Source organism: Acetivibrio mesophilus, assembly GCF_004102745.1.
Lineage (GTDB): Bacteria > Bacillota > Clostridia > Acetivibrionales > Acetivibrionaceae > Hungateiclostridium > Hungateiclostridium mesophilum.
In genome coordinates this window covers 115,343-230,685 of the sequence record NZ_RLII01000001.1, presented here as the reverse complement: position 1 = coordinate 230,685, position 115,343 = coordinate 115,343, and the positions used below count along the sequence as shown (strand labels likewise).

Here is a 115,343-nt window from a genome sequence, read left to right as displayed (position 1 = left end):
ATTTATGAGCTTAGGAACGCTGTAATTCTTCTATTGTTTCATCACACCAGCGGATGACAGCTTCACTAGATATGATACCCCTTCTAAGAATCGCTTTTAAAAAACAGACTCGCTCCTTCGATATGTCCTGGTTACCCTGTTCTAGATTCTTTTGCATTCCAAGATACTTATCTATATTCTTTTCATGGAGTTTTTTATAATTCTCAAGCATATGGATAACTTTCTCCCTTGGCTGGCCACTGGAAAACAATAATTTTAGCAAAAATTCAGAACGCATTGGCTGCTCAATAGTCTCTTCTAAAAGCCATGCCTCAAGCTCCTGCTTTCCCTTTTCAGTTATTCCATACTTTATTTTCTTTTCGTTATTTTCTCTGGAAACGATTTCAATCATCCCGTCCTCCAGCATCATTTTCAATGTTGGATAAATATGTCCGAAATTTTCATTCCAAAACCCAGAGAGTACCTTGTCACTGTACTTTTTTATGTCATAGCCGCTACTTGGTGACAGATTCAGAATACCCAAAATAGCATATATGGATTTATTCTTTAATGCCATTCCTATTTCCTCTCTTTCCAGGTGTCAACAAACTTTTCAAGTTTCCATATTGTCTATTCAAACTTAGTTAAATTTCTCATTTCCCGAGAAATTTGCATGCAGTTTTCCTTGATTTTTCTATCCATTATAAGTGCTTCTGTCTTGGATCTCAATATTTCTGGTGACAATTCCTCTATGTTTTCTGTCATTCCCAGTTCCATAGAAACAAGACGCTTGGCCACTTTATGCTGGTCATTGACCTGAGGTAATGCAAGCATAGGAACTCCAAAGTATAGAGCTTCGTTTACGCTGTTAAAACCTGCATGAGTAATAAATACATCAGCCCGCTTTTAAATCTCTAGTTGAGGAAGAAAAATCTTTACCATGAAATTCTGTGGAAATTCCCCTAATTGCGAGACTTCACACTTCTTTCCAATGGACATGCATACATAACAATCCGTATTACGAAATGCCGAGATACATGTCTTATAAAAATCTAAAAAAGCTGTATTGACACTTCCAAGCGATATATATATAAGCTTTCTGTCTCCTATCACGGAAAGATCTAAATCGTCTGCTTCCTGTTGCCGGTCGATGGACGGACCGACGAATAAATAGTCCAGCTCATGTACCCCATCATCTCCGTTAAAATCTTGAGTGGTGTATACGATATTCAAATCTCCTTTACTTGTAAAAACCTGTTCTAATGAAGGTTCCTCAATATTATAGCTTTCACAAATTCGTTTTAATATCTGATAGCAATGATCCAATTGAGGATGGAATCCTCGCACAAGCATCCGTTCTGGCACCGGTATTTTACTCATCGCAAAAGAGGAGTGGGAACACACAACCGAAACTTTAACAATCTGTTTTAAAAAACATGCTCCTCCGAAATAAGAATCACAAATAATCATATCATACTGATCTTCTTTTACAATACCTAATATCTCTGGCAGCACTGCTTCATCATATAAAAGCATGTATTCCAGCAACATAAAAAATGGATGTCTGTCTGTCGGGCGGTATTCTTTCAAAAACAGATCCAACTTGTTACTAAATCCAATCCATTTTGCCCCCATCTTTGTTACCTGTTCCGCAAATGATTCAAAGCAAAAATAGCTGACCCGGTTTCCTTTCTCTGTAAGTTTCTTGACCAATCCCAGCGTAGGGTTAATATGCCCATGCAAATTTGCATTTACAAAAAAATATTCATTTTTTCTCCTTATATCACTCTGATATAGTCATATAATATATCTCTCTGATATAGTTGTCAATATGCTTTCGACATTGCTTTTTCTTTTGCACCTTTACGTAACTGCCGTTGCAGTCCTTCAATGATATTGGTAGTATAAATTATTTTCCTTATTTCCTCCCAAAATTTGTAGAATGGGCTTATCATATCCCAGTTATTTTCCCAGCTTTTTATCTCATAGGGATATTCCTTTCCCCACTTGTTCTTAAGTTCACAAAACTTCTCTAGCGCTACTCTTCGTTAATAGCACGGTATACTTCCTTAGAGTCATTGCAAAAAGCTTTAACATCCTTTCTAGTTCCATATCATAGTAACGCCCGAATGCATTTCTTACAATGAATCTTGCTCTGTTTTATGCCAGTTCAGAGTTTACACAAAGTCCGGGATACACCCGAATAACCAAGAAATAAGCAAAGCACTCTACGCATATTTTACATAGAGTGCCTTGTCTTAGTTTGCGTTTTATCAGATCAGACTATTTCTTGTATCCGCATTTAGGGCACACGCCATTTTCGTTTAACGCAATACCGCATAACGGGCAGCGTTCAATATCCTTTTTGGGTTCATATTCTTCTGTAGCTCCATTTACTCCACTTGTAAATGTGAGCTTCACGATGTTCAGCTTGTCCTTAAGTAAATCGTAAACGATTTTAATCATGCCCTCAACGGTCATTGTTTCTTTTGTGACGACCAAACGACATTCAGGGTATGCTGTGGCAAGCTCCGTCTTAAAAGCTGGACCTTTTTGCTTATTGGTCGGTGCACCGTCCTTGATGCCTTGTGCCTCGTAAACTCCAAGAATCGCAGGAAGCAAAGGATCGTCCTCTCTCAAAACAAGTGCGTGGTCGAAGTTTTGTAAAACATCCCAAGCAATTTTCTTGATTTCATTACATGGAAATACCATATTGACTCCCATGTTGACATCGTCTTCAACTTCAATCGTCAGTATTCCCGTATGTCCGTGCAAGTACTGTGCTTCGCCTTTGAACCCATAGAATCTGTGTGCATATTGTAGGTCTAATGTTGTGAAACTTCTCATGCCTATTCTCCTCGTTTTTTTATATTTACGGGTGGTTTTGCTCCCGTATGCGCACATAATTAATTTGCCAAATTGCCTGTACACATTCTCAACTTAACAAAGCATTTCTTACATCCAAGGCAAGTTCCCTTAAAAAAATGCCATGCCCAGTAATTTCAAATCCGTGAGTATCCTTAATATTTTTGTCCAAATCCGCTATAAAATACGTTTCCACATCAAAGACTTGACCTCACTTTACACATCGTAAGTGATAATGATTGTGGCATATATTATCGAAACGATAAGCTCCGTTGGGCATTTCCACTTTACGGATGTCACCGATATCAGACAGCAGATTCAGATTCCGATATTCCGATCCTCTGCTTTTGGTAATAAATGCCCTATTAGTGCAATATACTAATAAGTACATCGTGTCAATGGTGTAACTGGAATTATTAATTATATAGGACTATAATAAATGCTATTGAGTTTCAAGTGCTTTCGGCTATTGTTCTTTTGCCTCTAACGACAGTTGACGGTTATGGATTCTTTGCGTAGAGCACCAACAATGGCTACTATATCTTTATTTTTTCAATATGATGAACTCCTTTTCTTCAGCTTATATTTATCAATAAGATATCGTACTCTTTATAAAAGTACCTTTTTTCAAATCATCAAAAGCTTTATTCAATTCTTCCTTTGAGTTCATGACTATAGGACCACCCCAAGCAACCGGTTCGTCCAGTCGTTTTGAACTTATGAATAAAACCTGGGCTTTTTCATCTGTGGCCTTTATCTCAACTTGCTCGCCGGAGGTAAGTTTTGCTGCTGTCTTTTCCTTTACCAGCTCACCCGCGATATAAGCGTCTCCTAAAAGAGTAAACACCATGACAGAGCGCTCACTCTCTGTATTCATTATAACAGATTCTTTTGGGTTCAGATGTAAATCGTAATAGTCAAGAGGAAGATATTTGCTCATATATCCTTTTGTTCCTTCGAACTCGCCCGCCAACAGTCTTAGCTTACCCCAATCAAAATTAATTTCCTCAATTTCTGAGTTTTTGATGCTGTAATAAGCTGGAGGAGCCATTTTGTCCTTTGCGGGAAGATTCAGCCAGAGTTGTACACCAAGCAGCCGCTCGGCAGCCGGCAATTTTTCTTCATGCATAATACCTGAGCCTGCTGTCATCCATTGAACTTCTCCATCACCAATCGTATCCTCATTGCCTAAGCTATCCTTGTGAGTCATATGCCCACGATACACATAACTAATTGTCTCGATACCTCTGTGAGGATGCATGGGAAATCCCGCTATATAATCATCCGGATTTGCGCTGTCAAAGGAATCAAGCATTAAAATTGGATCATATGCCTGAACAGTTTGGTTTCCCAATACTCTGACCAAACTTACTCCGGCTCCGTCCTTAGTTCTATAACCTCTAACTTGTTGACTAATTTTTCGTTCCATATAGATATCCTCCTTCTTTTAAATTTACGGCACAGCAGTTATATAATTTATCGGCAACCCGCATCTATTAGCAATTAATCTGAAGTAACCGGCCATTTCATATAAATTGTCTTCTTTTACCGGTGTAATTCCGCAGCAAATCAATCCATTTCTTTGCCATTTAGCCGAATGAAAGTCATCTATCACATCGGGATAAATCATATGATAATATTTATGAACCCATCCCAACTTGTTCATATTATATTTCATATTATCGTCAAAATACTTTTGAAGCTTTTTGTATTCATCAATATCCATATCTGAACTCGAAAATTCTTTGATAATATTCGAACCATATATTAGAGTGTCTCTCAATTCTCTAGCCAAAGATATGGCTTCATCCAATGACAGAATCTTTGGATTCTGGGGGTTCCAGTTACCCATTTGTCATCTAAATTCCTTTTAAAAATTACATACTTAAAGGCACTTCCTCCGGATATTGATCCATAGTCAGATGTTCGGAAATCATCATTATTTTTAAATTCTAACCAATAAGTTAATCCATCTCTATTTCCTATATTAAATACAGTGTTTAAAAGGAGTTCTCCATCCAGACCCTTTAACACATCGGGACCAAATTTTTGCGAAAACAACTTATACCCTTGATCTAACTGTGCTTTTGATAAAAGCTTATTATTCGATAGGAGCGTCTCACAGGTCTGTTTTATTTTAGTAATCACATTATCTAACTCTTCATATTGTACTTTTTCCAAAATGAATTCCTCCTCACACCAGTTTTTTTTACTCCATCACAAATACTTGTCAAAGGGACGGTTAATCTTCCCTTTGATACTCTTAAATCAATTAGTTCTCTTCATCATATGGCAAAATGAGCCACACACCTGTTTCTGTGACTTTGTAATATTTGTCAGTTTCAGTATCAACCATAAGAACCGGTATAAAACCACTATCTAGAACGGTGCCGTCAATATAATAGTGGGATTCACCATCATAATATATATCATGAAATCTTGGGTCACCTGAAATCGTTGCTGTTCCAACATGCCCGGCTACAACCTTCATAGATAAACCATCTATTCTTCCGGTTTGAGCAGGATACTTCATTGTAAAAATATTATCTCCTGTTTCCCACTCCCACATATCTCCTGCTTCTTCATCTATCCCTGCATGAACAAATATTGTATTCCCTTCTACATGGTATCTTGGCAATGATCCAATCCAGCTAATATATATATCATCATCTTGATCCTCATCAACATTATTAATAATCATATGATCTATGCTAGAAGTACCATCTAGTACCCATTCTTCATGGTTACCTAATAAAGCTATTACTTTGTCCTGTCCATATTTGTTTTGAAGACTGATAATTTTATCTAAAACCCCACGGTTTTGCGGTCCTCCATGAATATAGTCTCCTAAAAGTACCAATTTTGTACCCTCTTTACTAAGTTGATCCAATACCATTGATAATGCTTCTTCAAACTCCGCCAGACATCCATGAATATCAGACATACAGTATACTTTCATCTATATTTTCCCCTCTAACAATAATAGATATTTCTTTAACAGAATACAGCTCTGAAAACTCTTTAGTTACTTCAAGTGAAACAGCGCCGCTTCCCGAATAACATAATTTGTCAGCTCGTAAAAAGCACTTTTAGTCTTTGCAATAACTCCATCATCCAGAAGTCTTTTTATCTGTACGCTTGAAAGCCCAAGCTCTTTAAGCTTCGCAGTCTTTAGAATTCACCCTAGCCTTTAAAATTCTTTCATTAATATATCAAATTCTATCATTTTGCACCTCTCGGTCTGCATTTGTTTTTTATTGCAGTCTCTTAAGTGCATTTTGCCCTTTTAGGTCGAGTAGACAGTTTGGAGTTAATCCGCCAAATCCAGCAAAATCAATACTTACGGCTTTGACAACAATGTAACGCACTCAAAATAACTCACGAAACCATCGGCAATCATTTGGGCAACCTAAGAAAAGTGGTAACACGAATGCTTTAGTAATTCGTGAATGAAGGACTTATCTCGCTCTCCCACAAAACGATAGAGATTATCGACGAAGACGGACTACAAAAACCAATTAGTCCTTTCAGTTTTTATCCATCCCGCAAGGAGTGGATTTTCTGTTTAACGCTTTATCGTTACGGACTGCATCGTAGAATCGGAAGCCGCCGGCAAAGTTATAAGCATTAAAACCGTTACCAACAAGGATTCTGCTTGCAATATAACTTCTTAGCCCGCTTTGGCAAATGATATACACGGGTTTGCTGCGGTCAAGCTCGTCAATACGTTCACGCAGTTCATCAACGGGAATATTGATAAATCCTTCTGCATGACCCCTGTTGTATTCCATCGGCGTACGTGTATCAAGAAGTGTTACACTCCCGTCGCGGGGAAGTGTTTCATAATCCTCGTAATACCACTGCTTTACAACACCGTTTTTTATGTTTTCTATAATGAAACCTGCCATATTCACGGGATCTTTTGCAGAGGAGTAAGGCGGTGCATAAGCAAGGTCGAGTTCGACAAGGTCATACGCCTTCATTCTGGCACGGATAGCGGTAGCCAATACATCAATTCGCTTATCAACACCATCAAAACCGACAATCTGAGCTCCTAAGATGCGGTAGGTTTCTTTCTCAAAAATCACCTTCATAGTCATTATTTTACCGCCGGGATAATATCCTGCATGACTCATAGGGGAAAAAATAACCTTATCGGTAAGGAGCCCTAGCACTTTCGCCGTTTTTTCGTTAATTCCTGTAGTTGCAGCGGTCATATCAAATATCTTGATAACCGAGCTGCCTTGACCTCCTGTATAGTGGCTGTCACCACCACAGATATTGTCAGCGGCAATTCTACCTTGTTTGTTAGCCGGACCAGCAAGGGATATAAGCGTATCTTCATCGGTTACAAAGTTCTTAATCTGAACCGCATCACCGACAGCATAAATGTCAGGAATCGAGGTTTCCATTTTATCATTTACAACAATACTGCCTTTAATACCGAGTTCTAACCCAGCATTTTTAGCGAGTGCAGTTTCGGGAGCAACCCCAATTGACATTACCACCATATCGACGTGAAGTGTGGGAGCATCTTTTAACTTAACATCAATACCGTAATCTGTACCTGCAAAGCCTTCAACCATATGACCAAGCATAAGATTTACACCGTTTTTGCGAACCTCTGCGTGTATAAATGATGCCATATCGCCGTCAAAGGGAGCCATAAGTTGTTCTGCGGCTTCTACTAGCGTGACACCGATTCCAAGTTTCCGCAGATTTTCTGCTACCTCAATTCCGATAAAGCCTCCGCCCACGACAACGGCGGATTGCGGGTGACGTTCGTCTACATATTTCTTAATCTTCAGCGTATCCTCTACGGTACGGAGAGTGAAAATCTTATCACTGTCGACGCCCTCAAAGTTTGGCCTTATCGGCTTTGCACCTGGTGAGAGTAGAAGTTTATCATAACTCTCAGTAAAAACTGTGCCATTTTCGAGATTTCTCACGACAACAGTCTTGCTGTCAGGGTGAATTTCCGTGACTTCATGATGCACATTCATTTTAACACGGAAGCGTTTCCAAAAGCTTTCGGGTGTCTGTAGCGTCAGATCGTTTTCATCTTCGATGGTGCCGCCAATATAGTACGGCAATCCACAGTTGGCATAGGAAATAAATCCCGAACGCTCGAAAACAACAATTTCGGCCTGCTCATCAAGCCTGCGTATTCTTGCAGCTGCTGTTGCACCACCTGCAACACCGCCTATGATCACAACTTTCATTATTTGACCACCTTTCCACGGTAGTTAGTGTAAAGTAAATTACACTAGTTATATATTGAATATGCTATTTATCAACGGTTTCAAAGTTTTTTGATATAAAAAAACAATGACCCCCTTTTTTCTGATATAATTGAGTTCACCACAAACAAAAAAACACAGAAAGGTTGGTCATCGTTTGAACTCAATTATATCATTTTTAGTAGCATATAATCAATTTTTACTTTCTCAAAAAAAATATATGTGAATATGATCTTTACATGCAGTTGCTTCTATAATTTCAACTTCCGATTAAGCCTCAATAAACACCACCAATTCCATTTCACCCGAATCCTCAAGCCTCTTTATCAAAATGTCTCCTCCCAATTTCATGGCAATCGTTTTTGCTTCAAACAGACCGATTCCGCTGCCTTCCGTGTTCACTGAATTGGAACCTCTCCAGAAGTTGCCAAATACGAAAGGAAGCTCCTTTTCCGGTAGCAATTCCCCTTTATTTCTGACAGAGAAAAAGAAGCCTTCGTCATTTTTTTCCGCACTGACCGTAATCCCCTCTCCATTTCCGTACTTAACAGCATTTTCCATAAGCTGTGAAAGAATCCTCAAAAGGCCCTTTTTATCAGAATTTATAATAGCATTGGTTTCTGTAGATATGGTAAATGGGATGTGAAGTGTTTTCAATCTGTTTTCATATTCGGCTCTAATATAATCCAACAATTCCGTTACATAAAACAACTCCGGGCTGGGTTCAAATGCAACCATGCCGCTTGTAGTATTCTCTAACATCTTTTTTACCAGATCGATAATGTCATCAGCATTTTTTTCTATCTTGCGTGCAATGACCGCATCCTTTTCATCAGGCACACCGTCCTCCTGATACAGTCCTGTCTCAATGGCAGATGCATACAACTTCACATTGGAAACGGGAGTTTTTATTCCATGGACCAGCGTGGTAAGCATCGTCTGCCTTTCATATAACATCTTATCAATATGATTTCTGTCACTCTGAATCTTGTCACTGAGCATGTTAATTCCCCATATAAATTTCCCGAAATACCTGCTCTTCGATTCGGGAAGCTTTTCCGTCATATATCCCTTGGATAATCTCTCCGGATATTCTGAGAATTTTAAAAACGGGTATATAACCGCTTTTTCTATGAAAATCAAAAAAGAAAGGAGCAGCAAAAAACCGGCAGCCAATACCGCATTCATATATACATGCAAAGCTTTCGAATTGCTGTCTGAATATACAAAAAGAAGAAATCCGGCATTTTCCCCATTTTTATTCTTTATCGTTGTCAGCCGCTGGTTCCCACTATATGAAACAAGTTGGGCATCAGAGGTATTGCCGTCCAGAAACAGAATATTTTCGGGAAGTTCCTCTTTGCTGTATTCATTTTTATACTGCTGTTGATTATCAAGATAAATATTCCGGATTATTTCATTTACATCAGGATATTCTTCACTACGGTACTGAGTCTGGACCTGCGTGGAAATACGATTGATAAATATATTTCTGATGTCTGTTTTTTGGGTTACCCCACGGTCAAAAAATATATTTGCCAGAATTACAATTATCACATATATCAAGCACGGCGCTATAAATAGATATTTCAACCGTTTCATTTTTCAATACTTCCTCCGAATTTGTATCCGATCTTCCATACTGTCTGAATGAGTACCGGATTTTTCGGATCCTCCTCCAACTTCTCTCTCAGCCACCTTATGTATACCGTAAGGGAGCTCATCTCACTAAAGCAGTCAGCACCCCACACCTCATTGAACAGTACTTCTTTTTTAATAACCTTCTCAGGATGCTTTAGAAAATATTCCAGTACATCAAATTCCTTGCCGGTAATGTTTATCTGCCTGTTATTTTTGAAAACGGTCCTGTCGTTTACATTCATCGAAATATTGCGATAAGTGAGAATCTCCTTGTCCTCACGCATATCATAGCTTCTTCGTATAAGGGCCTTGATCTTTGAGGATAGAACAGGAAAGGAAAAGGGGTTATCGATATAATCATCGGCGCCTACCTCCAGCCCCAGAATCTTGCTTTGGTCATCAGTTTTCGCACTCATCATCAGAACCGGTATCCCATGCTTTTTGCGAAGCTGCTGAAGCGCTTCATAGCCATCCATTCCCGGAAGCATGACGTCAAGAAGCAGAATCTTAAATGCTGCTTTCTCAACCAACTTAAGTCCTTCTTCGGCACTGGTCTTCCATTCCACCGTATACCCGTCCCTTATAAGAAAATCCCTGATAAGAATACCAAGTTCTTCATTATCCTCAATAATCAGAATATCCTGCATGCTATTCCTCATTCCTATAGTACGTCCCCACATCAATAAAATCCGGTTTGTCAATTACTCCTTCAGTTCCGGTAAATGCAACCTGAATCTTTCCTGTTTCATAGTCCACAATAATAAGATCAACTGTTCCAGAACTATGTATATTCACAACATCATACTGATTTACTTTTTCGCCTGTAATCAAGTTCTTGACATCAGTCACCGAAAATTTATCTTTCTCGCTGACCAATTTGTTGTATTTTGCCCATCGAACAATATTGCTTTCATTGCCTGCAAAGCTGTCCTGATTTCCTTTTGCAGCATAAGAATTAACCACGCATAAGCTGTCCTTATTATCCCATGAAATTCCATTCATGATCGAAGTATTTTCATCTCTTAATATCGAGAAACCCTTACCCGCATCAGAAACTTCCTTCACACAGTTTTCTGCGCAGTATGAATTATTTTCATCTGTGATGATCAGATTATGGCAAAAGGTGTAATCCCCGCTGTTTTCCACCAGATAACTGCCGACATCTTTTGCATTTTTGTACATCTCAAGAGCATGTCTGATATCAAAAGTATAACACTTTTTTCCCTCGGAAACAAAGGGCATTTGTGAAATAGATCCGACATCCAATATTGCCACAAAAACGCCGTCATCATTTATCGCTGAGATGATATCAAGTAACCCAAGCATGCCGATACTTGTAAAGGATTTATCTCCATTTTTAAAATGTGTTACTGCATTCACAAAGCCTAACTGATTCTCACTTCCAAGTGACCATTCGAGAACCCGTAATGTAATCGGCTTCCCGCTTTGGGTTTTGTCTCCCCACAGAGACAGGGCGCTACATGACGTAGGCCTTAACGCATCGGGAACCATCTGGACTATTATGGCTTCCTCGTAACTTAGCACCCCATCTTCACTAAATCCATGCACCCCACCTGAAATACGGCCGGCATATGCGCTTAATTCTTCTTTGTACCTTTTATCCAGACTTTCAAAGAGGGTATACATTCTCTCTTCCACTGCAGATGCTTCATAAGTATTTCCACCAAATGCAGCCCTGATATTTTCATAAATATAGGCTCCATTATTTGGGGATAATCCGGGAAAACCTTTAGAATCATTTCAGCATATGCAGTGCCAACTTCACCGGGAGTACCGTTTTCATAATCGAGAGTCACATCATAATACTCTTTATACACAATTATGGAGCAAAGTTCATTTTCCGATTTATACTCTGCTATATATGTAGGAGTAATCCCCTCATTGGTATAAGTTTTCTGCTGAGAAGTCTGATAAGAATCAACCGGGACAAGATTCGATTCATCTCCTTTTGGAATTACAAAATCTGTATATGAGGGTGCACCGTTTGAACACCCGGTTAAAATCAAAATAAAACATAAGAAAATTAACAATAAACTCTTTTTATTCATCTTTCACTCTCCAAATCTGAATCTGATTCATTGGTGCAAGTGCAGGTATAGTCACAACGGTTACAAGTGCCAGTACAGCAGCAGGAATAAGTATAAAATTGCTTATCGGATTGACCACAACTGTAAACTCCGTAACTCTCATAATACTTGAAGCCAGTTTAGCCAATACATACCCACCGACCACGCCGGTAAAAATATTAGCAAGCACAATAGAAACTGCCACCAGAATAAGGATTCGAAGGTAATGCCAGAGCTTAGCCGTAAGACTACTGAAGCCCATGCTTTTTAGAAGCGCTATGTCTGAAGTTTCCTCCTCGATAAATATATTCTGGTACAGCACCGTAAGAGAAATAAGTACAGCTGCAGTGACTATTGACAAAATCACAATAAGTAGGTCAAAAACCGAAACATAGTCTCCAAGATATTCTTCAACTACATCGTCTTTATGGACAAACTTGATTTCGTCTTCCGAATAAAGGCTCTGCATTCTGTCAAAATAATAATCATACTCATCGGGATTGCAGTCTATAACTCTGCTAAACAATTCACAATTTTCCGCAAGCTGAACTCCATTAAATTCATTTGATGTGAATATCTGCGAAACACTTGAACCCATTGATTCCAGATAACAGGTCACAATGAAATCTTCTGTCACCTCGGATGAAGTAATATGATTACTGTCGTATTTTTTAAAACTTATGGACACAGTGTCACCCAATTCAATGCCTTGGTTCTTTGCAAAGTATGAAGGAATGGCAATCTCATTGTAAAGCTTCGGCGCATGTCCTTTTGTAATAACCAGGTCATCAACTGTATAGTTTCCACTGTATAATGCAACAACATTACTTTTGCCGTCAACTATCATATTGGATATAGAATACATCTTGCATTCCACATGTGCCGGTATTCCGTTCGCTGCAAAATTATCATTAATAAGTTTATACGCCCCTTCCAGGCTTCCTGCTTTTTGACATAGCTTAGCCAAATATTCATCACTCGGTTCAATAGCAAATTCCACCCGTCCCATTATAAGGTATTTCTGTAAATAATCAGCGGAACACACAGAATCCTTTGTTCTGACAACAAGCAGTATTATACTGATTCCAAATACATAAGCCAGTATCAGAAAAACGTATCTTTTAAGTTTTTTCAGGATATCGCTTAGTGCCAGGAACATAGGGATACCTGTTCTTCGTGCTTTATAAAGAGAAAAACCCGAAAGTTTCTTAAATCTTTCACCCCTGTTCTCACCGTGTATGGCATCCATTACGCTGATTCTGTTTATTCTTCTTAATGAAAGAATTGTAATTAGGGCAATAAAGAATACACAGATTATCATCCCAAGAATCGAAATAATGATGCATATATTGAGCGAAGGAAAAATTATATCATACATAAACCGGTTAATAAAAATCCTGCCTAACCATATTGCTGCGGGAATACTTAAAAGACCGCCGACAACCGCAAACGCAAAATACTTAACAGCAAACAGTATCTTATATGAAAAAGAATGCACACCGATGGCCTTCATCATGCCGATTTCCCGTTCTTCCCTTTTGATAGCGGATTTCAGATTGAAACTAATGGTAATGAAAATCATCGCCATCAGAAAAACCGCAATAAATCCCAGAATGATAGATACCAACAATGCGATTATTCCGGTATCGGATAAAAATAAACACTTGGTGAGCTTTATATCTCCATGCGACTCTTCTAATAGCTGCATTATATCTGTGCAAATATCCATTATCGCATCTATATAATCACTTTCTTTGAAATCTGCTTTGATCTCATATAAATCACTCTTTAACGGAAACTCCGAATAAAGCAATTTCCTGTCTTCTTCCGAGACAATAAAATAATATAGCGAATTTGAGGAAACGGGATTTTTGAAAATCTCAGATATTCCCAGTTCATACACATTTCCCATTTGCGTGGTAATACGCATTTTATCACCGATATTGCTTTTTGTAAGTTCTGCAATCCTCTGAGGTATGGCAACATGACCGTTTTCTACATAGAAGGGTCTATCCTCCATATTATACGACAGATTCATATTCTCCGGCAGCCCCGTTATCACATATCGGAAATAATCTAAAAATCCACTTTCAGGACTGTTATCAAAACGCACCCTTCCCGAATCAAGCTTAACCACTTCTCTTCGGGTTATCTGTGTAATCTCAGGAATTTTCTTCAGTTCTTCTTCCACCATCTGCCGGTTTCCTTCAGGGTCATCCACGCTCTGTTCTAATGTAATTGTCAAATCCGAAGAATTGCAGCTTTCATATGTAATATCCGTTTGCACTACTATACAGTAAAGCATAACAAGACATATTGACATAAATATTGAAGCCATTATCATAAACAGTAACAGAACGATATTGAGGACTTTTTTATCTTTCAAATCTCTTTTTAGCATTCTCCAAAACATATGACTACCATCCCATCTCATTCAGCCAGTTCTTGATTTTTCTTTCTCTGACCGCAAGTTCACCAAAATCATTCATCTTCCCAAGCACGATTTCACCCTGAATATTTCCATCCACCAGATAAATGATTCTGTCCGAAATCGATGCCACCTTCTCGCTATGGGTTACCATCATTACCGTCGTTCCATTCTTATTGGCCTTGAGTATTTCCTGCACTACTTCAAGAGATGCTTTTGAATTGAGCGCGCCGGTAGGTTCATCTGCGAACAGAACCTTAGGATTGTTGATAAGTGCCCTGCAAAGACACGCCCTCTGAAGCTGTCCTCCCGATACCTCTGTGATTTCCCTGTCGGCAGTATCAATTATCCCGAGTCTGTTCATCAGTTCTTTTGCCCTTTTGTTCACTTCCTCGCGGCTTTGAACCTTCGCCTGGTATCCCGGAAGAATGATATTGTCCATAATGCAGAGCTTCTTCATCATGTACATCTGCTGGAAGATGAATCCCATTTTCAGCAGTCTGATATTCAGGAGCTGCTTCTCATTCATCTGTGTCAGGTCTTCTCCGTCAAACAGCACCTTTCCGGAAGTAACGGTATCCATTCCGCTTATGGAATATAGAAGCGTTGATTTGCCGGAACCGGAAGGCCCCATTACCGAAACTAGCTCGCCCTCTTCGATTTTCAGATTTACATTCTGCAAAACATTGTTGCTGTATTTGTCAATGATATATGTTTTGCAGAGATCCTTTGTTTCCAAAACTGTTTTGCTCATCTTTTTCTCCCTAAAATCAAACCTGCTTTATTTTATGAGTTCATTCTACTCCTTCTTTTCTTAAAAAGTCCTTAAAAAGCAAAAAAATTATTCATTTTTCAGACTTGGGATTATGAATAATAATACTTAATCAATTCACTTGCTTTATTATCCCTTTTATATAAACATGTTGTGTAGTATTTTACTTAATTAAGCTTTTGATTTAATATGCTTTTCAACTTCACGCTACAAGCCCTTCATATAAGTTTTTTTGCATTTTTCAACTCTCATTTACTGTTTCAAAATTACCATGCCATACTCCATTGCATATTATTGTTTCCAAAGGAAAACTTATAATATTTGCATGGTATTTTCTCTTCTATCTTGGTATATATTCCGGGGAGTTCTTCTCGCTGCTTCCCAATCTTCTAATGTGAGAACAGGGATGCCCGTATGCTCTGAAAACTCTTTGCGTGACATCCCTGTACCTTCTCTTAATTCTTTTATAGTCTTGGCTGTATCCATAGTTTTACCTCGCATTGCGTTTCTATTGTCTCACTATACACATATAACAACAATTCGCAATGCGTGATCATTACTATTTCACTTTAACCTCGATTTTACCTCGCGCTTTTCTTCCGGAGCATTTTATCTGGTAAACTCCTTTTTCTTGTATCTCCACCTCAAAATTTCCAAATTCATTATACGTATTTCCATAGAATACAGGTTTCTCATTTTCTTTACCTATACTTATATATAATTCTCCTCCGTCGCCTTCATGGGTTACATATACTGTATCACCCGTCTTTAATTCATACTCTTTCACAATAGCCTTATTCAAAAGCTCTGCCTCGATTGTAAATCCATTTTCACCGTCAATCAATTTGTAATTCGACAAGGAAGACCAAAGGATCATGCCCACCATTACAAGCACACCTATGATAAGTCCGGCGAAAATACAACCATACTTTATTTTTAAGTTGTTCTCTGGATAAAGACTCTTCTCATATTTATAATATTGTATTGTAAACCAACCAAATAATGTAATGTACAATAACCCTGAAACTAAAAATAAAAACGATAATACATCCTGAACAACACTTCCACCACCATAGCCTCTAGAATTCATAAAGAGCTGCGGCATAATGATACCGAAAAAAATCACAATTAAAGGCACCACTCTGCCTTTAAAAACTCGCTTCATCATATCCAATCTTGAATCATCATCGCAAAAAATCTCTTCATTAGAATTCACTTCGTCTGACACCTTACGAAAATAGCTATATCCTACAAAATCAAACATGTACTCCCAACCACAGTCAGAAAACATCTGGACATATTCACTCTTATTGGCTAGTCCTTCCTTATTGTAATCCAGTCTATATATTACATTCTCAGGCTGACACTGTTCAAATTGATAGAATCCAGGAAAGGTAACTTTCGTAAATTTCCATCCGTTTTTATGCATTGTATTAAGATATTCCTCCTCCTGTTTATACTGAGGAATAGAAAATAATTTGAATTCTGTCTTCGTTTTTCCCATTATCTCATCTCCTTCATATTCTCATATAATCTCTCAATTCGTTTCATTTCTATTTCTAACACTTCCCTTCCAAGTTCTGTAATTACATATATTTTTCTTTTATCCTCTTCTTTTACAAATCGAATCAGACCATCTTTTTCCATCTTTGATAGACTTCCATACATAGTTCCCGGGGCTAAAATGATATCTCCACATGTTAATTCCTTAACCCTTTGTACAATTCCGTAACCATGGCTAGGTTCCTTCAAACATAGCAAAATATAAAATCCTGTCTCGGTCATAGGAACGTACACTTTTTTTATATGCGCATTCATCACTATTTTCTCCCTTATATTATTCGAAGTATCGCAGTGTTATATATCGCACTTCGTTATATATTATATATCACACTGCGACATATGTGTCAACAAAAAAGAGAGCCAATATTTTATTGACTCTCATACTTATTCTCATTATTCTAATACTATTCGCTCACACGCTGACTCCTATACTATCTCGGCACACAGTTTGTGTCATTTTTGAAAAGCCACCGTTCGCGGGAACATATCAACAAGCCTTTCTTTCTAAATAACGGAAGCCTTACAAAGATGATTGCTATTTTGGAAGGTGGATTTGTCGTACTGGTCTATTTCCGCAAAAGGACAAAGTTTAGTGGTCAGCTTTTGGCAACTTACTTTAATTGAAGAAAACTCTTTCCAATTTCTGTGATATGGAGTCTTTTTAAGATGCCTTAATGTCATTGACGCCTCCTAATTATAACAAAAACATTATTAACTTTATAATAATACTATTTTATTTATAATCCATAAAGTTCTATAATAAACTAAAAGGAGGTCAATGACTTGAAAAGCAAAAAACACGTTTACAGAAAATTGTTTGCGTCTACCTTTTACTTAAGTGCTTTTACCTTTGGTGGAGGATACGTCATTATACCATTGATGAAAAAAAAATTTGTAGATGATTTACAATGGATTGAGGAAGATGAAATGTTAAATTTCACAGCTATTGCACAATCCTCACCCGGACCAGTTGCCGTCAACGTAGCGATGCTGCTGGGGTATCGTATTGCAGGAGTATTAGGTGCTCTAGTAACAATTTTAGGTACAATTTTACCACCTCTAATAACTCTTTCTGTTATCTCCATTTTTTACACTGCATTTCGCGATAACGCTGTAGTAAATGCAGTTCTAAAAGGAATGCAAGCTGGGGTTGCTGCTGTTATTGCAGATGTAGTTATGAACCTCGGCGGTAATGTCTTTAAGCAAAAGGACATAGTATCTGTAATTATTATGGTGGGCGCATTTATTGCTACATTTTTCTTAGGGATTAACGTTATGTATATTATTTTAGTGTGTGGATGTATCGGAGCGGTAAAGCTTCTGATCCAAATGAAAAAAGTCCAAAAGGACGGTGATCCTCAATGATACTGCTAGAACTTTTTTGGAGCTTTTTTCAAATCGGCATGTTTAGCATTGGTGGTGGCATGGCTGCAATCCCACTGATTCAAAATCAAGTAGTTAATTTGCACCATTGGCTGACATTAACGGAATTTACCGACCTCATTACTATTGCGGAAATGACACCCGGACCCATTGCCATCAATTCAGCCACTTTTGTGGGAATTAGAATTGCTGGTATTCCAGGAGCGATTGTTGCTACTATTGGATGTATAATGCCATCCTGTATTATCGTTTCACTCCTGGCATGGATTTATTTCAAATTCAAAGAGTTGGCCGTTGTACAAGGAGTATTGTCTGGTCTAAGACCTACCATAGTAGCGCTGATTGCATCAGCAGGGTTGTCGATTTTTATACTGACTGTATGGGGAGAAGAGGGCTTTTCAACAAATCCTCAAACAAGCAACTTGGTTTCTGTTTTATTATTTACTGTGGCTATTTTCATTTTACGGAAGTGGAAACCGAATCCTATTTATGTAATGCTGGGATCAGGCATTATCGGCGGAGCAATTTACTTGTTGATATAGGTAGAAAATGAAACTACGAATATATTAAGAATTGTTTATTGATGTTTGAAACTCTCCTAAAATGAATTGCTCCGACATTGGAATAATGCCGAAGCAATTCAAGTATAGGAAATTATAATTCAAAGGCCGGTTTTATTCTCCACATTCATCGTGATGCTCATGTTCATGGCAAACAGAACCAGTAGATTTAAGAGAACCCTGCAGGTATGCTTCTACTGCTACTTTGGCATCACCTCTTGCCCCAACAATAACCTCGATGTTCCTTTCATTAAAAATGTCAACTGCACCTCCTCCCATACCACCACTGATGATGACGTTTACTCCACGGTCGGCAAGAAAATTGGGCAAAAATCCAGGTCTGTGTCCTGGGTTCGTAATTGTTTCACTTTTGATGATTTTATTGTTTTCGGTGTCAAAAATCATAAACCCTTCGCAATGTCCAAAGTGCTCAGTCACCATTTTGTTATCACTTGCTACAGCAATTTTTATCATAGTTGGTCTCCTCCATTCTTTTACTCTGAATATATTCATCAAGTATCCTTGCAGCTTGCTCAACAAGTTCTGCACAAGGACGCTTTTTATATTAATTATCATTTCTGGTCTCGGGTATAGGATTATCATGCTTTATTGAAATACCTAAAAGCTCCCTGCATATGATTGATCCGTTTTCATTTCCAAATTGTTTTGCCAAATCTTGAACTAGCTCATAATGTTCTGCTTTTGCATTTTTGCTGGATGAATCTGTGTAACCGTATTTCATGCCGGCAACCATAAACATTCCTGTCACAGCACCACATACTTCCCGCAACCTACCCATACCTCCTCCGAAAGAAGAGGCAATTTTTAATGCTGTTTCCATGTCCAGCCCCGTTTCATCACAAAAAGCAGCAAAAACAGATTGAGAGCAATTGAAGCCTTTTCTAAACAATTCTTTTGCCAAATCTGAATGTGCACTCATTTATTATCTTCCTCAATGCTTTTCTCCAATACTTTTGCTACAGGCTCAAGCCAATCACCATCAAAAAGTTCTATCATACCATTATCACAGGCGGCAGAAATTTTGGGGTTGACCGGAAGCTTAGCAAGCACTTTTAAATTATGCTTTTCGGCAATTTCGTCAATATGGCTGTCGCCGAAAATTTTGTGTTCCTTACCGCAATCTGGACATTTAAAAAAGGACATATTTTCTACTAATCCTATGATAGGGATATTCATCATTTCAGCCATCTTAACAGCTTTTGATACTATCATTGATACAAGTTCCTGAGGCGAGGTCACAACAATAATCCCATCAACAGCAATGGATTGAATAACCTTTTTATGCTGCTCATTTCATGTGGTTTCTCGGAGAAATCATTTTTATTTTCCTTTCTTTCTGTACAGTCCTCCGAGCAACTGCTGCAGCTTTGATTGCAATTTTCACTCATAATTTTATCTCCATCTCCTATATTTTAGATTGCTATCACGAAGTAACAAGGTTCCCGGAATCGATCAGCAATCATCGATTGCGTTGATGGGTGGGATTCTTATTTCACTACCTGCTGAGAGATAATCAATATTATCGCCCATGACAGCTTTAAGCCTGTTATATGATTCTATACCTGTGCAATGGCAGGTGTAAAATTTTACATTTGTATCCATTAGGTACTTGCTTATTTTATCTATCATCTCGGAGTCCTCATTGCTTCCCGATGAACGGCTGGAAAGATGAAATCCACCTATCACATAGTTAGGCATACGTCTTTTTAAGTCATGGAAGTATTCAAGAATATTTTCAATACCATTATGGGCGCAGCCTGTTACCAAAAGCGTCTTTCCTGCCTCCTCTATAATGAGGTTTTGCTCATGCGCAAAAGTATCCTGTACTATTTTGTCATCATGCTTCATAAGCAAACTGTCATTTGACTTTGGTAGAGGTTCCTTTCTGGTAATATTTGAGAACACTTGAACCCCCTTGCTGATAAAGAAGCGGTCTGATGTAAATCCAATTCGCTTGTTTTGCTTCAATTCCTCATCCAAGCCAATATACTCCCGTTCATCACCCAAACGCAAAGCATAGTATTTTTCAAATGCCAGTTGGTGTATGAATACCTCGGCTTTCGTGTTTTCACGCAAAAAAGCTCTTAGTCCTCCACCATGATCATAATGCCCATGCGAAACAATCAGATAATCAACCTCAGAGATATCTACATTCAGCTTTTTTGCATTTTCAAGAAACAACTCACTAGCGCCAACATCAAAAAGAATTTTGTGACTATTTGATTCTATATAAAGGCTAAGTCCGTGTTCGCTGCCAAAGTCTTTGGATAGCGCTGTATTCTCAACTAATGCTTTGATAATCATGACCTCAGCCCACCACCTTCTTCAAACAGCAGTTCCATTGTCTTGCTATAAACTACTTTCACTGCTGCACCTGATGTACAGTCTATATCAACAATTGTCTGTCCATTATTAATTGCTTTTACTGCGTCCGAATCAAAGGGGATTCTACCCATAAGGCTAATCCCTTGGTTTATACAGAAGTTTTCTATCTTTTCTGTGTTTTGCATATTTGGATCAAACTTATTGATACATACTGCCGTCTTTACGCCAAATTTCTCCGCTGTATTTATAATCCGCTCCATATCACTGATGCCAGATATGGAGGGTTCGGCCACAATTAACACCATATCAACACCGCTCAAAGACGCTATAACCGGGCACCCTATACCGGGAGAACCGTCAATAATGGCAAACTCCACATCAACTGCTGCTGACTTTATTTGCTTTTTTACCTCGGTAACCAACATTCCGGAGGTTCCGCTGCCCATTTTTAGCTGCGCTGTAGAAAATACTTTTTCCCCATCTGTATATAACAGCAGTTCACCGGCTACAGCAGGTTTTAAAGTCACAGCCCCAACAGGGCAAACAAGCTCGCAAACCCCGCAGCCTTCACAGGCAAAAGGATCTACCTTGTATTTCCCATCTGCTGATATAGCTTCAAATCGGCAGTTTTGCATGCATTGTCCGCACTCTAGGCACAGTTCTGTATCTATCTTTGCTTTCGGCAAACCATAATAGTCTTTTTTCTTTGGCAGGGAGTTTTGCTTTGTTATAAGATGCAGGTTAGGTGCATCAACATCACAATCCGCATAAGCGCGAGCCTTAGACAGCTTGATAAAGGCGCTTGCTATGGTTGTCTTTCCAGTACCTCCTTTACCACTAAGAATCAGAAGTTGTTTCATTATGCACCTCCTTTTTCACATCCTCCAGCAAAGAAGAAAAGATTGTACGATATTTTTCACTTTTCCTTACAGCAATTTCTGCATTTGAATTCAATGATCCAAGCTCATTATCAAATGGTATTCGTCCTAAAATCTGAATACCTTTTTCTATGCAGAATTTTTCCGACGGATTTTCACCGTCAAGACACTTGTTTAAAACCACTCCCAACGGCTTATTAAATAACTTGACCAGTTCATATACCATGTTAAGATTATGAACTCCAAACAATGTAGGCTCAGCTACTAATATACAGTAGTCTGCATCCTTGATGCTTTCCATGACGATACAGGCGCTTCCGGGAGGGCAGTCAATAAATACTGTCTTGTCTCTTTCATGTTCATTCTCATCAAGCAGCTTTTTTATTATGGGTATCCCGGAAGGCTCACCAGGATTCAATATTCCTGTATATACCGTTACCTTCTCTGAAGTCCCTTTTTGCACTCTACCGATAAGCTTTTCTTTCTCTGTCAATGCCTTCTCAGGGCAAAGCAAGATACATCCACCGCAAGAATGGCAAACATCTTTAAATACTATCAGTTTATCTTTTATATAAGCAAGAGCATTGAACTTGCAAAATTCAACACACCTTCGGCATCCTCTGCACAGATTTCCATCCACCTTTGGAATTTTGACTGAAATTTCTTCTTCAACGATATCCTTGGGCTTAAAGAATAGATGTCCATTTGGTTCCTCAACATCACAGTCTATATAGGTTGATGTTTTGGCTACCGCAGCCAAATTTACTGATACCAACGTTTTTCCTGTGCCGCCCTTGCCGCTTAGCACAGCGATTTTCATATTATTTGCCTCCGTGTCCATGAAATCCGGCATGTATTTCATTCAGCAAAGGAAGCTTTCCAGCAATGAAGGCATCGATATTATCCTTAGCTGAAGCAGTTGTCGTTTTAAATATTTCGATCTCCGCAGATTTAAGCACGTCAGCAGCATTTTCTCCTAAGCGGGGAGTAAGCAAAATATTTACTTTATTATCTGCTATCATTTGTGCAGCTTTAATACCTGCTCCGCCTGTACTTGCTGCCGCACTATTGTCAAGGAACACACTTTTCTGGGTATCGGTATCATAAATCAGAAAGTAGGGAGTACGTCCAAAGGATACACACACATTTGAGTTCAAACTTTTCTCATCTACCGGAATTGCTATCTTCATAAAATCCTCCGTTCTATTTGCTTAAATTTTACAGGCGCATAATAATATCCGTGACCTTTTCAGAATATATAATCAGTCACCTTGGTCCTCGCCATCTGTAAAGCATCTGCCGCGCCTTTGTTTACGGCAGCCGCGACCGCAGCCGTTCCCAAAGCCGTCGCAAAGCCTGTATTCACCTCCCTCTATCAACAGGACCTTTCCGTTGACTAATGACTCAGCTATTTTTTTCTAGCCTCATTATAAATTCCTTGAACGGTACTGCGGGCCACATTCATCTTGGTAGCACACTCTTCTTGTGTAAACCCCTCCAAATCGATAAGTCTTATTGTTTCATACTCATCAACGGTCATGATCACATAGTTTTCTGCCTTCGCAGATGTATCAAGAGGGCCAAATTTATTAATCTCAGGCAAACAGCAAACTTTTCTCCATTTCATCGGTCTAGGCATAATCTTTCACCCCCATTCAAATCAGAAATAAACAGAGCGTCCTCCAGTTATCTCTGATACCCGTTATAGGTTCTCTAATTGCTCTTGGTATGTTATTCACCTTCTCGTGGTTTATGGCATATGCCATTTACCTTTATTATACGTCGTTTATGGCATATGTCAATAACTATTGCAAGTTTTTCAAAATATAAAGGCCACCGACCAAGAAAAATTTCTTCTCAACCGATAGCCGTTAATTCAACTTACATCTCTATATCAATCTCAACATTTGACTTAAACTCTATAGAGATCTTTGCATCATGTATTGTTATTCTCTCAATAAGCTTTCTTACTAACTGCTCATCATATTCCTCTAGTTCATAGGATTGATCATTCAAAAACTCAGTCATTTCTGCGATGCGTTCCCGCTTTCCTTCCCGCTAGGCATTCTCAGCCAGTATGTTCTGCTTAGGTTCGCGTAGGTGATAAATCTCATCAGCCACTTTTTACTTCCTAACACCTCATTGATTGCCTTTACACAGCCTCTTGCAGCGTAGCTTCACTAATAGTCCGAGAGGGGCAATCCGATCCCTTTTCCTCAAGACGGCTGACACATCTCCAAACGATGGATTTGCATCCTCTGTTGTTCCAATGCACCCCACGGTAAATATCCCCGCAGTGTAAGAAGTACTTAAATAAATTAATGGAGACGAATATATACCTACTTCTCACATCTAATCTGTCAACTCAACCCTATCGCTTTTAGGGCAGTTGATGTGTTTCCGCAAACAATAAAAATAAGGGGTTCCTGACATTATCACCTCAGGCAAAAAAGCTGAGAGAAAGGAGCAATGTCTGGAAACCCTTTATTTATAAGTATTTCGAGCGTTCTATTTATCAACCCTTGACATCAATACTACGCACTCAACATGGCTCGAGAGGATTTTAATAATGTTAGCATATCCGCCATTTTTGCAAATCTTGCTTAGATAACATTCAGTAATAGTCCACCGCCTATTTTGACCCAATTTTCTGTACACTTTTTCAAAAGTGGTGTAGGCATATTGTGGACAAAATGCAGGTTGTGGCGATAGATAGGATGTCATGTAGCGATTTCGTTGACAGATATGCAAAACAATTTATTCATGGAACGCATTAGGTAAGCAATATAGTCATTCTTCCGTTGGCGGGTCAAAATCATCATCCGTACATTTCCTAATAATATACTTCGTTTTGTCCACGGGCAATGGCGCCTCTTCTTCTGAAAAATACTCGATATTCACTACTTCTACGATTGCAGTGTGGTTGTCCTTTCCGGCAGGAACCAGTACAAAATCCCCAACCTCTATACTATCGTCATCAGTAAGATAATAATAACTCTTGTATCCTTCATCAAAGGTAACACTGCAAAAGATATAATCATTTTTGCGACGTTTTACTTTGTTGTAAACGGATGGGTCGAGTATTTCTCCAAAGCCATAAAATCTCATGACATTAAACACTGTTTCCGCGAACTCTGCCCAATCATCCGGTAGTCCATTTTTATCATATGTCCCTTTGATAATACGTGGCATTCTTTTTTTGAAATCAAGGGTGATTATATAATCCTTGGTTTCGTTTGGTGATTCAACAACATCCGGAGGATTGCCCACAACATTAAGGAACAAATCATCAGCTTCCAGATCATCGAGCAAACTTTCAATGCCACCCTCGACTTTATATTTACGAGAAACAACGCAACCGGTTCCAATATTCTGAATATGCTCGATAGTCTCCGATTTTCTGTCAACTATCAGTTGTTCGGTATAATCCCAAGTAACGTATTCTGTGTTATTATTGATAGGTTGTTTTGGTTTGATACGTGTAACCCGGTGATAATCCACTCTGATTCGATTCACTTTATCCGGTTTACAATTACCATCGAATACATATAAATCATCCATCTTTAGTGAGTCTCTGATAAGGTCTGAAAGATCAGTACCGTCAACCTCGAAATCAGCACACAGGGAACCTCTAAATTTGAATATTTCATCATCCGTGTTGGTTAGTTCCATTTGCCAGTCTCCGATGTCGGTTGCAAAAATCTCATTATATTCCTGACTGAAATAAGCAGCAACGGAATTCAGAACTTTTGTAGCCACTTCTTTTTCTATTTTATAGTTCTTAGTTCTGGCTTTTTCGTATTCTCCAAACCCTTGTCCATATGTAAAAGCAGAAAACCATACCTGTCCTTCAGCATTGATTGTAAGATGCTGTTCCACCTCATCTGTAGGTTCCGGGTATGGACCATAGCAAATATTGTTAGACACAATACGGACTTTTTTAGGAGTTCCTTCAAATATAAAAGGATTTTTCTCAGATAGTATAGCCAATCGACTTAAAGCCAGAATAAACCATGACCGATTTTTGAATTCCAGGATTTCTTCTCCGGTATATGCCCAATGATTAAAATATCTCCATCGAGAATAGACAGCGGAACCCAGGAGTTCAATATCATTTACTTCATCAATAATCTTATTAAGTTCCTCGTAATCGTTGGCAGCTTTACCATACCTTTCAGAAAAGGCATCACCACAGTCCATCTTAAATCCAAGTGCGTCACAATCATCTGCCATATAGTGGTCTACCAGTTCTATGTAATTGATTTTCTGGTCACGAAATTTATCGCACCATTTTACTGCAAAATCATGGACTTGTCTCATATCTGCCACTGTGGTCACCTCCATTTTTTATCGTTATTCTTTAGTGTTGAATTTTCCTTTTGTTAGTATTGTAAGTGCAGTACCTCCAACAAAAGCTGCCACACCAGCTATTGCTTTTCCTGCATCCTTGATCTGTTTAATGCGTTCGTTTCTGCAATTTTCACAATAATTATGTTTATATCCCTTTGGGAGAGTTCTTTGGCATTTCTTATTCTTGCACTTCCTAATCTCCATAATTTTTGCCTCCTAAAAGCTTTTGTTCTTCGTTAAAAGGTAATGCCTGGATTTTCTTTTTAATATCGGGTAGCGTTTTCGACCAATAATTTTCTGGTGATGGGTCTATCAAATCCAATCTCTCTATTAAACCTTCTGTTTCAAGATATGTTTTTTGTAAATACTCTGCATAATACTGAAGGCTTTGCTGTGCCGCCTCTGTTTCTCCCATTTCCTGATAAGCAATTGCCTCAGTTAACGAAACCATATTCACTGCGCATAGGCTTTCTCGAATTTCATTCATTCTCGAGTTCACCTTTTCCGGAGCGGCACCAGAGATGAGTTTTCCCCAGAATGACTCCGGCTGATTCTTTATAAAAGTCAGATTAGCTTTCTGACTCTGCATTAAAAGGTTTCTGCTATCTTCTGCATCGTTCGCAATCCGCAATAAAGCCATTGCTTTTATTTCTGGATTTCTTATAGTCATTGCCTGCAATAATTTCTGTTGGCAACTATATGCTGTTGCCAATCTGTCATATTCTTGCCCTTGCCGAACCTCTTCAACTGCAACCTGTATAAGTTGTATCTGTTCTGCAATTTGTGCCATCTGCATTTGAGTGGCATAACTCGTCATAGCCTGGGATATTTCCGGTGTAACTTTTACGCTCTCAAGAGAAACCGTTGATACTATTTTATTGGTTTCCGGATTCACAAGGTTTGCCATCAGAGACCCATCTTTTTTGGTCATCAGTTTTAATGCACCATTAGCAATCTTAGATTTCTGCTCATCAGTCAAAATGGCTTGGAACGTTACCTCCGGCATACTTGCCTTTATTGCGTTAATAAATGCAGGTGCAGAATAAAGCATCTCTTCAATCTTAGATAATGTAGCTTTTGCGTTTCTAATTAATGGCTTAGCAACTTCTGGCACAGATGAAAAATATTCATCTACATCAGTACAATAGTCTGAAATATCAACTATCTCAATCTCATCTGGAGAAGTATTAATTGTGTCATCCATATGTACACCTACCTTTTACTACTGCATTCTATAATACAAGTTGTAAATTTAGCGAATCAACATTTACAATAATATCTTCACAAGTTCCGCCTTAATAAGGTTCCTGCGTTCGTTCATAAATTGTTGAAAATTAGCATAGCTGTACTCCATTTGGGGAAGGTAGTTTATTGTTCTATACTGAATTTTGTCACTGTCAGTCTTGTACTGGTCATTGAACCATTTATCAAAATCTGTATTCAATTTTTCTTCATTCAACTGTGCCGCCAAGAGTTGCAAGTTGCTGATGTCATTAACCGCATCAATGTATTCGTCCAGTTTATCTTCCGGCACACCCATTTTACGAAGGTATGGTTTCTTGAATTTGCTCTTTGGATACATATGGTCTACATGAAATTTATTGCTGAAGTCTAACGAAGGATACAAGAGCATAAGGGTTGATAAAGTATCTTTTTCACCATATTTCAATTTCAGCAAGTACTCTTCAATATCATCTTCTGTAAATTGAATAGACTTATTTGTTCCTTTAAATTTTTCAATAATCTCATGAATAGGGAAGTCGGAAGAAACATTATTCTTTATAATTTCACGAATAGGTCTGATTACATTATCGGGCTGACCACTGAATGCTTTCTTTAACAAGGAAAGAATAAGCCACTTTTTAATTTTTGCCCGGGTTTCCTTCGTAGTGCTCGAATAAACAAAATTATCCGGCATTCCGATTTTAAGCAAATAATATGCAATAGGAATGAGTGCATTATATGAACTCAAGGTTTCGCCGGAATAACCGAAAGACGATACCAGATTAACTGATTGCTTGATTGCCTTTTTGATGTTATCCCAATTTGCCTCAATCTTCATCATGTTAGGCTTATTGAAATTATCAACTTTAAATGCTATGTCAGAAAAATCTGTAAGTACAAGTGCGGCTTTCAAAACGAAATCCTTATTAATTCTGAAACCATCACCAATTGAATTTACATCATCAACAAATTCTGTAATTTCTTCTCTTGCATCGTGTGTTTGCCATTGTGCAGATGCGATTGAAAGCAAAAGGTCTGAATATGTAAGTACTGTACCACCGCTATTTACACGGATAAAGATGTTTAATACCTTATCCAGCTCGGTGGATTTTTCCTTGTAGTAGCTTAGGGTAAGAGAAGTATGAATCACTTTATGTAGTTGTGAAAGTGTATTTGTAGCAAACTTGGCCTGCTCTCTCGTATATTGATGGTCTTCGGAATAGCTGATGTTATCGGTCACATAAGTGGCCACATCTCCCAAATCTTTCATATCCAGAATCTTACCGACTTCAAACCAGTATTCATCATCTGTATTTTTCACATCATTGCATATCAAAAACTGAAAATCATATTTATTACTGCTGTCCTTTGCCGGAGAAATTAAATTCAGATATAACTTTCTAACAGGGTAGGCATTTTCGTTTTTCTTTTGTTTGTATTTAAGTCTATATGCATAAGATCCCTTTAATCCTATGTATAATGAAGTCAAACGCTGCTGTCCATCAAGAACAGCCGTCACACCATCTGCTCCTTTGAGGTCTGCTTTTTTGTTATGAGTTGATGTCTTTTCATGGTAATTTTTTAAGAATTCATAAAAATCATAATAGCCAAGTTTATCTTTACTAATCTCCCAGAATAGGAATGCCCCAATTGGGTAATCTTGCATCAAACTATCAAAGAGTGTTTCAATTTGGGTAGTATCCCACACATATTCTCGTTGAATCGAAGGCAGAACATACTTGTTGTTAGAAATATCTTTCATAACCTCCGCTATAGTCAATGGTGTTTCGTAAGCCATAATTATTCCTCCATCTCTTTATTTTGATCCCGTTTTACATACGTCAGCACTATATCATAACCAAGAGCTTCCATCATCTGCACAAAAGTCTTGTTTACTACTCCATCCTGTTTTTTTATTATGCGATTCACATAAGATTTTGTAGTGTTGATTTCCTCCGCTATTTTTGCCTGTGTTATTCCTTCCTCTATACACTTAACTTTAAAATCAAGTTCTATATTATTTTTAATCATGTTCGGCACCTCTGCTTATATGATATCAACTTGTTTCACAAATCAGACAACTTATTATACTTTATTTTTATGTAAAATTCAATGCCCTAAACGTAATTCGATGGCAGATTATAGCAAAAGACACCTCGCAATTCTGCAAGGCGCCCTTTTCATAACAATCTCTTATTCATTTTTACAAACTCACATCCACCGTCAAGCCAGATTTAAATGTCACCGTGAGCTTTTCATCGTAAACGGTTATCGTATCAATCAATTTCCTGACAAGCTGTTCATCGTAGTCTTCCATGACTCCTTTCTGTTGTTTTAGAAATTCCGTCATATCCGCCATTCGCTGTTTCTGACTTGCGTATCCGGCATTTTTGGCCATTGCTGCTTCTTTTTCATCACGCAAGCGGTAAATCTCATCTGCTATTATGGAGTAATCCTCCTTATTATTGGCAAGACGGAGCAGTTCCTTTTGCAACTGTCCCAATTTTTTATCTATCTCCTTAATGGTGCTTTCATCGACCTGGTTCATAACCACAGCAATGTTTCTTTCAAGGATATCCATGAACTGCGTTTTTGCGCCGAAGACCTTGTTAACGGCTTGAATCACCGCTTTTTTCAAATCGGTTTCTCTAACCGTCCGTGCCGTACAGTCCTCAGCCGATTTGTCCAGCCTGCTTGCGCAACGCCATACCACGGACTTGCAACCATGGTTGTTCCAGTGGATTCTTCTGAAAATATCTCCGCACCGTTTGAACCTGAATTTTTTCGCGCGTGACCCCACGCCCGTTTCTGGGGCGAAAAGTGGTAGAGATTTAGACCCCCCTACCCCAGAAACTGTAGAAAATCTCAAAAGTTAAGCTAATCTTAGGATTTCGTGAGATTTTTTGCATCTATTTAAAGCCGTTAATCGGCATTGTTTTCAAATTTGAGTATTAACCTTTTTTTAGAAAAGAGGCGAGTGTTTTAATTTATCTGTCAGTCAAGCGAATGATCTGACAATTTGCTGTTATTCTATCTAACAGAGTCTGGCAAAGATGTTTGTCTTCCACTGCATCTAACCATGCAGATATTTCACGATTGGTAATAAAAATGATACTTCTTGTTTCATTAAGAAAAGTAACTGCTCGATAAAAAGCCTGCAACTCTGACCTGGTTGGTTCTAGATAAAATACATCATCAATAATAATCAAGTCGCATTCCCGCATATAGGAGAAGGTTGCTCCTGCTTTTGGGTTTATATCTTTGTTCTCTACAATAGATACAAAAGTGTCAATGGATGTATAGTAAGTTTTATGTCCATTGTCGATCACTGTTTCTCCAAGATGAACTGCAAGACTAGTTTTGCCTGTCCCGCATTTACCAAGAAGAATAACGTTTTGTTCTTCATTGAGCCACATCAGATGGGATAATTGTTTTATCTGCCATTCCAAACCTTTGTTTAAATTCGATGCATCAAATACTTTGTTGGGAAGTTTGCTTGCCCTTCTTAGCTTGATCTGTTTTTGTCTGGCTCGTATCTCTAGTTCTTTTTGTAATATCATTTGAAGATAATCTAGGTTGGACAGTTTCTCATCATTCAAATCAATATATCCCCTGGCAATATTCCATAGATTTAGCTTCTTAGCCAACTCGCGGATTTCAGTTATATCAGCCATCGATTTCCCTCCTTATCTCCTTGCTACGTGTCAGATGGTTGAAATACTGTTGATTTGGTAAGAACTTCTTTGCTATCTGCTCACCATGCTTATACATTATGTAAGCCAAAAGTTCATAGGCATTGCAGCGTTCAGTCTCAATACAGTATCTTATCCCATCAAGCATTTGCTCCATCGAATAAAACTTCGTCATGCGATTTAAGCGAATGCAATGGCTATTAAAATATTTTGTTTGTTCTTGTTCCATCCGCCGTATAAATTCCTGAGCGATTTCATGCTCTGCAAAATATTGTTTTATAAGAGCATGAGAAACCCTGTTTCTGTTGTTTTTTTCCTCAGCTTTGAATATCTGTCCAGTATCTTCTGTTACTGGATACTTAGCTAATAAATCATTAGTATCGGTATCATAAAATAGAAGTATTTTACCATCATCCTCTATACGTATGCGTTGATATGCATCCATCACACCGACATCAATCTGATAACGATTCCCTTTATAGCTGACCACTCCATTGGAATCAAAGGATGCTACAGTACTTGATACCTCTGAATATGGTTTAACATGAAAAAGCTGTTTTTGTTCTTCAATAAACATTTCTCGTGGCACTTTTCTAGTCACAGTATGAACTCTCCCGTTGCCTTCTCTATCCAACCATGCAAGAGCTGCACTGTTAAGACTGTCAATTCCGGTATATACCCTCCCCTCCAGAAAACTTTGCTTAACATATCCAATTACCTCTTCTACCTTACCTTTACTCTGAGGATCTCTTGGCCTGCATAATGAAACACTGTAGCCGATACGCTTTACATATTCTTCAAAGGCCGGTACAAATATAATATTACCTAGATTTTCGCTAACCACATAGACCCGATCAAGATCATATAGAATTGTCTGTGGTCTTCCTCCAAAATATTGAAATGCATAGTTATGAGCTTTTATGGCTGTTTCGGTCGTGAAGGGATCCGGTGAAAAGCAAACAAATTTCATTCTGCTATAACTCAGAACCATACAAAAGAAATATACCCTTACAATTCTTCCATACATATCTTTAAGTTTATATTGACCAAAATCAGCCTGAGCTTCATATCCTGGTGGCGAGACTTCACGCGGCGAGATTTTCCGCTTCCTGGTATGCTGATACCCATGCTGTTCCCTTAAAGCTTTCATGTAGCGATAGAAAGTAGCTCGTTTAACTTGTAAATCAGGAAAGGCTTCAATTAATTTAAGATAAATATTGGTATCTCGGATTTGTGGGCATATTTTCAATTGCTCTAATATGTACTGTCGATAATTATCCATATGATACTTTTCCTGCTCAGCTTCCCTGGCATAATCCTCTTTGCTCATATTCCAGTATTTACTGACAGAAGGATAGGTGATCCCCAGCGCTTTAGCAGTTTTGGTCTGGGCGAGTCCAAGTGCTTTATATTCCTGGATTTTTTGATATTGCTCGATACCGATCATGTTTTTCCTCCTTTAGTTTTATTATTAAAGCTAGAATACATGTACCAATGCAAGCATAGGCATCACCTCCTTTATAATTGAATACTTATTTAACACAAATAATATTGCTATATTACCTATGTTAGTAAGTATTAGTCTAAGAGTAAAAGAACCAATCATGTACCAAGCTTTGAGCTTGATATGATTGGTTCTAAATGTTAATTCATTTATAGTAAATAATCGTTAATTCTTCTTACTCATTCAATAATCGATTTAATTAAGGCATCTCTGGAATCTAAGTAAAATTGAATATCTATCTTTGTAGCCATTTCATCAGATAAATCAAATAACTGTCTTCGACAAGATACTGGCATTAGAATTGAAGTTGCTCCCTTTTCAACAGCAATTTCAACTAATGTTACTGGATTATGAACAATATCGATAGAACCTCCTAAATTTACTTCACCTACTACTATTAAACCACCTCGAACGCTTTTCTTAAGCATAGCTGTACATAAAGCAATCAACACTCCTATTCCAATTTTTGCACCATTTTTCGCTGAATCAAATGCTCTTAACTGCAATGCAAATTCATGGGATCTAGGATCCTTATCGCCAACTAAAAGTTTACTTTTTGAATACAAATTCTGTTCCGCATAACTAACACTTTCTTTAAATGCAGCAGGTACAGGTTTATTTAAAATCTTAACTCCGTTACCTGGTCCTTCTGTAGCTTCTATCCTAAATAATCCTGGATGCTCATCAAACCCTCCAGGACTTATAGTCCATACTTGTCCAGGCTCAAGTGGATCTATTCCTATACTGTTTTCACTCTGAAGCTCTGGAGTGGATACATATTTTTCAATTCCTTCAGTTCCCATTATATAGCTGAAATGAGTATTTCTAAATTCCGCCGCTCCTATACGTTTTTGCTGTTCTTTAACCCTTCTTCTACTTTCCATTGCTAACCGAACAGACCATTCAATGTCTTCATCTGGAATTTCACTTTCGTCACCTGGGTACAGAAGTTTGAGTAAGCCACTTACAGTTTTATTGACTGCGTTAGTATCACGTCCACTTAAAGCACCACCAAAGTGAACTCTCCCCTGAATCGCTGAAAGCCTGCTTTGTAATCTGAGTTGACTCATACACTCGGATAGAAAATCACTTACTAATCCAAAATGGTCTGTTAATATTTCTTTTCCTATCTTAGGAACATCCCATCCTGGTAAATAAGCATGTATTCTATCCATTAGAGCCGTATCGTCACGCATTTCTGGAGGTAATGGTCCAAGCAAATGTCCAATTCTTTGCTGATGTTCGACATCAACATCAAAATTACCAACCATGACTATACTGCCATCAGCTCTTATACTCTCTTTACCCCTACTAAACTCACCTGATTCCATATAGCCTTTCATTATGTTAATGCCATCTTTTTTATCAAATGAAATGCCTGAAATTTCATCAAAACAAACTACATCATACTGACAAACCAATCCACGTCTACCACTATTATTATCAACAAACATTTTTGCTACAGTCGCCTTGCCACCAGAAACTAAATGCGCATAGGGAGAAACCTGTTGAAACAGATGGCTCTTACCTGTTCCTCGTGGTCCTAGCTCAACTAAATTATAGTTTCTCTCAACAAAAGGAACCATCCTTAAGAAGAATGCATCTTTAGCACGATCATTTAAACCACTCGGTTCAATTCCTATACTTCTCAAAAGAAAATCCTTCCAATCCTTTGTTGTGAACTCTTTTCTCGCATCTGCAAGTACATCAAGTACGTTTTTCTGAGACAACTGTATTGCACGAATACTTTCAATCCCAAACGGTCTTCCCCTATTCTCTTGAGCAATTGTGGCATCATAAGCTAAAGACACCTCTGCATAAAAACCTCCAGTTAATATTCTCTCGTGCTCACTGACTAATTCAGGAGAAATACGTATATCTTTTAATTGTAAACTAGGCAGAGTAGCTACATAGGAATCGCTTTTCTCATCTAATCTTGCATTGATAATATCAATTATCCTTACTTCACCTTGCTCCCTGGCTCTAGCTTTAAACAACTCTTGTTCTCCTGCTTTAACAGTCTTAGACTTCAGTTGTTTCTGAACAATTTCAATTCCTTCTTGAATTTCATCCTCATTAGTACTAGCGCAATATCGACCTAACATAAACTCTACTACATAGGTAGGTACAGGGAATTGCCTGCTGAATGTTCTAACCAAATCTTTTTTTACTAGATATCCATCTAATACTGAGGCAGCAATTTCATCAATTCTGTCAAAATTCATTTATTGCTCACCTCCTATAATAGTTGCTATTTGATAGACTACTTTATCATTTTCATCAAGTACTACTAAAAAGGCAGATTTTCCTTCATAAATATCATCATCAACGACCACTGATGTTATCCCATCTGATGGAAATTCCTTGACCCCCATTACTATTGAGGTTTCTGGCATTGCTGGCTTCGTTCTAATGTCTAGCCTTAAATCCTCAAATTGACCTTCAGCAGCTACTTTACACCTCATGCCCTTCCAAACAATATCTGTAATTGTTAGCAAAGCGCTATTATTACCTTTTGGATCCGATATCAATAAATCAAGCAGGATATTTTCCTGAAGGCTTATCCCTCCATGTGTATATTCTGTATTTGCTCTATAACATCCGGCTCCTTCAGCTAATACAAAATGGACATTCGGATTCCAATACCATTGATAATAGTTACCATCTAATAAGGCTCCTGGTTTTGCTGCAGCGGTCCTCCCCCATTTACTATCAACAAGGGATGCAGCAATATTTACCTTTGGAAGTCCTCCTGGCATCATTAACCAGCCGTGATCTGATAAAATCTTTACTCTAGACCAACCATTTGCAAATAAAATCTCAACCTTTTCAACAACTTCATCAATATAACGACTGAAATTTTGAACTATACGCCAACCCAAACTATGTCCATCTTCATCTATGTGACTATAATCCAACCATGCATTATTTTCTATTTCTTTTCTATAATCACCATGCTTTAATACTTTCCAACCTTTTATATTCATTAGACTTTCTAATCTTTGTGATAATGCTTTTTGATTTGATTCTTTGATCACAGGGCAAAAATCTTCATTATCCACTTCCAAACCAATTAACTCATCTGCTATTGGCATTAAAGCTGGTTTGCAGGTAGCAGTTAATGAAGGGAGCTCGGATAATCTTGACCGATACATTACATCATACCCAAGTGCAGTTAAGTTCTCTGATACTTGTTTTGCCATATCAAACCGTAGTCCGTCTACAAACAAAATACATTCTCCAGGTTTATGTTCGCTAGGAACTGACTTGATTGGATTGGTAGCAATTGCCTTTTGCAAATTCCTAGCACATTCATCTATCCATGAAATGTATATGGATCTTATAGCATTAGTAATCGCATCAATATCCTCTTGTTTTTTTACTAATTGCAAAGCTCTAGAAACCGCATTATCCACTTTCCAACCCCAATCCTCATAAGCTTTAATTATTTCTGTTATGTTTCCAGTAATAATTTTCTGAGTATGTTCTGCAATAATACTTAGCCAGTACATAGCTTCCGCCAATGGAGCATCTCCACTTGCAGCCCATACAAAGTTTCTTCTTTCGCCATGGGTCTTTTCTAATTCAATAATTCTATCTCTTGCGTTATGTTCAGCTAATCCAACTAATAGTTTTAACTCTTTTCTTAATGCATTCTCTTGCTGATCATTCCATTGTGGCGATCTGTCAGGCTCTATACCAAGTGGCATAATAATATTGCGCATGACTTGTGGTATAGCATTATATTTTGCTGGTGCTTCACAAAATCTATCCCACACAGAATCCCATTGTGGCTCTTTCCATGCAATTTTTTCAGCAGCAGTATAAATTGTATCCTGCTCTGGATTAAGCCGAAACTTTGAAATACAAATTTCAACAAAAGCTTCCCACTCTTCATCGCTTTTGCTTTTCTTAAATGAATCGGGATCATTTATCCAGTTAAGAACATCTCTTATGGTATCTCCACCTGTTAAAAGTGCATTAAAATAATCCTTATCTAAATATTCATTTTTTAAAGAGTCGATCTCTTCAAACAAAAGCTTCACTAGAGCTCTTTCAAGTGCTTCAATTGTTTGAGTATCTTGTTGAATATTTAGTCCTAATCCTCCCTTTTTAGTTTTTAAATATGCTAGTGGTGTCCAGTCTCTTGAATTTATCTGAGACCAGATTACACCACGATACTGCAACTCTGCAAGTGGCATAAGTTCCTCAGAGCAGCTTTCCACCGCTCTTATATCTTGTCTACTTACACCTGGCAAATATAGTACCGGAACTTTTCCAATGGGAACTTTATAACTATCAATTAATCCAGAAATAGCTACTCTTAACCATATCGCTGGTCCCATATGAACTTCAGGTTTATATTCCCCAAGTACAAGTAGTTCTGGCATCTCACCTTTAAGTACCTCTACAGCCTTTTCCCAAAGCTTTTCTTTATCAGTCCATAAAATACATTGAGGTGGAGATTCAGCTTCAGGATTATAATTTGCTGCTGCTCTGATGCTGTTTATTATATTATTTATTAATTTCAACTGAACTTCACCTCATCTTCTTTTGCTTTTTTCTTTTCTTCTAGTGTCAAATGGTAATCATTGATTCTATCTCCACCAAACAAATGATACCAAGGACTATTTTCTGTATCTTTACCTCTGTCTTTATTCCATTTAATATTTGGTTTATCTCGTAATACTCCAGCGCCTTTTTTCCCCACATCTCCAACCAGCATAAAAGGACGAATGTTGACACGTACGCCATCATTTAAATCAGGTTCCCAGCCTAAAGGCTGTTTATTAAGAGGCTTCCATCTCACGAATATGTCATATGGAGCTTCTCCTTCGAGTATTAATTCCAATTTCTTTTTCAAACTTATGGCAGCATTTAATTTCTCTTCTGCACCTTCTATGCCGTCCATCATAGCTGATTTCTGTTTACTAATCCAATCCCCCAAGTAAGTATAAATTAAAGTCTCTAGATTCTTTCTGTCTAGCTTATGATAATTCACTAATACTGAAAATCCATCTTTTAAACCATCCCATATTTGCCATATAAATGGACGATGGCCGAACAGCTTATAATGCTGTGTAAAGAACTTATCTCTAAGCCACGACTCCAAACTTTTTCCCGCATGATCAGCATTAGAGAGCAGTTCGGACAATATCTTATTAATATCTTCATCTTTATATGCTGCAGCAAGTAAGTTAAGTAATCTTTCAGAAGCTGGTGTTTCACCCCTTACTGAAGGGATGCAAACAATACCATCCTTATCTGCATAAGGCAATAAGCCCTGAGATTGCGCAATAAGTTCTCTAGATTCTTCAGATAACTCCATATCATCATCTAATTCTGCAGGCCATCTATAACCTAACAGTCTTGCAACTGCGACTTGTAAAGGATCTATTGATTTACGTGGATGACCATGGAATATCCATTGGGTTGGATCATCAGAATATGGTTTGTAAATATCTATATTCGGAGTTGCTTTCTCGTACTTAGAGTATTCAATACTAACTTGCGGGAATGTACCTGCTGTTATACATAGCTTTTTATCTATTTTTCTTACATTTTCAATAAAATCATTAGAAGTCAGATAACACCAAAGTATTGGATAATCTTTCTCATCGTAGGGTGATATTACGACTACATTATCGTCAAATAATTCTCCGTTATAAGGTGTAAATCTCATTTTTCCAGTTTTAGCAATCGCAATACCTTTTTTACCATGAACTCGCTGCCCTCTATATGCAAAACCTACTTCATCTTCAGGATTATACCCGTGACCCCACAATATAATTTCTTGCCTTCCACTCCAACTAATTTCGTGTTTTGGGCTATTCAGCCATGGCTTCGTATAGCTATGTAGCTTACATACCTCCCAAAAAAATCTAATATAATGTGGCCTATCACCAGAAACTGAGCCTTTTCCAAATTCAGCATATTTATAAATGAATTCTCTTTTCTTATTAATATTTATATCAAATATAATTCTACTAGTTGGATTGTTTTTTTGAGCTTCTTGTTTTACACAAATCACATTGTCTACAGTCAAACCACTTGCCTTTTCTAATGGGGTGTTATATTGGTCTAATTCAATCCCACAGTGAATGTAATTATCATCAGGAGTATTATTATGCATTACCATCAATGCAACATTTACATGCTCACCACTAATTGCATCAAATGCATTCGGTCCTAGTCTTGCGATTAATCCAAACTCAATATTTTCTAGCAGTTTGCCCCTAAATTTTTCAAAATATTTCGAGAACAGCCACGCCTGTTGAGTTACAACAGCAAAAGTGCCCTTCTTCTTTAAGAGTTTAATTATTCTTTCAATAAAAACATTAGCTAAATCATATTTTGAGTCAGAATAATATTTTTCACAAAATGTTTTCAATCTTTCTGACTGATTTCCACCTTTTAAATATGGTACATTCGTGACAACAATATCATACCTTTGGCTTAATAAATATATAGCTCTTTCTATCCCTTGAGCCGCTATAATTATTTCCGCCTTATCATAGATATTAAATTCATACTTTTTATCAATCAATTGTTTTATTCGATGCCAATCTTCCTCAAACATCGTACCTTCTGGTAAAATACTTTCAGGGTCTAACAAACTTCCAAGCAATGGTGCATCTTTAAAATAATTATATAAACTTTCTAAACTATATTTTAATTTAGAGTCATTGCCTGCTAAGCTTAACCACTCATCTTTTTTTATATTAAAGGATTGACCACACCAAGCTATATTTAACTTAGGGATTTTCCTAAATCCTTTAGTATTGGGGTATTTCCATGCATTCAAAGCAACAGAAAAAGCTGCTATTTCTACACATCTTTGATCAATCTCAAGTCCGTAAATGTTATCCTTCAAGACAACATCACAGGCTTCTTCTGCTGTGAGACCTTCTTCATCCGCTCTCAGTTTAACAAGCATTTTAAATGCTGATACCAAAAAGTGACCAGATCCGCAACATGGGTCAAGAACTTTTAATTCAGACAAATTATTATAGTTTTCTATATGAACTCCACTTGCAACCACCCATTCACCTGACGAATTTCTTACAAATCTAGTATACTTTAATGGCATTTCATCCGTTGAAATAATTTTTCTTAATTCATCTTCATTTTTTATATTAACATTTTTAAGTTCCTTAACCTTTTTTGATGCCCATAAAGCACCGATTGAGTTATCTAAAAGAAAATCAACCATATAGGAGTCAGTAAAAAGTTGCGTTACAGCTGGTAATTCCTTTGCACCAATCTTTGATTCAGACTTGTTAATCAGTTCTTTCTTCTTATTTTGCCAAAATTGATAAGCCCATCCTAAACTATCGAATGCTTTAAATACATCACCTTCAATACTTGAAACAAGATTTTCAAGCTGCCTTTGCTTTTCTGGAGATAATTCAACTTTAAAAACTGGTGCGTCAGCCCTAAAAACTTGCGGTAACATTTTAGTTGCAAGTTTTGCCGCTACTTCCCAACCATTCTTCATCTCTAATTCCTGAGCCAATTCATCACATTCTGATAATGTAACTGGAACAGCGTTCTCAATATCATCATCTTCATAATACATAAGCAAATCATTTTCTGCTAAAAACCTTGCAAAAAGCATTCTATGCCAATGTTCATAGGCAATTTCCTCAATTAATCTATCAATTTCTTGAGTTTCTGTTTTTGGATCTCGAACATCGCCTAGATTTCGACCATGTGCTCGTAATCTTCTACGCAATGCTCGCTCATCCTCTGACAAATAACTATATGGCGAAGCTTCACCTACTCCTAGTTGTTCTAGAGCAATTCTTGCTGCTTCCTCTGCTATTTCCCTAGCATTCTCTATGGTTCTTTCAAATTTATTTCTTAACTCCTTCGATAAAGGTTTCAATCATTTCACCTCCTGATTAGCGTACAATTATTGGTCCATCGACTAATTTTTCTTTAAGCTGAACTCTTATTTCTTCAATCCAACGATTAATTTCTTCTTCTGATTTAAGTGTGCGTTTGGGTATCTCAACCATTTGCAACTTTGGTTCGAGTTCTTTTGCGGCCATCTCGGTAGCCATATTAAATTTGGCTTGTAATGCCGCTTCTTTGTCAGTCCATGATCTTAATGGGTACTGCCTTAAAGCACTCAATAATTCCTCATATGTTCCTAAAGCAATTGGCTGAATTTTCGAGAGCCCGCTTTGTTTTAATATACTAGTTCGCTTCTCTTCACTTAATCTGCTCCAAGCTTCGTTACTATTTAGCTTTTTATTTAAATAGTCGTAAACACTTGAATATTTTGAATACTTCTCATTTATTGTAGTTCTCAATATATTTTCTAAAGACTTTAATAGTGGTACTATCATATCAGGCTCATGAAGAAGTTGACGTTCTTCTTTTATGGATTGTACTTGTTTCTTAATATCACTAATAGCATCTTCATTAGAAACAAGAGATATCATCTGTTCTAATTTATTCCAATTGATAATCCTACTTTCAATGTTCAACTTCAACTTAGACCACTCTTCAATAAGCGTTTCTAGTTTATTTCTATTTTCATAAATCGATAATAACTGTTCATTACCTGTCTGATATTTAAGCTCATTAATTAGCGACGTATCTGGCTTATCAGGTCTAGGTTCTACTCCTCCAGCATCTTCTGCAAGCTCTAACATATAATTAATGAAATCTTCAGCTTTTAAAGACTCGTTGCCTGCATCAGCCTTAATACCTGCTTTTTGATACAACTTCCTAATCTGGATTCTTTGTATCGTAGAGATTGTCACAGATTCTATTTTAAAGGTCATCTTACCAATTTGTTTTCTTTCAATATCTTTTGGATTAACTATATTCCCAGATTCGTCCAAACATCGAATCAACCCTGCAACCATTAAAGCAAGTAACGACCCATCTATAGCATCTCCAGACCAACCGTAAGGTGCATTTTCGAATTCCCTTCTGATATCTGTTCCTTTTTTCCCGCTGCCTATATAATTCATAACTTTTTTACATACAGCATGTTCAGATACATCTCCATTAAAACCTACATATTTAAGTGAATCAGGTGCACCTTCTTTAGCTTTTGAAAAGACTTTATTCCAATTAGGATTATCTGCTATATCAAACTCTTGAAAAAGCCTATGAATTGAGTTTTTAGCAGCAGATGATATGGCGTCCTTTAGGTTTGCTTCAATAATCTCATTTCCCCCCGCTTGGAAGACCTTAGCTTCAGATAAAGCCTCTCTTAACAATTCATCAATATTTCTTTCAGCATTGTTTTTAATCGTCTCCATGGCCGCCATAGCCTCTTTGCCCTCAGGGGTTACAGGAGCCGGTGAACCCTTTTTGCTTAGAGTAGCAGTAGAAGCTTTTGACTCCACTAGATAATTTGCAATCTCCGCTCTCTTCGGGATAAATACGAAAATTGTAGGTGATTGATTTCCTGCTTGTCTTGCATCAATCCTTACTGAATCTTCATCTGTACTCCATTCATTTCTAACCCATACATAAACATTATTATTAGCATCTGCTGGTAATGTTGTGCCAAAGAAGAAATTGATATCTCTAACTACCTTTGACTGTCCATGCATAATTGTTGATTTCCCTACTGTTTCAACAAATTTCTTTTTGATTCTATCTTCTCTTTCAGCATTTACACGATGCATTTCATTTCGAAGAACATTTTGATTACTCGCATAATCATCCAACCAAGCTAAATTCTCCTCAGTCTGTATTCTGTACTCATCATCTACCTTCATAAGCAGCTCGCAATCATCTAATAAATCACCAAGCCTACTTCTAAGCTGTGAGCTCCCACTAGATAAATCTGTAACCATAAGATCTGCCAAAGTGTCTATATTCGACTTTATTCCAATCTCATTATTACTTCCAGCTAATTTATTAATTAAGAAAATCAGCCCACAGGCTCTAGAAACTAGCCTCTCATCATCTCCTTGCGTGTACCACAGCATAGTTTTCTCATGTACTTTTCTTGGTAAAACTCTAGCATGAAGCATTTTATCTGCCAAATCGTAGTATAAATAATCTGCAGGAATCACATTTCCTAATGGCTCGTTTATATTCGATTGGGTAGCTTTATGAACCATGCTTAGCTGATTCCTTAACTGGCTATCCGTACCTGTTTGATCTAGTACTCTTAATGTGTTTTCCCAAAACCTTCTTCTAACCGGTAATATTGGATAATCTTGAGTGAAGTATTCTACATCCCTTTGATTATGCCCAATACTAGTTGCAGTTAAATGTCTAGATATTTCACCAATATTTTTCTCCATAATTTTTCTTATCTCTTGCACTTTGTCTGGCTTCTTAGCTAAAATCACTTTTCTTACAACCGCATCGACATCAGTATCAGATAATTCTATTCTAACAGTAAATCGTCCTTCTAATTTTTTTAATAATGCTGTTCCTGTTACAGCTGTTTGCCCAGTTCCAATAAATAGCAGTTTGCTTCCGATTTGCTTACTACATGCTTCAACAACCTCTTGCACATCCATTGCCCTTTGAGTACTGTCGCCAATATATTGTTCAACTTCATCTAATACAACTAAGGTCAATGGCATTTGGCCACCTTTTGATAGTGCATCTTTAATTGATTTAATCATTTCATCGCTTGTGACATCTGACTTATTCGGAAATCTATTATTTAAGGTTTCAACACAGCTTTCTGGAGTAGGGAATAGGTTAGGTTTTACTTCTGACAAGCTTTCATGCAGCCCTTCTGCCACATAAAGGTTATCTAGTTCTTCATTCCAATCATATCCTTTAGCTTCTACCTTCTCTTTTACTTGGTCATAAATTTTCTCAGACTTCAGCCACATAACAAATGATGCATTTGCATAATTTTCTGGTAACCCTGCAGATTTATATATTATTCTCAGTAAAGCCAACCTAACGCTTCCACTAGCACCAGCACTCAATGTACCCATGGCTGCATGCAAACCGCCATATCTTTTAGCTTGAGTACTTAATTCATGAAGGAGAACTTTTATACTATCAGGTAAATCTGCTAATGATCTAGCTCTTGCACCATCTTGAAACTCGACATCCTGCCAAAAAGCACCTAACATTTTTACTAAGTGTGATTTACCAGAACCAAAAAAGCCACTAACCCAAACTGCTGGTTGTTGTTCGTGTCCCAAGTTTCTTAAATAAACTTCAAGAATATGTTCCATCCCTTTTTCATATTGCCCGTCACAAACAAAAGTCTCTACTTCATAACGAAGCACATTAAGATTCCTATCATTAACGCTTGCAACGCCTTCATTAACAAGTTTACGTTCTAATGGATTAATCAAATATACATCTTTATTCAGCATATAAATCCCCCTTAGATTATTTTATTACATGTAATAGGTAGTGCATGATAGTTCCAGCCATCATACCCATCAAGTAACCGATAATTATTATTTTCATAACTTCCTGGGAAGAACACCAGAAGCCTTCCTTTCACCATTGGTGATAACCTATCAACTAAATCTCTAACCTTTATAAATCCAAAGATAGAACCAACACCTGAAAGTGCAACTACATCTTCATCAGTAATATTTTCACTGTCAATAAACCTTCTGAATTTTTCTTCTATATAGTCACTATATTTATGAATAATATTAGACAATAGTTTTGGATTTTTATAATAACTCTTTGCATAACGTTGACTATGCATCCACTCTGAGAATGTATCTGTTAAGTTAAATTCTACCCACCCATGATTTAAATTTCTTGTAGCTAATTCAAATTCTGTAATCTTAGCCTTAAGTCTACGCTCATCAGATTCCTGGTAAACTGCAAAAATTACTCTTTGAGCTGCAGCAAGATCTCTCCAAGGAATCGAAATAGTTTTTTCGTAATTCTTTAATAGTACATCAATTTTGCTCATAAATTAAATCTGCCTCCTCCTTAGTAATAAGGTTTGGAAGTGAAATCTCCATCACATTACCAATTCGCTTAAAAAATATCCATCCACGAGCTGAAGCATTTTCAGCAAGTTCTATTGCCATTTCCTTAGAACAATCATTTATCTCCATATACGTTGTTTCAAAAAGAGCTGGACCTCGCTGCCCCTCTAAATATCCAAGGTATATAGCATATGCCACAGTAGCAGGTGTAGCTTTCGCTTGAACTCTGACTTTATCACGTCTCCCCTTTAGGTGACCGCTTTTTGTCCAGCTAGACAAAATATTACGAGCCATTGATTGTAGTGTAGATTCACTAAATCGATTTGGCTCCATCTCATCAATCAACTCTTCTATAGACTTTTTTTTGACTTCGGCATTATGTTCTAATGATTTAATTGCTTTGAAAGAGTAGTTTAGAACTCTGTCTCTACAAAATGCACAAAGCATTGCTAGTAGTGGTCTTCCTTCTTCATCACGATTCCAGAAAAATAATAAATTCCTGAAAATCGATATTGTAGGATCAAGCGAGTATAATTCCGTTAAAAAATTAGCTGTTATTGTCCGGGAAGAAGATGATCTCTTCAAAAGGCAATTTTGATCTATAATAGCTTTAATATAATCATCATATACAATCGCATCTGGAACAGCTTCAAGGAGATTTGATAACTCTTCTAACATTATAGTCCGACCTGTATGGACGCTCCTTTTATTATATTTAAAACCAAACCTCTCTAAAATTGATTTTTCCACGTTGTCACCATCCATCTATTTATATTCTTTTAACGCTTTTATAAGTAATTCACTTACACCATTCTTTTCACAAAAATCTATAATTAGAGCACGCGCCATTCTATTAGGTATAACTTTATTATTTTCCCATCTATTAACTGTTGAAAAGCTAACATGCACTGCTTCAGCAAAATCTGTTTGACTCATCTTGAGCTCATTTCTTATAGCCTTAATCGTTTCAGAAATTATCATTTTATCACGCTCCTATATTAATATTATAGCATTGTCTATATAGCAAAGTCTATAATCAATTGAATTATTTACATCTATACTGTCTCCTCAACCCTATAGATATATCTAATCTGTCAACTCAACCCTACCCATATTCTAGCTCAAATTTTGCACAAAAATATACCCTCGATATGTTTCCACGTACACATATCGAGGGCTTAGGTCGAGTAGACAGATTCACTTTCATTTTATAAAACCTAGTATCTTCAAGGCTTTCCGGACTTTATTTTCTAGACATCAAGCAAATGGTCTCAACATGAAATTCTTAGGCTATTTCACACTTTCTTAAAAACACAGTGAAAATGCTGTATTTATGCTGGTTTAACATCCAACCTGTTCACTCGTAAAAAATAATTTTCAGTAGGCTATTTTAATTTTCTTGCTTCAATGTGTACTTTTTTATCAGCTACCATTTCGCTTTTTGCCATGTATCCATGACCTTTGTAATGCTGTACTCTAAATGTGCAAGTCCTTATTTGAAAAAACAACTATTGCCGTTCCGAACAGCGCGACGGCTCCTGCGAAAAGGACAACCATTCCCCAGATTGCACCCGGTTCTCCTGCAATGATGCCATCTGAATTAAACAAGGTGAAGAATGTAGCATATTTTGCGTTTTCCAGGTCTTTTCCAGCGTTGGCCATCATCTGAACAATAAATCCAAGCGCAGGAATTCCGGCACCTACACCGACAGCATATTTGCTGTCATTAAATATACAGGAACATAGAAAGCAAATGCCACCTATAAAAAGCTGCAGGCACAGCACTCCGATGTTGAGTAAAATAAACTTTCCGATATCAAGCTCGCCGGGGAACGAAATTTCGCAATTGACTATTCCCAACAGAGTGGCATACAGAACCAGCGCAAACAGTCCGGTAACCATGACCTTCATCTGAGTGAAGGCAACCGTTTCGCGCTTTACCGGAGCCGACAGCAGATATGTCATTGAACCGCGGTCAACATGGCGTGCGATAAGTTTATTGGCACTGAGTATGCAAAAAAGCATAGGAAATACAAGCATGATAAATCCGTAAAGATACGCCTCCATGAAGCTGACAAGCTCAGCTGATGCCGGATTCATGCCCACGATAGCCATCAGTTCCGGCATGGCTTTGGCAAACTCGTTCAGAGCGCTTCCGAGCGCCGGGTCAAACATAGAGACGATAACGGTAAAATACATGGTAATTACAGCGGCAAAAATCAGAAGCATCTTCCAACTTCCCTGGATACCGCGTTTATATAACGTCCAATTTATCATGACCTGTCACCCCCGTAATACTGCATAAAAATTTCTTCAAGGCTCTGATTAGGTGTGATAATGTTTATCACGGGATAACGGTTCATAACAGATATCAGCTCTTTGATATTGTTCTGCACAATCACAGTAACTTGATTGTGTGTAACACCCGAAATACGCAATCCCTCTTCAGCAAACGCAGCTGCGGCATCCTCATTTTCCAATGTGATTACAAATTTCTTTACCTGTGCCGCCTTTAAAGCTTCCACGGCATCCAACGCCGCAAGCCTGCCGTTTCTGATAATGGCAACACGGTCGCAGGTGCGCTCTACCTCTTCAAATATATGGGAGGACATCAGAATCGCCTTACCCTTTGCTTTCTCCTCCAGCACCAGTTCTATAAACCGGTTTTGCATCAGCGGATCAAGTCCGCTTGTAGGTTCGTCAAGGATCAAGACTTCAGGATCGTGCATAAAGGCTGCCACAATACCGACCTTCTGTTTCATTCCTTTGCTCATTTTCTTGAGCTTACTCCGCGGGTCCAACTCAAATCGGTCACACAATTCTTTTGTGCGCCCGTTTGATTTTGTCTTACGGTATTTTGACATAAAGGATAAAAACTCTGTCCCGGTCATATCATCAAAGAACACCATTTCTCCCGGGATATATCCCAGAGTTTTCTGAATATCGGTGCGATCTTTCCAGCAATTCTTCCCCCCTATGGTGCAATATCCTTTTTCAGGTTTCAAAAAACCCATCAGGTGACGGATAGTCGTGGTTTTTCCCGCGCCGTTTGGCCCGAGAAAGCCAAACACCTCGCCCTGATTAATCGAAAAGGATAAATTAAACACTCCGCGCCCGTTGCCGTAATCTCTGGTCAAACTTTGAATTTCGCATACACCCATGAGCACACCTCCTCAGACTATAATCAATATTGATATAACATAAGCTCTCTTTGCTTCGGCTTCTATTGTTTTCCGAAGTGATTTAAACCAGAAAATTGCAACTCTCACTTCTTTGAGCTGTATTTTCTGCTTTTTCTCTGGACTCCGTCTTCGCTTTTTATAACATTACTTCGGTGCTGTTTCTCAATCTGCACCGCTTGGAATGTTTCCTTTGAGATTATCGCCGGATTTTATTCTCTGCCCGATAATATGAATCGTGTTTTCCGTTATCCAACAACCGTACATTGCCTATATACTTTTCATTACTGAGCATTACGTCAATTGTTCTCTTAGGCCAAGTCGCCTTTCCGGTAGGGGACTTGATCCCCAGGCGTTCCAGCTCTTTCACGATACCTAAAACACTTTTACCCTGAAGATAGAGGTTATATATCAATCGGACATTTTTCGCCTCTGTCTCATCAATAGCCAGATTACCATCTTCATCACTGTAATACCCATAGCATTTTCTATTATATAGCTTTGAAGTTCCTTGTGCAGCGCGTTGTTTGATTCCCCACTTAATATTTTCACTGCGTGATTCGTTCTCTGCCTGCACAATTGATTCTATAATTGAAATCAAAAGGTCATTATCAGTATCAGCTGTATCAAGGACTTCCTGTTCAAATATAACACGAACACCGCGATTTCTTAGCTGGTTCAATGCATCGAGAATTTCCACCGTGTCTCGGCCAAATCTGCTGATGCTCTTGGTTAGAACAATTTCTATATCACGCGACTTACAATCCTTTAGCATACGGGTAAATTCTTTACGGGAAGAACCCGTCTTGCTTGAAGCAATGTCAATATATACATAAACCAATAGCCATTTTGGATTGGCTGCCGTTAATCTTGTTAGCGCCGATACTTGAGCCGCAAGGCTTTTCAACTGTTCCGTACTGTTTGTACTCACACGGCAATATATGCCCACTCGTTTTTCACGCTTTGGAGGCAATGGAGGTATAAGGTGAATTATTTTATTATCGGCCATAATATGCCTCCTTTTTTTTGCAGCCCGGTGTAAAGTCTAATCTATAATGTTCATTTTCGCAAAATAAACAATGTAAATTTTAGCCCGATTTTTATACCGTATTTATCTGCTTGTTCTCCTAATTCATTATCATCACGATTAAGGTATCTGAAAAAAGTTTTATCGGTCTTTTCAACTGTAAAACCACATTTTTCAAACTTTTCATACCATGTTGTATCTTCTTTCATTCCAGCCCACATGGGTCTACCCCATAATTGAAATACATTTTTAATTGCTTCGATATCTGACCATTCATTTTCTATCGCTATTAAACATCCGCCTTTTCTTAAAACACGGAAAATTTCTTTTAATGCTCGAATTTTTCCTTGTTCGCCTGATCTTGTCGAGCTTACACCAATAAAACTGGTGACCATATCAAGTGAATTATCTTTAATTGGCATGTCCATAGCACTGAAAGATGCCAGGTCAATATTAAATTCTTTCAAATCATGGTTTATGTATTGCCGCCATGATTTAATCAATAGAGAACATGCGTCTGTTGCCAAACATACTATGTCAGGATATTTTGAAAGAATAATGGGGGTTAATCCCATTCCCGGACCACATGCAATCTCCATGAAAGGAGTGGGATTTTCGTCAAAAACATCTAGCACATCAGTAAAAAAATAACTTAATAAATCGTCTTCTACTTTGAAAGCTTTATCCCACCTGTCTTTAAAGACTCCGTTTAACCAAAGATCGACATCATTCTTATCAAAATTATCACCGTCGTTATCAGAACCAAAATAATAATCACCACTTATTACTTCTATGGGTTGTCTATTGAATCTGCTTCTAAAATACTCATTCATGTTATACACCGCCTAATAATTATATTATCATATTTCCACCATGTTAGTTAGCCTATTTTTGTGTTTTTTATACCCACATCCAACCTGACCACACAACCCCAAAAACATCTGAAAAAACATCTAAATCGTGCACTCGCGAACGCTGACATCTAACCCGACCACTCGCCGAGCTATGACATCTAAATCGCTCTGTCACAAGGAAATTTGCTTGTTTCGACCTGTTCTTACGAAGTGAAATTCGGGCACTATCTGAGTAGTGATTTTTATGGTGAGAACCTCGAAACGCCCTTATATCAAGGCCTTTTTTACACTTGATTTTTAAACCCTTGACATCAATACTACGCACTCAACATGTGTTGGGTGAGGAATAGGAATGCAAATTTCCTTTATCATTTTTCTTTTTTTTAATCTGCTTATGCATTTTACTCTGCACTGCATTAGAATATCCAGTCTTATATACAAATGTCAGCTTGTACGGATTAGCATTTCCATTCTCGTCAATCTCTCCGATAATAACCTTTTCTACAATACTTTCAAACACACAGCGGTCAAAAATCTTTAATATTTCATTATTTTCAAGTACCTTACGAAAATGTGCAATCCGTTTTTCCAGGTTAATTTCTTCCCTAGAGGATTGTTCCAGCTGTTCTCTTTCTGTTAATAATCCTTCTAAAATTGATTCCAATTCACTGTATTTTTTCTCATAAGTGGCTTTATCAATTGTTTCCTCTAAACGCATATCAACCAACCTATTACGTTTCTGCTCAATAGCATGAATTTCATTTTCTACTTTAGCTAATTGTTTTTGAAAATCATTTTTGCTAAGAACACTTTCCATCCTTTCTATAAGTTCATCCAGAACATCTGAATTATTCTGGCATAGCAGTTTATATGATTCAACAAATGCACTCTCAAGAATTTTTTCTTCAATTGCTTTGCTTGGTGGGCAATATTTCTTGCCTTTTTTAGTAGCAGTTACGCATTGCCAGATAACCTTTTCGTGAGCGCTACCACTATGCCAGTTCCGGCGCGATAAATTACTTCCGCAAAAAGCACACTCCAGCTTACTGCTAAAAGCATATTGCCTACTGTATTTTTCACGTTTTCCCTTTTCTACTCCGCGACGGTTTGCACCTCTCCTGTTTAAGATTGCTTGCGCCTTTTCAAATATTTCTTCACTAATAATTGGTTCGTGATGGTTCTTTATATAGAATTGGTCTTCCTCACCGTAATTGTCTAATCTTCTTTTGGAAATTGGATCAACGGTAAAGGTCTTGCCTTGCAAAACATCACCTTTGTATTTTTCATTTTTTATGATTCCTAATACTGTTGTATCATGCCATTCTGTATTGCCATTTTTGGTTTTATAACCAAGACTGGTCAACTCTTTTGCAATAACATAAGCACCCGCACCATCAATATACCGATTAAATATGTATCTAACAACATCAGCTTCCGCTTCATTTATTGATATACTCTTGTCATTAGGATTATAATCATACCCTAGGCAGCTCTGGAAACCAACCAGTTCTCCTCGCTTCATTTTCATTTTCAAGCCTTTTTTTACATTGGCTGATATGTTCTCTACTTCCTGCTGCGCCACTGAGCTTAATATGACAAGCAGAAGCTCTCCGTCCATTGTCAATGTGTTGATATTTTCATCTTCAAAAAATACAGCTATATTTCTTTCCTTCAACATCCGGACATATTTTAAGGTATCCAAGGTATTTCTGGCAAACCTTGAAATGGATTTTGTTATGATCATATCAATTTTACCATCCATGCAATCGTTAATCATGCGCTGGAAATTTTCACGTTTTGTAACCTGGGTACCTGTTATCGCCTCATCAGCATAGATGTCAACCAATACCCAATCCTTACGCTTTTTCACTAAGTCTGTGTAATACATAACCTGTGATTTATAGCTGTTTAATTGTTCCTCTGAATCCGTACTAACTCTTGCATAAGGAGCTACACGCAAAATATCCGCTATTTTTCCTGCAGTACGGTCAGATATTTTTCTGTTCGCTTTTATTACTTCAACTTCATGCATTAAAAGTCCTCCTTCGCAAAATGATTATTACGAAACCAGTATAATGAATAACTACCTATATGCCAAATGTACAAATTAAGAAGTCAGGTCTGAAACTACACCGTAATCCTGCATAAGTTTATTTTTAATCAGAGAAAATTCTTTCTCGGTTATCAGAGCCAAAGACAACAATTGTCCCAGCATGGCAATCTGCATACTGTATCGAATCAATTTACCTTTCATAAAGACCCTCCTTTTCAGCAATCACCAATACTTCTAATTTTCAGATTCACAGTAGGAAATGCGCCTTAGTTTGAACAGCATATGCACACATGCTTTCATTAACAGGCGCAATCCTATCCTGCGTTACTGTTTTGGTTTTTGTATACTTATGTTACATCCGGCAGACAGCGGTTGACCGTCCTCATAGGAATCACACCTCCCCGTCAGCGACCGGGGCGCACTCTGGGACTTAACCTCGACTATGCGCAAGTATCATTATCCCTCCGTATGCGTTATCGCCAAAAGTGTAACCAACACTTTTCATTGCATAAGTATTCTTCGCTCACACCTTACCTTCATCCAGTCCATAAACGGAATTGATCCTTCGGTTGGAACCGGCGTTATACCGGCAGATGGTCCTGGCGTACCTGCAATTTGGCTTTCCTTCTCAGGACATACGGGGAAAGTACCGGATAAACACTTATTCAATTATCAAAGAACACTTGAGGGGGTAGTATATGTCCCTCTACTAATCAGCAGATTTTTTGCTCAAAAGTTGCACCCCTTACAGAAATTTTTTAAAAATTTCTCAATATTCTTTAATGCTTTTTCAATTGAACGGGATACTTGACATTTGTTAACACCCTCAATCCTGGCTATTTCTGCTTTGCTCATGCCAAGAAAAAAATGCGCATAGATACGCTTTGCCTGTTTTTCCGGCAGGCTGTTGATAGCAGCATATAATTCCTGTTTGCTCAGTTTTCGTTCATAGATTTCTTCCGGTGATAATACAAGCAGAACAATACCTCTTTCTATTCCATCATCAGCGTCAAGAGAATAGTAGGCCTTGTTTACCCGGATGCGCTCGTAATCTGCATGTTCTTTTCGCTCAATCTGTTTGATCAGTTCTGCAACTTCATCTGCAATTTCAATAAAAAAGTCAGATTTATAAAACGGGTATAAATCCCTTAAATTGATCTTTTTCATATATGAACCTCCGTTTTGATTTTTTTGAGTTAAAAAACCAAAACAGAGGAGGAGGAGAGCGGCAGCCGATACAATTCTCCTTTTTTCGACAAAAAAAGCCTACTTGGATACAATCCAAATAAGCTTTTTCTAAAACTGCGCTATTGTGTTTCCTAATATTACGCTCTGTTAGTTCTACTTGATGCCCACATTTGCCCTGTGATAAAAATGAGCTTTTTTTAACAATTGGAGATTAGCTGTGCGGCAAAAAATGATGTCGGCTTTATCAAACCCGACCGCTATATATTAGCGGATGATGACCCCTCGTATTATGCTGGATAAACATTATTAAACCCTCCAAACCCGTAAGCCTGAAGGGGAATTCTTTAACCATGCGAAAACCCCGCCAAACTCACGTTTTTTTTATTTAGCGGGTATCGCCTATCTTAATAACTTAATGAAAACCATATCTAATATGGAATTTAATGATGATACGCTCTATTAGTTCTTATTTTTATAGCTCTCATGTATCGTTTAACCTCCTAAACAGGAACTGTAAACTGTTATCGGAGGTGAACCAATGATGCACAACGATTTAGATAGTTTAGGTGAAATTCTAAAAGCTGCAAGAAAAAGCAATAACCTTACCCGTGAACAATTAGCAGAAAGAATAAACATATCACCCCGATATTTGATGTCCATAGAAAACGAGAATAAAAAGCCAAGCTATAGTGTTCTTTTTCGCCTCATCCGCGAATTAGGCATATCAGCTGACGCAATTTTCTATCCTGAAGGTAAACATACCAATAATGAAATAGATCAAATTACTCGCTTGCTTTACCAGTGTGATAAGCGCGGTCTCAAGGTTCTGTCAGCGACAATTAAAGCTTTATTGGAAACTAAATGATGCCTGATGTCCATTTGTTGTTACCCGTAACTGCAATTTTGAAGACATTGGTAGCTCGACATCCTTTGCACCGGCCTACTTATCTACATTCAAATACACGATATCAAATCTAAAAACTTAATACGTAACAAGTAAAATAAAAGGAAAAAACCTGCCAGACGAAAAGCGGGCAGGTTTAGTACACACAGTAAATGCGGCAACCAGGCTATCATAGTGTTACTAAGCACCTTAGACCCTTTGGCTTTGCGTCCTTGACTTTCGACAAGTTTGCTATTAACGCTCATTATTTAATTTATTCCATAAAGGCTTCAATTTCTTTTCAATTTACTACCGTTATATTTTATATACTACTACCATGGCCGGTTGCCTTTGAGTTTTTTCTACTTTTTTAAGTTCTTTGGTGGCTCCGGCTGGTACATAAGAAACATGCTCGTTGTTCCAATATTTGTCATGGCCACTACAGCGAACACTGCTGCCAATCCTTGAAATAGAGATTTGCTAATAAATTTTAACATTCTAATTCGCCTCCCTTCTTATTTAAAGTAAGCAGGAAATCGCATAAGCCAATAAATCTATGTCCCACAGGTGTTAATGTAAAAGCTTGCCAAAGCAGTGCAATTGATATAACCCAGGCAGGCAAGCTATTAGACCCCAAGGCAATAGCAGTTATAGATAAAATCACAACTGTTAGTAATGTGTACCATCGGAAGGCTAATTCTATTTTATTGTCTTTAAAAGGTTTATTGGAAGGAGCCTGTGGAGGATAGAGCCAATATAAACTAAATGTTAATACGAGAATGCCAAGTAAAATAGCAGGATGCAACTGCCGGATGAATGGGTAATTTACTTTGATGGAATATCCCAATACCGTAAATATGAAAACACTTGTTACTAAACACCTATAGTATGCTGAACAATGTGCTCCACCTGATAAGGTGCGGATGATGCCAGTTACGATAAGTAATATCGCAACTTCAAAGGTAATATCCATGATGAAAGCAAAGGAAAAAAGAACACACAATTTAATAATACTGCCTACCAAAATTTCTGCACCAAAAGACAGAAATTCTGTCTGATCTGCTCTGGAAACTTTTTTTGCCACATATGTTCCTAATGCTTGTCCAATTTTATGAATTGAAATTTCATTCATCTATGTCACCTCTGGCTCCATAGTATCACGTATTCCATATATTTCCTAGGGTAATTGCGCAACCTGTTGAAATAACGTCTTAACTCGTATGAATTGTTGTTTGAATCGTTATATTTCCCAGAACAATAAAGTCCCTTTAACAGGGACAGAGAAAATTAAAAGATTTTTTATTGACAATATTTTTAACATTTCCATATGGGGCAGACATTATTTTCACAGCAGATATTATTTAAGGCCTAATTTCCGATAGCAATTTTTCAAAATCAATTTGGCTTAGCAATTCATTAATATAGTGGGAAACTTGAGCATAATCTTCGATAACTCGTATTAACACATACATTGCAGGTGGACGCAGTTCTGTAGCATATTGATTGATCGCAGAAATACTAGGAGCATTACGATGTGTCATTTTATTTCTAAACTCAGTAACATAGGCATGGTTTCCACCCCATGGGGTAGTATCCATATTGTCTTCTTCTCTAAAATATGCATCAATACGCTTAGCTTGTGGAATCGCATTTTTACCTTGGGCACAATTATTAAATAAAGTGCGGTAGTAAACTTTATCAATATCATATTTAAGGTCAAAATGAATGTTATATAGCTGCGCCAACAAATCCCACAATGTTGAGGTTCGAAATATTATGTTTTCAACATAGTACATTGCCCAATACTCATTATCAGTTTGCTTACTAAAAGAATTATATCCCTCTAAAGTTTCCGGCAAATTCATATTTAATATTTTATTAAATGAATACTTAATTTTCCGGTCTATATCGGCAATTGTGTCATACACCGTCTTAATCGAAAAAAATTTATTCAGATTTGTCATTGTAGGAGAATTGAATCCCAGAACATAGCGATCATCTCCCCAGTATATTTTTAACTCATCCTCATTGTATATAATTTTATTAACAATTTTTTGTAAATATCTTGATGGCGTTTCCATTCTGAAATTCCCCTTCTCAAAAACCATTCTTCTTTACAATGCTATTCAATCTTTACCGTAGCCTTATTTTCAATCACATGAAAATTTATCTATCATAAGCCTGATGATGTTTTGGCATTGAAAATTTATTCTGTATACCGAACAACATCTTGAATTTCACGAATATCGAGCCAGTTAAGAAGTCTCAGTAGATAGTGCCCATCAGGTGTGGTCTCTCCATTTTCCCATTTTTGATAAGTGCGAACAGTAGCAACAATTGCGTAGGCTACATCTTTTTGGGTATATTTGAGATGTTTTAAGTTAATCTTCAGGAGCATCTGTATACCAGCACCAGTACCATTCGGTTTTATTGATTGCGTCTAAATGTGACTGTTATCGTTGTACCCTTTCCAGGCTTGCTTAACAGTTGAACCTTGGCATTATGGAATTCTGCACTGTGCTTTACAATGGAAAGCCCCAGCCCGGTTCCGCCGGTTTCCCTTGAATGGGACTTGTCAATTCTATAAAAACGTTCAAACACCCGGCTTTGGTGCTCCCTGGGAATGCCAAAACCATTATCTGCAACGGTTAGTACGACATTATCGGATAAAGCTCTGACACTTACATCAACCGTGCCTTTTTCATAATTGTATTTGATTGCATTATCGCACAGGTTATAGATCATTTCCTCCAGGATTTGCCTGACACCCGATACAATTGCATTCTCACCGCTGACTGACAGCTTTATCTGTTTCTGCTGCGCAAGGGAAGATAGTCTGCTGACTGTTTCCGTTGCCAATTCCAATAAGTCAATCTCTTCAAAAGGAAGTTGAATATTTTTCTCATCCAGCCTGGAGATCCGTATCACATCGTCTATAAGGTTTATGAGATGCCTTGCTTCGTTGTATATGCGGTTAGCAAACTCGGGAATGTCCTCTGGCTGCACCATGCCGCTTTTCATAAGCTCTGCATAACCTGAAATGGAGGTAAGGGGCGTTTTGAGTTCATGGGACACATTGGCAGTAAACTCACGGCGCATTTTTTCAGCAGATTGTTTCTCTGTTATATCCAGTATAAACAGAATAACTCCTTTGACAACCATATCATCCTTAACAGGACTGACCAGTAAATGAAAAGAATCCTCACTTATTGTAAATGTATTTTCAAATAAATGCCCGGCCATAGCTGTCTCTATTGCTTTTTGGAGGGGTATGCTTCGATCTAGTGTTAATATATGCTTGTTAATTATATCCTGGGTGCTGACATTGAATATGCTTGCAGCACTTTTGTTGATGAATAATATCAAGCCTTTATTGTTTAAAACTATGATTCCTTCGCTGATATTTTCCGTAATCGCATTAAACTCTTCCTGCTTCTCCTTCAGCCTTTTGAACTGGCTTTCGATCTGTTCGTTCTGTCTAGCCATGCGGGACAGCAATGGAGATAATTCGTCATAGACATCATTGGATAACGGATTCTCCAAATTTAAGTTGTTCAAAGGGAAAATAATCTTTTTCGTCAGCAGATTGGCAATTATCATGGTCAGCATGATAACCAGCAATGTAATTAAAGCGACATACGGAATAAAACCTAAAACAGATTTGAAAACACTGTTTGTTGTGGCTGATACTCTCAGTACTGTGCCGTCATTGAGCCGGACAGCCCGATAAAATGTCTGGGTACCAAGAGTTTTGGAAAGATGAACCGCTTCACCGAATCCGTTGTTCAACGCATCGGCAATTTCCGGCCTGTTACGGTGATTTTCCATGTTTTTTGCTTCAACCATATTATCAAATAAAACTGTGCCGTCAATTGCTACCCATGTGATTCTGCTGGAGTTTTCCTGTTCTTTAAGACCGAAAAAAACTTCTTGCCCGATTAAATTATAGCCGGTTGAGATAAAAAGAGCTTCATTTCTGATTTCCTGCTGCATCTGGATATAAAATTCCCTGTATATGAATCCGGTTATAAGAAAGGAAGTGAGTAAAATGGTTATAAGGGCTAGCAGCAGCATGCTTTTATAAATACGCTTTTTCATGCATTTCCTCCGATCCTGTAGCCGACCCCCCTCACCGTTTCAATAACTGTTCCTGCCTCTCCGAGCTTTTGACGCAGGGTGCGGATATGCACATCCACAGTACGGGTCTCTCCTTCATACTCATATCCCCATACTTCTTCCAGGAGCTTATCCCTTGTCAATACAATACCGGCATTTTCCAATAAATATTTCAGAAGCTCAAATTCTTTGAATGTGAGAGCAACCTCCTTCCCGTCAGCCAGAACAACATGCCTGTCAATATACATTGTCAGCCGACCGGTGGATAATTCGGATGAATTGCTTACATTTCCTGATCTTCTGAGAACAGCTTTGACACGGGACAGGAACTCCATAATTCCAAAAGGCTTGGTTATATAATCATCTGCTCCGTTGTCCAGCCCAAGAACCTTGTCATATTCTGCGCTCTTTGCAGTAAGCATTATTATCGGAATGTGCCGTGTTTTCGGTGATGCCTTTAGTTTTTTCAATATTTCAATACCGTCTTCGCCTGGAAGCATGATATCAAGCAATATTAAAGCAGGAAGTCTGCTTTCCAACGCTTTTAAAAAAGGTCTTCCTTCGCTGAACCCAATAGCCTCATATCCGTTGGATTTCAGTGCATATATGATAAGCTCCCGTATGCTTCTGTCGTCCTCTACACAATAGATCATTTTTAAACCTCGCTAATATGCTTGCCGGTAATGGAAAATACAACCCATTCGGCAATATTTGTAGCATGATCGCCTATCCGTTCAAAATATTTGGCAATCATCATCAGGTCAATAGCAAATTCACCGTTATTGGTATCTTCATTAATCAGCCTGATCATATCAGCCTTCACATCATTAAACAGATTATCAACTACATCATCGTAATCTATTACAGCCTTGGCAAGCCCCAGATCCTGTCGAACATAAGCGTCGATACTGTCCGTAACCATTTTAATCGTAGCCTTTGCCATGTCTACAATGTGATTTGTGTTATCTGCAGCCTTTATATTGGCAAGCATGGTTATTTCCGATATATCTGCAGCCTGATCCCCAATTCGCTCCATATCTGTAATCATCTTTAGGGCAGATGAAATCTGGCGCAAATCTCTGGCAACAGGCTGCTGCTGGAGAAGCAGTTTAAGGCAGAGGCTTTCAATCTCTTTTTCTTTTTGGTCTATGTTCCCATCTGCCGCAATTGCCTTTTCAGCAAGTTCTATATCTCCGTCTATCAGCGCTTTTGTCGCATTTGCTATTGCTCCTTCACACAAGGCGCCCATCTGTATCATCTGTTTCTTTAAAAGCTCCAGCTGCTCATCGAATTTATTCCTCATTACCCAAACCTCCCGGTTATATAATCCTCAGTTCGTTTATCCTTTGGCATGGAGAACAGCTCCTCTGCACTTGCATATTCTATTACTTCTCCATGTAGGAAAAATGCGGTTGAATCTGCAATACGTACAGCTTGCTGCATATTATGGGTAACTATAATAATAGTATAGTCTTCTTTCAGTTCAACAGCAAGGTCTTCGATTTTGGATGTTGAGATGGGATCAAGGGCTGATGTCGGTTCATCCATCAACAGGACTTCAGGCTGTACAGCCAACGCTCTTGCAATGCAAAGCCTCTGCTGCTGGCCGCCGGAGAGCTCCAAAGCACTCTTTTTCAGGCGATCCTTTAATTCATCCCATATTGCAGCTTGCCGCAGGGATCTCTCTACCACATCATCCAGCTTGATCTTTGATCGGATGCCGTGGGTACGAGGCCCGAATGCCACATTGTCATAAACACTCATAGGAAAGGGATTAGGCTTTTGAAAAACCATTCCAATCCGTTTTCGAAGCAGGTTTATATCCATATCACCGTAAATGTTTTCACCGTCCAGCAAGACTTCGCCTGTTATCCGGCAGCCTTCAACAAGGTCATTCATTCGGTTCAGGCATTTCAGAAGGGTAGATTTTCCGCAGCCTGACGGCCCGATAAAGGCTGTTATTTCGTTTTTTTTGATATTCAGATTGACCTTCTTCAATGCCTGAAAATCGCCATAATACAAATCCAGATTCTCTATACGAATTTTGTCCATATCTTATCCTTTCTACTCCATTTCTTCCAGCAGCCAGAGCCTGGTATCCAGCACGTGGTATCTGGTATCTGGCATCAAGTACCACCTATTGCTCTACACCTATCCTCTGGCACCTAATATCTAGTACCTGGTTCCTTAGGCTTTTGAAAGCTTTTTTGCTATATATCCTGAGAACCAGTTAATCAATACAACAATAAATAACAGTATTACAGCCGTTGCATAAGACTGTTTTACATACAATCCTTCGCTGGTAAGAGCGTACATGTGAACCGATAGTGTGCGGGTAGAATCAAACAGAAAGTCCCTGCCCTTTGGTATTTCAGCTACGGTTCCGGCAGTATAGATCAGTGCCGCGCTCTCTCCGACAATCCTTCCAATGCCCAGGATGACACCGGCCAAAATACCAGGCATTGCAGAGGGCAAAACAATTCTAAACACAGTCCTGAGCTTGCCTGCTCCCAGCCCGTAACTGCCTTCCCGGTACGAATCGGGAACAGCTTTTAATGCTTCCTCAGCGGTACGCATGACAAGCGGCAGAATCATGATTGATAGTGTGAACGCACCTGCCAGGAGAGACATTCCCCAGCCAAGAGCAGTTACAAAAAACAGCAATCCAAACAAGCCGTAAACGATTGACGGAATCCCTGACAGTGTCTCGGCAGTAATTCTGATTATGCCAACCAGCCTGTTGCCTCTTTTCGCATACTCAACCAGATAGATGGCAGAAAAAACTGCTATAGGCACTGCAATCAGCAGTGAGATGAACGTCATGATAACAGTATTTATCAAAGCCGGCATAAGTGAAACATTCAATGTATTATATTCCCACTGAAACAGCTCAGGCTTGATATTAGGTATCCCTCTTATCATGATATACCCAATCAAAAAAAGCAAAATACCTATGGTAAGAATTGTTGATACTAACACCAGGAGGAACAGGGCCAGCGACAGGGGGCTGCGTTTATAGGCCTTGAGCTTTTGCCCGAATGATCGCTTGTTTATGCATTCCATCAGCCAGTCCTCCTTTTAAGCAGTGACAATAATAAATTTATAATAAGAATGAATACAAAAAGTACAACAGCTGTCGCAATCAGAGCCTCCCTGTGCAACTCCGCAGCATAGCCCATTTCAATGATTATGTTGGCTGTAAGTGTCCTGACGCCTTTCAGCAATCCGGCAGGCATTCGTGCCTGGTTTCCTGCAACCATGATGACTGCCATGGTCTCTCCGATGGCTCTGCCTATACCCAGGACCACAGCAGCCATGATGCCGGATTTTGCAGCCGGAAGCATTACAAAAAATATGCTCCTTTCATGGCTCGCCCCAAGTGCCAGTCCGCCTTCATAATAGCTTTGAGGGACCGCTCTGATTGCTGATTCGCTTACACCTGCAATCGTAGGCAAAATCATGATGCCCAGGAGAATGGATGCCGTCAACATGCTGCTACCGGTGCCCCCAAAGGTATCACGGATAAAAGGAACTATGACTACAAGTCCGAAAAACCCGTATACAATGGAAGGAATCCCTGCGAGCAGGTTTATTGCAGGTTTTAAGATGCGGTACAGCCTTTTGGGGCAGTACCTGGCCATGAATACAGCTGTCAAAATCCCTATGGGTACTCCAATCACTGCAGCGCCGGCTGTTACATAGATACTTCCCAATATCATGGGTAAAATTCCAAAAGAAGGAGGTGTATTATTAGGTTTCCAGGTTGTGCCCAGCAGAAAATCAAATATTCCGATTTTCGCCATAGCAGGTATGCCGTTTATAAACAGAAATAAACAAATAAGTGCAACAGCTAGAATGGATGTGCATGCTGCTGCAAAAAATATTGCTTTCATTATGCTTTCTTTATATTTTGTCATAGATACTTAACCCCTTAAAAGCCCGTATACGCACCTGATCTGGCAGAATGCTCCACCGGTTTATTTTGGCTTACTCAGCAACCTCATTCCAGGAGGTAATTTCCCCTTTGAAAATACCTTTAATTTGGTCACTTGTCAGATTACTTACCGGGTTTTCCTTATTTACAATGACAGCAAGTCCATCCATAGCTATAACTGTTGGTTTCAAGCTTTTCAATTCACTCTCCTTCAACTCTCTGGATGCCATGCCGATATCACAGGTTCCTTCCATCGCTGAATTCATGCCTGTTGTAGAATCACTGCTCTGTATCTCAATCTCTGCATTGGTGTTCAGCTTCAAATAAGCCTCTTTCAACTTCTCCATGACCGGAGTAACAGACGAGGATCCCTCAACCACTATTTTGCCGGAAGGCTTGGTGCCGCTGTAAGGCCCTTCTTCTGAAGCAGCAATATAGCCATTGTCTTCAACTACCTTTTGTCCGTCACTGCTGAGGATAAAGCTGATAAAATCCTGAGCCAGTTCGCTGATGTCTTCCTTGGTTGCAATATTAAAAGGTCTGAATACCTTGTAAGCATTGTTTTTAATATTTTCAACGGTGGGCTCCGTTCCATCAATCTTAACTGCTTTTACGGTATCATTCAAGGAACCCAGGGAGATATACCCAATGGAGTTCTTATTGCCAGCTACCGTGGTCATTACTATGGAAGTACTGTTTACAACAGTTGCCTCGTCTGTTGTATGATCTATCTTGTTTCCATTTGCATCCTTTTCTTCAATTCCAAAAAGTTCAATAAATGCTCCTCTGGTGCCCGATCCATCTTCCCGTGAAACAACTACAATGTCATTGCTGCCTCCGCCTGCACAGCCTGTGAAGAAGATTGTCAGCATGATTAAGGCTAACACAAGTATTACATTCTTTTTCATTCCGTTTTTCTCTCCTTTCCCTTCTCTATATATTTTTCTTTAACAACACAAATATTACAGTAAAGAAGTTAAAGGTAAATGCAGGTTTAGGTTAAATTCTTGTAAAATATCAAAATATATATCCTTTCATCTAATCAATCTAAAGGCCTTCCTTGGGGGCCCTGCTTTCGATATAGTTAACACTATGAATCCCTCCTCTACTGTAAAATCTGACTGGATGTGGACTGATAGTAGATGGATTACTGAAAACATTTTAGTACTTTTCTGCTTATAAAATACTTGTCACTGATAATACTAATTTTATAAATAAAAAGAGAATGCCAGCCTATCCCGACATCCTCTCATCATTGCCCAATCTTAAATTTACCTTACACTGCGTAATATAGCCATCGTAAAAACTACTTGATTTGGAATTGGTGATATAATTATTTACGCTTTAGTCTGCCTTTTAGCTCCTTTACTTTTGTTTCTATTGTTGAGATTACTTTTTTAAATTCCTCATCACCTTTACCTGTGGGATCATCCAGTCCCCAATCTTCCCTGTGTTTGCAGGGAAGATAAGGGCATTTCACATTGCACCCCATTGTAATAACAATATCTACCGGAGGGATATCATCAAGCAGCTTTGAATGTTGGGTTTTCTCCATATCTATATCATATAGCTCTTTCATTAGACGTACAGCATCCTGATTAATTCTGGGTTTTGTTTCTGTACCAGCAGAGTAGCTTTCAAATATATCTCCTGCAAGATGCTTACCAAGTGCCTCAGCTATCTGGCTTCGACAAGAATTATGAACACAAATAAATGCGACCTTGGGTTTATTACCCATAACCATCACACTCCATTTTAGCAACATCCCTCACTGTCTGAACAATCACAGCTTGGCTCACTTCCTTTTAGCCAACCTATAATCACAGCTGCGGCGCATCCCACTCCAGAGTCAACAGCGATAGCATTTGTGGGACAATTTTTCGAGCAAGCGCCACACTCCATACAACGGTCTTTATCTTTAATCTTTGCTTTATTTTCATTGACGCTGAAAACCCCATGAGGACAAACTTCCGTACATCTTCCGCAGCCTATACATTTTTCAGCAGACAAGCGAAGCGTTGCAACATTTTTCAAATATCTATGTTTCATAGCGTCCTCCTTTATACACAGATACTATTTATCAGCAACAATACAATCCCTACTATTAATGAAATAGTAATAAGCGGCACAGCTATTTTCATTTCTTTGATAACACCGGAAAAGGATGTATATGTTGATGAGCCTGTGAAATTCATTGCCAAATAAGCCGAAAATGATGGCAATACCAGCAAATACCCTATGGCAAGAAGCAAGGATTCGGGAACAAACCAGCCGCTATACCATATAAATCCCAAAGCCCATATCAACCCCAGCAACCAGCCCTTCCATGAGAAGGCCCTGCCGGGAATCACGGGAAGGAGCAAAGGCGTTATGACAGTTCCCGTTATCACAGCACCCGCATAGGCAATGAAATCCGCAAGCCCGAAAGGTCTTGCAGCAAACAGGTTTAGGAGAAACAATATGCCAAAAACCACCAATGAAAGCTTTGCGGCGGCCGCCAGTTCAATTGGAGTGAGAACCAATCGGTCCCACATCGTAAATTTCACGGTACGCATTTCTTCTGTGGCTTTGAAGTCTGAATCGAGAAATGCCTTTATATCCTTCGCCCTTACAGGTCCGTAAACTACAGAAAATCCGGTTTGTTTTGTCACTTCATGGGCGCTCACACCGGGCGCACCCAACTGAGGTAGCACCAATTTCCTGTGCGATACTATTTCAGACAGCCCAGTTTTCGATATGCGGTTTACCAGTTCATCAGTTCCGAATGTACCTTTACCAGCGGCACACCAAACATTGATACCCTTAGTATCAAGTATCAAAATCCAACAATTCAAGCCTGATAACTCTTTCCTTAATACATCAAATGTCAGCTTATAGTTCGCACTTACCAACACAGGGGACGTATGATCAGGCTTACCAACAGCATAAAGCCCAGGACTGATCTTATAATTCATCCTGCCGATACCCCAGCGCACTTTCCATGCTCCGAATATGTCTTTAAAGTGAAGATTTGTTGAAACCACAGGCACGCTGCCTTTAAGAGTAAAGATTTCACCGGTTACCCATTTATCATTTTTATCATATGGTGTGATGGATTTCGTGTTGCAACAACTACTAGCCGAGCAGCAACAGGACTTCTCATTACTCATTCGTATCACATCCTTTACAACAGACTGTATCTTCTTTGCAGATGCAATTTTCTTTTTCGGAGGTAATTTTACAGAGAAATTGCTTTATTCTACTGATAGCATCTGTGTCTAGTGAGTAATACGTCCATTTACCTTGTTCTCTGCCCTTGACCAGCCCACATTCACACAGGAGCTTCATGTGGTGAGACAGCGTGGATTGGGACATATCGAATTTCTCTAAAATCATACAAGCGCAAAGCTCACCACAGGAGAGCATATCCACTATCATGGCCCTCTTAGGATCCCCCAGCGCCTTGAATACTTTAGCATATTCCAAATAGTCTTCCATATCGGCACCTCAAATCTATAAATATCGATATGATCATTATATGCGTCAAATCGAAGAGTGTCAATATGAGACCGGAAAATTATATTGAAATCTAATTATCGCACCTATCTATTCCAAGGAATATAAATCATAAATTCTACACCGGTATAGTCTTCTGGCTCTCTCAACTGTAATTGACCGTCATAACGATCTATAATTTGCTTAATTATATATAGTCCAAGACCGCTATGCTGTTTAATGCTTTTAGTCGTATATCCGGCAGTAAAAATATTTTGCCTTACATTTTGAGGGATGGGGGTGCCGTTATTGGATACCTTTAATTCCAAACCTAGCTTGTTGCATATTAGGACTAGGTCTATTCGTGGGGAACCATTCGATTTTACTGCATCTAAAGCATTATCCAGAAGGTTACCTGTTAAATGAGTGAGATCCTCCGACGAAAGCGGAAGTGAACCGTCATGTATTTTTACATGCCAATAGAATTTGATTCCGTTAATTTTTGCTTCCTCATATTTTGTACTTATAATAGCCGCTAATTCCGGAGGTTCAATTTTCAAGAGGCTTCCTATACGACTGACAGTATGATACAAATTTTCGATATAGGTTTCTGCCTGGTCGAAATGACAAGCCTTAATATATCCATAAATAGCAGTAAGATGGTTGTAAAAATCATGACGTTCAACCTGCAAACGCAAATGTAAATTGTGTCTCTCTCTGGCATAATGAATTTCTGTTTCCAGTTTTGCGTCGTGTTCTATAACTTTTAACAGATATCCGGATACAAATATCGTAGCTAAAACAGAAACCAATAAAACAAGGCTACCAACTTCTACTAGCGTTTTAAGTGTAAAACTGGGATAAACACCCGAATTGTAAGCATGAAAACTAAGATTTAATAAAACAAGCATTAAAGCTTGTACCAGGCATAATGCCAAAAGACAATTTTGCCTAATGGATTGCTTTGTTGTTCTTTTGTCAGACACATTTTTTATTTCCAATTTTTCTGATATTAACGGTAATCGCCATCCTCGTTTGCTGATGATATACGCTAATACTGAAAGTAAAATCAAGTGTGGCAAAGTAAAAAATAATCTTAGCAAAGGATCAGAGATGATTTGTTCAAGTTTTAATTTAAAAATCCAAGCCAGAAGAGGAACGGAGATTCCCTCCGCCAATCCCAAGAGCACACTTGAAAGTACCATTACAACTGCTGAAGTATGCCAGGGCAATCGGAAAAAGAGGTTCAAAAATATGGTCATGAGTGCTACTTGTGATATGGTATGGATACCAAATCGTACCGGCATTGTCCGAATACTGAATGAGAATATCGAAGTCAGCAGGGAAAGGATCATTACTACAAACGGTGACTCCTTTTTCTTCGTTAATGCCAGTACCATATAATACAAAACCAGGCTTTCAGGAACAGACACACCTAAAAAGGGGATTAACGGCATAACATCCATCGCAATACCCCCTTAAACATTATAGTCAGAATACATCATTAGCTCAGACATACGATCACGGCTAAGTAAAGCCTTGTCTTCACAATTATTGAATTTTACCTCATAATACGATGAATTGGGAAAAGAGACTATCTTTTCAATCCGATCGGTGTTTATAATGAAAGATTTATGAGAACGAAAGAACATCTTTCCTAAGTACTTCTCCAGTTCCTGCAGGGTTTGTCGGGTTTTAAATTTCCCGTTGGTACAGGAGATAAGGGTATGACGTCCAGACTTTTCTATATAAAATATCTCATCCAGCTTTATAAAGACTCGTTCATTGCCCAGATTTATTGAAATTCTGCAGGTCTCTGTATTATGGGAAGTATCACTCTTTTTTGATAATTCCAGCATCTTATATATGCGCCGGAAAGTAGATTTTACTCTATCCTCATCAATTGGCTTTAATATATAATCGGATGCATACAGTTTGAATGCATCAAGAGAGTATTCATGATGTGCGGTTATAAAGACTATTGCTATATCCGGTTTTATATCTCTCAGCTTTTCAGCTAACTCTATCCCTTTCATATCAGGCATCTCAATATCCAGGAAAGCTAAATCCGGGTTATGCTCTCTTACAAGTGCTATTGCATCTTTAGCATTATCTGCTGTTCCTATAACCAGAGCCCCTTCAAGCTTACTAAGAATCGAGCAGAGTATCAGCATTACTCCATGTTCATCATCAGCCATTACAACTTTAACCGGTAACAAACTCACCACTTCCTTTCTGGATTCCTTGGCAAACCTGCAAACACCTTTCCGGTAAATCATAGTCATAATGGCTCGAAGTCGTCACTATTAGTAATTCAGGTTGTATACATAAAGGCTCACTGATGTTAAAAAACACCAATGAGCCTAAAGCAGCTTAGTTCCGGCAACCCGGCCATCATAGCGGTAAACCGCTTTAGACCCGAGGCTTTGCGTCCTTGTCTTTCAACAAGTTTGCCTTTATCGATTTTATTTATATTGATTATATTTACTATTATATACCAAGAGCTGTGTTGAAATTTGTCAAAGCTTGCTCACTTTATTTTTATTGGTTAATATTATTGCCCTTCAAATTTCACTGCCAGTAATTAGAATTTCACTTTTTTTGTAAAATTCAATTGAGAATGAATAGCGTAATAAATACTATCGGATAAATCTCATCCATTGGCCTTATGCTACTCTCCTATATCAGGTAACATTTTATCAGTGATATTGCTTACCATCTAGGCTGATACTTCAAACCCATAGATTTCTTGTATTTACTCTGCCCTTCTTACTGTAGCAAAGAATTATTTTACATACACATGCATTTTGTCTTTTTATCGTAAATGGCCTCATGTAAATCATCTTTGCAAAACAATTCTATGATTTACCAGTTCCATTTCCTTAATCCTTGCTTTTACTATCTTCCTTTGTCCAAATATATTTTCCAATATCAAGTTCTCTTCTTCTGGGAGTATCTTGTCAACAGATTCAAGAAACAGCTTTTCTTCACCTTTCTCATCAATTAAATAAACATTTGCTTCACACATATTAGCACCTCTTCATGCTTTCTTTAATACTTTGAACCACCTTATCAATAAGATGCGGCAAAGGCTCACCGGTATGCTAAACTAGAAAATGTCGGATAACAGTATCAAGACAATTTCCAGTTTAGCATACCGCAACACCCATAATGGCGAAAATGAATGCACTGATCTGTACCGGAATATTAAGAAATGACAACGCAAGGGCAGCTCCAAAAGCTGCCCCTGATGATAAGCCAAGGGTATATGGCTCAACAATGGGATTCTTCAATACAGCCTGGAAGGAGGTCCCCGAAACCGAAAGACTTGCTCCAACAAGCATTGAAAGAATAACCCTTGGTAACCTTATCTCTAATAATACATTCAGGCTGTTTGTGTCAATTACACTATGAAAGAATGTATATCCGCTTATTTTATAAAGCATTAAATCTATCACCTTGGCAATTGGTATGTGATAGGAACCAATGCACAAAGTAATTAAAAAAACCGGTATTGGTAAGAAATATATTAATTTCTCTATGTCTTTTTTCATAAATATTTCCTTAATCCCTTGCTCTATTTATCTTACTCTATTTAAAATCGATGTTATATAACTTTTTCAGCATATCCGCTTTTGTTTTCTCAATGTCTGCATCCTTGAACAAATCAGGGTAAAGGGTTTTTGCTATGATGTTAACCGAATATATATATTTAACCGTCCAAAGATCGCAATAGAATGGATGGGGCAGCTCAACAACTGCTTTGTTTTTTATGGCATTTATATTGCTCCACTGTGCATCTTTGAAGTAGTCATCGGGATCCAAATCCTTGATATTCCACATAATGATGAAGTCAGGATTCCAGTTAACAACCTGCTCCATTTTTGCAACAATATGTTCCTCATTTATATCGGCAGCAGAATTTTTCGCTCCACTCATTTTTATAATACTGTCACCGGTGCTGTTGCTTCCGGCGATGTCTAGCTTTGAAGGTCCCCATACAAATAGGGATGACGGCTTCTCTGATTCATCAATAGCTTTAATCTTATTTTTAATATTTTGAAGTTCTTTTTTTGTGTAGTCAATAATCTCTGCCGCTCTGTTTTCTTTGCCTGAGATTTTGCCCAGTATCTCCATCTTTGTGTAGACCTGCTCAAAGTTATCCACTTGTATTCCTACTACCTTAACCCCTTTGTCCTCCAGAGTTTTAATATCATCCTCCTGACCGGCCCACATGACTACCACATCCGGGTTCATCCCAACGATTTCTTCAATGTTTTTGTCAATAGCGGGGAGTGACTTGTTCTTTACCCTTTCATCAATCTGCGCAGTAAGTTCAAAAACATCCTTTGTATCATATGTCCATTTGTCTATTGCGATAACCTGGTCTTTCGCACCAAGCATATAAAGGTCATTCAAACCACTGTTTAGCAGACATACGATTTTCTTAGCCGGATAGTTTACTTCAACTTCTTTTCCTCTGGAGTCGATAATCTTCACTGTTGTGCTTTTAGTTTCTTCGTTTTGTTTTACTTCTGCTTTCTGGCAACCTACTGCAAGTATAGCCATAATACAAATCATGGTAAATAGTGCAATAATTTTTTTCATGTTCTTTCCTCCAAAAATTAATATAAATAAAAAGCGGTCAACAAAAAAAGTTTCACTAAGAAACAGTCTTCGTGACCGCTATTATTTCAAATAATAAATTTTTCTTTTGTACCCTAATAATGCCTACGTGACATTATCTTTTGGTGTTTTACTATGCCATAAATTGAAAGTCAATATTTACTAATAGATTTTTAATTAGTTCTTTCTTTTGATGCACCAATAATAGCTGTTTTGTCTATTTCATTGCATAGTTCCTCCTAACACTTTAGCTTTCACGTGGATATGCCATATACAAGAGAGCATTTACAATTGCCGCCGCCACATTACTGCCGCCTTTTCGCCCTCTTGCAACGATATAAGGAACACCGCTTTTCATAATAAGCTCCTTTGACTCGACGACATTCACAAAGCCTACTGGTACACCAATAATTAAAACAGGTTTTATTTTATTGCTTTTTATCAATTCATCCAGCTTGATAAGGGCTGTGGGCGCATTGCCTATAGCAAAAATAAGAGGCTTGTCCAATTCTGCCGCCTTTTCCATAGATACACTCGCACGGGTTGAATTTTGCTCTTTCGCCTTTCTTGCAACATCTTCATCTGCCATATAGCAATATGCCTTGCCGCCGGCTTTTGCCAAAGCAGCCTTGTTGATACCGGATAAAGCCATTTTGGTGTCTGTTACAATGTCAACCCCTTTCTTAATGGCTTCAAGCGCAATATTTATTACATTTTCGGAAAAGCAAAGATTATGAAGATAATCAAAATCCGCAGTAGTATGAATTACTCTCTTAACAATAGGCGCAACCTTCGCGTCCAGTTCAATATCTCCAATTTCCTGAGTTATTATTTCAAAGCTTCTCTTTTCAATTTCATCGGGTCTATACAATTTCATCAATATTCAATCCCCTCTCGTGCTTTAACACCACTATCAAATGGATGCCTGATTTTTTTAATTTCAGAGATATAATCGGCCAAACCAAGCAATTCCCCATCAGGATTTCTCCCTGTAAGAACTACTTCGGCATGGAGCGGCTTGGTCTTCAGAAAGTCCACTACTGCTTCTTTGTCAATAAGGTTTTTTTCTATTGCTCCAATAAGCTCGTCGAATATGATAAGGATTTTTTTATCACATGATATAACTTCAATAGCTTTTTCAAAGATTCTGTTATTTTCTATTTTAAGTGCCGCTTTCTCCTCATCGTTTAATTGCCAAGTAAATTTGCCCGGTTTTTTACTTCTTAAAATTAATACATTTTCCATTTTATCCAAAATGTTCAATTCACTTGTATTCCATGACTTTAAAAACTGAGCCAGAATTACCTTATAGCCGCTGCCGCAGGCACGCAATGCAAGTCCCAACGCTGCTGTCGTTTTCCCTTTCCCGTCGCCGCAATAAATATGAATCAACCCGTTCATAGAGTAACACCTTCATCAATAATTTTATAAATATACTTCATATCGAGAGATTTGCGGAGCTCATCTGCCAATTTGTCATATTCCCGCTCTTTATGCGCTTTAACGTCACAGCTTAAGGTTTCATTGTATTCAAGACCTTTTTTGTTGTACAAAGCTTTTATAATGGTCTTTAAAACCTCTTCGCTGTCAAAAATTCCATGGACATAGCTGCCATAAACATTCCCCTGGCAAAGCCCGTCGGTTTTCTCACCGCCGTCCATGCTTTTCAGCATCGACAAAAAGCCTTCAGCCTTTGTTATACCCATATGTATTTCATAGCCCTCGAAGCTTTTTCCATTGAGCTCTGAAAAAATACCACCAGCGCATTTAAAAATGCCGCTTACTCTGGTTCTTGTCTTTTCCTTTTCAAATACGGTATGGGCATCAATGAGTCCCAAGCCCTTTATTTCGCCGCCGCCTTCCACATTGTAAGGGTCCTTAAGGCTTTTGCAGAGCATCTGATATCCGCCGCAAATACCGAATACAGGATTCCCCCTGCTTGCATATTTTAATATTTCAGCCTCAATACCGCACTCTCTCATCCATTTTAAATCGTCAATTGTATTTTTTGTTCCCGGTAGAATCAGCAAATCCGGACACTTAAATTCCTTTGCACTCGAAATATATCTAACCTTGGCTCCCAAAATCAATTCAAAAGCATTAAAGTCCGTAAAATTTGAGATTCGGGGAAGTTTTATGACAGCAATATCAATGTCCACCAACACACTGCTATTTTCAAATACTTCAGAAAGGCTGTCCTCATCATCTATTCTCATAGTCATGTATGGAACTACACCGACTGTTGGAACAGGTATAAGGTCTTCCAGCATTTTAAGCCCCGGCTCCAGGATCTTGATATCGCCTCTGAACTTATTGATGATGTTCCCTTTAATATACTTCTTTTCAGTTTCATTCAGTAGCATGTAAGTTCCGTAAAGTGAAGCAAACACACCGCCTCTGTCAATATCTCCAACAATCAGCACAGGGGAATTTGCCATCTTTGCCATGCCCATATTGACTATGTCATTTTCTTTTAAGTTTATTTCTGCCGGGCTCCCTGCACCTTCAATCACTATAATGTCATTTTCAGCGGCAAGGGAGCTATAGCTTTTCATAATTTCCGGTATATATCTTGTTTTGTTTTTATAGTAATCCATAGCTTTCATATTGCCCACAACCTCGCCATTGACAATGACCTGTGAACCTTTGTCGCTTGTGGGCTTCAAGAGGATGGGATTCATCCTGACATCCGGCTTCTTATATGCGGCTTCGGCCTGTACAACCTGAGCTCTGCCCATTTCAAGCCCGTCCTCAGTTATATAGGAATTCAGTGCCATATTCTGTGACTTGAAAGGCGCCACCCTATAGCCGTCCTGTGAAAAAATCCTGCAAAGTCCTGCAGTTATAAGGCTTTTGCCTGCATTAGAAGTTGTCCCCTGTATCATGATTGCCTTAGCCATTTTTTATTACCTCGCTTATTGCATTAATCAGCTTTTCATTGTCTTCACGGCATCTGACAGCTATTCTGTAATATGTATCGTCAAGTCCTTTGAAGTTGGCGCATTTCCTTATCAGTACGCCCTTTTTATAAAGCCTGTCATACAAATCCGTCTGTTCTGCTTTAAATAAAATAAAGTTAGTATGGCTTTCAAAAACCGTGAAGCCAAAGCTGCTTAAGTTTTTTGACAAATAGCCTCTTTCTTCATCTATGATCCTGGCAGTCCTTATTAGATAATCCTTATCTCCAATTGCGGCGATCCCTGCTACTTGAGCAGGTGTCGACACGCTCCACGGCTGCCCGGCTTTTTCAATCTTCAACAGTATTTCTTTATTGCTGCATAAGCAATACCCGAGCCTGAACCCCGCCATCGCGAATATTTTCGTAAAAGCCTTTACAATTATCACATTGTCAAAATCCTCAAGATACTCTATAAAGCTATAGCTCTTCTTTTCAGCGACAAAATCCATGAAGCATTCGTCAATGACCAAAATACAGTTTTCCTTTCGGCATTTTTCTGCAAGCTTGTATATTAAGCTCCTGTCTGCCAAATTTCCCGTCGGGTTGTTTGGGTTACAAATGAAAACAATATCCTTACCTGACACTTGCTCCAATATGCCGGTTCCCACAGTAAAGCCATATTCAGGGCTTAATCCAAAATACTCGATTTTACAGCCGGTGTTCTCAAGGGCCTGTCCGTATTCGGAAAAGGTTGGCGCTGTGAGGAGAGCAGTCTTCGGTCTTAAGGCATAGCATATTCTGTAGATTATATCTGCCGCGCCGTTTCCGAACAGTATGCAGTCCGCTTCAAATTTTTCATAGGCACTTACAGCTTCCTTCAGCTTACGGCAATTAGTATCCGGATAGACACTATAGCTTTCAATACTCTGAGCCAACGCCTTTTTAACATTGTCAGGGAAACCCAGAGGGTTTATATTAGCCGAATAATCAAGCGGTTTTGCTCCATTCATCTCCATATATGAATAGATATCGCCGCCGTGCATTGCTATATCATCCACCAGATACACCCCCTTACAATCATGGCAGCAATCACTGCTAAAACAGAAGTCGTATACATCAATTTGTTTGTGAGAACTATATCCTGAGCTACAATTTCCCGATTATTATCACCAATAGTCGGCTTATGGACAAGCTGTCCGAAATAATAGGCATTGCCCGCCAGCTGTACATTCAAAGCTCCGGCGCATACCGACTCGGTTTGTGCAGAATTTGGGCTTTTATGGTTTTTCCTATCTCTTAGAAACATTCTAAAAGCATTTTTATAGTCCAGGCCGTTCAATGCGCTTGCCGCAATCATAAGCAGTGCAGTTATCCTTGCCGGTATGAAGTTTGCAATGTCATCAAGCCTTGCAGCAACCTTTCCGAATTTTTCATACTTTTCATTTCTGTAGCCTATCATGGAGTCCATTGTGTTAATCGCCTTGTATAAAAAAGCAAGGGGCGCGCCTCCTATTGCCATATAAAAAAGCGGAGCTACGACACCGTCAGTGGTGTTCTCGGCTATCGTTTCGACTGTGGCTTTTGTGATACCCTTAGCATCCAAATTCTGCGTATCCCTTCCGACAATGTAGGATAAGTATTTTCTAGCTTCCGGATAATTGCCTTCCTTGAGAGGGTAATAAACCTTCATACTCTCTTTTTTCAGGGATTTTACGGCAAAAATCTGGTAGCAGAAGTAAATTTCAATCCCCATAGCCAGATAGTAATTCAAAGTATTTGCCAGATACAGTATCAAAAATGGAACAAAAAAAGCTAATCCCGATATAACCAGCACGAGAACTGTCCCTGCAAAAAGCTCGTTTTTTACGATTTTTCTTAACATTTTCTCCAAAGCACTGATTGCCTTTCCAATTATACACACGGGATGAAGTAGCCAGTATGGATCTCCGAATATCAAATCAAGTATGAAAGCAATACCAATAACAAACAGATATCTCATTTTTTGTACTCCTCACATTTTTTAATAAATCTGGCTGCCATTTGAATGTTCCCCCAGAAATGAATGTGAGGGTAAAGAGCGAATACGTTCTCCTTGCAATATCCGGTTTCCCACGTTTTCCCGCTTGCTTTTCTGGCTGTAAGGCTACCGGAATCAGAATCATTTTTAGAATAATGAAATTCGTGGGCAGTGGCGGACTCTCCATGCTCCAAAAGCATGGTGTTGTCCTTTGCAGTCAATGTAACATACCCGAAATTCTGAAGTTTCTCCGTCATCTCAAAGCCCGGTTCAATTATGTGGGTCATTGCATAGGAATTAATACTTTTTCCCAGGTACATAAAGCCGCCGCATTCGGCATAAATCGGCATTCCCTCACGCCATGCAGCTCTTATGCTGTATATCATTCCGGCATTTTTGCTGAGCTTTTCAAGATAAAGCTCCGGATATCCGCCTCCTAATATCAAGCCGTCAACATCCTCCGTCAGCCTAATGTCCTCAGTAGGTGAAAAATATATCAGCTTTGCACCCATTTTTTCGAGAAGCTCAAGGCTGTCCTGATAATAAAAGCAAAATGCCCTGTCCTTAGCAACTGCAATTCTTACATCTGATATTTGCTCAACTTCAATTTTCTCATAGTCAAAATGTTCCGCATTATTTGCAATATCAAGAAGCAGGTCCAAATCTATAGTCTCTTCTGCTATAGCAGCAAGTAATTCCGTCTTTTGCTTCAGCGAACCTATTTCTTTTGCGGTAACCAGCCCCAAATGACGGCTCCCAATGACTGCCTCGGGTTCAAAAGGCATATAACCTGCCACTCTTATTCCAAGACGGTTTTCAATAGTTTCTTTGTACATTTTATACATGTGCTTTGAAACATTATTTAAAACTACAGCTTCAATCCTGTTTTTATCAAAATCCAGATAACCCTTTATCATAGCGGCAACGGAGACCGAAGCTCCCTTGCAGTTAACTACCAAAACTGCAGGAATTCCAAGCTTGTTTGATATATCCCATGAAGAGTTTTCACCGGTATTTCCACCCACCCCATCGTAAAAGCCCATAACGCCTTCCACGACCGAAACATCAGTATTCTCGCTGTTTTTGGCAAAAAGGTATCTTGCCTGCCTTTCTCCGCATAAAAATAAATCAATATTCCTTGAGTTTGTCTCAATTATTTCGCTGTGAAACATAGGGTCAATATAGTCAGGGCCGCATTTAAAGGCAGCTACCTTGAGCCCTCTGTTCTTTAACGCTTTTAGTATTGCACAGGTCACTGTTGTTTTTCCGCAGCCGCTGTTTGTTCCAGCTATCATGATTCTGTTGATTTTTTTATTTATCATTCTTTTCACCATAGATTATGTAAATAGGATTGTTTGCTATCATCATATTGTAGCTTCCGGCCTTTTTGCTTTTTGAACAATTCAGACAAACAATATCTGTTTCAAAATTTATCTCTTTGAATGCCTCAAGGGCCTCAGTTAAAGTCTCAAGGGTTATTGCCGTAATCAAAATTTTTACATCTTCATTTGCCCTATACAGGCTTTTAACCAATTTATCCAGATTGCCTCCGCTTCCTCCGATAAACACCTTGTCCGGGACAGGCAGCTTCCTTATTTCCTCCAATGCCTCTCCAAAGACGGGTATTACATTTAACGCGCCGAGATCGGACTTGTTTTTACAGAGAAGCTCAAATGCATTGTCTTTTTTCTCTATAGCGAAAACCAATCCTTCGTGGGCTTTTCTAGCCATTTCTATAGCTACCGAGCCGCTGCCCGCCCCTATGTCAAACAAAACATCCCGTGCTTCTATCTTCATCATGTTTACTGCAACCCAGCGCACTTCCTGCTTCGTCATTGGAGTTTCATTCCTTGAAAGCTCCTTGTCAAAAAGGGGCATATCCCTGTTTACACAATTCTCATTCTCAAACAAAAGAACCGTAAGGCTGTCAAAGGAAATCTCAGAAAGCTCCTCCACCGTTCCGCATAAAATTCTTTCACCCGGCATTGAAAGCAGCTCCCCGGCTGTAACTTTTATCCCTGACAAGCCATTTTGCTTAAGATCCTTTAATATTTTCGAAGCGTTGTTAGCCCCGCCGGTCAGAACAAAAGTGTACCGGTTATATGCGATACTCCCCGGAAGATTACCTTCTCTTCCATGGAGGCTCACAGCTCTGACATCCTCATAGCTTAGCTTGATTTTACTGCAAAGATATTGAAGACTGCTGATTCCGCATGTAAAGAACACATCAAAATCAATTCTGAATTTTTCATCCAGCCTTTTTGCCATACTGAAAAATCCCACATCTCCGGAAACAAGAACAGCCATTTTTTGAGCTTTTGAGCTTCTTATTTTCTCTTCGATGTCCTGATATGAACATTTAATAATACCCTCTTTGAAGTCTTTGTACAAATCTCCGATTCTGTCAAATGCATAGACCTCATGGCAGATTTCCAGCAGCTTCGCACCATGTCCGGTGATTTCCTCCGGCGCCCCGGGGCCGCATCCGATTATGAATATTTGCTTTTTCATAATGCATCCCTTATCCTGTCGGCTAATATTTCCGCCAATCTTTTATCCGCTCCCAGCGTCTTTCCCATTGTAATTTTTACATCCTTATTTTCTTTAAGGTATTTGTCAATTTCCTTCGGAATATCTTCTTTTATGTGTACACCTTCAAACAGGAAATAAGGTATGACAATTATGTTATCAACACCTTTTGCTCTCAGCTTTTCAAGCCCGGTATGAAGATCCAGGTTTGAAAACTGCAGGTATGCAGTTTCAATAATTTCCTCACTGAATATTTCTCCAAGATAATTTACAACCTGCTGTAAAGTCTGCTCTGTTGACTTCTCCCTGCTTCCATGGGCCAGTATCAGTATTCCTCTCATGCAAAATCTCCTCCGTTTTTCATTTCTCTCAAGGATTTTTCTGCTTTTTCCAATGTTTTTTCTATGTCTTCCTCTGTATGCGCATCACTCACAAACATGGCTTCAAATTGTGCAGGCGCCATATGTATACCGTTATCCAACATATGCTTGAAAAATTTTGCATAAAGCTTTGTATTGCTGCTTTTAGCAGTTTTAAAATCAGTTACAGCTTCCTTTGTAAAAAATACGCATAACAGGGATCTGACCCTGTTCACAGTGAGAGTCAGCTCCAGCTCTTTTGCCATCCTCTTAAATCCTTTTTCCAGTGACTCTGCCATTCTGTCTATTCGCAAATATATATCCTTGTTTTCCTTAAGTTCCGTCAACTGTGCTATTCCTGCTGCCATCGCTATGGGATTTCCAGAAAGGGTACCCGCCTGATAAACTCCCCCAAGGGGTGATACAAGCTCCATAATCTCTTTTCTTCCCCCATATGCCCCAACAGGCATACCTCCTCCGATAATTTTGCCGAAGGTGACAATATCCGCTCTGACATCAAAATATTCCTGTGCTCCTCCCGGGCAAAGCCTAAATCCTGTAATGACCTCATCAAAAATCAGAAGCGCTCCGTTTTCATCACATAGAGCTCTGAGTCCGGCAAGAAAATTATCCCGTGGAGGAACTACACCCATATTGGCCGCCACAGGTTCAAGGATGACAGCAGCAATTTCTCCCTTGTTTTCTGCAAAGAGTCGTCTCACACTCTCTATATCATTATAATCTGCAATCAGAGTATTTCTTGCAAATTCACCAGTTACACCAAGACTGTCGGGATGTGAAAGAGTCAAAGCCCCCGATCCCGCCTTAACTAGCATACTGTCGCAGTGTCCATGGTAGCAGCCATCAAATTTTATTATTTTACTTTTTTCAGTAAAGGCACGGGCAAGCCGTAAGGCACTCATGACAGCTTCTGTTCCGCTGTTTACCATCCTTATCATATCAATTCCCGGAACCATGGAAGTAATAAGCTCAGCCATTATTACTTCTTTCTCCGTCGGTGCGCCAAAGCTCAACCCGTAATCGACAGCCTTTTTGACGCTTTCTGCTATCTTTTTATTGTTATGTCCCAGAATCATGGGCCCCCATGAACAGACATAATCAATATATTCTCTATCCTCTACATCATAAATTTTGGAGCCGTTCGCTCTTTTTATAAAAACAGGTTCTCCTCCAACTGCCCTGTAAGATCTCACAGGACTATTCACCCCGCCCGGCATTACACTCCTGGCTCTGTCAATCAAACTGCTGCTCATCATCCGATATCTCCCTTCTCAATTGCTTTTGATAATTCCTTTGCATAGTACGTTATAAGCATGTCCGCACCTGCTCTGAACATACTGACGGCACTTTCGCACATAACAGCATATTCATTAACAAGGCCCAACTTGGCAGCGCTTTTTATCATTGCGTACTCACCGCTTACGCTGTATGCGCAAATGGGGTTTTGTGTTTTATCCTTAAGCTCTCTTATAATGTCAAGATAAGCCATGGCCGGCTTTACCATCAAAATATCCGCACCCTCCTGAATATCCAGCATGGCTTCCTTTAAAGCTTCACGCCTGTTGTGATAATCCATCTGGTATGTCTTTCTGTCCCCAAAGGCTGGAGCAGATTTGGCCACATCTCTGAACGGTCCGTAAAACGACGAAGCATATTTTACTGAATACGACATGATTGGAGTATCATGAAAGCCTTTGCCCTCAAGGGTTTTCCTTATTTCTGCAACCCTGTTGTCCATCATGTCTGACGGAGCGACAATATCAGCCCCGGCTTCAACATGGGAAAGAGCGATTTTAGCAATGTAGGGAAGCGTCAGGTCATTTATGACCTTGCCGTCCTTCACTATGCCGCAGTGTCCGTTTGCCGTATATTCGCACATACAGACATCTGTTATTACAGTTATTTCCGGATACCTTTCCTTGATTTTCCTTACGGCTTTTTGTACGACTCCGTCTTCGCTATAAGCTCCGCTCCCTTCATCATCTTTTTTATCGGGAATACCGAAAAGCAAAACCGATTTAACGTTGGCATTAAGAATATCTTCTATCCCTGCCTGTACGGTATCGGGGCTGTAATAGTTATGTCCCTCTAAAGATTCTATGGGCTCGATAATTCCGTTCCCTTCCTTTATGAACAATGGAAGTATTAATGCTTTGGATGAAATCCTTGTTTCTCTTGCCAAATCCCTTATGTTTTTATCATTTCTCAGTCTTCGTGGCCGTATTGCGTTCATATTGCACCTCCGTAATTTTACTTATCATTGAATCAATGGTTGCCTCATCCGATATATAGTGCTTGATTCCATATTTTTCAGCAGCTTTTGAAGTTTGGCTGCCAATACATATTCCCGTTATCTTGCCTAAGTCAATTCCTTGTATTGATCCGACAAAGCCTTCAACAGTCGATGCGCTCGTAAATGTCACATAAATGCCTGGATTACCATTTATTAGAGCCTCTATGTCCCGGCTTCCCTTATTGACATATAAGGTATCATATACCGGAACATCTTCAAATGCTCTTTCATTTTCTTTTAGAACAGCCGTTATTTCAGCACTACCCTTTAAAGCTCTCAAAAGAAGTATTTTTTCATCAGCACCCGCTATTTTACAAAGCCCTTCCGCCAGATGCTTTCCGTCAAAAATCTCAGGTATGTAGTCTGCTATAATTCCGTAGCCGGCAAGCGTTTCAGCAGTCTGACTCCCGATTGCGGCAAATTTTTGACCGGCCAGAATTCTAATGTCCTTCTTTTGCCTCTTCAAATATTCAAACAGGATATTAACTCCGTTTTTACTTGTAAAAACAATCCATGAGTACTCTTTGATGTTGCTTACTACTCTTTCCAACCGGCTGTTATTTTCAATTTCCTTTATCTCAATGCATGGATATTCTATAACATCTGCACCCAGTTCCTTAAGCTTGGCGGTCAATGTACCGGCAGAGTCCTTAGGTCTTGTTACAATGATTTTCACACCCATGAGCTCTCTTTTTGAATACCAGTCAAATCTGTCACTCAGACCACAAACCTTTCCTACCACAATAACGGCAGGAGATTCGACGCTTTTCTCTACAGCCTTTTCATAAAGGTTTTCAATTGTGCCCAGAATTTTTCTCTGACCGGCTCTTGTTCCATTTTCAATAATTGCAGCCGGCATATGCTTATCCATACCTTCTGCCAAAAGTCCATCAAGTATTTGTCGCAGAGAAGAAATCCCCATTAGAAAGACTAATGTGCCTCCTGACTGTACAAGTGCTTTGAAGTTAACCGACAGCTCTTCGCCCTTCTTTTGATGTCCCGTTATGACGTGAAAGCTGCTGCAATAATCCCTGTGGGTTATGGGAATCCCTGCAAATGCAGGCGCAGAAATCGCTGAGGTAATACCCGGAACCACCTCGAAAGGAATCCCGTTTAGCTCCAGAAGCTCCAGCTCTTCTCCGCCGCGTCCGAATACAAAGGGATCTCCACCCTTTAACCTTATTACCAGTTTTCCCGCTAAGGCTTCATCCACAAGAATTCTGTTGATTTCTTCCTGAGGCACCGGATGCCTGCCGCTTTCCTTACCCACATCTATTTTTTTTGCATTGTCCGGTATCAGCTCCAGAATATCATCTGAAACAAGCCTGTCATAAACAACAACCTCAGCCTTTTTTATATATTCCATTCCTTTAAGGGTTAAAAACCCCCTGTCGCCCGGACCTGCCCCTACCAAAACCACAAAGCCCTTTTTCATGAAGTCAGCACGCCTCCCCCTTGAGCCTCTTTGCAAGCGAAATACCCATTTTGACTGCATCTTCAGCCCTGCCATACTCTATACCTTTTATTGCTATATTTTTTTCTTCGTTCACATAGAGCCCTCTTAGCACTAATTTATCGTTTTCGAAATATGCATAAGCTGCAACCGGCGATGAGCAGCCTCCATCCAAAGCGGCAACAAAGGCACGTTCGGCATCGGAAACTATTTTTGACCTTTCACTATGGAAATTAGCGAGATAGCGTGTATCTTCACCTTTCCTGGTCTGAACGGCAATGATTCCCTGACAGGCCGCAGGCATTATTTCTTCCGTTGTAAAATACCTGCTGATCCTGTTTTCCAGTCCAAGCCTCTTAATCCCGGCGGCAGCCAGAATAATTCCACAGTATTCTCCGTCATCCAGCTTTTTTAGCCTGGTGATAACATTCCCTCTGAGTGGCTCGATATTGTCAAAGCCAAGAGCTTTAAGCTGCAGCATCCTTCTTTTGCTGGAGCACCCTAGCGGCTTGCTTTTATCACCTTGCTTTACAGGAAGGATGAGAACATCCCTCTCGTCTTCCCGTTCCGACAAGGCCACCACGGGTAATTCAGAATTAATTTCCATGGGCATATCCTTGTAACTGTGTACAGTTATATCCACACCTCCGTTTCGCAGCGCTTCGTCCAATTCCTTAACAAACAATCCCTTGCCACCGATTTTATCAAGGGTTTTGTCTAAAATTCTGTCCCCTGTTGTTTTCATGGTGACTAATTCAACTTCTATATTACTGTCGTATTTTTTTATGGCATCTATGACCATCTGAGCCTGTATGACTGCAAGTCCACTGTCCCTGCTGCCAACTCTCACTGTTTTCATGTTTGCTCCCTCCGGTTCTTTAAGAATTCCCTTATTCTTGCAGCCGTTTCCTTTGCCGCTTTATGGTTGCTGCCGTCCTTTGAAATCAGTCCGCCTGTAACCTCCCCGTTTTCAAATATAGCAGGGAAGTAAAAATCGCACAGCTCTTTTCTGTCACATACATTTACTGGAATCCCCTCTTTCCGTGCGTCATTGCAGACCTTTTCATTCACATCCCTGTCGTCCGTTGCAGCAATTGCCATGAAAGCGCCATTCAGGTCACCCGGCAGGTAATTTCTTTCAATTAGTGTAAGCTTGTTTTCGCCGGCTAAAAGCTTTATACTTTCCGACTGGCAGGCAGCAATCACAACCAACTCCGCGCCATAGCGTATAAGAACCTGGACTCTTCTTGTGGCAATCCTTCCCCCTCCGATGACAACAACCTTTTTGTTTTTCAGGCTAATAAACATTGGAAAATGGGACAAGGATTCTTCTTGCGTAATTCCAAATTCCTTTTGAAAATATATAAACATTTCCTCCAGCGTCATGCCTTCTTCTTTACAAGGCCTTCCTATCAATATAACCTTTGTCCCCAGCTTTCTTGCTGCATCAATTTTCTCCTGAAAGCCTCCGCTTTTCCCGGTTTCCTTTGTTACCAAAAACTTAGCATTGATTTGTTCCATGGTCGCCAAATTCATATTCTCACTGAAGGGTCCCTGCATGCAAATTATATTCGTCGCGCTAAAGCCTGCATCCGAACATGCCTTTATTGCCTCAGCCGTTGGCAGTACTCTGACAAAAACTCTTTCTCTGTAATTTTCGATTTTTGAATATGGCAGCAACTCCTTACTTCCGGTTGTCACAAAAATATTTCCCTCTGTACCGTTAAGATAGGCACATGCTGCTTCTATGCTTGAAAACTCTAGGACATTTTCATATTCCAATGAAGGCCTTACCAGCCTCATCACAGCCTTGCCGCATCTTTTCGCAGCCTCCTTTACATTCTCCGAAATGATTTTGGCATAAGGGTGTGTTGCGTCCACAATATAGTCATAGCTTTTTATAAGTTCTGTAATCTCTTCAAGGGAAAGCCTTCCCTCCTTTACCGACAAAAAAGGCATGTCAGGCATCACCAGTGAACCGTATCCGGTGGCTACAGCTGCTGTAACCTCAACACCGTTTTCGGCTAAAAAAGTACTTAACTTTCTTCCTTCATTTGTTCCTGCAACTACAATCACTTTTTTCATCTTATTCTACCTTCAATCCAATGCAGAAATTATATTCTGTATCCCCTAGGAGTTACCAGTTTCCCGTTTATGACCCTGGTAGTGGAATTTCCGATTATTACTGTGGTAAACATGTCCACCACCTCGTCTTTTAATTCTTTAAGCGGCAATATCTTGTGAGTTTGTCCCTCTCGCCCTATATTTCTTACATATCCGCACATTGTATCCCCGCTTATATTTCTCATCACGATTTCACAGGCTTTTTTAAGAAAATCCGCTCTCTTTTTGCTGGATGGATTGTAAATCACTATTACAAACCCGGCCTGCGAGGCCAGATCCAATCTCTTTTCAATGTCCTCCCATTTTGTAAGAAGGTTGCTTAAGGATATTACCACAAAATCGTGTGTTAAAGGTGCTCCAAGAACCGCTGCCGCAGAGCTTGCTGCAGTAATTCCTGCTATGACCCTGATCTCTTCACGGATTCCAAGCTCCTCACATATTTCAATCATCAGGGCCGCCATCCCGTAAATCCCTGCGTCTCCGCTTGAAACCATAGCTACATTTTTGTTTCCTTTTGCAGCCAGCGCAGCCATCCTGCACCTTTCTACCTCCTGCATCATGGGAGTTGCTATTATTTCCTTGCCCTCAATCAAATCTTTGATTATATCTATATATAAAGTGTATCCGGCAACTACCTCGCTGTTTTTTAGTGCCTCTATCGCAAGCGGTGTTATCTGTTCTTTCTCTCCCGGCCCTATGCCAATAATACTAATCATGACTCTACCCCACCCATTTATTTTTATTATTTTACCGCCATAAGTCGTTTTCTTTGGGCATACCATTTGTTAAAATTCTCAATATGCTCTGCTATCAAACTCTTCATGGCTGATATTTCCTTAGAATTGTCCTTCCGTGCGGTTTCCCCAAGGCTGTCAATATTGTAGTACAGTATACCGTTTATCTTCCCGACCTCAGGGTCTATGTCCCTGGGTACTGCAAGATCAATAATGTATTTGGGCTTATTTGCACATCTGTCAATCATATCGATAGTAACAGTCTGATGGGGACTTGATGTTGCGCTTATTAAAATATCCACATATGGTATCAATGACTCCCTGTCGTGATACGGAATAACTTTACAGCCTGTAGGAACAATTATGCTTTTGTTGTTGTGGGTTCTGGTAGTTATGTGGACCTCACATCCCTTTGCAATCAGTTCCTCACAAACTTTTCTTCCAACTGCTCCGTTACCGATAACCAACGCTTTGCAACCTGCTTTTTTTTCAATATATTCACTTACCAACTGTACCGACTGCCCGGCTACCGAAGGCGAAACGGCATTGAGCACCAGCTGAGTCTTTACCTTTTTGGCACAGGTTATGGCGCACCTGAAAAGTGTGTTCAATGCCGCATCGCTTGCTCCCTCTTCAATAGCAATCAGCATTGCTTCTTTAACCTGCGTCAATATCTGGTCTTCTCCAAATATCATTGAGTGAATTCCACAGGCAAGCTCAAAAAGATAAACCGCCAAATCTTCACCCTTTTTAACATAAAAACACTTCTTCATATCATCATCAAGATTGGCAGCATTGCAGAATATTTCAACCGGATCCGCTTCTTCGCAATGGCTTAATGAAATGTACGCCTCTGTGCGGTTGCAGGTTGAAATCAAAACCACTCCGGAAACACAAGCCTCCTTATTTATTTTGGCTAGAATATCTCTTATTTGATTTTTGTTGAACCCAACCTTTTCTCTTAATTCCAGGCTTGCGCTGCGATAATCAACTCCAGCCATGATTATATTCAAAAGCTACACCTCCATGCCCTTTCTGCGATAGCAACAGTGACTCCATCTCTAGCTCTTTTTCCCATTATCAATTTCCCATGATTGCTGGCCAGTATGGCCGCTCTTTCACAGACATTATCCACACCTGTAACAGCCCTTACAAACCCCGATGATGAAAAGCTCCCTTTAGCCTCCATAAGCTCTTTATTGGTATAAAGCTTAAGACAGTATCTGAATTTGTCACAAAGCCGTATAATTGCCTCTTCTTCTTTTTTTATATCAATGGTTGCAACACAGTAAACAAGATTCTTTGGTATGTTCTCTGCCGCCAGTGTTTCAAGAAATACTTCTTCCAATATCTCTTCCGGAATTCCTTTCCGGCATCCCACTCCCACAGCAAACAGCTTAGGGCACAAAAATAATGTATTTTTAAAAGGCTGCTTGTCCGCATTTTGCTTTTTGTGATCATATATATATATTCCGTAATCAGTTGTATCCTTTGTAAAGAATTCCGGTAATTCACCTTCCACCGGAAAATCACAGCGAAAACCAATTTTTTGACCATTCAGCAATGCGGCAGAAATATGCTTTATGTTTTCTATGTTCAAAATATGAAGACCGTTTTCCTTTGTCCACACATCAACCGAAAAAACGCCGTTAATATCTGTAGCAGTAGTAATAATTGCCCTTCCTCCCAAAAAAGACGCCAATTTATGGGCCAGGCTGTTTGCACCGCCCAAATGCCCTGACAATATGGGAATCACATATTCTCCTGTTTCATTTATCACAATGACCGCCGGGTCGGATGCCTTATTTTTAAGGAATGGCGCAATTGCTCTTACGGCTATACCGGCAGCTCCAATAAATATTATTGAATTGCTGTCCTCAAAGGCTTTTCCTGTAAGTGCGCTAAGATTGTCTTCCATCTGAGGCAGCTCGCCGCCTCCATACTTTGAATATGCAACGATAGAATGTCCCTCTTCTTTAAGATAATCAACCAGGCGCTTACATAAGAGTGAGCCCTTTTGGGTAAAGGAAATCAAGGTTATCCTCATTGTTCTTTCGCCTTCCTGAATTCATGGGTAAAGCTTGCATCATAAAGCTTTGAAAGCTCGTGCTCACAAGAAAGAAAATCCCCTACAAGTATCAAGGCCGTTTTGGTAATATTGTTTTCCTTTGCACTTTTATGAAGCTCTGCAATTGTGGTACGGACAATCTTCTGCTCCGGCCATGTAGCCTTATAGACAATAGCAGCAGGCGTATCGGATTTGTATCCGCCTTTTACAAGCTTCTCACTAAGCTTCTCAAGCATTGAGGTCGTAAGGAACAAAACCATGGAAGCCTTATGAGATGCAAGCTTTTCTATATCCTCATCCGGAGGTACGGGCGTTCTTCCCTCCATCCTTGAAAGAATAACAGTCTGACTCACACCAGGCAGTGTATATTCAGCATTTAACACCGCTGCCGCACCGCAAAATGAACTGACTCCGGGCACAACGCTATAAGGAATTTTATGCTTGTCCAACAGCTCCATCTGCTCCTTGATTGCTCCATAAATACTTGGATCGCCTGTATGCAGCCTTACCAGTATCTTATCAGGTGAATATTCTCTAACGAAAACATCTATAATTTCATCAAGTGTCATAGAAGCGCTGTTGTAAATCTTGCACTCAGGCTTTGTACACTTAAGGAGCTCCGGGTTAACCAAAGACCCTGCATATATGACAACATCAGCTTTTTTCAAAAGCTCCTGTCCCCTCACTGTTATCAAATCAACCGCGCCCGGTCCTGCTCCGATAAAATAGACCATTTTTATTCTCCTTTAACTATAATAATCGAAAAATAACTGCTATCTTCATTTAAGTCCCTAAGACTGTTATATATTTTCTCATTTTCCATAAAGCAGCATTCTACCATTTTGGAATTGTCAAGCAAATTATGCTTCTCCAGCTTCTGCTTTATGTTTAAAATACCCTTTCCGCTTTTCATAAGCACCTTACTTCCGTTCAAACGTAAGAGTTCATCCACACCTTCATAGGATGCAGGAACAATATGCAATGCTTCCTTTCCATTACACAATGAAATGCCCAGTTTAGCAGCAGCCGCACAAAACGATGGAATCCCGTTAACAATTTCAGCAGAATATCCTTTTTCAACAACCAACCTGTGCACATACATATATGTAGAATAAATTGTAGGATCACCGAGCGTTATAAATACCAGGTTCAAGCCTTTTTCGAGCTCTGCACAGATCAGCTCTGCACAGGCTTTATGACTCTCCCGCAGTATTGCTGTATCTCTTGTCATAGGCATACTGCAGTACATTATCTTTTTGCCGGAGATATACTCACCCACAATATTCAGAGCTGTTTTCTCGCCTCCGGTATCAGGTACTGCAATAATATCCGCCTTATGTAAAGTTTCAACCGCCAATAGAGTAAGAAGCTTCTGATCTCCCGGTCCAACACCAACTCCGTATAAAGTTCCTTTCAATGTCCAACCTCCTTTAGTTCATTGATAAAGTCCAACACATTGTCTGTCTGCATTAACACGCCATTTTCATTTGAAAATACAAGAACTTCAATCCTTGCCTTATTCATCACACGATAATTTAAATGATATACTATTTTTCCCAATATGCTTTCATACACCATTTTGGATATATTGTTCTGCAACAGGATATTGTGAATTTCATCTGTTGTTTTTGCATTCATGATTTTTTCGACCGTTTCTTTTCCTGCACCGGCTAATGCACTGTGAGCGGCAAATATTTCATTTCTGCAGTCAGCAATTTTCGAATGTGTATTCATAACACCGGCAGCTAACTTGACCAATTTCCCTATATGTCCGACAAGCAGGATTTTTTTAAAGCCCAAATATATCGCATAATCAAGAGCTTCACCAATATAATTTGAAATTTTTACAGCGCTGTCAACATCAATGCCCAAATGCTCTCTGGCATAATCAACTCCATAATTTCCGGGAGAAATGAATAGCACGTTTTGACCGTTTTGCTTTCTGATAGACATTTCCAGCTTGATTGTATCTATCAATGCAGCTTCACTCATGGGCTCCACAATGCCTGTAGTTCCCAGGATGGATATGCCTTCGACAATCCCAAGCCTTTCATTGAAGGTTTTCTTTGCAATTTCCACTCCCTGGGGAACAAATATTTCCACATGAAATCCGCCATCGTATTTGTATAGACGGGCAACCTCTTCCAACGCATTAAAAATCATCTTTCTTGGTCCGGGATTGATAGCCGCCTCTCCTATTTTGCAGGGCAAACCCGCAGAGGTTACTCTTCCGACACCTATCCCTCCGTCAATGGAAATACCGGCTTTTGCCTTTTCAACCCTGGCATAGATCCTTATGCCGTTTGTTACATCAGGGTCATCCCCCGCATCCTTTATGATGCAACAGCTTGCGGAAGCTTCATTGAGAGTGATATCTTCCGGCTTAAGAATTATTTCTTCCCCTCCGGGAAAAGTTAAAGAAACCTCCGGAATCTCTATCTTTTCAAAGAGCATAATTGTGCAGGCTTTTGCGGCAGCTGCCGCACAGCTTCCGGTTGTAAACCCTTTTCTTAGCTTTTTACCAGACTTTATTATATAATCATTCATTATTCCACCCACACTTATGCCTTTATATAAATTATGCGGGAAACTCACTATTTCAATTTCACAAAAACCGTAGAAGCATCGATATTTTGCTCATTGAAATTAGTGGTTTCTTGGCGCAAATTATATAGTACTGTATCAACGCAATTTCCTTTTTAGGTAGTTTTTCTTTTCTTCCAGTCATTAAGAGCTTTTCTCGCTTCGGATATGGTATTGGCATTCTCCGAAAATTCAAAGTCATCCTTTTCCTTTAGTATCTCCATCAAATGTCCGATTCGTGGAAGTCTTAAGTTTACACTCCTTATTTCATCCCTATGAGCGAATACTTCTTTAGGAGTACCTTCCAGCACAATCCTGCCCTGATCCATCACATAGGCATAATCACAGTAAAGCGGTACTATGTCAATATCATGGGTTGAAATAACCACAGATAATCCTAAATCCTTTTGTATTTTCCGAAGCAGTTTCATAATTTCACTAACTCCCATGGGATCAAGGCCGGCGGTCGGCTCGTCAAGAACCAGCACTTCGGGCTCCATAGCCAGTACTCCGGCAATGGCTACACGCTTTTTCTGTCCGAAACTGAGACAGTGGGTTGGCTTATCCTTAAGGTGTGATATACCAATCCTGTCCATTGCAGCATTTACTCTCTTGCGGACTTCTTCTTCAGGCAGCTTCATATTTATTGGACCAAAGGAGATATCCTGAAGTACACTTGCCGAAAACAACTGGCTATCCGGGTCTTGAAACACAATACCCACAGATTTGCGAAGGTCTCTAAGGCCCTTTCGGGAATAGTCCAGCTGAAGTCCCTTAAACAGCACCTTACCGGCCGTTGGTTTGAGTGTTCCGTTTAGAGAAAGAAACAGTGTTGATTTTCCCGCTCCATTTCCACCCAGTACGGCAGTTGTCATTCCTTGCTTTATATCAAGTGTCACTCCCTTTAAAGCATGTGTTCCATCAATATATGTGTAATGAAGGTCCTTTACCTCCAGGATGTTCTCTATCATGAATAACTCCTCCTATACTTGCTTTAAAGCTATTGAAGATAAAACAAGTATGACGTTGATGGTTACTGCCAGGACATATCCTTTCCAATGCTTTTCATAGGTTTCTTCAAGTACATTGAGCTCTCCCTCGTATCCTCTTGCCTCCAGTGCAGTGTATAGTTCATCCGAACGCTTGTATGATTTTATGAAGAGCATGGAAATCAATGAGCCTAAAGAGCGATATCCGGCAGTCAGGCTTGAATAGCCCATACGGCAATTCTGTGCATTATAGATGGTATCTGCAGTTTCCAGCAATACAAATATAAACCTGTATACAAGCCCCATAAGCTCCACTAAAAGCTTTGGCATCCGAAGTCTCCGTAGTGCCGCCAGCAAATCCACCATAGGGGTACTAAGGGACAGAAAATAAAGGCATGAGACAGCTCCCAGTGCTTTGAAAAACAGCTTAATCGCCTCTTGCAGCCCTTCATTTGAGACACCTATCCATATTCCTGCAACAGGAATTGCTGCCAGCAGGCTTTCTGGTTGCTCGGATATATTCACTGCAACGGTAGACACCCCTATTATCAAAAAAGAAACAGGCAATAACAGTAGTTTTATATAAAAACGGAGGGGAGTCCCACCTCCTGAGACGGTCATGCCCCCCATAATAAAAATCACTGCAACCGATATTATCAAGTTATCTGCCCATAGACATACAGCCAGCGTCAGCAAGGCAAATGTAACCTTTTGCAAGGGGTCTGTATGTTTAAGCTTTGAGCTGTAAGCATATTTATCTATAGAAATCATGCGCTCTTCTCATCTTCTTCTTTTCTGCGGCCTTTCAAATAACCTAATCCATACCCGATTATGCCGGCGCCGATAGCAGCTTGCAATGCAAAAAGCAAGCTCTCAATCTCTCCGCTTTTCGGTTCAAAAATGGGTGAGAACCAAGGTTCATAATCTGCATTTATTTCTGCTATTGCCTCCTCCGCTTGCCCATCTGCTCCACCAAACTCAGCATCTTTAGCAATAAACAACGGAATAATTGCTAAAGCTATAACAATAAGAATCAACAGCAGGTTAACAGAAAGATTATTTTTTTTTGTTTGCCTTATCGCTTCAGTTTGCATGATTAAACCCCCTATTGTAATAGATTTAAGCTCTTCAATTCATCTTTGCCATAAGCAGCTATTGCATTAAATATTAATACTGTAAGTATACCTTCACTGATTGCAAGAGGAATCTGTGTCACTGCAAAAATACCCATAAACTTAGCCAGTGATGCAGCAAAACCACCTACTTCAGCTGGAAAAGCTAGCGCAAGCTGCACTGATGTCACCATATACGTCAACAGATCACCCAGTGCTGCCGCTAAAAACACTGCCAGCCATTGAGGTCCTTTCGCTTTCTTTACCAGCTTGTACGTTGCAAATGCAACAATAGGTCCTACAACTGCCATTGAAAAGGTATTTGCGCCAAGCGTTGTTAGTCCGCCATGAGCTAAAAGTATAGCCTGAAGCAAAAGCACTATCAGACCCAGTACTGACATAGCTGTTGGGCCAAAAAGGATAGTTCCCAATCCCAATCCTGTTGGATGTGAACAGCTTCCTGTAACAGAAGGTATTTTGAGTGCGGAAAGTACAAATGCAAATGCACCTGCCATTGCAAGATATATTTTTAATCGCGGATTTTCTCGTACAGTTTTATTTATTGAAAATAGTCCCATAACTATAAATGGTACGCACAATACTCCCCATGAGATTGCCCAGACCGGAGGTAAGAATCCTTCCATGATATGCATAGCTGAAGCCGTTGTTGGCATCAGTATTACCATAAGTCCAAGACCCAAAGCCAATTGTAATTTTTTGGACATAATACTCACTCCTCATACAAATATTATTTTACAAACAAAAAACCTCTCAACATAAATAGTCAAGAGGTCATGCATACCCGGAATAATACTGTGCAGACATACACAACACCCCCTATCGCTCGTAGAGTACATGGTGCAAAAATGCTGGCAGGTCTTCTGGCTCAAGCATCATCATTCTCCAAACCTTCCCAGTTTCCCAGTGGTATCTATGGAGAACTCCACTTTTACAGCGGCGTGACCGCGCGGGATTTTCACCCGTCTTCCCTTTTCACTGATTCACACATTTTCTAGTAATGCATAACCAGCACCTGATTTTATATTAAATTATCAATTTATTAAAATATTATATCATTATTCAGATTATTTCAATGGATTATTTCATGTTTTATAAGATAATTTTGTCCAGTTCTGTAATTGCTTTCAGTTATAGATGATTTGATTTGTTCAAGGTAATACCAGGAGCTATGCAATTACCTGTATATTTGAAGGTGTAAGCTCCTTGGCGAGTGCTTTTGTCACACCAATTATATCCGCCTTTGCAGCAGAATAATTAACCTCACAATATGCCCCATATGAAAGAAACATTTATTATCTTTACTTTTTCTCACAAGCATGTGCTTTAAAACACTTTGGGTGTACTTGAAAACACCTTTAAGATTACAAATCTAATCTTTAAAATCCAGTTCTAACGTGAGTGTGTATGCTGAACCCTATTCAGCTTTTCCTTTGCAGTAGATGCACCTAATTCAATCACCCCATAATTTGCAATACTTCTGCTCTCTTTGGGAAGTTCTCCTTTCTCTGCCATAGAAGTATAAATTGTATCGGCAACAATAATATGATCCAAAACCTTAATCCCAAGCGGATGAAAAATATCAACTATTCTCTGTGTCAATGTTTTATCTTCCATAGAGAAATTTTGGGAGCCTCCGGGATGGTTATGGGCTAAAATTATTGCGTTACAATCGCAGGCAAGAGCATATTTTAATATTTCTCGCGGATAAACTGGTGCCTGTCCAATACTCCCTTCAGACATGATTTTGGTTTCGATTATGTTATTGCCGCTGTCTAAAAAAGAAACCATAAACCTTTCTTTATCCTTCATCCCTCCTAAAAGGGCTAAAAAGTACTGTCCTGATGCGGTTGATGAATTGAGTATGATCTTATCATCCTTCTCGTAGACTTTTAATATGTTGTAAGATGCTATGAATTCATTTAGCAGGCCTATCTTTTCAAGCTGTTTTTCATTCGGCTCCATGATGTGAGGATGTTCCAGGATGTTGAAGGGGTTATTTGTTTTCACGTACTGCTGAAGCTTTTTATAGGGAAGGCCTGCTAAGCTTGTCAGTCCTTTTAAAAATTTTTCAGTGTGCTGCATTTCCTGTTTCATGTTACACTTGCCCCCCTTCTTCATCAAACATCTCAATAACGGACTTTATATTTTTCAACTTCTCACAAGTCTCAACAGGTAAATCAACTGATTCCAGATTTATAAAAAAGTTTTTTATCCCCATGCACTGAAAGCATTTGTAGATTTTTTCTTTTGTGTTATCATCCAGGTCAATTAGTTTAGCCAATAGATTCACACACTTTGAATATTCCGTATTCCTTGTTTCCTTTAAATTCATGGAGTTATCCAGCCTTTCATTTGATTTAGTTTTACGAATTATATCTTCCTTTTGGTGTTCTCCCTCTGGAGACCGGAATCGTGTATAAAGTTACATATGCTTAACCTTCAATAAGCTGCATAAATAACTGCTGATATTCATCCTGCATTAACTCATTTAACAGTCCGATCTGTTCAGAATTGAAGTGGTATTCGGTAATCATATCAACATGGGTTTTTGAGGCTAATACTATATGCAGGGTTGTTTCCGTAATGGTAATAGTCTCTTCGACCTCGTTGCCGTCCTCATCTTCGGTTATAATGGTTTCCTCATGCTCAATTGTTTCTATCCAATAGTTAATTTGGTTCATATTCCAGAAGATGCTGCGCAAGATGCCCACCTTTGTGTCATCAAGAGTGGCGACATCCATACCGTTTTCGGGGGCGGTAGTCGTCTTGACAGCATAAACAGGCAGTATTTCCCTCCAGTTGCTAACGGCAGTGCTGTTTCCGCTATTGGAGGAAAACTCAAGCGTATCATGAGGGTTTTCGGCCTTTATCTGCTCGATTTTTGCGTAGTATTCCTCATTAAGCTGTCTTACAACCTCAGTCATAGTCGGTATATTCTCACCTGGGCTTTCATTGGAAAAGAATACTCCGAAAACAGATCCTAACAAAAATCCCGCAAGACATATTACAAGAATGATAACTAGTACTATCCATCCACCTGCAGCGATAAGAGCAATCGTTCCTTTCACAGCTAAAATGATTGCTTTGATGGCAGCTATCATTGCTTTTACCGTCATCTTTGCCGTAAAAGCCGCAGTTCTCGCTGCTGCCCTTGCCGCCTGTACCGCTCTCCGGGTAGCCTGTGCAGTTTTAACAGCGGTTTTAACTGCTGCCTGCGATGTTTTAATGGCGGTTTTGGCAGTACGTTTAGCAGTTTTAATCGACTTTTTTACTGTCTTGACTGTACCTTTAGAGCCTTCCTTTATTGTCTTAACGCTGGTTTTTGCAGATTGTTTAACGGTGTGGCCAGTTTTACTATAAAAATATGTATTTCGTCTCAAAGCGTTTCCGGTCGGTCTGGGTACTGGATGTTGAGGGGAGTGTGCAGTTATATGCCCAGACGTTTGTCTTGCTTGCGTCCGAAAAGCATTTCTACTTGCCTCCGGGATTGAATTGGACTGAGTTAATCGCCGGTTCGCTCTGCTTTGAACAAACCTGCGTTTTCCTGCTTCACCTGGTTTTGATAGAGTAAACTTTCTGCTTACAGTTTCCTTTACCCTGATTTGAGGGGAATTCTGTGTATTAGCCTTGTTCGATATAAGTTGAGTATTTTTCTGCTTAGCTGCATCCTTTATTTTAGCCTGAGCGTAATTTTGTTGCGTGGTTTGTTGTGCTTCTGTTCGGGCAGCATTCCTTTGCACTAATTCCTTTGCTTCACCCTGTGACGACGGGTAAACATTATCTGCATTATGGGTATCAGACCAAGCGGAATCATTAGCCTGCACCTTGCGGGTCTTGATTTTTTCTATTGCTTTCTTGCCGTATCTTTTCGCTATATGTTCACCTTTATGGGTAATGTTTTTTGCACTGTCACTGACAAGATTATCGGCATAGTCCACATAGTTACTGTCATCATTGTGCCCAAGCTGTTCAGACCGCTCTTTGGTGCGAATATAAGCATTCTTTGCCCGCCGGGTTACATCCATTGTCTTGTCTAGTACCTTAATATCCTTCTTGTTCTGTTTTGTTCTGATCTTTTTCAATGCACACACCTCCTTTTGATTGAATACTGTTTTAACAATTGCTCTAACAGTCTTCTCCTCCTCGATCGGATTAGTTAAGGTAAAATCAGTATATTATACCTTGACATATGTAGATCATCGATATATTATTTATATATAGATAATCTATATATATCGGAAAGGGAGGCAAGTCTATGGCAGCAGATAAGACCCTATTAAGCGGCAGCACAACAATGCTTATTCTAAAACTACTCGAAGATAAAGATATGTACGGATATCAGATGATTGAAGAGTTGTCAAAGAAATCTAACGATACCTTCAATCTTAAAGCCGGTACACTATATCCTTTACTTCATAGTCTTGAGCAGCAGGGAATGGTTATCTCTTATGATGACAATGTTGACAGTGCAAGAATACGGAAGTACTACAGCATAACGAAAAAAGGTAGGGGATTGCTTGCTGATAAAAAAGCCGAATGGCAAACCTATTTTACTGCTGTAAACCGTGTTTTAAAAGGGGGTGCGAATCTTGCAGCATCATATTAAAGTTAAGCAGTATCTTGAAACAATTTGCAGTCAAATAAGATGCAAAAAAATACATGGTGATATCCGTGAAGAAATCGAAAACCATATAGTTGATCAAAAAGAAGCTTTTAAAGCTCAGGGATTTAATGATGAAACTGCAACACTAAAAGCCCTTGAGCAAATGGGTGACCCTATAATAATCGGTACAGAGCTTGACCGTACACACAGGCCAAAGCCCGAATGGTCAGTTATTACATTGACAATCTTGTTGCTTGCAGCTGGAACTGTTATAAGGTTTTTTACCTCTCCTCAAGATTTTAACGGTATAGAGTTATTCAATAAACAATTGTTTTTTACAATAGCAGGAATAGTCCTGATGGCTCTGTTTTACTATATGGATTTTACTATACTCGGGAAATACCCAAAAACGATTTTTCTATTGTTAGCTGCGGTAACCATATTTTTGACTATCGTATCAAATCCCATAAACGGAAAATATGTTTATGCCTCCTATTTGCTTTTATTGTTTCCAATTTCGTTTGCAGGGTTTGTTTATAACATGAGAAACAGAGGCTATATTGGAGTCGTTTTCTGTGGTATATTTTTTGCAGTATCTTTTATGATATCTATGATTATTCCAAGCGTATCTTCTTGCATACTCCTCGTCCTTTCCTGCCTTGCGGTACTTACTATCGCTATTTTAAAGGGCTGGTTCAGTGTAAAAAAGCTTTATGCTTTATTACTTGTCTACCTGCCAGTAATAGGATCACTAACAATGATATTTGCAAGCGGTATTTTATCAAAAAGGATTGCTTTGGCTTTAAATCCGTCAATTGATCCTAGTGGTGCAGGATATATCGGAACCATAACCAGGAGGCTATTATCAGGTGCTCAATTCATAGGGCAAGGTAATTTACCTCAAAATTTCCAAGGATTATCAGCAGCTCAGGTTTTGCCTGGTATAAATAGCGATTTTCTACTCACATACATAATTCATAGGTTTGGATGGCTCACTTTTGTCATTGTTTTAACATTACTAACAGTATTTATTGTCCGTGCAATTATCCTTTGTTTGAAGCAGAAAAGTGTTCTTGCTCTATTGGTTTCTACAGCAGTAACCTTAACATTTATAATCCAGACTATATTATATATCGCAGCAAATTTAGGATTTCAACTTTTCGCACCACTCTCTTTGCCATTGGTTTCACAAGGTAGCTCTTATCTTTTAATAAATATGTGTCTGATAGGTATACTTCTTTCTGTATTTAGAACAGGCTATTTCATTAAAGATAAGCAAACGAGCATAAAAGCATCAACTAATTCTTTCCTTAAATTTGAGGATGGTAAGTTAATTATTGACTTTAATATACATTGAAATTAACTTGTCAAATAAAAAGACCAAAAGCAACCTCACGCCGCTTAGTTACGGATTTGTTGGTTGCTTTTTTCTATGTGTCATATATATATAATGTTGGTCACACATGGTGCAAACGTTCAGTAGAAGTAATCGAAAATCAAGTAGTTAGTATGAAAAACGAAATGATTGTAGTTAAGTAGGCTGAGGCATATATCTTATATCCGGATTGCCTTAAATATAGTCTTATCTCGTCTTTTCATTATTTTATTATTTACTTTAACCTTATCTCTAAACTTCAGTTATCTTGCGAAAGGATGTAATACAGAACGCTCCAAACTCCTGCAGTACTCAGGATAACGAAGCCTGATTGCTTCAAAAAAGTATGGAGCAAAGCTGCAGTCGAATAAATAATACGGTGCAGAATATTGCTCTTTGCCTTCCTCTGTCCAGCCGTTCCAGAGATTAAATGCAAGCCGGCATAAACGCTTTGTACTGCCAGTCTGCCATGGTGCCGAAAGTCCCTCAGGCTTTATAAGGCTCTCCTCAAAGTCAAAGAGAGCGGTAATATGGTTTCTAGTTTCTGCACTAATCCCTACTGTATAGAAAAACGCTTTGCGGAATACATCGTTGTTGCGTGCCACTTTGATCATGTTGTAATAAAAAGTCTCATGTTCCTTACTAGCAAATTGGATACTCTCCACTAAATTTCCCTCCTTGGATTTATTCCTTTTGAAATTTACGCCTGCTCGCCAGGCTTTGTGGTCATCAGGCGGTAGAGCTTTGTGTTGCGTGGAAACTGGTCGGTAAAAGGAACAAGAGAACTTCCCACTTTGATAAGTCCGTTACCTGCATCCACATTTGTAATATAAGAAAGCTGAAGATCTGAAATGTTTAAGAGTTTCGCAAGTTCCATGCGATCCGTGCTAGCTTGATTAAGCATGACGATGAATTCGGAATTAGCCAACATGGTACGAGCGGTATGGCTTTGCAAAAGATCATCCACATTCTGTGTGATACCAGTACAAAAAGCGCCGTACTTTCGAACACGTTTCCAGAGCGTAAACAGGAAGTTGGCGCTATACTCATGCTGGAAAAGCAGGTATATTTCATCAATGATAATAAAGGTGTTTTTCCCTTTCGCACGATTTTGCGTGATGCGGTTTAGAATGCTGTCCAGTACCACCAGCATCCCGATAGGGAGAAGCTGCTTACCGAGATCAAGGATATCGTAGCAGATCAGGCGGTTATTTACGTCTACATTGGTTGGTTTTGCAAAAGTGTTTAGGCTGCCGCTAGTAAATAGTTCGATCGCGAGGCCGATTTCCTGAGCTTCCGGTTCTTCCTGTCTTAAAAGCTCTGCATGAAAATCCTGCAGAGTTGGAGGATTTCCTTTATAGTTGCTTTGAAGATATTTCCTATACACACTGGCAGTACAGCGGTCAATCAGAGACTTCTGCTTTGCTCCCAGGTTATGGCCTCCGATAAGCTGCTCACACAGGGACAGGACAAATTCAGATTTCAGGATGACAGGGTTTGTCCCATCTCCATAGTCCTTGTTCATATCCATTGCATTGATATGATTCGGAGAAGTTGCTGATATATGGATAATCTCACCGCCCATTGCCTTGACAAGGGAGGAATACTCCCTTTCCGGATCAATTAGGATAATGTCGTCATCACTGGACAGTATCTGGTTGACAATTTCCCTCTTAGCGGTAAAACTCTTACCGGAGCCGGAAACTCCCAGAATAAAAGAATTTCCATTGAGCAGGTGTTTCCTGTTGGCAATGATCATGTTCTTGCTGATAACATTCTGTCCGTAATAAATGCCGCCATGGTGGGAGATTTCCTGTGCCCGGAAAGGTATAAACACTGCCGTGCTTTCGGTAGTCAGCGTCCGGATTGCATCAATTTTTCGCAAGCCATAAGGCAATACCGTATTTAAACCATCCATCTGCTGGAATGTCAGTGTAGAGAATTGGCACAGGTGTTTCCGTGCTGTAGTAAACAAGGTTTCCGTATCGCTGTCAAGTTGCTCTTTGCTGTCCGCAATATGCACCATTGTAAGTACAGCAAACATCATACGCTGATCACGGGTGGTAAGATCATCGAGAAACTCCTTACTTTCCTTGCGTTGTTGCTCCATGTCATAGGGCACAACAGCCGAAAAGTTGTTGCTTTGGTTCTGTCTCCTCTGCCAGTTGGTGATGTTAGTTTCCACACCGAGAAGTCGGCTTTCCACCTCCCGAACAGCCTCATCGGTTGGAATAGGGATAATATCAAGTGATAACATTATATTACGGTTTAAATCACAAAGCTCGGACACCATGCTGTCCTTTATATAGCCTGCAAACTCGCGCAGGAAGATGACACGACCGTATTTGTTTCCCATCCGGAAGTGGTCTTTCTCAAACTCAAAAGTATCGGGACAGATATAGTCTTTAAAATCATGACCTTTTTTCATTGTTTCAGACAGGTTAAAATAGAAATCCGTTTCTTCACCGGAACGGAAAAAATCGTGCAGGATTCTAAGGCGGTCGGTAGCGTCCAGTTCCACACACTTTGAGCCAAGGCGCGAGAAATGGGTGATGAGGTCTGTTCCTATACGGGAAAAGTAATTCCGCGCTTCCTCAATATTCTTCTTCATTACAGACACGGTAACATATTTGTCCTGCACAATGCTATTGGCACCTGTTGCTTTATCCAAAAGCATCTGGTTATATTCCCTGCGATACTCGTCCAGCCTGTCACCTTTTAGAGGGATTAGAATAGAGCTTTCAAAGTCTGCTTTATTCAAGCGTCGGTTATTAATGGTGATTTTGGTAGTCGCCCCGCTGTCAAAGGAGTTGAGCAGCTCAGAATAGCACAGGAACATCGCTTCCTTATCCTCTTTGGAGGCTACCGCATAATTAATGTCGTCGAAACGAAAGGTTTTGGAAAACTTGTTGCCCACCCGGAAAATTCCGTCCGGCCATATGGTTCGAATGGGAATTGCCTGCTGAACACCTTTGGGGACAATAAACTTTTCTTTATCCTGTTTCATGATTTTTTGCAGGGTTTTAATCATGACGTCTCAATTCCTCCTTTTCATGCTTCTCAATAGTCTGTTTCAACGACTCGTAATACACATTCACAGGGTAAAAGGTCAGCTTTTTGGGCATGAGAAACTCAGATTTGATGTATGCCCATAAAAACTGCTCTGCTGTCATGCCGTGGTATTTTATAAATCCCAGAGCTGCAAAGGGGAATGCTCCTAAAACACACATCCAGCTCACAGTCTCCGTGCCCAGTAATCCCTGTAAGCCGAAATATATGCCAATGGCCACACCAACAGCCAGGACAGAAAAAATGAACTGCCGCATGGACAGTCCAAAAAACAAGCTTTCGGTATAATCCCGGATCTCCCGATTGATTTTTACTTCCAAACTCAATCACCTCCAAAAGAAAAATAACGCCTCTTTAAGAAGCGCTATTGTGTCGTTTCCTTCAACGTTCAGGCTGATTCTTATTGTGATTTCTTTTCTTCTTTTGTATCTTGACTACCAATGTATCAACTATGCGATTTTGTTTCATAACTGCCTCATCTTCTGTAAAGGGAATACCTTTATTAAAAGCTTCATCCAAAAGCTTATTCAGTTTTTCCTTTTCTCTTTCCAGCTCTTTATCATATCTCGTTTTTGCCACTATTGGCCCTCCTTTGTTTTTTACATGTTATTAACCCTATTAACGGTATACCGGTAGTATAAGTCACCTTTATGACTATTTCAACGGTATTCCGTTAAACATATAAATTGTAAACTGATATGCTCTGATTAACGGAATAACGTTTATGAGGTGATAAAATGAATATTTCTCAAGCAGTTATTAAACGAATTGAAGAGTTGTGCATGGAAAGGAATTTAACCATTAACGCTCTTAGCAATATTTCAGGTGTTACACAATCTACTGTAAATGATATTGTAAAGGGTACGACATATAATGCGGGAATTGCCACTATAAAAAAATTGTGTGACGGGCTTGGTATAAGTATAAGGGATTTCTTTGATAGCGATCTGTTTACTAATTTAGAACAAGAGGTAAAATAACCTAAAATTTTTCGCATCCTTCCATTTATTTCTTCCATATGTGATAATGTAAATATACAGATTGCATGGAAAGGAGATTTCACTATGCCAATCGCGGCGGTTATTTCCCTTTGCCTTACGGCAGGATTGCTCATTCTCTCTTTTATATTTAAAGTGGCCGGAAAAACCCGGCTGGCAGTTCCCTTTCTTTGCTTGCTGCTGTTCAGTACTGTGCTGAACAAGTGGGCACGAGAAAATGAAACTTTAGCATTTATCATTCTTTTCTCGCTGGTTGGTCTGACAGTTATTAGCTGGATTATATCACTTATAAAGGTGATACAGCGCAGACGTGACGAAAAATACTTTGAAGATGATGTTGCATGGCAAATCCAAAGGGCAAGAGAGATGGGTGTACCTCTTGACAAAATTCAGTTTAACGAGCATGGGGATTTGCTGGATCCAAGAACAGGTCAGCCTATTGTTTATGGGGATGGTGTTCAATTCAAGGATTTATAAGGTTACCTGACTGTAATACCCGGTATTCCTTACAATCCCATCATCTCCCGCACAACACGGTCTGCCATTTTTACAGCTCCCACTAGTACCAGCATATTAAAAATAAGTTCTCCTATATAAGACCATACCATCGTTACAGCGCTGACACTTGTATCCACAACTGGCGGAGAAGACGCGAAAACGGAAAATATGACACACGCAAGGATAATAATTGCTCCTTCCAGACATACAGCAGCATATCCTTTCAGGAAGGCTTTACCTATACTCTGGCTTGGCTCTCCTGCAAAAGAGGCCAGAGGAACAGGGCAATAGCAGTGTATAAATACAGTTTAAAGAACCTGCCGTACACCGACAGGATCATAATGAAGGAAAGCACTGTTATGAACAATCCGCCGATGAGTGTCACTGCCCACAGTGGTATGCTTGCAAAAAAACCACAATCTTCAATAGCCTGAACGATTGTGTTTGGCAGAACAGTTTGTGTGGCTGAACCCAATCCTGAGCTGTTTATTATGGTAGAGATAATTCCCTGCACAATGTTGAACAGCGCCATCATTAATTCAAGCCCGTAGGTTACGACTCCTTTAGCCAGGGCAAACCTTATAAAAAGCTTTAAAGCATGTTCCGGCTTTTTAACCTCCGCAAAGCTGCCGCATGTCGTAACCACACCAATGACAAAAAACAGTACCAATAAGGCAAAGCCGGTAGCCTGCAGTGCTCCGTGGATATTCACAATAACATTCCAGATACCGCCACCTTTAAATTCTGTAGGAGATTGAGTTACGAGCAGCCAGATCTCAGACATCTTATCATTCCATGTTTGAAGCGCGTTATTTAAATTATCGATTACCCAATTTCCACTGGACACAATAGATTCACCTCCTTAAAAAGTTTCGGAGAACAGACCGTTGGCAGTCTGTTCCCCTTAAATCTGAGGTGCTACATCAGCCTGTAATGAGAGATAGAATTTCTTTCGCAAAGGTAATAATTACTCCGCCTGCAAGAGTAAGAAATCCGTTAGCTCTCTGGGAAGGGTCGTGGGATTTCAGAGAAAGACCGATCTGCACAATGCCAAAGCCCAGCAGGATCAATCCGATGGCACGGATAAGTCCAAATATAAAATCCGATAAATTGTTGACAACGGTTAGGGGATCATTTGCAGCGTAGACAGGTACGGCAAAGAGAGTTATCATCAGCACTAATACACAGTAAATCGCGATTGACTTTTTGGTTTTCATTAAAATTTTCATATAAAATCATACCTCCTGATTTGTATTCTAAGATTGAATAACTATTTCTAGTTCTTCCTCAGAGAGAAGCTCGTAATCACTTTCCTCGTTTAATGTCACAGCTTTCCAGTCCAGAGCGTTTTCAGTATTACCATGCCGATAGGGTTCACTGCCGCCGTCAACTGTCAGCTTTAAATTTGGGTGCTTTAAAATGTCGTATTTTTATCCATTACTGCCCGCTCACCCCGAATGAACAAAAGGGAGTAACGATTATCCAACATCCGTACTTCATCGGGAGTCAGAAGCTCTCTTCCCGACAGCTGGTAATTGGTAGAGTAGCTTCCGTTTCTGCCTCTGCTCATCCCGTAGGTATTGGTGTCAATGGTTTCTTTACCCAAAAGCTCAGACACGTACTTGTGAGTGGATTGCTCGTTACCGCCCAGATACAAAAACTCATCACAGTTGCCCACAATGGATTCCCAGGTATCCTTGAACAAGGCTTTTAGCTGTGCCAGGTTTTGCAGAATGATGGATACCGATATTTCCCTTGATCGCATAGTAGACAGCAACTTATCAAATTCATCCGGTAAGGCAACATTCGCAAACTCATCCATAACAAAATGAACGTGGACAGGCAACCGCCCTCCATATTTATAATCAGCTATGTACATAAGGCTTTGAAAAAGCTGAGTATAGAGCATACCGACTATAAAGTTGAAACTGCTGTCGTTATAGGGTATCACGGCAAAGAGTGCTGTCTTTTTCTCTCCGATAGAAGAGAGCTCCATTTCGTCCACTGTTGTGATTCCTGCAAGTGTAGTCAGGTTAAACTTTTCTAAGCGGACACCCAAACCGATTAGAATGGATTTGGCGGTTTTGCCTGCGGCAAGTTTAAAAATGTTGTACTGTTTGACAGCCAGGTGCTCCGGTTCCCGCATTTCCAATCGCTCAAACAGTTGGTCAAGTGGGCTTTGATAAGTTTCGTCATCCTCCCGAACTTCGGCTGCAGCAATCATTTCCATGACCATGGGGAAATTCTGTTCATCTTTAGGAGCTTCATAAAGAAGATAGAGGATAAGCGCTTCAAGCAGTGCAGTTTCGGAACGTTCCCAAAAGGGGTCGTTAGTGTTGCTGCCTTTTGGTGTAGTGTTTCTGATTAAATTTGTTACAAGCTTTAATACATCCTTGTCATCTCTGAGATATTCAAAAGGATTGTAACAGTGGGACAGGTTCATATTGATTAAATCCAGCACCTTAATTTCATAGCCTTTTGCTTTTAACAGGTTCCCTGTATCCCTCAGAATTTCACCTTTTGGGTCAAGGATGACAAAAGAGGTGTTGGCCTGCATGACGTTAGGTTTAGCATAAAATCGGGTCTTACCGGAGCCGGAGCCGCCCACTACCATAACATTTAAGTTGCGCCTGTGTTTTCTTCCGTCAAGTCCTATACGGACATTCCGTGTCAGGATTTTATTTTTATGCGGTACTTTATCCCGGTATTTTTTATTGACAGCCGCAGCGCCGCCCCAACGCGCACTGCCGTGTTCCTCTCTTCGTCGGTAATTACGTTTAGTAGACATATAAATCCCGATGCCCATACCATAAGCAGCGATAAACAGCAGGATGCACTTGGGTGTATCTTCTACCCATTGGATATGAAACGGATTGTTCATTGCCGACGTAAGATTGGCAAGGATTTCGGGAAGTCCTCCTGAAAGAGAAGGGGCGGTCAATAGTGCCGCCCATACGACCGGAATTAAAAAAACCACAAAGAGTATCAGGTTACTCCTTGCGGTTTCATCGTGCCTCATTATAACTCCTGCGTTTCTGTTTTCTTGTCGGGGCGTCAATAGCTTTTAAAAGCAGTTCATCTACGGCATCAGTGGGTTTATCATCTTTAATAAGGTCATTTCTAAGCTCATTCAAAGCGTTTACAACGACGCCATACTCATAATTATCAAGGGTAAGCACCCTTTCTTCTTTCATAGGCTATTCCTCCTAATGTTTCGGTTCTTGCCGTTTTTGCTGCCGATACTGCGCAAGCATCCGTTTCATCCTGCCGGAAATTTCACCTGCAGTTTCCCTTATGATAGAGAGCTCGGCTCGAACTTCTTTAGCACTCATTCCCTCCAGCATCTGGGGAGTACGGACAAAGCTGTAACCGCTCGTATCCACTCCGTATTGTTTGCAGAGTATATGGGATACACAATAAGCGTGAAAGGTGTGATCTGTTCGGCGGTACCCACCATCACCAGTATCCATTTCTGCATTTGCAAGTTCCTGAGAAAGAGCGCGGAAGATACTGCCCGCATCCATGCCTTTTCTGATGTGGACTTCCCGTGTGTCCGGCTGGTATAGGGCATTTGTACCTTCCGGCAGTGTATTACTGATACAAATGGGCACAGGTGCATGATCCATCAGCGCCTTGATTCGGGTGCGGTCGTCAGGATAGGTAGGTGTTTCCCGTTTGCGGCTGTTTCCAGTCTGGGAAATGTCAAACATCTTCTTCAGGTTATAACTGATACCGACAGTACCATCGTCACGCCGATATTCATCACCGGGCTCTAAGATGTAGAAGCCAGTTTCCTTCTTGCGAATGTAGGCACCTTGTTCCTTCCATGTGTCAAAATCCGCAATGCGGGTAGCATCAGGCTTTTGTGCAAGAATTAAAAGAGCGTTAGCTACGCTATAGTGGTCAAAACGGCTTTGCACATTCAGGTAGCTTTGAAATTTCACCCCATCCCGTGCCACATCTTCCGCTGTATTTTCGATCATGGAATATACCATTTCCCGCTGTTCCTGTTTCTGTTTTTTCCATGCTTCTTTATCAAAGGACTTGCTATTTCGGGTTACAGGCTGTTCATTTCCATGCTGGAAAAGATCATCAAAACTTTCCATAGTAGTTTACCTCGCTTTCGATTTCGGTTTATCTGATTTGGGATGCGGCTTATTTGCCCTGGCATTTTGCTTTGCTACCTGCGGCTGTTCTTTTGTTGATTCACGTTTAGGCTCCGCCTGTTCCTTTCGAGCAGCTTTGATTTCCCTCAGTTCTTCGCGTACTGATCTTTTCGCCGGCTCAATAATACCCTCGGCGGCTTTCCCTTCGTGATCTAAGATAGGCTCGGACGGACGGGATTTCTCCGTCGTCGCCGTTGTGGGGTTTGGGTTGTCGGCTGGCTCAATAACCGGCTCTACTTGGTCTGGCTTTGCCATAAGCTCGTCGATAAAAGCATCCGTACTTTTTTCGGCAGGAGTTTCTTTTACTGCTGGTGCTTTTTGTGATTCTTTGGTTGCCTTGCTTTTCTCAATTTCATTTTTGATACTTGCTGTATCTACGGTAGCCAGCTTGAAGCGCTCTACAATACGGTTGATTTTTGATGCATCCTCTGCTCGTACCATGACGTCACACATACCGTCCAAACTTTTTTTATCCCGCAAGGCACAATAAAGAACACCATAGCGCTTAGCCTCCTGACAAAACTTTTTCAAGTCCACATTGCGTACAGCAAAGACCTTTAATTCTTTGCCACTTCGTAATAAGCTTTCCAGGCGGATTTTACCCTTTGTCCTTTTCTGGTCTTTCAATACAGCATACAAATAGGTGGCAAGGTTTTTTGCACCCTCACCGGAGATTTTCGCCATTACCTCGATTCCTTTAAGACTCATATTGACGATTTGATCCGCTGCGTCGGCTCCGCTGTTCATATTCCTTTGCCTCCTTTCTTTGATGAGTTTCCTCCTGTCTGACCTGAAGCAATTTCTGCTTCATATCCTCAGAACGACTTAGAATACCCCCACAAAGCTTCACCTCCCTTCGAAGTAGTGACAACTTCTTTGTAAACCCTGCAATCTGTTCTTTGTACTCTATTTTCTGCGTATCATCTTTACACCGCCGTAGTCGATAGTAGAGAGATTTACGAGAATCTAATAAGGTTGATATTTCCTGGTTAAGCCAATTCTGAAAGTCAAGAAGCTGCTCTTTGCTTTCAATGTGATTGCTGCATAAAAGCCTTGTTTGAGCAGTTAGTTCCTCCATGTGCCGTAGATCCTCCCGTAATAAAAAATGCGTCCGTTTCCTGGACACACGCTGTTTCGGTAAGATACCCATTTTGTACAGATAGTGAAAATAGAGAGCTTGAAGGCCTGTAAGTTTTCTTTTATTTTTAAGTTTCATACCGCCTCGTATGGTATATCGTTTTTGTTTTGGTTCAGACAGGATTTGTGGCCTTTTTGGTGTGCGGTTATGGAGTATCCTTTCCTTAATGATTTCCTCGGTGTAATTATCGCCCAGAGTTTTTAATCGAACAAAGCGTTCCTTTCCCGGCGGACGCACTGCCATGTATTTCACACCGGTTTTTACCTCATATCCCTGTTTACGAAGGTTAGCAATAAACTGTGTAAAAGTCATAGATTCATCAATCGCCTTATCTACATCTTCACGAATAAGGCCACGCCAGGTAGGTTTACTTTCCTGTTCAGACTTCCATTCAGCATAGTGCTTGGATTTGCCCCTCTGCGGGTTTTCAATGACAGACAGGGAGTATTCCCGGCACAACCGGTCAGAAGTTTGTCGCATAAGGGAGTAGGTAGTCTTATTATCGTAATACCGTTTGCCATTTTTAAAGGAAACAGAATTAAGCACAAAATGATTATGGAGATGATTTTTATCAAGATGGGTGGAAACAACCACTTCAAAACGGTCACCCCATAACTCCTGTGCCATTTTTACACCAATAGCATGAGCAGTTTCTGGAGTAGCTTCCCCAGGCGCGAATGACTGATAACCGTGGAAGGCAAGAATGCCGTCCATCTTCTGAAACTGTAGCTTTGTCTTGGACATTTGCTTACAGGCAGTTTCAGGATAACAGTTGATACCGGTAACATAAAACTGTTTCTCAGTCTTTGCATCCTGTACAGTATATTTTAGAACCTCCTGAAGGCCTCGAAAGTCAGAACTGTTAAAATCAAGGTTCTCTGTTTTATCCGGATTTGTAGTATAGTCGATTACCCGGTCAAGGCGGTCTGTAACATCCCATATCGCTGTGGTCGCCATAGATTATCGCACCAGCTCTTTTGCCCTTATCGCCGGTCTGAAGGGATACTCACCTGACATGTCGTGAGTATCACACACTCTGGCAACAACATCATGCAGGTATGCACGGGTATTGACCTGATAGCGGTCAACAATAAGCTTCAATGGGTTTTGAAATTTCAGAAGATAATCAATATCTCTTTCATAATATCCGTGAATATTGGTCATATAATGCACAACACGCTTAACAGCGGCAATTTCAGCAGCTTTATCAAAAATGCTCTGTTTATCGAGTTTCAAAACTGACGCTTTGTAGTCTGCAAAATTCCTTTCTATACGGCGCATAAGTTTTTCCTGCTTATCAATCATTCTATCCATTTTCAACTCTCCTTTCCGGCGAAGTAACTGCCGTCTGTATATCCAGCACGGCTTTTCGGAGCCGGTTGGCTTCATACTGAAATGTTGTGCGGTCAATATGCCCTATAGCATTTGCCCTTGCAGCAATCTGGTTTAAGTTGCTGCCAATAGCGTGAAGCTCTTTCATCATTGCATAATAATCGGGAGGGGGAAGTTCCTTTGGTACATAGCCATTGATGAGGGTGCGTATATAGCTTTCCTGTGAAAGTCCTGATTTTTTCACCTGCTTTTTTAATAACTGACATTCTTGTGCATTCAAACGGAACGTTATTTTGATGCTTCTTTTCAACATATAAAACCTCCTGTTCTGTTAAGGGTTTCAGGGATTATCCCTGACAAGCGAATAATGCCAGCATTATTCAGTGCTTGCTACAACATAGGACACCCGTCTTATGTTGAAATACTCACTGTAGGTGTTAGATTACCTGCCGAAAAATAAGAGCTGTCATCGCTCATGTTCATGTCGTTTTTGCTTCCTAAACCGTTCTTCCATCTCTTTTTCTTTTACGATAAATTCCACACCGGCAAAGTGTTCTGAATCAAGGATGTATTCTTCATTTCTGTACGCCTGCCGAACCTTTTCTTCGGCCTGTAGCTCATTTTCCGCCTCGATTTCAACTGTCATGCAAAGGCTTTCCTTGATTTCTACCTGATATGTTTTCATAAAACGAAGCCTCCTTTCTTGATTTTTAGGCAAAGAAAAAAGACGCTGATTTTTCAACGCCTTTAATAAAAGTTTGTTTATTTGATAGAAACTAAGATAAACTTTCCATTAAAATTACTTTACTGATTGCAAATAGTATCTATCTCATTTTTAAGTTTTACTTCATTTATTAATGTACATTTATAGTGAGATACTTGGACCTGCATCAAATGTTGAAGAAAATCAGGGCAAATATAGACAAAATCACAAATAACTCCTCTTAATTTTTGAGATAATTGCATTGAATATTTCTGTTTTAATAGTATCGTTCTTACAATATTTAGAGCTAACTGCGGATTTTCTCTTAGAACAATATCTAAAATTCTTGTCCTCATAGCTTCTTCATATTTATCATCATACCAAATGTCTCGAGATAAATTATACACAATAGCATCAATATTCAAAAAAACTGTATCTTGTAATCTCGAACTGTACTCCTCCGGTTTGCACTTTATAATATTTTCTTTAAAAGCCCAAGTATTTTTTAAACACCATACATCGATAATTAAACCATTACAATCAACTTTGTATCCGCCAAATCTGTTTTTTTGCGGACTATAAGGAAGTAATATGGATTCTAATATGCAATCATCAGTATCAACCACTATATCGAAATCTCTAGGAATTTTGTTTAATTCATTATCCTTAAACTCTCTTAAGGCACCCCCTATAAGTAGGGTTTCTCCGCTATTAGAAATTGCACTTAATAGCTTATCTGTTTTGGGGTAATATTTCATAATATAGTTCATTTGATGTATAAAATCTCTACTCATTAATTATATCTCCATTATGGCAATTTATAGCCTGTTAACTCTTTGTATAAATTGACTGCATATGAGTCAGTCATCCCAGATATATAGTCTGTAATTAGTTGCATCTTTTCATATAGTGACAGTTCTGAAAATTCTCTTTCACAATTTTTATTATAATCAAATTTTGCTATGTACTTAAAGTTTGGTGAAATAATAGAATATAGCTTTCCTGCATAGGTTCTAGTATCTTCAATATTCGTTGCTTCAACTATCGCAGGAATAAAAATATCTAATAATCCCTTAATAACCTTATCTCCGATGAGTTCTAAAGTAAGTACCTCTTTGCAATTGAAACAAGAATTTCGAGCAATATTTTTCAAATATTTAATAAATGGCTTTATTTCATCAAAATCAAGCAACTCATTTATTCCAAACTCTCCATTCATAATTTGGTTATAATGATTAATAAAACTATTTTCTGCATGAACTAACATAAATCCCTGCGCCGCATTTCTAAAATTCAAAACACTTGCAGACATTTTTTCAGGTATACTATCTCTCATTGTACTATTTATTTTATCTAATCTATCAAATAACGGCTTATAAAACTCACCAGTAAACTCTTTTTGAATATTTTTAAACTCTTTCTCCCAATCTATTTTTTCTTTTTTAACGCCATCTTCAATATCATCACAGATATATGTAATATCATCTGCCGCTTCTAAAAGAAATGTAGCAGGATGCCTGATGCCTTCTTCTAATCCAGTTGCTTTCCAGATGGCTTCAACCAATCCTTTCTCTGACTGATAATATCCATACTTATTCTTAGCTTGTTTCTTATTCGGCTTTGTATCAGCATCATTTGAACTCCACGGATACTTTATTAAAGAAGCTAAAGTTGCATACGTTAAATTTGCACCGTATTGATCATTAAGCATCTGTAACTTAGTAACAATTCTAAGATTTTGCACATTTCCGTCAAAAAACAGAAAATCTTTCATCTGTTCATCTACCATTATATCTTCTTTTTTTAGATTACTTATTATTTTCTTATAATGTGAACCATCAAACCAATCCGCAAACCACTGTCTGATAACTGTTTCGCCGTAATGACCAAAAGGAGGATTTCCTAAATCATGTATTAGTCCGGCAGTCTGAAGTAAAGAAATTAACTCTTCAACCTTAGTAGCATCAAAGGTAGGATCAATTTTAGTATCCAAAATTTTCAACCCAACAGCTTTTCCTAATGATTTAGCAAGTGCTGAAACTTCCAAAGAATGTGTTAATCTAGTCCTTGTAAAATCATTTTCCTGTAAAGGAAAAACTTGTGCTTTATCCTGTAATCTTCGTACTGATGAAGATCCAACTATTCGATCATAATCTAATTCAAATGCATTACGATGTCGGGCTGACGCACTCGAATTTCTTATACGTTCACTAGATAATAATTTTCCCCAATCTAATTTGTAACCCATGATCCTATTCAACCTTTCTTTATTTTATCGTACTAACCACCCATAATCCTGCCTGCAATCCACAATATAATCAACAAACACTGTCTGATCCTTGATTTGATACAGAATCAGATAATATTTTTCAACAAACATCTTATGATACTTATTTACGGGTATAAATTCTGCATTAAGAAATGGAAATCGTTCAGGCATTATAGAAAGAGAGCGAATAGCATTCATAAGATCGTTTTTTGCTTTACGTGCAGCAGTAGGGCTTTTCTGTGCCAAAAACCGTACGTGGCCCGCCAGCATTTGACGGGCACGGTCGGAAACAATAACCTTATACTGAACCTTCTTTTCCATTTTCCACCTCGTCAATTATGCTTTCGAGATAGCTATCCAATTCATCTGGGGTAACACCGGCACGGCCAGCCAAGCGGTCTTCCTCAACAGCCAACAATTCTTCTCTTAGCTTCAGCATTTTTTCTCGGCGTGTAAAAGCCTCTATATCCATAACCACGAGATCACCCTCACCGTTCTTGGTGAGAAAAACAGGTTCTCCGGTGGACTTGCACAAAGCTGCAATCTCATTATAGTTTTGCCGGATACTTGCGGATGGTTTAATCTGCATGGTATCAACTCCTTGTAGTAACATTCTAATCATATTATACTCCTTTCATGCTATGATATCAATTAGCAATTGTGTTATCTTACATATTCTTGTGGACATTGCGACCTCATTTTAAATTTCAAATAATCATTATAATCCTTCCCATGCTTAGGCGGCTCATCAGAAACGATATATGTGGATGGCAAAATAGTTTGAAGCGTTTTTGCTGCCAGCCGACCAGCCATATCGTTGTCTAGGTGCAAAGCAATTTCTTTGATTTTAGGAAAATCTTTTAAGTATTGCATGAGCGCAGCAGGTAGGGTGTTTTCTTCAATAATTTTCTTCGGCATATAAACTCCAGCAAGGGATAAATAATTATCCTTTCTCCAGTCCCTGCAGGAGAGTAATTCCAAAGTGCAATATGATAATAAATCAATAGCGCTTTCAAACAAGTGTAGCTTCTTACATTCATTCCTAGCCGGGATAGAAAAGGAGAAGTGCTTATCGCTTCCGCTCACTTCTCCCATAAACCTTCTACCCGATGTGCCCCGAAGTGTACCATACCGGGGAATATCGTGCCGATCAAAGCCTACAAATACTGCATTGTGATAATCACAGCTCTCATATAGCCGGTTAGACTGGATGCAGTAATCGATTATTTCTTTGTGGATGCCACGTCCAATAAGATAAGCAACCACACGGTCGTTGTTTCCATTTTTCCCTGGCAAAAGCAGTTTTTTATGCTCAATAGTTTTCTGTGGCCTTGGTAAAACAGGCGGTATGACAACCGCCTGTCCATCTATCTGAATTACAGCTTCTGGGAATGACATACCCCGCACCTTAATCAAATAATCCAATGCGGAGCGCCCGCCGATATTGCGCGACCACCAGTACCATTTCCCATTGCTAATCTTCAAGCTATCATGGGTACGGGTAGTATAAACATTACCGGAGAAACGCACCAACTCCTGAGGTTCGTAATGTTGCAGATAAGTTAGCAGATCCATTTGCTTTGCACGTTCAATCTGCTCCGGTGTTACATAGGGCATCAGTTACCACCTCACCTTTCATAGCCCATGCTCTTTCTTTCAGGTGCATTCATATCCTCGTCCGGTTCAGCATCCAACACTTCATTTTCATGCTTATCCATATTGAGTAAAATATTCAGCTCTGCAAGCCGCGCAGACTTTGTTTGCAGCTCTACTTCCTTTTCAAAGGGGACATCAACCTGCTGCCTTGCTGTCTCCAACTGCTGGTGGAGAGTTTTTAACTGCTCTTTGCAATAATCCAGCTTCTTCGGGATTTCAGCAAGAATATTATTGAGCCTTGTAATATTGCCGTAGATGTCCGTACCCAGTGTAACCGTATGGCTCATAGAACCCCTCAAAGTGATTTGGAACTGCTTATTGAAACTGTCAAAGGAAAACAACATCGGAAAGCCCATGTAGCTGCCTAATTCCTGCGGTTCCGGGGAAGTCATCTGCTTGCAGGCTTCCAGTATGGCTGCGCCTGCTTTTGCTTTTTCGGTATAGTAAATACCTTTCACAGACATACCAGCAAATTTACTGTCCTCTGAACTTTCCACAGCATGTTCCAATTCACTTTGCTGCCTATACAAAGCAAGGTCTTTTTCATAGCCTGCTATGCGTTCCATTGTAGACTTGATTTGCTGGGGGAAATACTTTAGCAGCCTGTCTTCAAGAGCATACCGCTGGCTTAGATGATTGGCTTTCAGTAATTTCAACTTGGAAACCTGAATATCTAGATCCATCTTTTCTTTTATGTATGGGTTGCCTGTGGCCAGCGCCTTCACCTCGGCATAGGAGAGTGCTGTTTCGTCAATATCCTCGGCAGAGCGCACTGGAGACTTCGAAGTCATAATCTGCGATATGAATCGCTGCTTGTTCTCAAGTATCTGGTAGAGATAAGCATCAAAGGTGTTTTCGGTTACATACCGGAAGATATACACTTCATCATTTTTGTTGCCCTGCCGTACAATACGTCCGGAACGCTGTTCCAAATCCCTTGGCCGCCATGGACAATCCAGGTCATGCAGTGCAATCAAGCGATCCTGTACATTGGTTCCTGCACCCATCTTGAATGTAGAACCTAACAGGACTCGTACCTGCCCTTTTCGTACCTTTGCAAACAGTTCCTTTTTCCTGGTTTCCGTGTTAGCATCGTGAATGAAAGCAATCTCATCGGCAGGAACACCACGCTCTATGAGTTTTTGTCTAATATCATCATAGACGCTAAAATTTCCGTCATTCTTCGGTGTGGATAAATCACAGAATACAAGCTGTGTCAGCTTATCACCGCTATTCTCCTGCCAAATACGGCATACATTCTCCACGCAAGCATTTACTTTGCTTTTTTCATGGTCCGGAAGTACAGGATTTGCAAGGCGCTGGTCAAGGGCAAGTTTACGGCCATCGTTGGTTATTTTGAGCATGTTATCCTCATAAGGCTCCACTTCCTTGGCACGTACCCGTTCAGCTCGAACAGCAAGCTCAGTTACCATATCTTGCTGGAATTCGCTTGGCTTTACTGCAATATTGCAGTAATTAGCTTTTGGCACAGGGAGGTTTAGCATATCCGCAGTTTTTATATCTGCAATTTCTTTGAACATGTTCATGAGCTCCGGCAGGTTATAGAAGCGTGCGAACCTTGTTTTCGCCCGATATCCTGTACCTTCCGGCGCAAGCTCTATAGCGGTTACAGTCTCCCCAAATGTACTCGCCCAGCAATCAAAATGCTGAAGTCCGTTCTTACGTAAGGTCTCATACTGCAGGTATCTTTGCATGGTGTACATCTCGGTAATGGAATTGCTGATTGGTGTTCCAGTCGCAAAAATAATGCCGCGCCCTTCAGTCAGTTCATCAAGGTAACGGCATTTCATAAACAGGTCTGATGATTTTTGCGCCTCAGTCTGGGATAAGCCAGCCACATTACGCATTTTTGTGTACAAAAACAGGTTTTTATAAAAGTCAGCCTCATCCACAAACAGCCGGTCAACTCCTAATTCCTCAAAGGTGACTACATCATCTTTTCGGCTGGTATCATTAAGTTTATCCAGCTTTAGCTTCAAAGACTTCTTAGTCTTTTCAAGCTGCTTGATAGCAAAACGCTCTCCGCGTTCTTGTTTAAGTTCACGGATGCCGTTGGTGATCTCATCAATCTGTTCTTCAAGCAGCCTTTTTTGTCTTTCAACTGAAATCGGTATTTTCTCAAACTGGCTGTGACCGATAATTACAGCGTCATAGTCGCCAGTGGCAATACGGGCACAAAATTTCTTACGGTTTTTGGTTTCAAAGTCCTTTTTCGTCGACACAAGGATATTGGCAGAGGGATAGAGCTGCAAAAACTCCGCCGCCCATTGCTCGGTCAGATGGTTAGGTACAACAAACATGCTTTTCTGGCAAAGCCCTAGATGCTTGCTTTCCATTGCTGCAGCTGCCATTTCATAGGTCTTGCCTGCACCTACACAGTGAGCTAACAGTGTATTATCTCCATACAGTATGTGTGCCACCGCATCCACCTGGTGCTTACGCAGGGTGATTTCCGGATTCATTCCTGTAAACCGGATGTGGTTGCCATCATATTCACGGGGACGGACAGAATTAAAACGGTCATTGTAAATTCGTGTTAGGCGCTCCCTGCGATCAGGGTCTTT

122 protein-coding genes, 7 pseudogenes and 3 riboswitches (1 of these 132 cut by a window edge) are annotated in these 115,343 nt (G+C 39.4%); of the genes and pseudogenes, 7 read left to right on the top strand and 122 right to left on the bottom strand.

What is annotated here, in order from left to right; all coding sequences use genetic code 11:
• Window positions 1-10: 10 nt before the first annotated feature.
• The 22 genes and pseudogenes from EFD62_RS01170 to EFD62_RS17430 form a co-directional block, all read right to left on the bottom strand.
• On the bottom strand, window positions 11-556 hold the full coding sequence (locus EFD62_RS01170; protein ID WP_069194673.1) for a PadR family transcriptional regulator: 546 nt from the start codon (window positions 554-556) through the stop codon (window positions 11-13).
• Window positions 557-609: 53 nt separating this feature from the next.
• Window positions 610-873 (bottom strand): annotated as a pseudogene (locus tag EFD62_RS01165) (glycosyltransferase); the annotation flags it as partial.
• A 12-nt stretch (window positions 874-885) separates the two neighbouring features.
• Window positions 886-1,614 carry a glycosyltransferase gene (locus EFD62_RS01160; RefSeq protein ID WP_328590665.1) on the bottom strand — a complete coding sequence of 243 codons (729 nt, stop codon included), beginning with the start codon at window positions 1,612-1,614 and terminating at the stop codon, window positions 886-888.
• A 206-nt stretch (window positions 1,615-1,820) separates the two neighbouring features.
• Window positions 1,821-2,092, bottom strand: a pseudogene (locus tag EFD62_RS01155) (transposase); the annotation flags it as partial.
• Window positions 2,093-2,262: 170 nt separating this feature from the next.
• Window positions 2,263-2,826 carry a 6-pyruvoyl trahydropterin synthase family protein gene (locus tag EFD62_RS01150; RefSeq protein ID WP_069194676.1) on the bottom strand — a complete coding sequence of 188 codons (564 nt, stop codon included), beginning with the start codon at window positions 2,824-2,826 and terminating at the stop codon, window positions 2,263-2,265.
• 88 nt (window positions 2,827-2,914) lie between these two features.
• Complete coding sequence (locus tag EFD62_RS18200; RefSeq protein ID WP_268919898.1) at window positions 2,915-3,040, bottom strand: hypothetical protein; 126 nt, start codon at window positions 3,038-3,040, stop codon at window positions 2,915-2,917.
• A gap of 15 nt (window positions 3,041-3,055) precedes the next feature.
• Entirely contained in the window at window positions 3,056-3,235 is a 180-nt protein-coding gene (locus EFD62_RS18290; protein ID WP_128705618.1) for a transcriptional repressor, read from the bottom strand.
• 198 nt (window positions 3,236-3,433) lie between these two features.
• The gene (locus EFD62_RS01140) at window positions 3,434-4,273 is read right to left on the bottom strand and encodes a pirin family protein (protein WP_069194677.1); all 840 of its coding nucleotides are present in this window, start codon (window positions 4,271-4,273) and stop codon (window positions 3,434-3,436) included.
• 24 nt (window positions 4,274-4,297) lie between these two features.
• Window positions 4,298-4,639 (bottom strand): hypothetical protein, encoded by a 342-nt coding sequence (locus EFD62_RS01135; RefSeq protein ID WP_128705617.1) that lies wholly within the window; start codon window positions 4,637-4,639, stop codon window positions 4,298-4,300.
• Window positions 4,624-5,025 (bottom strand): hypothetical protein, encoded by a 402-nt coding sequence (locus tag EFD62_RS01130; RefSeq protein WP_069194679.1) that lies wholly within the window; start codon window positions 5,023-5,025, stop codon window positions 4,624-4,626. Before EFD62_RS01130 ends, EFD62_RS01135 begins: the two co-directional genes overlap by 16 nt.
• Window positions 5,026-5,116: 91 nt before the next feature.
• Window positions 5,117-5,803: a metallophosphoesterase gene (locus EFD62_RS01125; RefSeq protein ID WP_069194680.1), complete on the bottom strand. Its 687-nt coding sequence runs from the start codon at window positions 5,801-5,803 to the stop codon at window positions 5,117-5,119.
• A gap of 568 nt (window positions 5,804-6,371) precedes the next feature.
• The gene (locus tag EFD62_RS01115) at window positions 6,372-8,066 is read right to left on the bottom strand and encodes an FAD-dependent oxidoreductase (protein ID WP_128705616.1); all 1,695 of its coding nucleotides are present in this window, start codon (window positions 8,064-8,066) and stop codon (window positions 6,372-6,374) included.
• A gap of 288 nt (window positions 8,067-8,354) precedes the next feature.
• Window positions 8,355-9,686 (bottom strand): sensor histidine kinase, encoded by a 1,332-nt coding sequence (locus EFD62_RS01110; RefSeq protein ID WP_069194682.1) that lies wholly within the window; start codon window positions 9,684-9,686, stop codon window positions 8,355-8,357.
• A complete protein-coding gene (locus EFD62_RS01105; RefSeq protein ID WP_162302494.1) occupies window positions 9,683-10,372 on the bottom strand; it encodes a response regulator transcription factor in 690 nt (229 codons plus the stop codon). The genes EFD62_RS01110 and EFD62_RS01105 overlap by 4 nt, the downstream gene beginning before the upstream one ends.
• 1 nt (window position 10,373) lies before the next feature.
• On the bottom strand, window positions 10,374-11,384 hold the full coding sequence (locus EFD62_RS01100) for a C45 family autoproteolytic acyltransferase/hydolase (RefSeq protein WP_128705614.1): 1,011 nt from the start codon (window positions 11,382-11,384) through the stop codon (window positions 10,374-10,376).
• Complete coding sequence (locus EFD62_RS01095; RefSeq protein WP_128705613.1) at window positions 11,324-11,794, bottom strand: hypothetical protein; 471 nt, start codon at window positions 11,792-11,794, stop codon at window positions 11,324-11,326. Before EFD62_RS01095 ends, EFD62_RS01100 begins: the two co-directional genes overlap by 61 nt.
• Window positions 11,787-14,225 (bottom strand): FtsX-like permease family protein, encoded by a 2,439-nt coding sequence (locus tag EFD62_RS01090; protein ID WP_162302493.1) that lies wholly within the window; start codon window positions 14,223-14,225, stop codon window positions 11,787-11,789. The genes EFD62_RS01095 and EFD62_RS01090 overlap by 8 nt, the downstream gene beginning before the upstream one ends.
• A 4-nt stretch (window positions 14,226-14,229) precedes the next feature.
• Window positions 14,230-14,994 (bottom strand): ABC transporter ATP-binding protein, encoded by a 765-nt coding sequence (locus EFD62_RS01085; RefSeq protein WP_069194686.1) that lies wholly within the window; start codon window positions 14,992-14,994, stop codon window positions 14,230-14,232.
• 330 nt (window positions 14,995-15,324) lie between these two features.
• Window positions 15,325-15,498, bottom strand: a complete 174-nt coding sequence (locus EFD62_RS01080; RefSeq protein ID WP_128705611.1) for a helix-turn-helix domain-containing protein — start codon at window positions 15,496-15,498, stop codon at window positions 15,325-15,327.
• A 73-nt stretch (window positions 15,499-15,571) separates the two neighbouring features.
• Entirely contained in the window at window positions 15,572-16,516 is a 945-nt protein-coding gene (locus EFD62_RS01075; protein WP_069194687.1) for a DUF2812 domain-containing protein, read from the bottom strand.
• Window positions 16,516-16,830 carry a PadR family transcriptional regulator gene (locus EFD62_RS01070; protein WP_069194688.1) on the bottom strand — a complete coding sequence of 105 codons (315 nt, stop codon included), beginning with the start codon at window positions 16,828-16,830 and terminating at the stop codon, window positions 16,516-16,518. Before EFD62_RS01070 ends, EFD62_RS01075 begins: the two co-directional genes overlap by 1 nt.
• A gap of 249 nt (window positions 16,831-17,079) precedes the next feature.
• Window positions 17,080-17,256 (bottom strand): hypothetical protein, encoded by a 177-nt coding sequence (locus EFD62_RS17430; RefSeq protein WP_155522879.1) that lies wholly within the window; start codon window positions 17,254-17,256, stop codon window positions 17,080-17,082.
• A gap of 102 nt (window positions 17,257-17,358) precedes the next feature.
• Between EFD62_RS17430 and EFD62_RS01065 the strand changes: the two genes are divergently transcribed.
• Together EFD62_RS01065 and EFD62_RS01060 are read left to right on the top strand one after the other, a co-directional pair.
• Complete coding sequence (locus EFD62_RS01065; RefSeq protein ID WP_069194689.1) at window positions 17,359-17,940, top strand: chromate transporter; 582 nt, start codon at window positions 17,359-17,361, stop codon at window positions 17,938-17,940.
• Entirely contained in the window at window positions 17,937-18,500 is a 564-nt protein-coding gene (locus EFD62_RS01060) for a chromate transporter (protein WP_069194690.1), read from the top strand. Before EFD62_RS01065 ends, EFD62_RS01060 begins: the two co-directional genes overlap by 4 nt.
• A gap of 132 nt (window positions 18,501-18,632) precedes the next feature.
• Here the strand turns inward: EFD62_RS01060 and EFD62_RS01055 are convergent, their stop codons facing one another.
• The 34 genes and pseudogenes from EFD62_RS01055 to EFD62_RS00900 form a co-directional block, all read right to left on the bottom strand.
• Complete coding sequence (locus tag EFD62_RS01055) at window positions 18,633-18,992, bottom strand: NifB/NifX family molybdenum-iron cluster-binding protein (RefSeq protein ID WP_069194691.1); 360 nt, start codon at window positions 18,990-18,992, stop codon at window positions 18,633-18,635.
• A pseudogene (locus EFD62_RS01050) lies at window positions 18,967-19,458 on the bottom strand (C-GCAxxG-C-C family protein). Before EFD62_RS01050 ends, EFD62_RS01055 begins: the two are co-directional and overlap by 26 nt.
• Window positions 19,455-19,814 (bottom strand): annotated as a pseudogene (locus EFD62_RS01045) (P-loop NTPase); the annotation flags it as partial. The pseudogenes EFD62_RS01045 and EFD62_RS01050, both read right to left, overlap by 4 nt.
• Window positions 19,775-19,927 (bottom strand): hypothetical protein, encoded by a 153-nt coding sequence (locus EFD62_RS18285; protein WP_407921080.1) that lies wholly within the window; start codon window positions 19,925-19,927, stop codon window positions 19,775-19,777. The gene EFD62_RS18285 and the pseudogene EFD62_RS01045, both read right to left, overlap by 40 nt.
• Before the next feature lie 64 nt (window positions 19,928-19,991).
• Window positions 19,992-20,843, bottom strand: a complete 852-nt coding sequence (locus EFD62_RS01040; protein ID WP_128705610.1) for an MBL fold metallo-hydrolase — start codon at window positions 20,841-20,843, stop codon at window positions 19,992-19,994.
• Window positions 20,840-21,724, bottom strand: coding sequence for an ATP-binding protein (locus EFD62_RS01035; RefSeq protein ID WP_069194694.1), 885 nt, complete (start codon window positions 21,722-21,724; stop codon window positions 20,840-20,842). Before EFD62_RS01035 ends, EFD62_RS01040 begins: the two co-directional genes overlap by 4 nt.
• Window positions 21,702-22,562: a nucleotide-binding protein gene (locus tag EFD62_RS01030; RefSeq protein WP_069194695.1), complete on the bottom strand. Its 861-nt coding sequence runs from the start codon at window positions 22,560-22,562 to the stop codon at window positions 21,702-21,704. Before EFD62_RS01030 ends, EFD62_RS01035 begins: the two co-directional genes overlap by 23 nt.
• 1 nt (window position 22,563) lies before the next feature.
• On the bottom strand, window positions 22,564-22,932 hold the full coding sequence (locus EFD62_RS01025) for a NifB/NifX family molybdenum-iron cluster-binding protein (RefSeq protein WP_128705609.1): 369 nt from the start codon (window positions 22,930-22,932) through the stop codon (window positions 22,564-22,566).
• 72 nt (window positions 22,933-23,004) lie between these two features.
• Window positions 23,005-23,381, bottom strand: a pseudogene (locus EFD62_RS01020) (DUF134 domain-containing protein).
• A gap of 242 nt (window positions 23,382-23,623) precedes the next feature.
• On the bottom strand, window positions 23,624-23,770 hold the full coding sequence (locus EFD62_RS17960) for an integrase (protein WP_069194697.1): 147 nt from the start codon (window positions 23,768-23,770) through the stop codon (window positions 23,624-23,626).
• A gap of 124 nt (window positions 23,771-23,894) precedes the next feature.
• Window positions 23,895-24,017, bottom strand: coding sequence for a zinc ribbon domain-containing protein (locus tag EFD62_RS17955; RefSeq protein ID WP_235832522.1), 123 nt, complete (start codon window positions 24,015-24,017; stop codon window positions 23,895-23,897).
• A gap of 515 nt (window positions 24,018-24,532) precedes the next feature.
• A complete protein-coding gene (locus EFD62_RS01010; protein ID WP_407921079.1) occupies window positions 24,533-26,071 on the bottom strand; it encodes a hypothetical protein in 1,539 nt (512 codons plus the stop codon).
• A gap of 24 nt (window positions 26,072-26,095) precedes the next feature.
• The gene (locus EFD62_RS01005; RefSeq protein ID WP_069194699.1) at window positions 26,096-26,296 is read right to left on the bottom strand and encodes a hypothetical protein; all 201 of its coding nucleotides are present in this window, start codon (window positions 26,294-26,296) and stop codon (window positions 26,096-26,098) included.
• Window positions 26,286-27,296 (bottom strand): hypothetical protein, encoded by a 1,011-nt coding sequence (locus EFD62_RS01000; RefSeq protein WP_083225162.1) that lies wholly within the window; start codon window positions 27,294-27,296, stop codon window positions 26,286-26,288. The genes EFD62_RS01005 and EFD62_RS01000 overlap by 11 nt, the downstream gene beginning before the upstream one ends.
• A 63-nt stretch (window positions 27,297-27,359) precedes the next feature.
• On the bottom strand, window positions 27,360-29,114 hold the full coding sequence (locus tag EFD62_RS00995) for a DUF262 domain-containing protein (protein WP_069194700.1): 1,755 nt from the start codon (window positions 29,112-29,114) through the stop codon (window positions 27,360-27,362).
• Between the two features lie 2 nt (window positions 29,115-29,116).
• Window positions 29,117-29,347, bottom strand: coding sequence for a helix-turn-helix domain-containing protein (locus EFD62_RS00990; protein WP_069194701.1), 231 nt, complete (start codon window positions 29,345-29,347; stop codon window positions 29,117-29,119).
• A gap of 172 nt (window positions 29,348-29,519) precedes the next feature.
• Window positions 29,520-30,116: a recombinase zinc beta ribbon domain-containing protein gene (locus EFD62_RS00985; RefSeq protein WP_083225163.1), complete on the bottom strand. Its 597-nt coding sequence runs from the start codon at window positions 30,114-30,116 to the stop codon at window positions 29,520-29,522.
• Window positions 30,117-30,303: 187 nt separating this feature from the next.
• Window positions 30,304-30,990, bottom strand: coding sequence for an ATP-binding protein (locus EFD62_RS00980; RefSeq protein WP_069194702.1), 687 nt, complete (start codon window positions 30,988-30,990; stop codon window positions 30,304-30,306).
• Window positions 30,983-32,455: an IS21 family transposase gene (istA, locus tag EFD62_RS00975; protein ID WP_069194703.1), complete on the bottom strand. Its 1,473-nt coding sequence runs from the start codon at window positions 32,453-32,455 to the stop codon at window positions 30,983-30,985. Before istA ends, EFD62_RS00980 begins: the two co-directional genes overlap by 8 nt.
• A 236-nt stretch (window positions 32,456-32,691) precedes the next feature.
• The gene (gene brxL, locus EFD62_RS00970) at window positions 32,692-34,737 is read right to left on the bottom strand and encodes a BREX system Lon protease-like protein BrxL (protein ID WP_128705607.1); all 2,046 of its coding nucleotides are present in this window, start codon (window positions 34,735-34,737) and stop codon (window positions 32,692-32,694) included.
• Window positions 34,738-37,044, bottom strand: coding sequence for a BREX-1 system phosphatase PglZ type B (pglZ, locus tag EFD62_RS00965; RefSeq protein WP_128705606.1), 2,307 nt, complete (start codon window positions 37,042-37,044; stop codon window positions 34,738-34,740).
• Entirely contained in the window at window positions 37,041-40,400 is a 3,360-nt protein-coding gene (locus EFD62_RS00960; protein WP_128705605.1) for an Eco57I restriction-modification methylase domain-containing protein, read from the bottom strand. Before EFD62_RS00960 ends, pglZ begins: the two co-directional genes overlap by 4 nt.
• Before the next feature lie 16 nt (window positions 40,401-40,416).
• Window positions 40,417-43,836 carry a BREX system P-loop protein BrxC gene (gene brxC, locus EFD62_RS00955; protein WP_128705604.1) on the bottom strand — a complete coding sequence of 1,140 codons (3,420 nt, stop codon included), beginning with the start codon at window positions 43,834-43,836 and terminating at the stop codon, window positions 40,417-40,419.
• 11 nt (window positions 43,837-43,847) lie between these two features.
• Window positions 43,848-44,396 carry a BREX protein BrxB domain-containing protein gene (locus tag EFD62_RS00950; RefSeq protein ID WP_069194708.1) on the bottom strand — a complete coding sequence of 183 codons (549 nt, stop codon included), beginning with the start codon at window positions 44,394-44,396 and terminating at the stop codon, window positions 43,848-43,850.
• Window positions 44,383-45,165, bottom strand: coding sequence for a hypothetical protein (locus EFD62_RS00945; protein ID WP_128705603.1), 783 nt, complete (start codon window positions 45,163-45,165; stop codon window positions 44,383-44,385). Before EFD62_RS00945 ends, EFD62_RS00950 begins: the two co-directional genes overlap by 14 nt.
• Window positions 45,166-45,180: 15 nt before the next feature.
• Window positions 45,181-45,396, bottom strand: coding sequence for a helix-turn-helix domain-containing protein (locus tag EFD62_RS00940; protein ID WP_128705602.1), 216 nt, complete (start codon window positions 45,394-45,396; stop codon window positions 45,181-45,183).
• A gap of 495 nt (window positions 45,397-45,891) precedes the next feature.
• Window positions 45,892-46,692: an ABC transporter permease subunit gene (locus EFD62_RS00935; RefSeq protein WP_069194710.1), complete on the bottom strand. Its 801-nt coding sequence runs from the start codon at window positions 46,690-46,692 to the stop codon at window positions 45,892-45,894.
• Entirely contained in the window at window positions 46,689-47,576 is an 888-nt protein-coding gene (locus tag EFD62_RS00930) for an ABC transporter ATP-binding protein (protein ID WP_069194711.1), read from the bottom strand. The genes EFD62_RS00935 and EFD62_RS00930 overlap by 4 nt, the downstream gene beginning before the upstream one ends.
• A gap of 217 nt (window positions 47,577-47,793) precedes the next feature.
• Entirely contained in the window at window positions 47,794-48,603 is an 810-nt protein-coding gene (locus EFD62_RS00920) for a recombinase family protein (protein WP_069194712.1), read from the bottom strand.
• A gap of 50 nt (window positions 48,604-48,653) precedes the next feature.
• Window positions 48,654-49,454 (bottom strand): class I SAM-dependent methyltransferase, encoded by an 801-nt coding sequence (locus EFD62_RS00915; RefSeq protein ID WP_128705601.1) that lies wholly within the window; start codon window positions 49,452-49,454, stop codon window positions 48,654-48,656.
• Between the two features lie 346 nt (window positions 49,455-49,800).
• Entirely contained in the window at window positions 49,801-51,507 is a 1,707-nt protein-coding gene (locus EFD62_RS00910; RefSeq protein WP_069194714.1) for a recombinase family protein, read from the bottom strand.
• A 75-nt stretch (window positions 51,508-51,582) separates the two neighbouring features.
• Complete coding sequence (locus EFD62_RS00905; RefSeq protein WP_014256545.1) at window positions 51,583-51,729, bottom strand: SHOCT domain-containing protein; 147 nt, start codon at window positions 51,727-51,729, stop codon at window positions 51,583-51,585.
• A gap of 300 nt (window positions 51,730-52,029) precedes the next feature.
• The gene (locus EFD62_RS17425) at window positions 52,030-52,197 is read right to left on the bottom strand and encodes a hypothetical protein (protein WP_155522877.1); all 168 of its coding nucleotides are present in this window, start codon (window positions 52,195-52,197) and stop codon (window positions 52,030-52,032) included.
• 60 nt (window positions 52,198-52,257) lie between these two features.
• Window positions 52,258-52,695, bottom strand: a complete 438-nt coding sequence (locus tag EFD62_RS00900) for a sigma factor-like helix-turn-helix DNA-binding protein (protein ID WP_069194715.1) — start codon at window positions 52,693-52,695, stop codon at window positions 52,258-52,260.
• A gap of 559 nt (window positions 52,696-53,254) precedes the next feature.
• Between EFD62_RS00900 and EFD62_RS00895 the strand changes: the two genes are divergently transcribed.
• Window positions 53,255-53,581: a helix-turn-helix domain-containing protein gene (locus EFD62_RS00895; protein ID WP_083225164.1), complete on the top strand. Its 327-nt coding sequence runs from the start codon at window positions 53,255-53,257 to the stop codon at window positions 53,579-53,581.
• Window positions 53,582-53,773: 192 nt separating this feature from the next.
• Window positions 53,774-53,863: riboswitch (cyclic di-GMP riboswitch) on the bottom strand.
• A gap of 98 nt (window positions 53,864-53,961) precedes the next feature.
• On the opposite strand, the gene EFD62_RS00890 is transcribed toward EFD62_RS00895, so the two are convergent.
• From EFD62_RS00890 to EFD62_RS00665, 46 genes are all read right to left on the bottom strand, one after another.
• A complete protein-coding gene (locus tag EFD62_RS00890) occupies window positions 53,962-54,096 on the bottom strand; it encodes a cyclic lactone autoinducer peptide (protein ID WP_083225165.1) in 135 nt (44 codons plus the stop codon).
• On the bottom strand, window positions 54,090-54,731 hold the full coding sequence (locus EFD62_RS00885) for an accessory gene regulator ArgB-like protein (RefSeq protein WP_069194716.1): 642 nt from the start codon (window positions 54,729-54,731) through the stop codon (window positions 54,090-54,092). The genes EFD62_RS00890 and EFD62_RS00885 overlap by 7 nt, the downstream gene beginning before the upstream one ends.
• A gap of 229 nt (window positions 54,732-54,960) precedes the next feature.
• A complete protein-coding gene (locus tag EFD62_RS00880; protein WP_069194717.1) occupies window positions 54,961-55,680 on the bottom strand; it encodes a Cthe_2314 family HEPN domain-containing protein in 720 nt (239 codons plus the stop codon).
• A gap of 125 nt (window positions 55,681-55,805) precedes the next feature.
• Window positions 55,806-55,997: a helix-turn-helix domain-containing protein gene (locus EFD62_RS00875; protein ID WP_069194718.1), complete on the bottom strand. Its 192-nt coding sequence runs from the start codon at window positions 55,995-55,997 to the stop codon at window positions 55,806-55,808.
• Window positions 55,998-56,026: 29 nt separating this feature from the next.
• Entirely contained in the window at window positions 56,027-57,697 is a 1,671-nt protein-coding gene (locus tag EFD62_RS00870) for a sensor histidine kinase (RefSeq protein ID WP_069194719.1), read from the bottom strand.
• Window positions 57,694-58,368, bottom strand: a complete 675-nt coding sequence (locus EFD62_RS00865) for a response regulator transcription factor (protein WP_069194720.1) — start codon at window positions 58,366-58,368, stop codon at window positions 57,694-57,696. Before EFD62_RS00865 ends, EFD62_RS00870 begins: the two co-directional genes overlap by 4 nt.
• 2 nt (window positions 58,369-58,370) lie before the next feature.
• Complete coding sequence (gene phoU, locus EFD62_RS00860) at window positions 58,371-59,018, bottom strand: phosphate signaling complex protein PhoU (protein WP_069194721.1); 648 nt, start codon at window positions 59,016-59,018, stop codon at window positions 58,371-58,373.
• A complete protein-coding gene (pstB, locus tag EFD62_RS00855; protein ID WP_069194722.1) occupies window positions 59,018-59,767 on the bottom strand; it encodes a phosphate ABC transporter ATP-binding protein PstB in 750 nt (249 codons plus the stop codon). The genes phoU and pstB overlap by 1 nt, the downstream gene beginning before the upstream one ends.
• A gap of 135 nt (window positions 59,768-59,902) precedes the next feature.
• On the bottom strand, window positions 59,903-60,778 hold the full coding sequence (gene pstA / locus EFD62_RS00850) for a phosphate ABC transporter permease PstA (protein WP_069194723.1): 876 nt from the start codon (window positions 60,776-60,778) through the stop codon (window positions 59,903-59,905).
• Window positions 60,778-61,632, bottom strand: coding sequence for a phosphate ABC transporter permease subunit PstC (gene pstC, locus EFD62_RS00845; protein WP_069194724.1), 855 nt, complete (start codon window positions 61,630-61,632; stop codon window positions 60,778-60,780). The genes pstA and pstC overlap by 1 nt, the downstream gene beginning before the upstream one ends.
• Window positions 61,633-61,702: 70 nt before the next feature.
• Entirely contained in the window at window positions 61,703-62,557 is an 855-nt protein-coding gene (locus EFD62_RS00840) for a substrate-binding domain-containing protein (protein WP_069194725.1), read from the bottom strand.
• A gap of 425 nt (window positions 62,558-62,982) precedes the next feature.
• Window positions 62,983-63,387 carry an arsenate reductase ArsC gene (locus tag EFD62_RS00835; RefSeq protein ID WP_069194726.1) on the bottom strand — a complete coding sequence of 135 codons (405 nt, stop codon included), beginning with the start codon at window positions 63,385-63,387 and terminating at the stop codon, window positions 62,983-62,985.
• Between the two features lie 17 nt (window positions 63,388-63,404).
• Window positions 63,405-63,698, bottom strand: coding sequence for a mercury methylation ferredoxin HgcB (hgcB, locus tag EFD62_RS00830; protein WP_069194727.1), 294 nt, complete (start codon window positions 63,696-63,698; stop codon window positions 63,405-63,407).
• 11 nt (window positions 63,699-63,709) lie between these two features.
• Complete coding sequence (gene hgcA / locus EFD62_RS00825; protein WP_088262877.1) at window positions 63,710-64,798, bottom strand: mercury methylation corrinoid protein HgcA; 1,089 nt, start codon at window positions 64,796-64,798, stop codon at window positions 63,710-63,712.
• Entirely contained in the window at window positions 64,791-65,126 is a 336-nt protein-coding gene (locus EFD62_RS00820) for an ArsR/SmtB family transcription factor (protein WP_069194728.1), read from the bottom strand. The genes hgcA and EFD62_RS00820 overlap by 8 nt, the downstream gene beginning before the upstream one ends.
• A gap of 104 nt (window positions 65,127-65,230) precedes the next feature.
• Window positions 65,231-66,589, bottom strand: a complete 1,359-nt coding sequence (locus EFD62_RS00815; protein WP_069194729.1) for a sensor histidine kinase — start codon at window positions 66,587-66,589, stop codon at window positions 65,231-65,233.
• Between the two features lie 12 nt (window positions 66,590-66,601).
• The gene (locus tag EFD62_RS00810) at window positions 66,602-67,402 is read right to left on the bottom strand and encodes a LytR/AlgR family response regulator transcription factor (protein ID WP_235832521.1); all 801 of its coding nucleotides are present in this window, start codon (window positions 67,400-67,402) and stop codon (window positions 66,602-66,604) included.
• A gap of 99 nt (window positions 67,403-67,501) precedes the next feature.
• Window positions 67,502-67,588, bottom strand: a riboswitch (cyclic di-GMP riboswitch).
• A gap of 374 nt (window positions 67,589-67,962) precedes the next feature.
• On the bottom strand, window positions 67,963-68,151 hold the full coding sequence (locus EFD62_RS00805; RefSeq protein WP_014256570.1) for a CooT family nickel-binding protein: 189 nt from the start codon (window positions 68,149-68,151) through the stop codon (window positions 67,963-67,965).
• Window positions 68,152-68,272: 121 nt separating this feature from the next.
• On the bottom strand, window positions 68,273-68,677 hold the full coding sequence (locus tag EFD62_RS00800) for an iron chelate uptake ABC transporter family permease subunit (protein WP_235832520.1): 405 nt from the start codon (window positions 68,675-68,677) through the stop codon (window positions 68,273-68,275).
• Between the two features lie 37 nt (window positions 68,678-68,714).
• Complete coding sequence (locus EFD62_RS00795) at window positions 68,715-69,731, bottom strand: ABC transporter substrate-binding protein (RefSeq protein WP_069194731.1); 1,017 nt, start codon at window positions 69,729-69,731, stop codon at window positions 68,715-68,717.
• Window positions 69,732-69,996: 265 nt separating this feature from the next.
• Entirely contained in the window at window positions 69,997-70,626 is a 630-nt protein-coding gene (locus EFD62_RS00790; RefSeq protein ID WP_014256575.1) for a precorrin-8X methylmutase, read from the bottom strand.
• Complete coding sequence (locus EFD62_RS00785) at window positions 70,626-71,150, bottom strand: cob(I)yrinic acid a,c-diamide adenosyltransferase (RefSeq protein WP_128705600.1); 525 nt, start codon at window positions 71,148-71,150, stop codon at window positions 70,626-70,628. The genes EFD62_RS00790 and EFD62_RS00785 overlap by 1 nt, the downstream gene beginning before the upstream one ends.
• A complete protein-coding gene (locus EFD62_RS00780; protein ID WP_024832141.1) occupies window positions 71,147-72,649 on the bottom strand; it encodes a cobyric acid synthase in 1,503 nt (500 codons plus the stop codon). The genes EFD62_RS00785 and EFD62_RS00780 overlap by 4 nt, the downstream gene beginning before the upstream one ends.
• On the bottom strand, window positions 72,642-73,706 hold the full coding sequence (gene cobD / locus EFD62_RS00775) for a threonine-phosphate decarboxylase CobD (protein ID WP_128705599.1): 1,065 nt from the start codon (window positions 73,704-73,706) through the stop codon (window positions 72,642-72,644). The genes EFD62_RS00780 and cobD overlap by 8 nt, the downstream gene beginning before the upstream one ends.
• On the bottom strand, window positions 73,694-74,647 hold the full coding sequence (gene cbiB / locus EFD62_RS00770) for an adenosylcobinamide-phosphate synthase CbiB (protein ID WP_014256579.1): 954 nt from the start codon (window positions 74,645-74,647) through the stop codon (window positions 73,694-73,696). The genes cobD and cbiB overlap by 13 nt, the downstream gene beginning before the upstream one ends.
• On the bottom strand, window positions 74,644-75,987 hold the full coding sequence (locus EFD62_RS00765) for a cobyrinate a,c-diamide synthase (protein ID WP_128705598.1): 1,344 nt from the start codon (window positions 75,985-75,987) through the stop codon (window positions 74,644-74,646). The genes cbiB and EFD62_RS00765 overlap by 4 nt, the downstream gene beginning before the upstream one ends.
• Entirely contained in the window at window positions 75,977-77,176 is a 1,200-nt protein-coding gene (locus EFD62_RS00760; RefSeq protein ID WP_024832145.1) for a bifunctional cobalt-precorrin-7 (C(5))-methyltransferase/cobalt-precorrin-6B (C(15))-methyltransferase, read from the bottom strand. The genes EFD62_RS00765 and EFD62_RS00760 overlap by 11 nt, the downstream gene beginning before the upstream one ends.
• On the bottom strand, window positions 77,173-77,535 hold the full coding sequence (locus EFD62_RS00755; protein WP_014256582.1) for a sirohydrochlorin chelatase: 363 nt from the start codon (window positions 77,533-77,535) through the stop codon (window positions 77,173-77,175). Before EFD62_RS00755 ends, EFD62_RS00760 begins: the two co-directional genes overlap by 4 nt.
• Entirely contained in the window at window positions 77,532-78,830 is a 1,299-nt protein-coding gene (hemL, locus tag EFD62_RS00750) for a glutamate-1-semialdehyde 2,1-aminomutase (protein ID WP_128705597.1), read from the bottom strand. Before hemL ends, EFD62_RS00755 begins: the two co-directional genes overlap by 4 nt.
• Complete coding sequence (hemB, locus tag EFD62_RS00745) at window positions 78,827-79,807, bottom strand: porphobilinogen synthase (RefSeq protein WP_014256584.1); 981 nt, start codon at window positions 79,805-79,807, stop codon at window positions 78,827-78,829. The genes hemL and hemB overlap by 4 nt, the downstream gene beginning before the upstream one ends.
• On the bottom strand, window positions 79,773-81,302 hold the full coding sequence (gene cobA, locus EFD62_RS00740; protein ID WP_128705596.1) for a uroporphyrinogen-III C-methyltransferase: 1,530 nt from the start codon (window positions 81,300-81,302) through the stop codon (window positions 79,773-79,775). The genes hemB and cobA overlap by 35 nt, the downstream gene beginning before the upstream one ends.
• Window positions 81,303-81,306: 4 nt before the next feature.
• The gene (gene hemC / locus EFD62_RS00735) at window positions 81,307-82,179 is read right to left on the bottom strand and encodes a hydroxymethylbilane synthase (RefSeq protein ID WP_128705595.1); all 873 of its coding nucleotides are present in this window, start codon (window positions 82,177-82,179) and stop codon (window positions 81,307-81,309) included.
• Window positions 82,176-83,405 carry a precorrin-6A reductase gene (cobK, locus tag EFD62_RS00730; RefSeq protein WP_128705594.1) on the bottom strand — a complete coding sequence of 410 codons (1,230 nt, stop codon included), beginning with the start codon at window positions 83,403-83,405 and terminating at the stop codon, window positions 82,176-82,178. Before cobK ends, hemC begins: the two co-directional genes overlap by 4 nt.
• A 29-nt stretch (window positions 83,406-83,434) precedes the next feature.
• Complete coding sequence (gene cobJ / locus EFD62_RS00725; protein ID WP_128705593.1) at window positions 83,435-84,160, bottom strand: precorrin-3B C(17)-methyltransferase; 726 nt, start codon at window positions 84,158-84,160, stop codon at window positions 83,435-83,437.
• A gap of 26 nt (window positions 84,161-84,186) precedes the next feature.
• Window positions 84,187-85,191, bottom strand: a complete 1,005-nt coding sequence (hemA, locus tag EFD62_RS00720) for a glutamyl-tRNA reductase (RefSeq protein ID WP_128705592.1) — start codon at window positions 85,189-85,191, stop codon at window positions 84,187-84,189.
• Complete coding sequence (locus EFD62_RS00715; protein WP_128705591.1) at window positions 85,188-86,225, bottom strand: cobalt-precorrin 5A hydrolase; 1,038 nt, start codon at window positions 86,223-86,225, stop codon at window positions 85,188-85,190. Before EFD62_RS00715 ends, hemA begins: the two co-directional genes overlap by 4 nt.
• Complete coding sequence (gene cobM, locus EFD62_RS00710) at window positions 86,222-86,980, bottom strand: precorrin-4 C(11)-methyltransferase (protein WP_128705590.1); 759 nt, start codon at window positions 86,978-86,980, stop codon at window positions 86,222-86,224. Before cobM ends, EFD62_RS00715 begins: the two co-directional genes overlap by 4 nt.
• Before the next feature lie 2 nt (window positions 86,981-86,982).
• Window positions 86,983-87,663 carry a precorrin-2 C(20)-methyltransferase gene (gene cobI / locus EFD62_RS00705; protein ID WP_128705589.1) on the bottom strand — a complete coding sequence of 227 codons (681 nt, stop codon included), beginning with the start codon at window positions 87,661-87,663 and terminating at the stop codon, window positions 86,983-86,985.
• Window positions 87,660-88,793 (bottom strand): cobalt-precorrin-5B (C(1))-methyltransferase CbiD, encoded by a 1,134-nt coding sequence (gene cbiD / locus EFD62_RS00700; protein ID WP_128705588.1) that lies wholly within the window; start codon window positions 88,791-88,793, stop codon window positions 87,660-87,662. Before cbiD ends, cobI begins: the two co-directional genes overlap by 4 nt.
• Before the next feature lie 152 nt (window positions 88,794-88,945).
• A complete protein-coding gene (locus EFD62_RS00695; RefSeq protein ID WP_128705587.1) occupies window positions 88,946-89,800 on the bottom strand; it encodes an ATP-binding cassette domain-containing protein in 855 nt (284 codons plus the stop codon).
• A 12-nt stretch (window positions 89,801-89,812) separates the two neighbouring features.
• Window positions 89,813-90,589 carry a cobalt ECF transporter T component CbiQ gene (gene cbiQ, locus EFD62_RS00690; RefSeq protein WP_128705586.1) on the bottom strand — a complete coding sequence of 259 codons (777 nt, stop codon included), beginning with the start codon at window positions 90,587-90,589 and terminating at the stop codon, window positions 89,813-89,815.
• Entirely contained in the window at window positions 90,586-90,912 is a 327-nt protein-coding gene (locus EFD62_RS00685; RefSeq protein WP_128705585.1) for an energy-coupling factor ABC transporter substrate-binding protein, read from the bottom strand. Before EFD62_RS00685 ends, cbiQ begins: the two co-directional genes overlap by 4 nt.
• A gap of 11 nt (window positions 90,913-90,923) precedes the next feature.
• Window positions 90,924-91,655, bottom strand: coding sequence for an energy-coupling factor ABC transporter permease (locus EFD62_RS00680; RefSeq protein WP_128705584.1), 732 nt, complete (start codon window positions 91,653-91,655; stop codon window positions 90,924-90,926).
• 129 nt (window positions 91,656-91,784) lie between these two features.
• Window positions 91,785-91,982: riboswitch (cobalamin riboswitch) on the bottom strand.
• A 358-nt stretch (window positions 91,983-92,340) separates the two neighbouring features.
• On the bottom strand, window positions 92,341-93,045 hold the full coding sequence (locus EFD62_RS00675; protein ID WP_128705583.1) for a JAB domain-containing protein: 705 nt from the start codon (window positions 93,043-93,045) through the stop codon (window positions 92,341-92,343).
• 1 nt (window position 93,046) lies between these two features.
• Window positions 93,047-93,283, bottom strand: a complete 237-nt coding sequence (locus EFD62_RS00670; protein WP_155522876.1) for a hypothetical protein — start codon at window positions 93,281-93,283, stop codon at window positions 93,047-93,049.
• A gap of 100 nt (window positions 93,284-93,383) precedes the next feature.
• Window positions 93,384-95,033, bottom strand: coding sequence for a hypothetical protein (locus tag EFD62_RS00665; protein WP_128705581.1), 1,650 nt, complete (start codon window positions 95,031-95,033; stop codon window positions 93,384-93,386).
• Window positions 95,034-95,206: 173 nt separating this feature from the next.
• Here EFD62_RS00665 and EFD62_RS00660 point away from each other — a divergent pair, with 173 nt between their 5' ends.
• Complete coding sequence (locus tag EFD62_RS00660) at window positions 95,207-95,557, top strand: PadR family transcriptional regulator (RefSeq protein WP_128705580.1); 351 nt, start codon at window positions 95,207-95,209, stop codon at window positions 95,555-95,557.
• Window positions 95,541-96,911, top strand: a complete 1,371-nt coding sequence (locus EFD62_RS00655; protein ID WP_128705579.1) for an FtsW/RodA/SpoVE family cell cycle protein — start codon at window positions 95,541-95,543, stop codon at window positions 96,909-96,911. The genes EFD62_RS00660 and EFD62_RS00655 overlap by 17 nt, the downstream gene beginning before the upstream one ends.
• Window positions 96,912-97,192: 281 nt before the next feature.
• Here EFD62_RS00655 and EFD62_RS00650 read toward each other — a convergent pair whose 3' ends face one another.
• From EFD62_RS00650 to EFD62_RS00635, 4 genes are all read right to left on the bottom strand, one after another.
• The gene (locus EFD62_RS00650; protein ID WP_128705578.1) at window positions 97,193-97,594 is read right to left on the bottom strand and encodes a DUF6075 family protein; all 402 of its coding nucleotides are present in this window, start codon (window positions 97,592-97,594) and stop codon (window positions 97,193-97,195) included.
• Between the two features lie 35 nt (window positions 97,595-97,629).
• The gene (locus tag EFD62_RS00645; RefSeq protein ID WP_128705577.1) at window positions 97,630-99,960 is read right to left on the bottom strand and encodes a VirB4-like conjugal transfer ATPase, CD1110 family; all 2,331 of its coding nucleotides are present in this window, start codon (window positions 99,958-99,960) and stop codon (window positions 97,630-97,632) included.
• Complete coding sequence (locus EFD62_RS00640; RefSeq protein ID WP_128705576.1) at window positions 99,953-100,318, bottom strand: PrgI family protein; 366 nt, start codon at window positions 100,316-100,318, stop codon at window positions 99,953-99,955. The genes EFD62_RS00645 and EFD62_RS00640 overlap by 8 nt, the downstream gene beginning before the upstream one ends.
• A 61-nt stretch (window positions 100,319-100,379) precedes the next feature.
• Window positions 100,380-100,577, bottom strand: coding sequence for a hypothetical protein (locus EFD62_RS00635; protein WP_128705575.1), 198 nt, complete (start codon window positions 100,575-100,577; stop codon window positions 100,380-100,382).
• Window positions 100,578-100,735: 158 nt separating this feature from the next.
• Between EFD62_RS00635 and EFD62_RS00630 the strand changes: the two genes are divergently transcribed.
• On the top strand, window positions 100,736-100,978 hold the full coding sequence (locus EFD62_RS00630; protein WP_069194740.1) for a helix-turn-helix domain-containing protein: 243 nt from the start codon (window positions 100,736-100,738) through the stop codon (window positions 100,976-100,978).
• 84 nt (window positions 100,979-101,062) lie between these two features.
• Complete coding sequence (locus EFD62_RS00625; RefSeq protein ID WP_194087081.1) at window positions 101,063-101,473, top strand: hypothetical protein; 411 nt, start codon at window positions 101,063-101,065, stop codon at window positions 101,471-101,473.
• A gap of 29 nt (window positions 101,474-101,502) precedes the next feature.
• On the opposite strand, the pseudogene EFD62_RS00620 reads toward EFD62_RS00625, so the two are convergent.
• The 16 genes and pseudogenes from EFD62_RS00620 to EFD62_RS18355 form a co-directional block, all read right to left on the bottom strand.
• Window positions 101,503-102,278 (bottom strand): annotated as a pseudogene (locus EFD62_RS00620) (hypothetical protein).
• A 139-nt stretch (window positions 102,279-102,417) separates the two neighbouring features.
• The gene (locus tag EFD62_RS00615) at window positions 102,418-102,723 is read right to left on the bottom strand and encodes a glutamyl-tRNA amidotransferase (RefSeq protein WP_069194742.1); all 306 of its coding nucleotides are present in this window, start codon (window positions 102,721-102,723) and stop codon (window positions 102,418-102,420) included.
• Between the two features lie 27 nt (window positions 102,724-102,750).
• Window positions 102,751-104,513, bottom strand: a pseudogene (locus EFD62_RS00610) (VirD4-like conjugal transfer protein, CD1115 family).
• A complete protein-coding gene (locus EFD62_RS00605) occupies window positions 104,500-104,688 on the bottom strand; it encodes a hypothetical protein (RefSeq protein ID WP_128705574.1) in 189 nt (62 codons plus the stop codon). The pseudogene EFD62_RS00610 and the gene EFD62_RS00605 overlap by 14 nt, the downstream one beginning before the upstream one ends.
• 12 nt (window positions 104,689-104,700) lie before the next feature.
• Window positions 104,701-105,600: an ArdC-like ssDNA-binding domain-containing protein gene (locus EFD62_RS00600; protein ID WP_128705573.1), complete on the bottom strand. Its 900-nt coding sequence runs from the start codon at window positions 105,598-105,600 to the stop codon at window positions 104,701-104,703.
• Window positions 105,601-105,606: 6 nt separating this feature from the next.
• Window positions 105,607-106,407, bottom strand: a complete 801-nt coding sequence (locus EFD62_RS00595) for a PcfB family protein (protein ID WP_128705572.1) — start codon at window positions 106,405-106,407, stop codon at window positions 105,607-105,609.
• Complete coding sequence (locus EFD62_RS00590; protein WP_128705571.1) at window positions 106,358-107,755, bottom strand: relaxase/mobilization nuclease domain-containing protein; 1,398 nt, start codon at window positions 107,753-107,755, stop codon at window positions 106,358-106,360. The genes EFD62_RS00595 and EFD62_RS00590 overlap by 50 nt, the downstream gene beginning before the upstream one ends.
• 3 nt (window positions 107,756-107,758) lie before the next feature.
• Window positions 107,759-108,112, bottom strand: a complete 354-nt coding sequence (locus EFD62_RS00585) for a hypothetical protein (RefSeq protein ID WP_128705570.1) — start codon at window positions 108,110-108,112, stop codon at window positions 107,759-107,761.
• On the bottom strand, window positions 108,105-108,443 hold the full coding sequence (locus EFD62_RS00580; RefSeq protein WP_128705569.1) for a plasmid mobilization protein: 339 nt from the start codon (window positions 108,441-108,443) through the stop codon (window positions 108,105-108,107). The genes EFD62_RS00585 and EFD62_RS00580 overlap by 8 nt, the downstream gene beginning before the upstream one ends.
• Before the next feature lie 153 nt (window positions 108,444-108,596).
• Window positions 108,597-108,815, bottom strand: a complete 219-nt coding sequence (locus tag EFD62_RS00575; protein WP_128705568.1) for a DpnD/PcfM family protein — start codon at window positions 108,813-108,815, stop codon at window positions 108,597-108,599.
• Between the two features lie 119 nt (window positions 108,816-108,934).
• Complete coding sequence (locus EFD62_RS00570; protein ID WP_128705567.1) at window positions 108,935-109,627, bottom strand: hypothetical protein; 693 nt, start codon at window positions 109,625-109,627, stop codon at window positions 108,935-108,937.
• A 14-nt stretch (window positions 109,628-109,641) separates the two neighbouring features.
• Window positions 109,642-111,081, bottom strand: a complete 1,440-nt coding sequence (dgt, locus tag EFD62_RS00565; RefSeq protein ID WP_128705566.1) for a dGTP triphosphohydrolase — start codon at window positions 111,079-111,081, stop codon at window positions 109,642-109,644.
• A 24-nt stretch (window positions 111,082-111,105) separates the two neighbouring features.
• Entirely contained in the window at window positions 111,106-111,423 is a 318-nt protein-coding gene (locus EFD62_RS00560) for a type II toxin-antitoxin system RelE/ParE family toxin (protein WP_128705565.1), read from the bottom strand.
• Window positions 111,401-111,691, bottom strand: a complete 291-nt coding sequence (locus tag EFD62_RS00555) for a type II toxin-antitoxin system prevent-host-death family antitoxin (protein WP_103080947.1) — start codon at window positions 111,689-111,691, stop codon at window positions 111,401-111,403. The genes EFD62_RS00560 and EFD62_RS00555 overlap by 23 nt, the downstream gene beginning before the upstream one ends.
• A 74-nt stretch (window positions 111,692-111,765) precedes the next feature.
• On the bottom strand, window positions 111,766-112,719 hold the full coding sequence (locus EFD62_RS00550) for a DUF3991 and TOPRIM domain-containing protein (RefSeq protein ID WP_128705564.1): 954 nt from the start codon (window positions 112,717-112,719) through the stop codon (window positions 111,766-111,768).
• A gap of 11 nt (window positions 112,720-112,730) precedes the next feature.
• A protein-coding gene (locus tag EFD62_RS18355) for a DEAD/DEAH box helicase family protein (RefSeq protein ID WP_128705563.1) crosses the window boundary here: on the bottom strand, window positions 112,731-115,343 show its 3' end. 4,869 nt of this gene lie beyond the right edge of the window; 2,613 of the gene's 7,482 nt are visible here — the last part of the coding sequence; its start codon lies off the right edge, out of view — the gene reads right to left on this strand; the stop codon is at window positions 112,731-112,733.

Coding starts and splice junctions, on each gene's coding strand:
- pstC (WP_069194724.1), bottom strand. CDS start 61,632: ATGACAAAATATAAAGAAAGCATAATGAAAGCAATATTTTTTGCAGCA.
- EFD62_RS00625 (WP_194087081.1), top strand. CDS start 101,063: ATGCCAATCGCGGCGGTTATTTCCCTTTGCCTTACGGCAGGATTGCTC.
- EFD62_RS01140 (WP_069194677.1), bottom strand. CDS start 4,273: ATGGAACGAAAAATTAGTCAACAAGTTAGAGGTTATAGAACTAAGGAC.
- EFD62_RS00895 (WP_083225164.1), top strand. CDS start 53,255: ATGATGCACAACGATTTAGATAGTTTAGGTGAAATTCTAAAAGCTGCA.
- EFD62_RS00780 (WP_024832141.1), bottom strand. CDS start 72,649: ATGGCTAAGGCAATCATGATACAGGGGACAACTTCTAATGCAGGCAAA.
- hgcB (WP_069194727.1), bottom strand. CDS start 63,698: ATGAAACATAGATATTTGAAAAATGTTGCAACGCTTCGCTTGTCTGCT.
- EFD62_RS00905 (WP_014256545.1), bottom strand. CDS start 51,729: ATGAAAGGTAAATTGATTCGATACAGTATGCAGATTGCCATGCTGGGA.
- EFD62_RS17960 (WP_069194697.1), bottom strand. CDS start 23,770: ATGACTGAGTTTTTGAATGATCAATCCTATGAACTAGAGGAATATGAT.
- EFD62_RS01115 (WP_128705616.1), bottom strand. CDS start 8,066: ATGAAAGTTGTGATCATAGGCGGTGTTGCAGGTGGTGCAACAGCAGCT.
- brxC (WP_128705604.1), bottom strand. CDS start 43,836: ATGCTGAATAAAGATGTATATTTGATTAATCCATTAGAACGTAAACTT.
- EFD62_RS00990 (WP_069194701.1), bottom strand. CDS start 29,347: ATGATTAAAAATAATATAGAACTTGATTTTAAAGTTAAGTGTATAGAG.
- EFD62_RS00580 (WP_128705569.1), bottom strand. CDS start 108,443: ATGTTGAAAAGAAGCATCAAAATAACGTTCCGTTTGAATGCACAAGAA.
- EFD62_RS00915 (WP_128705601.1), bottom strand. CDS start 49,454: ATGAATGAGTATTTTAGAAGCAGATTCAATAGACAACCCATAGAAGTA.
- EFD62_RS00835 (WP_069194726.1), bottom strand. CDS start 63,387: ATGGGTAATAAACCCAAGGTCGCATTTATTTGTGTTCATAATTCTTGT.
- EFD62_RS00940 (WP_128705602.1), bottom strand. CDS start 45,396: ATGATAATTTCTGAAACGATTAAGGCTATAAGAAATGAGCTCAAGATG.
- EFD62_RS00570 (WP_128705567.1), bottom strand. CDS start 109,627: ATGAGTAGAGATTTTATACATCAAATGAACTATATTATGAAATATTAC.
- EFD62_RS00675 (WP_128705583.1), bottom strand. CDS start 93,045: ATGAAACAGGAAATGCAGCACACTGAAAAATTTTTAAAAGGACTGACA.
- EFD62_RS01080 (WP_128705611.1), bottom strand. CDS start 15,498: ATGGATACAGCCAAGACTATAAAAGAATTAAGAGAAGGTACAGGGATG.
- EFD62_RS00755 (WP_014256582.1), bottom strand. CDS start 77,535: ATGAGAGGAATACTGATACTGGCCCATGGAAGCAGGGAGAAGTCAACA.
- EFD62_RS01005 (WP_069194699.1), bottom strand. CDS start 26,296: ATGGAGATTAGGAAGTGCAAGAATAAGAAATGCCAAAGAACTCTCCCA.
- EFD62_RS01070 (WP_069194688.1), bottom strand. CDS start 16,830: ATGAATGCGCATATAAAAAAAGTGTACGTTCCTATGACCGAGACAGGA.
- EFD62_RS18290 (WP_128705618.1), bottom strand. CDS start 3,235: ATGTACTTATTAGTATATTGCACTAATAGGGCATTTATTACCAAAAGC.
- EFD62_RS01105 (WP_162302494.1), bottom strand. CDS start 10,372: ATGCAGGATATTCTGATTATTGAGGATAATGAAGAACTTGGTATTCTT.
- hemC (WP_128705595.1), bottom strand. CDS start 82,179: ATGAAAACAGTGAGAGTTGGCAGCAGGGACAGTGGACTTGCAGTCATA.
- EFD62_RS18285 (WP_407921080.1), bottom strand. CDS start 19,927: ATGAGTGAAAATTGCAATCAAAGCTGCAGCAGTTGCTCGGAGGACTGT.
- EFD62_RS00645 (WP_128705577.1), bottom strand. CDS start 99,960: ATGATTAAAACCCTGCAAAAAATCATGAAACAGGATAAAGAAAAGTTT.
- pstA (WP_069194723.1), bottom strand. CDS start 60,778: ATGGAATGCATAAACAAGCGATCATTCGGGCAAAAGCTCAAGGCCTAT.
- cobK (WP_128705594.1), bottom strand. CDS start 83,405: ATGAAAAAAGTGATTGTAGTTGCAGGAACAAATGAAGGAAGAAAGTTA.
- EFD62_RS00785 (WP_128705600.1), bottom strand. CDS start 71,150: ATGAACGGGTTGATTCATATTTATTGCGGCGACGGGAAAGGGAAAACG.
- EFD62_RS00875 (WP_069194718.1), bottom strand. CDS start 55,997: ATGCTCCTGAAGATTAACTTAAAACATCTCAAATATACCCAAAAAGAT.
- EFD62_RS00795 (WP_069194731.1), bottom strand. CDS start 69,731: ATGAAAAAAATTATTGCACTATTTACCATGATTTGTATTATGGCTATA.
- EFD62_RS01110 (WP_069194682.1), bottom strand. CDS start 9,686: ATGAAACGGTTGAAATATCTATTTATAGCGCCGTGCTTGATATATGTG.
- EFD62_RS00910 (WP_069194714.1), bottom strand. CDS start 51,507: ATGCATGAAGTTGAAGTAATAAAAGCGAACAGAAAAATATCTGACCGT.
- EFD62_RS00890 (WP_083225165.1), bottom strand. CDS start 54,096: ATGTTAAAATTTATTAGCAAATCTCTATTTCAAGGATTGGCAGCAGTG.
- hemB (WP_014256584.1), bottom strand. CDS start 79,807: ATGAACGCAATACGGCCACGAAGACTGAGAAATGATAAAAACATAAGG.
- EFD62_RS01150 (WP_069194676.1), bottom strand. CDS start 2,826: ATGAGAAGTTTCACAACATTAGACCTACAATATGCACACAGATTCTAT.
- EFD62_RS00885 (WP_069194716.1), bottom strand. CDS start 54,731: ATGAATGAAATTTCAATTCATAAAATTGGACAAGCATTAGGAACATAT.
- phoU (WP_069194721.1), bottom strand. CDS start 59,018: ATGAGGAATAAATTCGATGAGCAGCTGGAGCTTTTAAAGAAACAGATG.
- EFD62_RS01125 (WP_069194680.1), bottom strand. CDS start 5,803: ATGAAAGTATACTGTATGTCTGATATTCATGGATGTCTGGCGGAGTTT.
- EFD62_RS00715 (WP_128705591.1), bottom strand. CDS start 86,225: ATGAGGATAACCTTGATTTCCTTTACCCAAAAGGGCTCACTCTTATGT.
- EFD62_RS00920 (WP_069194712.1), bottom strand. CDS start 48,603: ATGGCCGATAATAAAATAATTCACCTTATACCTCCATTGCCTCCAAAG.
- hemL (WP_128705597.1), bottom strand. CDS start 78,830: ATGATGAGCAGCAGTTTGATTGACAGAGCCAGGAGTGTAATGCCGGGC.
- EFD62_RS00595 (WP_128705572.1), bottom strand. CDS start 106,407: ATGAACAGCGGAGCCGACGCAGCGGATCAAATCGTCAATATGAGTCTT.
- brxL (WP_128705607.1), bottom strand. CDS start 34,737: ATGAATTTTGACAGAATTGATGAAATTGCTGCCTCAGTATTAGATGGA.
- cbiQ (WP_128705586.1), bottom strand. CDS start 90,589: ATGATTTCTATAGATAAATATGCTTACAGCTCAAAGCTTAAACATACA.
- EFD62_RS00840 (WP_069194725.1), bottom strand. CDS start 62,557: ATGAAAAAGAATGTAATACTTGTGTTAGCCTTAATCATGCTGACAATC.
- EFD62_RS01000 (WP_083225162.1), bottom strand. CDS start 27,296: ATGGATGACACAATTAATACTTCTCCAGATGAGATTGAGATAGTTGAT.
- EFD62_RS00615 (WP_069194742.1), bottom strand. CDS start 102,723: ATGAAAATTTTAATGAAAACCAAAAAGTCAATCGCGATTTACTGTGTA.
- EFD62_RS17430 (WP_155522879.1), bottom strand. CDS start 17,256: ATGACATTAAGGCATCTTAAAAAGACTCCATATCACAGAAATTGGAAA.
- EFD62_RS00575 (WP_128705568.1), bottom strand. CDS start 108,815: ATGAAAACATATCAGGTAGAAATCAAGGAAAGCCTTTGCATGACAGTT.
- EFD62_RS00695 (WP_128705587.1), bottom strand. CDS start 89,800: ATGATAGAGAACATCCTGGAGGTAAAGGACCTTCATTACACATATATT.
- EFD62_RS00555 (WP_103080947.1), bottom strand. CDS start 111,691: ATGCAGATTAAACCATCCGCAAGTATCCGGCAAAACTATAATGAGATT.
- EFD62_RS00980 (WP_069194702.1), bottom strand. CDS start 30,990: ATGGCTGATATAACTGAAATCCGCGAGTTGGCTAAGAAGCTAAATCTA.
- EFD62_RS00805 (WP_014256570.1), bottom strand. CDS start 68,151: ATGTGTGAAGCAAATGTTTATTTAATTGATGAGAAAGGTGAAGAAAAG.
- EFD62_RS00760 (WP_024832145.1), bottom strand. CDS start 77,176: ATGAAAAAGCAAATATTCATAATCGGATGCGGCCCCGGGGCGCCGGAG.
- EFD62_RS00815 (WP_069194729.1), bottom strand. CDS start 66,589: ATGGATGTTATGCCGTTAATCCCCTTTTTAGGTGTGTCTGTTCCTGAA.
- EFD62_RS00930 (WP_069194711.1), bottom strand. CDS start 47,576: ATGGGTGTATGCGAAATTCAAAGTTTGACCAGAGATTACGGCAACGGG.
- EFD62_RS00820 (WP_069194728.1), bottom strand. CDS start 65,126: ATGGAAGACTATTTGGAATATGCTAAAGTATTCAAGGCGCTGGGGGAT.
- EFD62_RS01030 (WP_069194695.1), bottom strand. CDS start 22,562: ATGAAAATCGCTGTGCTAAGCGGCAAGGGCGGCACAGGAAAAACGTTG.
- EFD62_RS01040 (WP_128705610.1), bottom strand. CDS start 20,843: ATGATTATCAAAGCATTAGTTGAGAATACAGCGCTATCCAAAGACTTT.
- dgt (WP_128705566.1), bottom strand. CDS start 111,081: ATGGGTTACAAATTAGATTGGGGAAAATTATTATCTAGTGAACGTATA.
- EFD62_RS00600 (WP_128705573.1), bottom strand. CDS start 105,600: ATGGAAAGTTTTGATGATCTTTTCCAGCATGGAAATGAACAGCCTGTA.
- EFD62_RS01160 (WP_328590665.1), bottom strand. CDS start 1,614: ATGGGGGCAAAATGGATTGGATTTAGTAACAAGTTGGATCTGTTTTTG.
- EFD62_RS00670 (WP_155522876.1), bottom strand. CDS start 93,283: ATGAATTTAAAGGAAACAAGGAATACGGAATATTCAAAGTGTGTGAAT.
- EFD62_RS01060 (WP_069194690.1), top strand. CDS start 17,937: ATGATACTGCTAGAACTTTTTTGGAGCTTTTTTCAAATCGGCATGTTT.
- EFD62_RS00765 (WP_128705598.1), bottom strand. CDS start 75,987: ATGATAAATAAAAAAATCAACAGAATCATGATAGCTGGAACAAACAGC.
- EFD62_RS01055 (WP_069194691.1), bottom strand. CDS start 18,992: ATGATAAAAATTGCTGTAGCAAGTGATAACAAAATGGTGACTGAGCAC.
- EFD62_RS01075 (WP_069194687.1), bottom strand. CDS start 16,516: ATGGGAAAAACGAAGACAGAATTCAAATTATTTTCTATTCCTCAGTAT.
- pstB (WP_069194722.1), bottom strand. CDS start 59,767: ATGGACAAAATTCGTATAGAGAATCTGGATTTGTATTATGGCGATTTT.
- EFD62_RS00950 (WP_069194708.1), bottom strand. CDS start 44,396: ATGAGCAAAATTGATGTACTATTAAAGAATTACGAAAAAACTATTTCG.
- cbiD (WP_128705588.1), bottom strand. CDS start 88,793: ATGAATGATTATATAATAAAGTCTGGTAAAAAGCTAAGAAAAGGGTTT.
- EFD62_RS00900 (WP_069194715.1), bottom strand. CDS start 52,695: ATGAAAAAGATCAATTTAAGGGATTTATACCCGTTTTATAAATCTGAC.
- EFD62_RS00995 (WP_069194700.1), bottom strand. CDS start 29,114: ATGGCTTACGAAACACCATTGACTATAGCGGAGGTTATGAAAGATATT.
- cobM (WP_128705590.1), bottom strand. CDS start 86,980: ATGGTCTATTTTATCGGAGCAGGACCGGGCGCGGTTGATTTGATAACA.
- EFD62_RS00585 (WP_128705570.1), bottom strand. CDS start 108,112: ATGGATAGAATGATTGATAAGCAGGAAAAACTTATGCGCCGTATAGAA.
- istA (WP_069194703.1), bottom strand. CDS start 32,455: ATGATCGGTATCGAGCAATATCAAAAAATCCAGGAATATAAAGCACTT.
- hgcA (WP_088262877.1), bottom strand. CDS start 64,798: ATGAGTAATGAGAAGTCCTGTTGCTGCTCGGCTAGTAGTTGTTGCAAC.
- EFD62_RS00880 (WP_069194717.1), bottom strand. CDS start 55,680: ATGGAAACGCCATCAAGATATTTACAAAAAATTGTTAATAAAATTATA.
- EFD62_RS00685 (WP_128705585.1), bottom strand. CDS start 90,912: ATGCAAACTGAAGCGATAAGGCAAACAAAAAAAAATAATCTTTCTGTT.
- EFD62_RS00630 (WP_069194740.1), top strand. CDS start 100,736: ATGAATATTTCTCAAGCAGTTATTAAACGAATTGAAGAGTTGTGCATG.
- EFD62_RS00590 (WP_128705571.1), bottom strand. CDS start 107,755: ATGGCGACCACAGCGATATGGGATGTTACAGACCGCCTTGACCGGGTA.
- EFD62_RS00870 (WP_069194719.1), bottom strand. CDS start 57,697: ATGAAAAAGCGTATTTATAAAAGCATGCTGCTGCTAGCCCTTATAACC.
- EFD62_RS00865 (WP_069194720.1), bottom strand. CDS start 58,368: ATGATCTATTGTGTAGAGGACGACAGAAGCATACGGGAGCTTATCATA.
- EFD62_RS01170 (WP_069194673.1), bottom strand. CDS start 556: ATGGCATTAAAGAATAAATCCATATATGCTATTTTGGGTATTCTGAAT.
- EFD62_RS00935 (WP_069194710.1), bottom strand. CDS start 46,692: ATGATAAATTGGACGTTATATAAACGCGGTATCCAGGGAAGTTGGAAG.
- EFD62_RS01085 (WP_069194686.1), bottom strand. CDS start 14,994: ATGAGCAAAACAGTTTTGGAAACAAAGGATCTCTGCAAAACATATATC.
- EFD62_RS01035 (WP_069194694.1), bottom strand. CDS start 21,724: ATGAAACAACTTCTGATTCTTAGTGGTAAAGGAGGTACTGGAAAGACA.
- EFD62_RS01090 (WP_162302493.1), bottom strand. CDS start 14,225: ATGTTTTGGAGAATGCTAAAAAGAGATTTGAAAGATAAAAAAGTCCTC.
- EFD62_RS00550 (WP_128705564.1), bottom strand. CDS start 112,719: ATGCCCTATGTAACACCGGAGCAGATTGAACGTGCAAAGCAAATGGAT.
- EFD62_RS00790 (WP_014256575.1), bottom strand. CDS start 70,626: ATGAAATTGTATAGACCCGATGAAATTGAAAAGAGAAGCTTTGAAATA.
- cobA (WP_128705596.1), bottom strand. CDS start 81,302: ATGAAAAAGGGCTTTGTGGTTTTGGTAGGGGCAGGTCCGGGCGACAGG.
- EFD62_RS01025 (WP_128705609.1), bottom strand. CDS start 22,932: ATGAAGATAGCAATTCCGGTAGATGAGAAAAGTTTGAACTCAAATGTG.
- EFD62_RS00800 (WP_235832520.1), bottom strand. CDS start 68,677: ATGAAAAAAGACATAGAGAAATTAATATATTTCTTACCAATACCGGTT.
- EFD62_RS00680 (WP_128705584.1), bottom strand. CDS start 91,655: ATGTCCAAAAAATTACAATTGGCTTTGGGTCTTGGACTTATGGTAATA.
- EFD62_RS00660 (WP_128705580.1), top strand. CDS start 95,207: ATGGCAGCAGATAAGACCCTATTAAGCGGCAGCACAACAATGCTTATT.
- EFD62_RS01095 (WP_128705613.1), bottom strand. CDS start 11,794: ATGAATAAAAAGAGTTTATTGTTAATTTTCTTATGTTTTATTTTGATT.
- cbiB (WP_014256579.1), bottom strand. CDS start 74,647: ATGAGATATCTGTTTGTTATTGGTATTGCTTTCATACTTGATTTGATA.
- EFD62_RS00605 (WP_128705574.1), bottom strand. CDS start 104,688: ATGAAAGAAGAAAGGGTGCTTACCCTTGATAATTATGAGTATGGCGTC.
- EFD62_RS00560 (WP_128705565.1), bottom strand. CDS start 111,423: ATGGAAAAGAAGGTTCAGTATAAGGTTATTGTTTCCGACCGTGCCCGT.
- EFD62_RS00810 (WP_235832521.1), bottom strand. CDS start 67,402: ATGATTTACCGGAAAGGTGTTTGCAGGTTTGCCAAGGAATCCAGAAAG.
- cobJ (WP_128705593.1), bottom strand. CDS start 84,160: ATGATTAGTATTATTGGCATAGGGCCGGGAGAGAAAGAACAGATAACA.